Origin of the sequence: Rhizobium sp. TH135 (genome assembly GCF_002855515.1) — a bacterium.
GTDB lineage: Bacteria > Pseudomonadota > Alphaproteobacteria > Rhizobiales > Rhizobiaceae > Allorhizobium.
In genome coordinates, this window is record NZ_PKRP01000001.1 from 787692 (window position 1) to 903034 (window position 115343).

109 protein-coding genes (2 of these 109 cut by a window edge) are annotated in these 115343 nt (G+C 62.0%); 67 read left to right on the plus strand and 42 right to left on the minus strand.

Going from position 1 to position 115343, the window contains the following annotated elements; translation table 11 throughout:
- A protein-coding gene (locus C0V73_RS03770; protein WP_102018623.1) for a RidA family protein crosses the window boundary here: on the minus strand, positions 1–196 show its 5' portion. It extends 191 nt beyond the left edge of the window; 196 of the gene's 387 nt are visible here — the first part of the coding sequence; the start codon lies at positions 194–196; the stop codon falls past the left edge of the window.
- 112 nt (positions 197–308) lie between these two features.
- On the opposite strand from C0V73_RS03770, the gene C0V73_RS03775 reads away from it, so the two are divergent.
- From C0V73_RS03775 to C0V73_RS03790, 4 genes are read left to right on the plus strand one after another with little or no spacing between them, the layout of a single operon-like run.
- Positions 309–800 (plus strand): hypothetical protein, encoded by a 492-nt coding sequence (locus C0V73_RS03775; RefSeq protein WP_102018624.1) that lies wholly within the window; start codon positions 309–311, stop codon positions 798–800.
- Positions 801–837: 37 nt separating this feature from the next.
- On the plus strand, positions 838–2319 hold the full coding sequence (locus tag C0V73_RS03780) for a M81 family metallopeptidase (RefSeq protein ID WP_102018625.1): 1482 nt from the start codon (positions 838–840) through the stop codon (positions 2317–2319).
- The gene (locus C0V73_RS03785) at positions 2316–3407 is read left to right on the plus strand and encodes a D-TA family PLP-dependent enzyme (protein ID WP_102018626.1); all 1092 of its coding nucleotides are present in this window, start codon (positions 2316–2318) and stop codon (positions 3405–3407) included. Before C0V73_RS03780 ends, C0V73_RS03785 begins: the two co-directional genes overlap by 4 nt.
- 52 nt (positions 3408–3459) lie before the next feature.
- Positions 3460–3894 carry a GFA family protein gene (locus C0V73_RS03790; protein ID WP_102018627.1) on the plus strand — a complete coding sequence of 145 codons (435 nt, stop codon included), beginning with the start codon at positions 3460–3462 and terminating at the stop codon, positions 3892–3894.
- Between the two features lie 86 nt (positions 3895–3980).
- Here C0V73_RS03790 and ugpC read toward each other — a convergent pair whose 3' ends face one another.
- The 5 genes from ugpC to C0V73_RS03815 form a co-directional block, all read right to left on the minus strand.
- Entirely contained in the window at positions 3981–5111 is a 1131-nt protein-coding gene (gene ugpC / locus C0V73_RS03795; RefSeq protein ID WP_102018628.1) for a sn-glycerol-3-phosphate ABC transporter ATP-binding protein UgpC, read from the minus strand.
- A 100-nt stretch (positions 5112–5211) separates the two neighbouring features.
- Positions 5212–6432, minus strand: coding sequence for an ABC transporter substrate-binding protein (locus C0V73_RS03800; protein ID WP_102018629.1), 1221 nt, complete (start codon positions 6430–6432; stop codon positions 5212–5214).
- A 64-nt stretch (positions 6433–6496) separates the two neighbouring features.
- Complete coding sequence (locus C0V73_RS03805; RefSeq protein ID WP_102018630.1) at positions 6497–7357, minus strand: carbohydrate ABC transporter permease; 861 nt, start codon at positions 7355–7357, stop codon at positions 6497–6499.
- Positions 7354–8238 carry a sugar ABC transporter permease gene (locus C0V73_RS03810; protein ID WP_102018631.1) on the minus strand — a complete coding sequence of 295 codons (885 nt, stop codon included), beginning with the start codon at positions 8236–8238 and terminating at the stop codon, positions 7354–7356. Before C0V73_RS03810 ends, C0V73_RS03805 begins: the two co-directional genes overlap by 4 nt.
- A 12-nt stretch (positions 8239–8250) precedes the next feature.
- On the minus strand, positions 8251–9435 hold the full coding sequence (locus C0V73_RS03815; RefSeq protein ID WP_102018632.1) for a Gfo/Idh/MocA family oxidoreductase: 1185 nt from the start codon (positions 9433–9435) through the stop codon (positions 8251–8253).
- 483 nt (positions 9436–9918) lie between these two features.
- On the opposite strand from C0V73_RS03815, the gene C0V73_RS03820 reads away from it, so the two are divergent.
- From C0V73_RS03820 to C0V73_RS03840, 5 genes are read left to right on the plus strand one after another with little or no spacing between them, the layout of a single operon-like run.
- Positions 9919–10686, plus strand: coding sequence for a GntR family transcriptional regulator (locus C0V73_RS03820; protein ID WP_102018633.1), 768 nt, complete (start codon positions 9919–9921; stop codon positions 10684–10686).
- Between the two features lie 11 nt (positions 10687–10697).
- Positions 10698–11720: an SIS domain-containing protein gene (locus C0V73_RS03825; RefSeq protein WP_102018634.1), complete on the plus strand. Its 1023-nt coding sequence runs from the start codon at positions 10698–10700 to the stop codon at positions 11718–11720.
- Positions 11717–12901: an N-acetylglucosamine-6-phosphate deacetylase gene (gene nagA, locus C0V73_RS03830; protein ID WP_102018635.1), complete on the plus strand. Its 1185-nt coding sequence runs from the start codon at positions 11717–11719 to the stop codon at positions 12899–12901. The genes C0V73_RS03825 and nagA overlap by 4 nt, the downstream gene beginning before the upstream one ends.
- Entirely contained in the window at positions 12898–13830 is a 933-nt protein-coding gene (locus C0V73_RS03835) for an ROK family protein (RefSeq protein WP_102018636.1), read from the plus strand. The genes nagA and C0V73_RS03835 overlap by 4 nt, the downstream gene beginning before the upstream one ends.
- Position 13831: 1 nt before the next feature.
- A complete protein-coding gene (locus C0V73_RS03840; protein ID WP_102018637.1) occupies positions 13832–14332 on the plus strand; it encodes a GNAT family N-acetyltransferase in 501 nt (166 codons plus the stop codon).
- Positions 14333–14338: 6 nt separating this feature from the next.
- On the opposite strand, the gene C0V73_RS03845 is transcribed toward C0V73_RS03840, so the two are convergent.
- The 6 genes from C0V73_RS03845 to C0V73_RS03870 all read right to left on the minus strand — a co-directional run bounded on the left by C0V73_RS03845 (position 14339) and on the right by C0V73_RS03870 (position 20296).
- Complete coding sequence (locus tag C0V73_RS03845) at positions 14339–15184, minus strand: GNAT family N-acetyltransferase (protein WP_348627164.1); 846 nt, start codon at positions 15182–15184, stop codon at positions 14339–14341.
- Positions 15185–15186: 2 nt separating this feature from the next.
- Entirely contained in the window at positions 15187–15930 is a 744-nt protein-coding gene (locus tag C0V73_RS03850) for an aspartate/glutamate racemase family protein (RefSeq protein WP_102018639.1), read from the minus strand.
- Positions 15931–15934: 4 nt separating this feature from the next.
- A complete protein-coding gene (locus tag C0V73_RS03855; RefSeq protein WP_102018640.1) occupies positions 15935–16753 on the minus strand; it encodes an ABC transporter permease in 819 nt (272 codons plus the stop codon).
- 2 nt (positions 16754–16755) lie between these two features.
- Complete coding sequence (locus C0V73_RS03860; RefSeq protein WP_102018641.1) at positions 16756–17661, minus strand: ABC transporter permease; 906 nt, start codon at positions 17659–17661, stop codon at positions 16756–16758.
- A 224-nt stretch (positions 17662–17885) separates the two neighbouring features.
- Complete coding sequence (locus C0V73_RS03865) at positions 17886–19175, minus strand: PotD/PotF family extracellular solute-binding protein (RefSeq protein WP_102018642.1); 1290 nt, start codon at positions 19173–19175, stop codon at positions 17886–17888.
- A 32-nt stretch (positions 19176–19207) separates the two neighbouring features.
- The gene (locus C0V73_RS03870) at positions 19208–20296 is read right to left on the minus strand and encodes an ABC transporter ATP-binding protein (protein WP_102018643.1); all 1089 of its coding nucleotides are present in this window, start codon (positions 20294–20296) and stop codon (positions 19208–19210) included.
- A 260-nt stretch (positions 20297–20556) separates the two neighbouring features.
- Here C0V73_RS03870 and C0V73_RS03875 point away from each other — a divergent pair, with 260 nt between their 5' ends.
- Positions 20557–21270: a GntR family transcriptional regulator gene (locus tag C0V73_RS03875; RefSeq protein WP_102018644.1), complete on the plus strand. Its 714-nt coding sequence runs from the start codon at positions 20557–20559 to the stop codon at positions 21268–21270.
- 28 nt (positions 21271–21298) lie between these two features.
- Here the strand turns inward: C0V73_RS03875 and C0V73_RS03880 are convergent, their stop codons facing one another.
- From C0V73_RS03880 to ytfQ, 5 genes are all read right to left on the minus strand, one after another.
- A complete protein-coding gene (locus C0V73_RS03880; RefSeq protein ID WP_102018645.1) occupies positions 21299–22036 on the minus strand; it encodes a FadR/GntR family transcriptional regulator in 738 nt (245 codons plus the stop codon).
- The gene (gene yjfF / locus C0V73_RS03885; RefSeq protein ID WP_102018646.1) at positions 22033–23013 is read right to left on the minus strand and encodes a galactofuranose ABC transporter, permease protein YjfF; all 981 of its coding nucleotides are present in this window, start codon (positions 23011–23013) and stop codon (positions 22033–22035) included. The genes C0V73_RS03880 and yjfF overlap by 4 nt, the downstream gene beginning before the upstream one ends.
- A complete protein-coding gene (locus tag C0V73_RS03890; protein WP_102018647.1) occupies positions 23010–24053 on the minus strand; it encodes an ABC transporter permease in 1044 nt (347 codons plus the stop codon). The genes yjfF and C0V73_RS03890 overlap by 4 nt, the downstream gene beginning before the upstream one ends.
- Positions 24050–25573, minus strand: a complete 1524-nt coding sequence (locus C0V73_RS03895; RefSeq protein ID WP_102018648.1) for a sugar ABC transporter ATP-binding protein — start codon at positions 25571–25573, stop codon at positions 24050–24052. Before C0V73_RS03895 ends, C0V73_RS03890 begins: the two co-directional genes overlap by 4 nt.
- Positions 25574–25677: 104 nt before the next feature.
- Positions 25678–26640: a galactofuranose ABC transporter, galactofuranose-binding protein YtfQ gene (ytfQ, locus tag C0V73_RS03900; protein ID WP_102018649.1), complete on the minus strand. Its 963-nt coding sequence runs from the start codon at positions 26638–26640 to the stop codon at positions 25678–25680.
- A gap of 362 nt (positions 26641–27002) precedes the next feature.
- Between ytfQ and C0V73_RS03905 the strand changes: the two genes are divergently transcribed.
- The 14 genes from C0V73_RS03905 (at position 27003) to C0V73_RS03970 (ending at position 45418) form a co-directional block, all read left to right on the plus strand.
- A complete protein-coding gene (locus tag C0V73_RS03905) occupies positions 27003–27728 on the plus strand; it encodes a ParA family protein (protein ID WP_102018933.1) in 726 nt (241 codons plus the stop codon).
- 640 nt (positions 27729–28368) lie between these two features.
- Positions 28369–29013 (plus strand): response regulator transcription factor, encoded by a 645-nt coding sequence (locus tag C0V73_RS03910; protein ID WP_102018650.1) that lies wholly within the window; start codon positions 28369–28371, stop codon positions 29011–29013.
- A gap of 241 nt (positions 29014–29254) precedes the next feature.
- Positions 29255–30574 (plus strand): nucleotide sugar dehydrogenase, encoded by a 1320-nt coding sequence (locus C0V73_RS03915; RefSeq protein ID WP_102018651.1) that lies wholly within the window; start codon positions 29255–29257, stop codon positions 30572–30574.
- An 11-nt stretch (positions 30575–30585) separates the two neighbouring features.
- On the plus strand, positions 30586–32061 hold the full coding sequence (locus C0V73_RS03920) for a glycosyltransferase (RefSeq protein WP_102018652.1): 1476 nt from the start codon (positions 30586–30588) through the stop codon (positions 32059–32061).
- A 19-nt stretch (positions 32062–32080) separates the two neighbouring features.
- Positions 32081–33202, plus strand: a complete 1122-nt coding sequence (locus tag C0V73_RS03925; protein ID WP_102018653.1) for an HlyD family efflux transporter periplasmic adaptor subunit — start codon at positions 32081–32083, stop codon at positions 33200–33202.
- Positions 33203–33255: 53 nt separating this feature from the next.
- On the plus strand, positions 33256–34668 hold the full coding sequence (locus C0V73_RS03930; RefSeq protein ID WP_102018654.1) for a sugar phosphate nucleotidyltransferase: 1413 nt from the start codon (positions 33256–33258) through the stop codon (positions 34666–34668).
- A gap of 9 nt (positions 34669–34677) precedes the next feature.
- Positions 34678–36186, plus strand: coding sequence for a right-handed parallel beta-helix repeat-containing protein (locus tag C0V73_RS03935; RefSeq protein WP_102018934.1), 1509 nt, complete (start codon positions 34678–34680; stop codon positions 36184–36186).
- A gap of 2 nt (positions 36187–36188) precedes the next feature.
- Positions 36189–37637 (plus strand): MBOAT family protein, encoded by a 1449-nt coding sequence (locus tag C0V73_RS03940; protein ID WP_102018655.1) that lies wholly within the window; start codon positions 36189–36191, stop codon positions 37635–37637.
- Between the two features lie 13 nt (positions 37638–37650).
- Complete coding sequence (locus C0V73_RS03945; protein ID WP_102018656.1) at positions 37651–38778, plus strand: alginate O-acetyltransferase; 1128 nt, start codon at positions 37651–37653, stop codon at positions 38776–38778.
- Positions 38771–39553 (plus strand): hypothetical protein, encoded by a 783-nt coding sequence (locus C0V73_RS03950; protein WP_102018657.1) that lies wholly within the window; start codon positions 38771–38773, stop codon positions 39551–39553. Before C0V73_RS03945 ends, C0V73_RS03950 begins: the two co-directional genes overlap by 8 nt.
- Complete coding sequence (locus C0V73_RS03955; RefSeq protein WP_102018658.1) at positions 39550–40920, plus strand: alginate biosynthesis protein; 1371 nt, start codon at positions 39550–39552, stop codon at positions 40918–40920. Before C0V73_RS03950 ends, C0V73_RS03955 begins: the two co-directional genes overlap by 4 nt.
- Positions 40917–41552, plus strand: a complete 636-nt coding sequence (locus C0V73_RS03960) for an alginate O-acetyltransferase AlgF (protein WP_102018659.1) — start codon at positions 40917–40919, stop codon at positions 41550–41552. The genes C0V73_RS03955 and C0V73_RS03960 overlap by 4 nt, the downstream gene beginning before the upstream one ends.
- A 26-nt stretch (positions 41553–41578) precedes the next feature.
- Positions 41579–44326, plus strand: coding sequence for a tetratricopeptide repeat protein (locus C0V73_RS03965; RefSeq protein ID WP_245407860.1), 2748 nt, complete (start codon positions 41579–41581; stop codon positions 44324–44326).
- Positions 44327–44329: 3 nt separating this feature from the next.
- A complete protein-coding gene (locus C0V73_RS03970; protein WP_102018660.1) occupies positions 44330–45418 on the plus strand; it encodes an alginate lyase family protein in 1089 nt (362 codons plus the stop codon).
- A 6-nt stretch (positions 45419–45424) separates the two neighbouring features.
- Here C0V73_RS03970 and C0V73_RS03975 read toward each other — a convergent pair whose 3' ends face one another.
- The 4 genes from C0V73_RS03975 to C0V73_RS03990 all read right to left on the minus strand — a co-directional run bounded on the left by C0V73_RS03975 (position 45425) and on the right by C0V73_RS03990 (position 47871).
- Positions 45425–45649: a hypothetical protein gene (locus C0V73_RS03975; RefSeq protein WP_102018661.1), complete on the minus strand. Its 225-nt coding sequence runs from the start codon at positions 45647–45649 to the stop codon at positions 45425–45427.
- A gap of 222 nt (positions 45650–45871) precedes the next feature.
- Positions 45872–46342 (minus strand): chemotaxis protein CheW, encoded by a 471-nt coding sequence (locus C0V73_RS03980; RefSeq protein WP_102018662.1) that lies wholly within the window; start codon positions 46340–46342, stop codon positions 45872–45874.
- A gap of 179 nt (positions 46343–46521) precedes the next feature.
- Positions 46522–47412 carry a MarR family transcriptional regulator gene (locus C0V73_RS03985; protein WP_102018663.1) on the minus strand — a complete coding sequence of 297 codons (891 nt, stop codon included), beginning with the start codon at positions 47410–47412 and terminating at the stop codon, positions 46522–46524.
- A gap of 123 nt (positions 47413–47535) precedes the next feature.
- Positions 47536–47871, minus strand: a complete 336-nt coding sequence (locus tag C0V73_RS03990) for a TIGR01244 family sulfur transferase (RefSeq protein WP_172449997.1) — start codon at positions 47869–47871, stop codon at positions 47536–47538.
- 128 nt (positions 47872–47999) lie between these two features.
- On the opposite strand from C0V73_RS03990, the gene C0V73_RS03995 reads away from it, so the two are divergent.
- The 10 genes from C0V73_RS03995 (at position 48000) to C0V73_RS23025 (ending at position 59646) form a co-directional block, all read left to right on the plus strand.
- Positions 48000–48317, plus strand: coding sequence for a metalloregulator ArsR/SmtB family transcription factor (locus C0V73_RS03995; RefSeq protein ID WP_102018665.1), 318 nt, complete (start codon positions 48000–48002; stop codon positions 48315–48317).
- Positions 48318–48419: 102 nt separating this feature from the next.
- Complete coding sequence (locus tag C0V73_RS04000; protein ID WP_102018666.1) at positions 48420–48620, plus strand: DUF2892 domain-containing protein; 201 nt, start codon at positions 48420–48422, stop codon at positions 48618–48620.
- 10 nt (positions 48621–48630) lie between these two features.
- Positions 48631–49608 carry an efflux RND transporter periplasmic adaptor subunit gene (locus C0V73_RS04005; RefSeq protein ID WP_102018667.1) on the plus strand — a complete coding sequence of 326 codons (978 nt, stop codon included), beginning with the start codon at positions 48631–48633 and terminating at the stop codon, positions 49606–49608.
- 53 nt (positions 49609–49661) lie between these two features.
- Positions 49662–52850, plus strand: a complete 3189-nt coding sequence (locus tag C0V73_RS04010; protein ID WP_102018668.1) for an efflux RND transporter permease subunit — start codon at positions 49662–49664, stop codon at positions 52848–52850.
- Positions 52851–52990: 140 nt separating this feature from the next.
- Positions 52991–54028: a magnesium chelatase ATPase subunit I gene (bchI, locus tag C0V73_RS04015; RefSeq protein WP_102018669.1), complete on the plus strand. Its 1038-nt coding sequence runs from the start codon at positions 52991–52993 to the stop codon at positions 54026–54028.
- A complete protein-coding gene (locus tag C0V73_RS04020; protein WP_172449999.1) occupies positions 54021–55853 on the plus strand; it encodes a VWA domain-containing protein in 1833 nt (610 codons plus the stop codon). The genes bchI and C0V73_RS04020 overlap by 8 nt, the downstream gene beginning before the upstream one ends.
- On the plus strand, positions 55850–56758 hold the full coding sequence (bchO, locus tag C0V73_RS04025) for an alpha/beta fold hydrolase BchO (RefSeq protein ID WP_102018671.1): 909 nt from the start codon (positions 55850–55852) through the stop codon (positions 56756–56758). Before C0V73_RS04020 ends, bchO begins: the two co-directional genes overlap by 4 nt.
- Positions 56755–58326 carry a phytoene desaturase gene (locus C0V73_RS04030; protein ID WP_102018672.1) on the plus strand — a complete coding sequence of 524 codons (1572 nt, stop codon included), beginning with the start codon at positions 56755–56757 and terminating at the stop codon, positions 58324–58326. The genes bchO and C0V73_RS04030 overlap by 4 nt, the downstream gene beginning before the upstream one ends.
- Positions 58323–59489, plus strand: a complete 1167-nt coding sequence (locus C0V73_RS04035) for a phytoene/squalene synthase family protein (protein ID WP_102018673.1) — start codon at positions 58323–58325, stop codon at positions 59487–59489. Before C0V73_RS04030 ends, C0V73_RS04035 begins: the two co-directional genes overlap by 4 nt.
- On the plus strand, positions 59482–59646 hold the full coding sequence (locus C0V73_RS23025) for a hypothetical protein (protein ID WP_172450001.1): 165 nt from the start codon (positions 59482–59484) through the stop codon (positions 59644–59646). Before C0V73_RS04035 ends, C0V73_RS23025 begins: the two co-directional genes overlap by 8 nt.
- Here C0V73_RS23025 and C0V73_RS04040 read toward each other — a convergent pair.
- Together C0V73_RS04040 and crtD are read right to left on the minus strand one after the other, a co-directional pair.
- A complete protein-coding gene (locus C0V73_RS04040; RefSeq protein ID WP_245407861.1) occupies positions 59643–60422 on the minus strand; it encodes a carotenoid 1,2-hydratase in 780 nt (259 codons plus the stop codon). The genes C0V73_RS23025 and C0V73_RS04040 overlap by 4 nt on opposite strands.
- Positions 60423–60490: 68 nt before the next feature.
- Positions 60491–62068 (minus strand): 1-hydroxycarotenoid 3,4-desaturase CrtD, encoded by a 1578-nt coding sequence (gene crtD / locus C0V73_RS04045; protein ID WP_172450003.1) that lies wholly within the window; start codon positions 62066–62068, stop codon positions 60491–60493.
- Positions 62069–62182: 114 nt separating this feature from the next.
- Between crtD and C0V73_RS04050 the strand changes: the two genes are divergently transcribed.
- The 12 genes from C0V73_RS04050 (at position 62183) to pufC (ending at position 73289) form a co-directional block, all read left to right on the plus strand.
- Complete coding sequence (locus C0V73_RS04050; protein ID WP_102018675.1) at positions 62183–63049, plus strand: polyprenyl synthetase family protein; 867 nt, start codon at positions 62183–62185, stop codon at positions 63047–63049.
- A gap of 28 nt (positions 63050–63077) precedes the next feature.
- A complete protein-coding gene (locus C0V73_RS04055; RefSeq protein WP_245407862.1) occupies positions 63078–64250 on the plus strand; it encodes an acetylserotonin O-methyltransferase in 1173 nt (390 codons plus the stop codon).
- A 113-nt stretch (positions 64251–64363) separates the two neighbouring features.
- A complete protein-coding gene (gene bchC / locus C0V73_RS04060; RefSeq protein WP_102018677.1) occupies positions 64364–65302 on the plus strand; it encodes a chlorophyll synthesis pathway protein BchC in 939 nt (312 codons plus the stop codon).
- The gene (locus C0V73_RS04065; protein ID WP_102018678.1) at positions 65299–66306 is read left to right on the plus strand and encodes a chlorophyllide a reductase iron protein subunit X; all 1008 of its coding nucleotides are present in this window, start codon (positions 65299–65301) and stop codon (positions 66304–66306) included. Before bchC ends, C0V73_RS04065 begins: the two co-directional genes overlap by 4 nt.
- Positions 66307–66408: 102 nt before the next feature.
- The gene (gene bchY / locus C0V73_RS04070; protein WP_245407883.1) at positions 66409–67905 is read left to right on the plus strand and encodes a chlorophyllide a reductase subunit Y; all 1497 of its coding nucleotides are present in this window, start codon (positions 66409–66411) and stop codon (positions 67903–67905) included.
- Complete coding sequence (gene bchZ / locus C0V73_RS04075; RefSeq protein ID WP_102018680.1) at positions 67899–69350, plus strand: chlorophyllide a reductase subunit Z; 1452 nt, start codon at positions 67899–67901, stop codon at positions 69348–69350. Before bchY ends, bchZ begins: the two co-directional genes overlap by 7 nt.
- A 44-nt stretch (positions 69351–69394) precedes the next feature.
- Positions 69395–69628 carry a hypothetical protein gene (locus tag C0V73_RS04080; protein ID WP_102018681.1) on the plus strand — a complete coding sequence of 78 codons (234 nt, stop codon included), beginning with the start codon at positions 69395–69397 and terminating at the stop codon, positions 69626–69628.
- Positions 69629–69743: 115 nt separating this feature from the next.
- Positions 69744–69965, plus strand: a complete 222-nt coding sequence (gene pufB / locus C0V73_RS04085; RefSeq protein WP_006724822.1) for a light-harvesting antenna LH1, beta subunit — start codon at positions 69744–69746, stop codon at positions 69963–69965.
- Between the two features lie 12 nt (positions 69966–69977).
- Entirely contained in the window at positions 69978–70175 is a 198-nt protein-coding gene (gene pufA, locus C0V73_RS04090) for a light-harvesting antenna LH1, alpha subunit (RefSeq protein ID WP_102018682.1), read from the plus strand.
- A 99-nt stretch (positions 70176–70274) separates the two neighbouring features.
- On the plus strand, positions 70275–71120 hold the full coding sequence (gene pufL, locus C0V73_RS04095) for a photosynthetic reaction center subunit L (RefSeq protein ID WP_102018683.1): 846 nt from the start codon (positions 70275–70277) through the stop codon (positions 71118–71120).
- Positions 71121–71133: 13 nt separating this feature from the next.
- A complete protein-coding gene (gene pufM / locus C0V73_RS04100) occupies positions 71134–72102 on the plus strand; it encodes a photosynthetic reaction center subunit M (RefSeq protein ID WP_102018684.1) in 969 nt (322 codons plus the stop codon).
- Between the two features lie 11 nt (positions 72103–72113).
- Positions 72114–73289 carry a photosynthetic reaction center cytochrome PufC gene (gene pufC, locus C0V73_RS04105; protein ID WP_102018685.1) on the plus strand — a complete coding sequence of 392 codons (1176 nt, stop codon included), beginning with the start codon at positions 72114–72116 and terminating at the stop codon, positions 73287–73289.
- Positions 73290–73465: 176 nt separating this feature from the next.
- Here the strand turns inward: pufC and idi are convergent, their stop codons facing one another.
- Genes idi through bchF form a run of 15 tightly spaced genes read right to left on the minus strand, consistent with a single transcriptional unit; the run spans position 73466 to position 89805 of the window.
- Positions 73466–73999 (minus strand): isopentenyl-diphosphate delta-isomerase, encoded by a 534-nt coding sequence (gene idi, locus C0V73_RS04110; RefSeq protein ID WP_102018686.1) that lies wholly within the window; start codon positions 73997–73999, stop codon positions 73466–73468.
- A gap of 52 nt (positions 74000–74051) precedes the next feature.
- Positions 74052–75269, minus strand: coding sequence for a 5-aminolevulinate synthase (gene hemA, locus C0V73_RS04115; RefSeq protein WP_102018687.1), 1218 nt, complete (start codon positions 75267–75269; stop codon positions 74052–74054).
- Entirely contained in the window at positions 75269–76168 is a 900-nt protein-coding gene (gene puhE, locus C0V73_RS04120; protein ID WP_102018688.1) for a putative photosynthetic complex assembly protein PuhE, read from the minus strand. The genes hemA and puhE overlap by 1 nt, the downstream gene beginning before the upstream one ends.
- A gap of 10 nt (positions 76169–76178) precedes the next feature.
- The gene (gene acsF / locus C0V73_RS04125) at positions 76179–77228 is read right to left on the minus strand and encodes a magnesium-protoporphyrin IX monomethyl ester (oxidative) cyclase (RefSeq protein ID WP_102018937.1); all 1050 of its coding nucleotides are present in this window, start codon (positions 77226–77228) and stop codon (positions 76179–76181) included.
- Positions 77229–77284: 56 nt separating this feature from the next.
- The gene (locus C0V73_RS04130) at positions 77285–77590 is read right to left on the minus strand and encodes a hypothetical protein (protein ID WP_102018689.1); all 306 of its coding nucleotides are present in this window, start codon (positions 77588–77590) and stop codon (positions 77285–77287) included.
- Positions 77587–78081, minus strand: a complete 495-nt coding sequence (gene puhC / locus C0V73_RS04135; protein ID WP_102018690.1) for a photosynthetic complex assembly protein PuhC — start codon at positions 78079–78081, stop codon at positions 77587–77589. The genes C0V73_RS04130 and puhC overlap by 4 nt, the downstream gene beginning before the upstream one ends.
- Before the next feature lie 9 nt (positions 78082–78090).
- A complete protein-coding gene (gene puhB / locus C0V73_RS04140; protein ID WP_102018691.1) occupies positions 78091–78765 on the minus strand; it encodes a photosynthetic complex putative assembly protein PuhB in 675 nt (224 codons plus the stop codon).
- On the minus strand, positions 78762–79541 hold the full coding sequence (gene puhA / locus C0V73_RS04145) for a photosynthetic reaction center subunit H (RefSeq protein ID WP_102018692.1): 780 nt from the start codon (positions 79539–79541) through the stop codon (positions 78762–78764). The genes puhB and puhA overlap by 4 nt, the downstream gene beginning before the upstream one ends.
- Positions 79542–79577: 36 nt before the next feature.
- A complete protein-coding gene (locus C0V73_RS04150) occupies positions 79578–81017 on the minus strand; it encodes a BCD family MFS transporter (RefSeq protein ID WP_102018693.1) in 1440 nt (479 codons plus the stop codon).
- Complete coding sequence (bchM, locus tag C0V73_RS04155) at positions 81014–81730, minus strand: magnesium protoporphyrin IX methyltransferase (protein WP_102018694.1); 717 nt, start codon at positions 81728–81730, stop codon at positions 81014–81016. Before bchM ends, C0V73_RS04150 begins: the two co-directional genes overlap by 4 nt.
- A gap of 7 nt (positions 81731–81737) precedes the next feature.
- Complete coding sequence (gene bchL, locus C0V73_RS04160; RefSeq protein ID WP_054147805.1) at positions 81738–82667, minus strand: ferredoxin:protochlorophyllide reductase (ATP-dependent) iron-sulfur ATP-binding protein; 930 nt, start codon at positions 82665–82667, stop codon at positions 81738–81740.
- Positions 82664–86437 (minus strand): magnesium chelatase subunit H, encoded by a 3774-nt coding sequence (locus tag C0V73_RS04165; protein WP_102018695.1) that lies wholly within the window; start codon positions 86435–86437, stop codon positions 82664–82666. Before C0V73_RS04165 ends, bchL begins: the two co-directional genes overlap by 4 nt.
- Positions 86409–87965 carry a ferredoxin:protochlorophyllide reductase (ATP-dependent) subunit B gene (gene bchB / locus C0V73_RS04170; protein WP_102018696.1) on the minus strand — a complete coding sequence of 519 codons (1557 nt, stop codon included), beginning with the start codon at positions 87963–87965 and terminating at the stop codon, positions 86409–86411. The genes C0V73_RS04165 and bchB overlap by 29 nt, the downstream gene beginning before the upstream one ends.
- Positions 87962–89263 carry a ferredoxin:protochlorophyllide reductase (ATP-dependent) subunit N gene (locus tag C0V73_RS04175; RefSeq protein ID WP_102018697.1) on the minus strand — a complete coding sequence of 434 codons (1302 nt, stop codon included), beginning with the start codon at positions 89261–89263 and terminating at the stop codon, positions 87962–87964. Before C0V73_RS04175 ends, bchB begins: the two co-directional genes overlap by 4 nt.
- The gene (gene bchF, locus C0V73_RS04180) at positions 89260–89805 is read right to left on the minus strand and encodes a 2-vinyl bacteriochlorophyllide hydratase (protein ID WP_102018698.1); all 546 of its coding nucleotides are present in this window, start codon (positions 89803–89805) and stop codon (positions 89260–89262) included. The genes C0V73_RS04175 and bchF overlap by 4 nt, the downstream gene beginning before the upstream one ends.
- A 377-nt stretch (positions 89806–90182) precedes the next feature.
- Between bchF and C0V73_RS04185 the strand changes: the two genes are divergently transcribed.
- Genes C0V73_RS04185 through C0V73_RS04210 form a run of 6 tightly spaced genes read left to right on the plus strand, consistent with a single transcriptional unit; the run spans position 90183 to position 96277 of the window.
- Positions 90183–90965 carry a cobalamin-binding protein gene (locus tag C0V73_RS04185; RefSeq protein ID WP_102018699.1) on the plus strand — a complete coding sequence of 261 codons (783 nt, stop codon included), beginning with the start codon at positions 90183–90185 and terminating at the stop codon, positions 90963–90965.
- Positions 90962–92413: a transcriptional regulator PpsR gene (ppsR, locus tag C0V73_RS04190; protein WP_102018700.1), complete on the plus strand. Its 1452-nt coding sequence runs from the start codon at positions 90962–90964 to the stop codon at positions 92411–92413. The genes C0V73_RS04185 and ppsR overlap by 4 nt, the downstream gene beginning before the upstream one ends.
- Positions 92414–92473: 60 nt before the next feature.
- Positions 92474–93397, plus strand: coding sequence for a chlorophyll synthase ChlG (chlG, locus tag C0V73_RS04195; protein ID WP_102018701.1), 924 nt, complete (start codon positions 92474–92476; stop codon positions 93395–93397).
- Between the two features lie 12 nt (positions 93398–93409).
- Positions 93410–94774, plus strand: coding sequence for a BCD family MFS transporter (locus C0V73_RS04200; RefSeq protein ID WP_102018702.1), 1365 nt, complete (start codon positions 93410–93412; stop codon positions 94772–94774).
- Between the two features lie 34 nt (positions 94775–94808).
- A complete protein-coding gene (locus C0V73_RS04205) occupies positions 94809–96008 on the plus strand; it encodes a geranylgeranyl diphosphate reductase (RefSeq protein ID WP_102018703.1) in 1200 nt (399 codons plus the stop codon).
- Positions 96005–96277 (plus strand): hypothetical protein, encoded by a 273-nt coding sequence (locus tag C0V73_RS04210; RefSeq protein ID WP_102018704.1) that lies wholly within the window; start codon positions 96005–96007, stop codon positions 96275–96277. Before C0V73_RS04205 ends, C0V73_RS04210 begins: the two co-directional genes overlap by 4 nt.
- Here C0V73_RS04210 and C0V73_RS04215 read toward each other — a convergent pair.
- On the minus strand, positions 96261–96707 hold the full coding sequence (locus C0V73_RS04215) for a TspO/MBR family protein (protein WP_102018705.1): 447 nt from the start codon (positions 96705–96707) through the stop codon (positions 96261–96263). The two genes, C0V73_RS04210 and C0V73_RS04215, sit on opposite strands and share 17 nt — an antisense overlap.
- Positions 96708–96876: 169 nt before the next feature.
- Between C0V73_RS04215 and C0V73_RS04220 the strand changes: the two genes are divergently transcribed.
- The 3 genes from C0V73_RS04220 to C0V73_RS04230 all read left to right on the plus strand — a co-directional run bounded on the left by C0V73_RS04220 (position 96877) and on the right by C0V73_RS04230 (position 100403).
- Positions 96877–97266: a cytochrome c family protein gene (locus C0V73_RS04220; RefSeq protein WP_102018706.1), complete on the plus strand. Its 390-nt coding sequence runs from the start codon at positions 96877–96879 to the stop codon at positions 97264–97266.
- A 203-nt stretch (positions 97267–97469) separates the two neighbouring features.
- Positions 97470–99359, plus strand: coding sequence for a 1-deoxy-D-xylulose-5-phosphate synthase (locus C0V73_RS04225; RefSeq protein WP_102018707.1), 1890 nt, complete (start codon positions 97470–97472; stop codon positions 99357–99359).
- A gap of 303 nt (positions 99360–99662) precedes the next feature.
- Complete coding sequence (locus tag C0V73_RS04230) at positions 99663–100403, plus strand: cobalamin-dependent protein (RefSeq protein ID WP_245407863.1); 741 nt, start codon at positions 99663–99665, stop codon at positions 100401–100403.
- Positions 100404–100438: 35 nt separating this feature from the next.
- Here the strand turns inward: C0V73_RS04230 and treZ are convergent, their stop codons facing one another.
- The 3 genes from treZ to C0V73_RS04245 form a co-directional block, all read right to left on the minus strand.
- On the minus strand, positions 100439–102211 hold the full coding sequence (treZ, locus tag C0V73_RS04235; protein ID WP_102018709.1) for a malto-oligosyltrehalose trehalohydrolase: 1773 nt from the start codon (positions 102209–102211) through the stop codon (positions 100439–100441).
- Positions 102212–102312: 101 nt separating this feature from the next.
- Positions 102313–103428, minus strand: coding sequence for a Gfo/Idh/MocA family oxidoreductase (locus tag C0V73_RS04240; RefSeq protein ID WP_102018710.1), 1116 nt, complete (start codon positions 103426–103428; stop codon positions 102313–102315).
- A 37-nt stretch (positions 103429–103465) separates the two neighbouring features.
- Positions 103466–104215: a GntR family transcriptional regulator gene (locus C0V73_RS04245; protein ID WP_102018711.1), complete on the minus strand. Its 750-nt coding sequence runs from the start codon at positions 104213–104215 to the stop codon at positions 103466–103468.
- 63 nt (positions 104216–104278) lie between these two features.
- Here C0V73_RS04245 and C0V73_RS04250 point away from each other — a divergent pair, with 63 nt between their 5' ends.
- The 12 genes from C0V73_RS04250 to glnT form a co-directional block, all read left to right on the plus strand.
- Positions 104279–105436 (plus strand): LLM class flavin-dependent oxidoreductase, encoded by a 1158-nt coding sequence (locus C0V73_RS04250; protein WP_102018712.1) that lies wholly within the window; start codon positions 104279–104281, stop codon positions 105434–105436.
- On the plus strand, positions 105436–106329 hold the full coding sequence (locus C0V73_RS04255) for an aldo/keto reductase (RefSeq protein ID WP_102018713.1): 894 nt from the start codon (positions 105436–105438) through the stop codon (positions 106327–106329). Before C0V73_RS04250 ends, C0V73_RS04255 begins: the two co-directional genes overlap by 1 nt.
- A complete protein-coding gene (locus tag C0V73_RS04260) occupies positions 106329–106847 on the plus strand; it encodes a flavin reductase family protein (RefSeq protein WP_102018714.1) in 519 nt (172 codons plus the stop codon). The genes C0V73_RS04255 and C0V73_RS04260 overlap by 1 nt, the downstream gene beginning before the upstream one ends.
- A 193-nt stretch (positions 106848–107040) precedes the next feature.
- Positions 107041–107631, plus strand: coding sequence for a TRAP transporter small permease (locus tag C0V73_RS04265; RefSeq protein WP_102018715.1), 591 nt, complete (start codon positions 107041–107043; stop codon positions 107629–107631).
- Positions 107631–108920, plus strand: a complete 1290-nt coding sequence (locus C0V73_RS04270) for a TRAP transporter large permease (RefSeq protein ID WP_102018716.1) — start codon at positions 107631–107633, stop codon at positions 108918–108920. The genes C0V73_RS04265 and C0V73_RS04270 overlap by 1 nt, the downstream gene beginning before the upstream one ends.
- Positions 108921–108944: 24 nt before the next feature.
- Complete coding sequence (gene dctP, locus C0V73_RS04275; protein WP_102018717.1) at positions 108945–110000, plus strand: TRAP transporter substrate-binding protein DctP; 1056 nt, start codon at positions 108945–108947, stop codon at positions 109998–110000.
- Between the two features lie 95 nt (positions 110001–110095).
- Positions 110096–111142, plus strand: coding sequence for a putative sulfate exporter family transporter (locus C0V73_RS04280; RefSeq protein ID WP_102018718.1), 1047 nt, complete (start codon positions 110096–110098; stop codon positions 111140–111142).
- An 86-nt stretch (positions 111143–111228) separates the two neighbouring features.
- Positions 111229–111888, plus strand: coding sequence for an XRE family transcriptional regulator (locus C0V73_RS04285; RefSeq protein ID WP_102018719.1), 660 nt, complete (start codon positions 111229–111231; stop codon positions 111886–111888).
- A gap of 89 nt (positions 111889–111977) precedes the next feature.
- Complete coding sequence (locus tag C0V73_RS04290; RefSeq protein ID WP_102018720.1) at positions 111978–112883, plus strand: glutamine amidotransferase family protein; 906 nt, start codon at positions 111978–111980, stop codon at positions 112881–112883.
- A gap of 26 nt (positions 112884–112909) precedes the next feature.
- Positions 112910–113596 carry a GXGXG domain-containing protein gene (locus C0V73_RS04295; protein WP_102018721.1) on the plus strand — a complete coding sequence of 229 codons (687 nt, stop codon included), beginning with the start codon at positions 112910–112912 and terminating at the stop codon, positions 113594–113596.
- Between the two features lie 15 nt (positions 113597–113611).
- A complete protein-coding gene (locus tag C0V73_RS04300; RefSeq protein WP_102018722.1) occupies positions 113612–114940 on the plus strand; it encodes an FMN-binding glutamate synthase family protein in 1329 nt (442 codons plus the stop codon).
- Between the two features lie 88 nt (positions 114941–115028).
- Positions 115029–115343 carry the beginning of a type III glutamate--ammonia ligase gene (gene glnT, locus C0V73_RS04305; RefSeq protein ID WP_102018723.1) on the plus strand. The gene runs 993 nt beyond the window's last position, so 315 of the gene's 1308 nt are visible here — the first part of the coding sequence; its start codon is at positions 115029–115031; the stop codon falls past the right edge of the window.

A 115343-nucleotide genomic window follows, 5' to 3' on the forward strand; every position in this document is an offset into this window, starting at 1 on the left:
CCTCGTCCAGAATGGCGATGACATTGGCGATCGTCTTGTGGGTCTGCTCGATGATGCCACCCGGGATGATCTCCCCGTCTTCCATGGCTACCTGGCCGGAAACATAAAGCCAGCCATCGGCCTCGACAGCGCGGGCAAACGGCAGCCGCTGCCCACCCGCACCCGCCTTCTCGGCCCCGTAACGCTTGATCGTCATGGACACCCCTCATGCAAATTATTTTCTTCTATCGTTGACAAGCGACCACAAAAAACGGATTTTGACCAGACAAAATCGACATTCATGAAAAGAATTTAAAAGCGGGGGAGATATGCGCGACCCATTCCACAATCCGTTTCCGGCAACAGACGAAGCCCGCCATGCCATATGGGAGATGCTCGTCCCCCGCGATATCGATGCCTTCCTCGCCGCCGACTGGGGCATGGTCGCCCATGACTTCGTTGAGGACGGCTTCATCGGCATCAGTGGCAATCGCGAGGAGGATCCGGACAAGTGGACGCTGGCATTCCCCAATCTGCCCGCTTATCGCGACGAGTGGCTGACGCAGGCCAAGGACTTCGCCGCCCAGACCTATGGCGAGGATCCGCGTAGCGCAATCTTCACGACGACGACGTTGGAAGAGATCGAGATCTCAGGCGAGACGGCACTGGTGCGCAAGAAGTTCGACGGCGGCATCAAGAAGGTAGACGGCACATTCGACGTCATGCGCTGGCAGACGCTCTACTATTGCCGCCTGCATGAAGGCCGCTGGAAAATCTCCGGCTTTACCGGTTATCTGCCCAATCCGATGGGCAAGCGCTGAACCGCCCTCAAACCCTCAAGACCCCGGAGGTCAGCCTTTGCGCATCTTCACCGCCGCGCTTGCAACGGAAACGAACACCTTCTCCCCGATCTGCATCGACCGGCGCGCCTTCGAGGATTCGCTCTATGCACCTCCGGGACAACATCCCGCGACACCCACGCTCTGCACCGCGCCGATCACGGTTGGCCGCAAGGTCTGCGCTGACAAGGGCTGGACCCTGATCGAAGGCACAGCGACCTGGGCGGATCCTGCAGGTCTCGTCAACCGGCAGACATTCGAGAGCCTGCGCGACGAGATCCTCGGCCAGCTGCGCGGAGCCATGCCCGTCGATGCCGTGGTGCTCGGCCTGCATGGCGCCATGGTCGCAGACGGTTATCTCGACCCGGAAGGCGATCTCTTGACCCGCATACGCGAGATCATCGGCCCTGATATCCTTCTCTGCGCAGAGCTCGATCCGCATAGCCACCTGACGGCAAAGCGCGTGGCCGCCGCCGATTTCTTCGTCGTCTTCAAGGAGTTCCCGCACACCGATTTCGTCGACCGCGCCGAAGATCTCTGGCGGATCGCAGTCGACACGCTGGAAGGTCGGGTGAAGCCGGTCATGTCGGTTTTCGACTGCCGGATGATCGATATCTTCCCGACGTCGCGCGAGCCGATGCGCAGCTTTGTTGACAGACTTATGGCCATTGAAAAGGTCGATGTAGACGTTCTGTCACTCTCTGTTATCCACGGCTTCATGGCCGGTGACGTGCCTGAGATGGGCACCAAGACAATTGCTGTGACCAACGGCAATGCTGACAAGGGCGCAATGCTCGCCCGCGACCTCGGCCTTGAGCTGTTTGCCAAGCGCGGCACCTTCATGATGCCGCAGATTGATGAGAAGACCGCTCTCGACAAGGCTCTTGCCTATCCGGAAGGCCCCGTCGTCATTGCCGACATGTGGGACAATCCGGGTGGCGGCACGGCGGGTGACGCGACCGTGATCCTTGAGGAAATGCTGGCGCGAGGCGTGACGAATGCCGCTGTCGGCATGATCTGGGATCCGATTGCCGTGCAGATCTGCATGGCCGCCGGCGAAGGCGCTGAAATCCCGCTGCGTTTCGGCGCAAAATCGGCCCCCGGCACCGGCCACCCGGTCGACGCATTGGTGAAGGTGGTCAAGGTCGTGCCTTCTGCCGAAATGCGTTTCGGCGACAGCATCGCCCCCTTCGGCGATGCCGCCCATATCCGGCTTGAGGGTATCGACATCATCCTGAGCTCGGTCCGCGTCCAGAGCTACGATCCCTCGCTGTTCACCGCGCTCGGCATCGACCCGACGACGAAGCACCTGCTGGTCATCAAGTCGACCAACCACTTCTATGCCGCCTTCTCGCAGATCGCCTCGGAAATTCTCTACTGCGCCGCAGGTACACCCTATCCGAACGATCCGGCCAAAACAGCCTATCGGCATGTGCGCCGCGATATCTGGCCGATCATGGCCAATCCGCACGAGACGCCCGAAGGCAGCGAGGCCGCATGATGGAACTCCCCCGCCCCAAGCCCGGCCAGCCGATATCAGAACTCTCCACGCCGCTACCGCTGATCGACGAGCGGAAGCTTGCCACCAATATCGAGCGTGTGCAGGCCTACATGGACAGCCACGGCCTCGCCTTCCGTCCGCACATCAAGACCCACAAGATCCCGGCGATCGCAGCCGAACAGGTCAAGGCGGGCGCGAAGGGCATCAACTGCCAGAAAATCACCGAAGCCGAGATCTTCGCCGATGCCGGCTTCGAAGACCTGCTGATCACATTCAACATTCTGGGCAGCGAGAAACACAAGCGCCTCGTCGCCCTTAACGCCCGCATTTCCGGCCTGAAGGTCGTAGCGGACAGCGAAACCACCGTACGCGGACTTTCCTGCGCTTTCTCACAGACCCGCCCGCTGACCGTTCTCGTTGAATGCGACACCGGCGGCGGACGCTGTGGCGTCCAGAGCCCGGATGAGGCCGTAGCACTTGCCGAGACAATCGCTGCTGCCCCCGGCCTCACCTTCGGCGGCATCCTGACCTATCCCAAAGCAGACACAGAAGAGGCCGTCGAAGCATTCTTCGCTGCGACACTCGCCGGCCTCGCGGCCAGTGGCATTGCCTGCCCCATCGTCTCCAATGGCGGCACGCCCAGTCTCTTCTCGGCGCATAAGGTGACCTCGGCGACCGAGCACCGGGCCGGCACCTATGTCTATAACGATCGCGCGATGGCAAGATCTGGCCATTGCAGCCTCGACGACTGCGCCATGCACATCCTGGCGACCGTCGTCTCCCGTCCGATAGAGGATCGCGCCATCCTAGACGCCGGCTCCAAGGCGCTGACTTCGGACCTGCTCGGCTTCTCCGACTACGGCATGATCGTCGAGTATCCAGACGCGGTCATTACAGGTCTTTCCGAGGAGCACGGCACGGTCGACCTGTCGAAGGTTGAGGGCCGGCGACCGGAGATCGGCGAAAAGGTCAGGATCATCCCCAACCACACCTGCGTGGTCTCGAACCTCTTCGATATCATGACCTTCCACCGCGACGGCATCGTCACCCGTGTGGAAGAGGTCGCAGCCCGAGGGCTCGTCTGGTAACGGCTTGCACCTCGCTGTCCTGTACGCCTAGTTTGGCCCCAGGAGGACGATCATGGGCAGGAAGACCACAAACTCGGGAATAGGCCGGCTACGCGGCGGCTGCATGTGCGGCGCCGTTACCTACGAGGTTACGGATCGCTTCCTCTACGCGATCAACTGTCACTGCTCGAAATGCCGCCGCACCACGGGCGCGGCCTTCAAGCCCATCGCCGGCGTCACAACTGACGAATTCACGGTGACGGCAGGTGCGGACGCGATGTTCCGCCACGGAGACCCTGAAGGCATCCATGACATGCACTGCCGCACCTGCGGCTCCCTCGTCTACTCCTGGATCGCCGAGAATGTCAGTGTGAAAGTCCATGTGCCCATGGGCACCCTTATCGACCCGCCCTCGATGAAGCCCACCATGCACATCTTCGTCGGCTCAAAGGCGCCATGGTACGAGATCCTCGATGACCTGCCGCAGTTCGACGAATTTCCGGGCTGACCACAAGCCGCCCCTTCCCCTAAACGAAAAAAGGTCCGCCCGAAGGCGGACCAGGGGATTGGCCTTTGGCATGGCCGGGAGGAGCTTTATTCAGCCGCCGTGACGGAGGCGGGCAAGTCGAGCGTGCGCCAGTCGATGCGCCGTTCCAGCGCCTCGCCATTGGCGTCGAAGAGGTGGCAGTCTGCCGCCATGATGCCGGTGACCATCGGCTGCTCGACACGGATCGGCGCCGAACCGGGCAAGAGTGCACAATAGGGTTCGCCGTTCGGCAGTGCGGCATAGGCGATGGTGTTGATGCCGAGCCGCTCGATGACGCTGGGCGTCACCATGATGTTGATATCGCCTTCGCTGAGACGCGTGTGCTCAGGCCGGATACCGAGCGTCAGCGACTGACCGACGAGATCGGGACGCGCATCGACCGGGATCAGCGCCGTCTGGCCCTCATAGGAAATCGTCACGCCGATCGCATCGACGCCGACACAGGTGACCGGCACGAAGTTCATCTTCGGGTTGCCGATGAAGCCGGCCACGAAGGTGTTTTGCGGCTTGTGATAGAGCTCGAGCGGCGCACCCACCTGGGCGATATGGCCGGCATTCAACACGACGATCCGGTCGGCCATGGTCATGGCCTCGATCTGGTCATGGGTAACGTAGATCATCGTCGCTTCGAGGTCGCGATGCAGCTTTGTAAGCTCGATGCGCATGTCGGCGCGCAGGGCCGCGTCGAGGTTGGACAGCGGCTCGTCGAAGAGGAAGATCTTCGGTTCGCGCACGATCGCGCGGCCGATGGCAACACGCTGGCGCTGGCCGCCGGAAAGCTGGCCTGGGCGCTGCTGCAGGCGTTGATCGAGCTGCAGGATCTTGGCAACGCCTCCCACCTTCTCGCGGATCTGCTCTTCTGAGAGCTTCTCGACGCGCAGTGGGAAGGCAATGTTCTCGAAAACGGACATATGCGGATAAAGCGCGTAGGACTGGAAGACCATGGCGATGCCGCGTTCGACCGGCGGCTTGTCGTTGACCCGTTCGCCATCGATGACGATGTCACCGTCGGTCGTGTCATCGAGGCCTGCGATCATGCGCAACAGTGTGGACTTGCCGCAGCCCGAGGGTCCGACGAAAACGACGAACTCGCCGTCCTTCACCTCGAGATCGACACCCTTGATGACCTCGAAATGTCCGTACGACTTGCGCACCTTTTTCAGAAATAGCTGACCCACGACCCTCAGTCTCCATTGCCGGTCCTGTAGCGACCAGCCAAACCCGCTTGATGAATTCCACGGGCCGAAAACCGGCCCGTGGAGCCTCGGTTGCCCGAGATTACTTGTACTGCTCGAGTTCGCCGGCAGCCTTCTTCAGGGCATCGGCCGGCTCGGCCTTGCCGGTGACGACAGACTGGACCATCTCGATCATGACGTTCTGGAAGCCCTTGTAGTCGGTGAAGAGGGGCTCCGGACCACCATAGGCGATGCCGTCGATGAACGGCTTCCAGAAGGGCTCGTTGGCAACGAACTGGTCGACCACGGCGCCCGGACGAAGCGGGGTAAGGCCAGCGCCGCCCTGCAGTTCGTATTCGTGCTGGATGTCGGTCGAGGTGATGTACTTGGCGAATTCGGTCGCCTTTTCCTCAACGCCCGAGCCCTTGAAAATGGCAAGGCTGTCGGTGATCAGCAGCGTGCCTTCACCCTTGGCGGACGGACCGAGCGGCAGCGGAGCAACGCCCCAGTTGACCTTGGTGTCTTTCAGGCGATAGGCGGCGCCCGAACCGGCCTGGATCATGCCGACCTTGCCGTCGAGGAAGATGGCGCGGATTTCGTTCTGCTCGTAGGCGGTTGCACCTTCGACGGAGTAAGGCGTGATGTCCTTGTAGGCCTGGAGGGCGGCCAGAACTTCCGGGCTGTCGATGACAATGGCGTCGCCGTCGATTACCTTGCCGTTGTTGGTGTAAACCCAGTGCATGAACTGGTGCATGGTGTTGTCAAAGGTCTTGGCCGGCAGACCGTAACCGGCAGTGCCAGTCTTTTCCTTGATCTGCTTGGCGAATTCGATTTCTTCAGCCCAGGTCTTCGGCGGAGTTTCCGGGTCGAGGCCGGCGGCCTTGAACAGGTCCTTGTTCCAGTACAGCGCCTTGGTCGAGAAGGCGACCGGAACGCCCCACTGCGTGTCTTCGAAGGTCACGGTGTCGACGATGTTCGGGTAGTACGAGGCTTTCTCCTCATCCGTCATCGGAACCGGAACGATGAGTTCGTTCTGCGCAAATTCCTTCAGCGTACGCGAGCCGACATAGGCCATGGCAACGGGTGTGCCCGCAACGGCAAGCGTCGTTGCCTTGTCCTGGCACTGCTCCCAGCCGACGACTTCAGGCTTGACCTTCCAGCCGGCATTCTTGCCTTCCCATTCGGCGATGTACTTCTCGTGGATCGGGTCGATCTTGTCGCCGCAATAGATCCAGCTGATCTCCTGGTCGGCCGCTAGCGTGGTGAGCGCCGAGCTTGCGAGCAGGGCGAACGAGCCTGCGAGCATGGTCAGTTTTCTTGTCATCGGTAGTTCCCCTTTGTTGACAGATTGAAAGCGTCCGGTTGGCCCGAATTTTGATTGGCAGCCTTTATTTCACGGCACCAGCGGTCAGTCCGCTGACGAGGTAGCGCTGCAGGAAAAAGATCACGATCATGGCGGGTGCGATCCCGACGAAGCTCGCCGCCATCAGCTCGTTCCAGATGACCTCCTGGCGACCGAAATAGGCAAACAGCCCGATCGGAAGCGGCATGTATTCGGTCTTGGAATTGAAGGTGAGGGCAAAGATGAACTGCTGGGCATAGGCGCCAATGAAGGTGGTGATGGCGACGACAGCGATGCCAGGTGTGGCGAGCGGCAGGATGACCCGGCGGAAGGTGTAGAAATAGCCGGCGCCATCGACATAGGCTGCTTCTTCCAGCTCCCGTGGGATGCGCATCATGTAGGTGCGCAACAGCCAGATGGCCGACGGGATGAGAAAGGCGACACCCGGCACTATCATCGCAAAGTAGGTGTTCAGCACGCCCATCGACCGCATCAGCCGGAAGAGCGGGATGAGCAGCACGGCGCCCGAGAACATGTTGACCGCGAGGAAGGCTGCAAGCAGCTGGCCACGACCGCGGAACTCGAAGCGGGCAAAGGCGTAGGATGCCGGCACCACGAGCAGGAGCACGACCATGGTTGCGATCGTCGAGATGAAGAAGGAGTTGAAGATATAGCGCGCAAAGCCCGGCACGCTGTCCCACATGGTGATGTAAGCATCGAACGAACCGTTTTCCGGCCAGAAACGATAGGGCGAGGAAAACAGCTGGCTGAGCGGCTTGAGCGACACCAGGAAGCCTTCGACGAAGGGCGCGAGCACGAATGTCAGGAAGAGCGCGATACCCGCATAGATGCCGACCAATTCATACCAGCGATAGCGGTTGATCAGGGCTGTCTTGTCGTAGCTCATCGGGCATGCTCCTGCGAGAGACGGCTGGTCACGCGGAAATAGGCGACGCAGAAGATCGAGAGGAAGATGCAGATCAGGACTGCACGGGCGGCACCCTCCCCGTATTTCTTCGAGCCGATCGCGGTGTGATAGGTATCGATGATCATCGTGGTGGTCTCGCCGCTCGGCCCGCCGCGCGTCAGGATCCAGATGATGTCGAAGGAGTTGAAGGTCGCGATCAGGGACAGCATCGACATGGTGATCATGGCCGGCAGGATCAGCGGCAGGGTGATGCGGCGGAAGCGATAGAAGCGGCCTGCACCATCCGTCCATGCGGCCTCGTAGAGATCCTGGGGGATCGCCTGCATGGCAGCCAGCATGTAGAGCGTGACCATCGGCACACCGATCCACACATCGGTGAAGATCGTTGCCCAGAAGGCGGTCGAACCATAGGCCAGGAAGGCGACGGGTCCGTCGACCACGCCCATGCGCTGCAGCACGCCGGAAATCATCCCGAACTGGCCGTTATACATCCAGCCCCACATGAAAATGCCGATCGCCATGGGCACGATCCAGGGCGGCATGGTGAGCACCCGGAAAAGTGTGCGGCCAGGCACCGCCGTGTTCAGCATCGCGGCACCGAATGTGCCGATGATCATCTTGATCGACACCGAGAAGAAGGTCCAGATGAAGGTCCTGATGATGACGGTGGCGAAGGTATCGTTGAAGATCTTCTCGTAGTTCACCCAGCCCACCCAATTTGTCGTCTTCTTGAGCGACGCGTCGGTGAACGAGAGAATGAAGGTCTGCACCAGCGGATAGGCGACGATGACGGCGATATAGAGAAGGGCCGGCGCAATCAGCAGCCAGGCAAAGATGATAGCACTTCGGCGAGCTTGCATCCGACCGCTCCTTTACGCCGACCGAACACGGGCGGAAGCGTCCGACGTGCCGTGCAGGCAGCCATCGAACTTCTCCCAGACCGGCTTCAGATCGACGACCTTGCGGGCGAGCCGCGCTTCATCCATGGCAAGCGCCAGAATGCCGGCTTCGAGCGCATCGATGGCGGACACGGGCTGCTTGGCACCCGTCTGCACAAAGGCAATCACGTCTTCTGCCATCTGCTCGTCGGCACCGTAGTGCTGCGACAGAGAGGACGGGGCCTTGTATGTGTTTGCAATGACCTTCTCATTGGTGCGGGCGTCATGGACATCCATGAACCCGCGCACGAAGTCACCTTCCGCCATGCCCTTCGAGCCGATGACGCAGAAGCGACGGAACTCGTCAGGGACATTGAGATTGGTGTGGAAGGTCATCGACACACCGTTCTCGTATTCGACGATCGCGGTCTGGAAATCGATGATGTCGCCGTCGCTGTCGAACACCTTGTCGGAGCCCTGCCAGCCGCTCGGCTTGCGGTGATAGACGTTGAGGTCGTTGATACCTTCTGCCTCAGGCGCATTTTCCGGCACGAAGCTCTTGCGGCCGCCGAAGCTCGCGACGAAACGCGGACGGGCACCGACCACGCCGTTGTAAAGATCGAGGTCGTGACAGCACTTTTCCAGCATGAAGCCACCGGCATAACGGCCATAACGGCGCCAGTCGCGCATGAAGAAAGCGCCGTGATAGGGCTGAATATGCTCGGACGCCTCGATCGAGACGACATTGCCGAGACGCCCCTCTTCCTGCGCCTTGCGCAGATCGCGGTAGAGCGGGGAGTAACGCAGGACCAGACCGACCAGCAGACGATCGTGGCCATAGGTATTCAGCAGCGACGCGAGCGTATAGCTTTCCTCGATGCTGGTGACGATCGGCTTTTCGGTGAAGACAGTCAGGCCAGCCTCAAGGCCGAGCCGGATATGGTCGAGATGCAGGTGGTTCGGCGAACCGATCATCAGAAGATCGAAAGTCTCACCGGCGATCAGAGCTTCAGGCGTCTCGTAGACCTTGCCGGCAGAGATACCATGCTCATCGAGCGTTACCATCCCGGCTGGCGCCGGATCGACATAGCCGACGATCTCGAAGCTCGGATCAATCTCCTTGAACACCCGACCCAGATATCCAAGACGGAATCCGAGTCCGATAATCGCGACCTTCATGATGCATTCCCCTGCTTTCGTAATTATTTTTCGCAGACTGCGTCAATTTTCCAAGATCGTCAACACGGGAAGCGAAAATCCCACCGTTGATGAAAATGGTTTTCATAACTGCCTACGATATTGGATGAAGAGCCGAAATGCCGGGGCCTGCAGTCGCAACTCATCCCATCTCGGAAGAAGGCGCAGAGGCTTTGGATTGGGCTCCTCTCCAATCGTTAATTTAAGATACCAAAACTAGTCCAATCGTAAAGCGGGTTATGTCAAAATCAGCTTTAAAACATCCAAATTGCTGTTTTTCCGGCGAAATTTCTTCATATCAACATTCATGCGCACATCCTTTTCAAAACCATTTGCGAAATAGGTTTCTGGTTGGTATTGTTTTGAGAAAGACCACCGAGGGGATGGAAGCATGCAGACACCGAAGACGGAATGCGCAATTGCCCTCCGCTTGCGGTCTCTCCACCACTGGGGCAGAGGAACCGCATGAGCACGCCCCTTCCCCTGGAACAACTTCAGTCCGTCCGCGGCGGACCGCTTTACGTGAAGCTGCGAAAGATGATCGAAGACGCCGTCGCCTCGGGTCGCCTCAAGCACGGCGACGCCCTGCCGGCCGAGCGCGACATCGCAGAAGCGGCCGAGATCAGCCGCGTGACGGTCCGCAAGGCGATCGATGAACTGGTGGAGGAAGGCCTGCTTGTCCGCCGTCGTGGGTCCGGCACCTTTGTCGTGAAGCCCGTGCCGCGCATGCAACAGCCTCTGAGCCAGCTGACCTCCTTCACCGAGGACATGCGCCGGCGCGGCATGGTTGCCGGCTCTCGTTGGCTGGGACGCGGCCTGTTTTATCCGACGGCCGAAGAAACCATGATGCTCGGCCTCGTCAGCGGCGCACGTGTCGCCCGCATCGATCGTCTCAGAACCGCCAACGACATGCCGATCGCGCTGGAACGCACCAGCCTGCCGGACGACCTGCTGCCGGATCCGGACAGAATAGAGGACTCTCTCTACCTCTGCCTGCTGGACGCCGGCATCCGTCCTGTGCGGGCCAACCAGCGCATCTCGGCCGTTCTGCTGACGGATGAGGAAACCAAGCTGCTTGGCGTCCCGCCCGGCTCGGCAGCACTCTCGGTGCAGCGGATTGCCTATCTCGAAACCGGCCGCGTGATGGAAATGTCGCGCGCGCTTTATCGCAGCGACGCCTATGACCTGGTTGCCGAACTCGGCATCGGCTCGCCCATGAAGCCTCAAGACTGAAAGCGCGTACCATGATCACCAAGATGCGTGAGGAGATCGACGAGATCCCCGCAGCCGCTGCCCGATTGCTGGACAGCTCCAGGACCGTGATATCAGAGGCGGCGAACGCGCTGCGCGACAAGGACCCAGGCGTCGTGGTCACGATCGCCCGCGGCTCGTCCGATCACGCGGCTCACTTCCTGAAATATGCGATCGAGCTGCAGATGGGCCTACCGGTCGCCTCGCTCGGCCCCTCGCTCGCCTCGATCTACGAGACGCCGATGAAACTCGCCAAGGCCGCCGCCTTTGCCGTATCGCAGTCCGGGGCAAGCCCTGACATCGTCGCCATGGCGAGAGGTGCCCACGATGGTGGCGCGACCACGGTGAGCCTGGTGAACACCCTGCCTTCGCCACTCGCCGATGCCGCAACCTTCGCCATAGACATCAAGGCGGGTCCTGAAATCGCGGTCGCCGCCACCAAGTCCTTCGTCAATTCGATCGTAGGCGGCCTTGCTATCCTTGCAAGCTGGAGCAGAGACGAAGCGCTGACCCGCGCCGTCGATGCGCTGCCCGCGCACTTCGACAAGGCGCTCGCTCTCGACTGGAGCGCACTGCTCGAGCCGCTGAAATCGGCAGACTCCCTCTACATGCTCGGCCGCGGTCCGGCGCTCGCCATCGCAGCTGAAGCCGCACTCAAATGCAAGGAAACCTGCGAACTGCACGCCGAGGCCTATTCCTCCGCCGAAGTGCTGCACGGCCCGGTCTCGATCGTCGGCCGCGATTTCCCCGTCGTCGCCTTTGCGGCCCGCGACAAGGCCGAAGCCTCGATTGCCGGCACCGTCTCGAAGCTCGCCGCCAGCAATGCCACCTGCTTCATCACCTCGGATCAGGCGACGGCCGGCCACAAGCTGCCTTTCATCGCAACAGGACATCCGATCACGGATGCGCTGGCCCTCATCGTTCCCTATTATGGCTTTATCGAATCCCTCTCCCGTGCCCGCGGCTTCAATCCCGACAAGCCGGTCGCACTGAAGAAAGTTACCGAGACCCAATGAGCCAAGCCTTCGCCATCACAGCAAGCCGCATTTTCGATGGGCACACGTTCTACGAAGATGCAGCCCTCCTGGTCGACAACGGCCGGATAAAGGCTGTTCTCGCCAGAGCCGACTTGCCCGCGGGCATTGCCAAGCAGGATATGGGCGATGCGCTGATTGCCCCCGGCTTCATCGACCTGCAGGTGAATGGCGGCGGCGGCGTGCTGTTCAACAACGATCCGACGATTTCAGGGATCCGCACGATCTGCGACGCCCATGCCCGCTTTGGCACGACTGCTCTGATGGTCACTCTGATCACCGATGCCCCCGAACTGAAGAGAGAAGCTATCATCGCCGGCGAGGCCGCCGCCAAGGCAGGCGAGCCGGGCTATCTCGGCCTGCATCTCGAAGGTCCGCATCTCTCGATCGCCCGCAAGGGCACCCATGATCCAGCCCTGATCCGCCCGATGGCGCAAGCCGATCTCGACTATCTCGTCGAACAGGCATCGCGTTTCGGCATCCCGATGATCACGGTCGCGCCTGAAAGCGTCACACCGGATCAGGTCAAGCGCCTGGTCCAGGCCGGCTACCGCGTGAGCCTCGGCCACACCGATACGAGCTGCGCCAGCGTCGCGGCCTACGTAGAAGCAGGCGCCACACTCGTCACCCATCTCTTCAACGCCATGAGCCCGCTCGGCAATCGCGAACCGGGCCTCGTGGGCGCTGCCCTCACCTCGCCGATCCTCCATTGCGGACTGATCGCCGACGGCTTCCATGTCGATCCGGTCACCATGAAGATCGCGCTCGCCGCCAAGACCGGCCCCGCCCACATCTTTCTCGTGACCGATGCCATGTCGACCATCGGCTCTGATGAGACAAGCTTCGACCTGAACGGCCGGACCGTCTACCGCCGCGATGGCCGGTTGACACTCGCCGATGGAACGCTTGCCGGCGCCGACATCGACATGCTTTCCTGCGTTCGCTACGTGCACGAAAAGCTGGGACAGCCGCTGGAGGAAGCGCTGCGTATGGCATCGCTCTATCCCGCAGAGGCCATTGGTGCCAAGACCAAGGGAAGCTTGGCCGCAGGCCAGGATGCCGACTTCATTGTCCTGAGCCCTGATCTCACCATCCACTCGACCTGGATTTCAGGCGCCTGCGTCCATGGTACCGCCACGGCGCCGAGCAGGGCCTTCGCATGATCGTCTGCTTCGACATCGGCGGCACCGCCATCAAGGGTGCGCTCGCAACGAGCCCGGAAGACATCCGGCCCTTCCCGCGCCAACCGACCCCGATCCACGATTTCGACGCCTTCGTCGCCACACTCGCCTCCGTCATCGCGGAAGCCGAAGCCATCGCCGGTGAGCGCGCTGCCTGCATCGCGATCTCGATCGCCGGCGTCATCGATCCCGACACGGCGAACGCCGTTGTTGCCAACATTCCCTGCATCCACGGTCGACCGCTGCAGGCAGATCTCGAAGCTGCCCTCGGCCTGCCTGTCATAGTCGCCAATGATGCCGACTGTTTCGTGCTGGCCGAAGCCGGCATAGGTGCTGCCCGCGGGCACCGGGTCGTCTTCGGCGTCATCCTCGGCACCGGCGTTGGCGGCGGCCTCGTCATCGACGGCAAGCTGATCAACGAGAGCGGCTTTGCCGGCGAATGGGGCCATGGGCCGATCCAGCCAACGGAAGCCGGCAATCCGCCGGTGCACGTGCCACGCTTCCAATGCGGCTGCGGCCAAATCGGCTGCATCGACGCAATCTGCAGCGCGCGAGGCCTCGAAAAGCTGCATAAGCATATTCACGCTGAACAACTGACCAGCGAAGAAATCATCGCTGATTGGCAGAACGGTGATGCAAAGGCGGAACGCACCATCGATGTCTATGTCGACATCCTGACCGATGCGCTTTCGATGGTGGTCAACGTCACCGGCACCACAATATTGCCCGTCGGCGGCGGCCTTTCAAACGTGCCGGCGCTTCTCTCTCGGATCGACACGGCCCTGCGCGCCCGCATCCTGCGCAAGTTCAAGAACCCGATCGTTGTGCCCGCAGCCTGCGGCGTCGAGCCGGGCCTGATCGGAGCCGCGATCCTCGGCCTCGACTACGCTAGAGAGCATCAAGGAGGCTGAGATGGCAGCGGACATGCTGGTAAAGCTCTACGATCTGCAGCCAAATCCCGACCTTGATCGGCGCATGCAGGCCGAAGGCGTGACGATCCGGCGCGCGCTTGTTCCTGAGCTTTCGGGGATCTGCGCCTGGATCGAGCCCCGTTTCGGCGCTGGCTGGGCATCGGAGGCGACGGCGGCAATCATGCGCCAGCCCGTGACCTGCTGGATTGCCCATGAAGGCGAAACGCTGCTTGGTTTTGCCTGCCACGAAGCGACGATGAAGGGCTTTTTCGGCCCGACCGGCGTCGATGAAAGCGCCCGTGGCCGCGGCATCGGCCATGCGCTGCTGATCCGCACACTCCTCGACATGCGCGACCAAGGCTACGGCTATGCGATCATAGGCGGCGCCGGCCCCATGGGCTTTTATGAGAAAAGCGTCGGTGCCATCGCCATTCCGGGTTCCTCGCCCGGCATCCACAAGGGCATGCTGCCGCTTGCCGCCCCGTCAGGCATGGCAGACTGAGAGACCTCAGCCCAGCTCCAGTGTGGTGATCGCATAGACGCCTGTCTTCTGCATTTGAGGCGGTTCGCCTCGATACATGCGCGAGGTCTGGAACCCCCGTTTGAAGCCGAGACGGCCGAGCAGGTAGCGAAAGCCTTCCTGGTATTCCGGCACATCCAGATGCACTTCCTCGCCCTTGAGGTTTGCGAGACAGACCTTCAGCAGATCCTCGGCGGTCCGACCATCCATGGCAAACAGCGGCCCTATCTTGTAGCCACCAAGGCAAGGTCGCATCACAACATAGCCGGCCACGACACCCTGCCGACGGCAGAGGAAGGCACGACGCGGCGGCTTCAGCCATTCCGAGAGGAAGTCTTCTCTGGGCGCGGGAAAGAACGCCCGATCGAGCGAAAGGATCTCGGCGAGATCGCCCTCGGCGATCGCCTCACAGCAGGTGAAGCTCGCAGGCAGAGCCGGCATGCGCTCGATGCTCCAACGCACGGTGTCATAGGCGGGCGCGAACCCCATGCGGCCATAATTCGCCTGCTGCTCAACGACACCGTCGAGGCCGATGACACGATCCCTGAGATGCGCCATTCCGGCATCCCACACCTGCCGTCCGAGCCCTTGGCCCCGAAAGTCCGGATGGCAGATATAGAGCCCGATAAAGCCGAAGCCGTCCCCATATCGCACGGCCGAAATGCCGGCAGCCAGCCGCCCGTCGACGAAGCATCCCAGAAAGCCCTCGGGATCGGCGAAACGGAAGGCTGCTGCATCGCCATGCCCCGGGTTCCAGCCTTCAAGCGCCGCCCAGCCGATGAGGTCCTCGACCTCGCCAGCCGCCAGGACCCTGATCTCTAGATCCTCCGCCACGCTCACACGCCCATGGCAGCGGGAGAGAAACGGGCGAGGTCACCGTGATAGGTCTTGGAAACGGGTGTCGCATAGGCGCCGCGCTTGGCGGTCGACAGGCCCTGCGCAATCAGGCTCTCCGCCTGTTTCACGGCAGCAGCCACGCCGTCGATCACGGGTACGCCGAACTCCTGCCGGAGCGATGCCGTCAGATCCGCCATGCCGGCACAGCCGAGCACGATCGCTTCGGCCCTGTCGTCCTTGAGCGCTGCCGATATCTCGCTGCGCAGCCGGTCTCGGGCGTTGGAATTCGGATCCTCCAGCGACAGCACCGGCACATCCGCCGCCCGTACCTTGCAGCGGCTGCCCATGCCATAGCGATGCACGAGATGTTCGACCGGGAGCCGGGAGCGTTCCATGGTCGTCACGACCGAAAAGCGTTGGGCGATAAAGGATGTGGCCGAAAGCGCCGCCTCACAGATACCGATGACCGGGATGCCCGCCAGCGCGCGTGCAGCATCCAGCCCCGTATCGTCGAAACAGGCAATCACGATTGCATCTGCCCCTTCGCGTTCGGCCTTGGCGATTTCCATCAGCAGGCCGGGCACAGCGAAGACCTCGTCATAATAGCCCTCGATCGAGACCGGACCCATCGACGAGGTAATCGCCAGGATTTCGGTTCCGGTATGGGCCACCCGCCGCGCGGCGTCCGCAATGGTCGCGGTCATGCTAGCGGTGGTATTCGGATTGATGACGGCAATTTTCATACGATTATGCCCGCCCCCGACGGCGGTTCATGGCCATGATAATGCCAAGCGTTCCCGCAATCACCAGGAAGGAGAAGAGCGTCGTCACCGTGCCGAGCGCATAAAGCACCGGCGTGGTGACATTGGTCGTCATGCCGTAGATCTCGAGCGGCAGCGTGTTGTAGGTACCCGAGGTCATCAGCGTGCGCGCGAACTCGTCATAGGAGAGTGTGAAGCCGAAGAGCCCGACCCCGATCAAGGGCGGCGCGATCATCGGCAGCACCACATGCCGGAACGTCTGCCAGGAAGTGGCACCAAGGTCGCGCGCGGCTTCCTCATAGGCCGGCGAGAAACGATTGAAGATCGCAAACATGATCAGCACGCCGAAGGGAAGCGTCCAGGTCAGATGCGCGCCGAAGCCCGAGGAATACCAGGCCGGCTGCAGCCCGAGCTGGCTGAACAAGACGCCGATGCCGAGCGAAATGATGATCGAGGGCACAACGAGGCTTGCGACCGACAGGTAGAAGAGCGCCGTCGAGCCGACAAACTTGCGCCGGAAGGCGAGGCCCGCCAGCAGCGAAACGACCACTGTCACCACCATGACCATGAAGCCGAGCGCGAAGGAACGCCGGAACGAGCCGCCGAAATCGCCCACCGCCTGCTGTTCGAAGAGATTGCCGAACCAGTGCAGCGAGACGCCATTGAGCGGGAAGGTCAGACCACCGTTCGGCCCCTGGAAGGAGAGGATCAGGATCGCTGAGAGTGGGCCGTAAAGGAAGAGGACGAACAGGGCGAAGAAGGCGGCGAGAACGTAGAACTCGCGCGGGCGCTTGTCGGAATTCATCGTTAGAGCTCCTTCCGGATATCGACGACGCGCAGGATCGCGGCGACCATCAGGAGAACCAGCGCCAAGAGCACCACGGCATTGGCGGCAGCGGCCGGATATTGCAGCAACGACATCTGGTTCTTCATCATCAAAGCAACGGACGCGCTCTGCCCGCCGGACATGACCTGCACGGTGGAGAAATCGGCCATCACAAGCGTCACCACGAAGATCGTACCGATCGCCATGCCGGGTTTCGACAGGGGGATGATGACATTGGTCAGGATCTGCCAGCCGCTGGCACCGGCATCACGCGCCGCTTCGAGTAGCGAGCGGTCGATGCGCATCATCGTGTTGAAGATCGGGGTCACCATGAACAGCGTGTAGAGATGCACCATGGCGAGCACGACAGCGAAATCGGAGTAAAGCAGCCATTCGATCGGCTGCGGCACGATCCCGGCATTGACCAGCGCCGTGTTGATCAACCCGTTGCGGCCGAGCACCGGGATCCAGGAGATCATGCGGATGATGTTGGAGGTGAGAAACGGCACGGTGCAGACGAGGAAAAGGACACTCTGCATGGCGGAGGTGCGCACGTGGAAGGCCAGGAAATAGGCGACCCAGAAGCCGACAAAGAGGGTAATCGCCCAGACGATGAAGGCGAATTTCAACGTGTTGAAATAGATCTTCCAGGTAACCCAGGAGCCGAGCGTCTCGGTGTAGTTGAAGGTGACGAAGTCGGGATACATCTGGGCAAAGTCGTAGTCCCAGAACGAGACCGTCCCGATCATCAGGATCGGCAGCAGCAGGAAGCAGCCGAGAATGACCATGAGCGGCGTCGCCTGCAGATAGGAGACGAGCACAAGCGGCACACGGATGACGCGTTTCGGCTTCGGCTCGCCAACACCCAGAAATCGCACTTCCACCATGATGTTAGGTCTCCTGTCGCTTCGAAAAGAGCGGACCGGGAAGGTTGCCCCTCACCCGGCTGCCGCCACCTTCCCCCCGCAAGCGGGGAGAAGGCACCTGTGGCCCACCTCCCCGCTCAGGGGGAGGTCGCGGCGAAGCCGCGGGTGGGGGGTCATCCATTGCAGACTTTCACCCCACCCCGGAGCTTCGCACCGCCCCTCCCCCTCAAGGGGAGGGTAAGGCATCAAGCCGCGATGAACTCGTTCCAGCGGCGGACCATGTAGCGGTCTTCGTCCATGACGGAGTTCCAGCAGGCGACCTTGCCCATGCGTTCTTCGAAGGAGCCGCCGTCGCGAACCGCTCCGGCCTTTTCCATGACCGCACCTTCCGGAGACATGATGTCACCGGTCGCGGCCTTGCCTTCGATCCAGTAGCCCCACTCGTCGGCAGACATGAATTCCTTCGCGGTTTCCATGCAGGCGGAGTAGTAGCCCTGGCGGTTGAGATAGCCACCGACCCAGCCGGACGTGTACCAGTTGATGTATTCATAGGCCGCATCGAGCTGCGCGCCGGTGAGATGTGCGGCAAGTCCGAGACCGCCGCCCCACGAGCGATAACCTTCCTTGAGCGGCTGATACTTGCAGGCGATGCCCTTGGAGCGAACGGCGGCAACTGCCGGCGACCACATCGACTGGATGACGACTTCACCAGACGCCATCAGGTTGACGCTTTCGTCGAAGGACTTCCAGAAGGCGCGGAACTGGCCGTCCTGCTTGGCCTTGATCAGGAAGTCGATCGTCGTGTCGATCTCGGCCTTCGTCATGTTGCCCTTGTCGGCATATTTGATGATGCCCATGGCTTCGCAGATCATCGCGGCATCCATGATGCCGATCGATGGGATATTGAGGATCGAGGTCTTGCCCTTGAAAGCCGGGTCCATGATGTCGGCCCAGGAGGAGATCTCACGACCGACGAGATCCGGACGGATGCCGAGCGTGTCGGCATTGTAGATCGTCGGCATCATCGTGAAGAGTTCGGTCTCGCCCGATGCAAAGGTCTTCGCATCCTTGCTCTCGACATAGCCGACAGTGTGCGGCGCAGTGCCTTGTGCGATCACGCTGTCGGGCAGCAGCTTGCCGGTTTTGAACAGCGGCACGACCTTGTCGTAGAACTTGAGCTTCGAGGTTTCCATCGGCTGGATGACGCCGGTCGGATAGACCTTCTTCAGGATCCAGTATTCGATGTCGGCGATATCGTAGGACATCGGCTGGGTGACGGCGCGCTGGGCTGCGGCGTCAGAATCGGTTGCCGTCATCTCGAGCGTGATGCCGAGGTCGGCTTTGCACTTCTCGGCGATGGCATTGATGTTCGACACGCCGGTGCCGAACTGGCGCAGCGTGATCGGGTTCTGCGCCCAGATCGTCGGGAAGCCGGTGATCGCGCCCGAACCGGCGGCGAGGCCGGCAGCGGCCGATGCGGTCTTCAGGAATGTGCGGCGGGATACGCCCTTCTTTGTCTTGCTGCTGTCTGACATTGCGCTGTTCTCCTGGTTTTATTGGTTTGGCTTCACTTCACGATGCGTCCGAGGACGATCGAATCCGGCTGATCCCATGACAGGGTGACGCCTTCCCCGACGCGAACCGGGGAGGCAAAGAAGGCCGCGTCCGAAAGAACGGCGGTGAATTCATCGGTAAAGGCGGTGGTGACGGTCAGCTTCACCTTGGCGCCGAGATATTCGACATTCGAGACGATACCGTCGAAGCCGAGACCATCGGCCGGCATTGCGCCAATGCGCACATGGTCCGTGCGGATGGCGATATCGGCCGTTTCATCCTCGACAGGTGCCGTACCGAGCGCGAAGAAGCGGCCGCCACCGACAACCTCGATGAACAAGCCCTCAGCCGTGCGCTCGACGATGCGCCCGGAGAGCACATTGTGATCCCCCATGAAGCGGGCAACGAAGGCTGTCGCCGGCCGCTCGAAGACAGCCCGCGGCGTCGCCGCTTGCTCGATGCGCCCCTCATTCATGACGACGATGAGATCGGCAAGCGCCATCGCCTCTTCCTGGCTGTGGGTCACATGCACGAAGGTAATGCCGAGCGAGGTCTGCAGCTTCTTCAGCTCGGCGCGCATGCGGATCTTGAGAAACGGGTCGAGCGCCGAAAGGGGCTCGTCGAGCAACAGGGCCTCGGGCTTGGTGATCAGCGCCCGCGCCAGCGCCACGCGCTGCTGCTGTCCGCCGGACAATTGAGCCGGACGACGACTGGCGTAAGGCTCGAGCTGCATGAGCTTGAGCATCTCCATGGCCTGTCCGCGACGGGTCTCCTTGTCGACACCCTTCATCTTCAAACTGAAGGCAACATTGTCGACAAGATCGAGATGCGGGAAGAGCGCATAGGACTGGAACATCATGGCCGTACCCCGCTGCGCAGGCGGCAGCGTGGTGACATTGGTATTGCCGAACACGACGTCGCCGGAGGAGACACTTTCATGCCCGGCGACCATTCTGAGCGTCGATGTCTTGCCGCAACCGGACGGTCCGAGCAGGCAGCAATAGGTACCGGCCGGGATCTTCAGGCTGATGGCATGAACCGCAGTCGACGTCCCGTAGGTCTTGGTAACGGCGGCAAGTTCGATGTCGGCGGCTTTCGTCATGGCGGCTCCTTGGTGTCGCTCAAGACGATGCATAAGCCGTGCCAGTTTGCGGCCATCTCGCTAAGTGCTTGATTCCCATGGGACGCATTGCTGCGCCGCAAAAGGATTGAGCACATGGAGAGACTGCATGCACAGCAATTAATCGATTGTCGTCATTGGATAGATCAGATTGTATGCAATCTAGATGGCATTTGGTTCTCTCACGATCTTCCCCAATGGCTCATGGCGAGTTACAACACAGACGAACACCGGATGGACTGATGAACGCCAAGAGCTCGCTCCGCAGGCAACTCGACCCCAACCTTGAAGATCGCGCCCGCGCGATCCGCGATGCCTTGCGCGATGCGATCGTCGACCGCCGGCTTGCCCCCGGCACCAAGCTCTCCGAAGCCGAAGTCGGCACCCTCTTCGATGTGAGCCGCACGGTCGTACGGGACTCCCTGCAGATGCTCGCTTTCGAGGGGCTGGTGAAGACGGAGCGCAATCGCGGAGCCTTCGTCTCTAATCCGAGCACGGAGGAGGCACGCCAGGTCTTCTCATCGCGCCGCCTGATTGAGGCCGGCATCATTGCTGCCGCGGCCGAGCGCATCACGCCATCCGATATCGCCGCCCTCCGCGAACACCTGAAGGAAGAGGCGCGGTACCGCAACGAACGCGGTGCGAACGCAAGACGCGCCGAGATCAAGGCGTCGGGCGATTTCCATCTGATGCTGGCCAAGGTGGCCGGCAACCAGGTGCTGGAAAAATTCATGGACGAGCTCGTCGCCCGCTCGTCCCTCGTGATCGCACTTTATGGTCGGACCGGGATTTCCAGTTGCGGGCATGACGAGCACGACGAAATTCTGAATGCGCTGGAAAAGGGCGATGTCAAAAAGGCGACCCATCTGATGCTGCATCACATCGATCACATCGAGGCGGATCTCGATCTGTCGGTCGCGGAAGCCCGGACCCTGAAGGACGCCCTAGCGCTCTAAGCCCCGTCGCCGGAAGGCTGAGCCGCCATTACCGCACGGCAGCCGCGATCACCCTGTCCTGCTCGATCGTATCCAGCATAGCCTGGCGAGCCCCCGCCTCGTCGCCATATTCGATGCGGTTGACCAGCAACTTGTGGCTCTCGAGGATTTTGTCGAGCACACAGGGATCGCGTTCATCGATCTGGGTCTTGTAGGCAAAGGCATGCGCCAGTTCGATCAGCCCGTAGAGGGCGCGCACGAACGGATTGTGCGCGGCGTCTGCGATGATGCGATGCAGTTCGAAATCGGCAAGCGCGAAGTTCTGCAGCGAACCGAGCGAGGTCTCCATCTGGTGGATCCAGTAGAGCATCAGGCGGATCTGGTCAGCGGTACGGCGCCGCGCAACCTCGGCCGCCGCCTGCGGCTCCAGCGAACGGCGCACCTCATGCAGCCCGGACAGAAACTCTGCATCAACAGGGGCTTCCAGGTGCCAGGCGAGCACCTGCGGATCATAAAGGCTCCAGCGGCTTTTCTTGGCGACCTTGGTGCCGACCTTTGGCCGAGCCTCGAGCAAGCCTTTCGCTTCCAGCGTCTTCAAGGCCTCGCGCAACACTGTGCGTGACACCTCAAACTCTTCCATCAGTTCCGCGTCGTTCGGCAGCGTGGTGCCAATCGCATAGCGGCCGGAGATGACCCCGGCCCCGATCTCGTTGATCACATGCGAATGGTAGTTACGTGCCGTCGACCGCCCGGACAGGGAGCGAAGAAGGCTCCCCGGCTCACTCATGCAGGGGCCTTCTTCAGGCGCGTACGCCCGGTCTGCGCGGTAAACACCAGCTTCTGAAGCAAGATGAACATGAACAGCAGGAACCCGATGGCGATTTTAGTCCACCAGCTGGAGAGCGTCCCATCGAAGACGATGTAAGTCTGGACAAGGCCCTGCAGCATGACCCCGATCAGGGTTCCGAAGATGAAACCGTAACCGCCTGTCAACAGCGTTCCGCCTATCACCACGGCTGCAATCGAGTCAAGTTCGATGCCAACCGCCGCCAGCGGGTAGCCGGCCGAGGTGTAGAGCGAATAGACGATGCCGGCGAGCCCGCCGAGGAAAGACGAGAGCGCATAGATGCCGATCGTCACCCGGCCTGTCGGAACGCCCATCAGCGAGGCGGATGTGGCATTGCCGCCGATTGCATAGACATAGGAACCGAAGCGCGTCTTGTGGGCGATGAAGCCGCACACCAGGAAGGTTGCAAGCATCAGGAGGCCAATGGCGCTCAGACGCCCGCCACCCGGAAGCCGGTAATAAAGGCTCGAGATCGTCCGGTAGAACTCGTGGTCGATCGGAATGGAATCCTGGCTCAGCACAGAGGCAAAACCGCGCGCCAGGAACATGCCGGCCAGCGTCACGATGAACGGCGGAACCTGCAGGAAATGGATCACGGCCCCCATAGACGCACCGAAGGTGGCGGCAAGCGCCAGCACGATTGCAAACACCGCCAGCGGATGGATACCGACCCAGGAAATGAGGATGGCCGTGATGACGCCGGTCAGGCCGATCACCGCGCCGACCGAGAGATCGATGCCACCGGAAATGATCACGAACGTCGCGCCGACGGCAGCAATGCCGAGGAAGGCGTTGTCGGTCAGGAAGTTTCCGAAGACGCGCGTCGACCACATGCCCGGATACTGGGAGATGCAGATGGCATAGGCGATCACGAAGATGAGGGTGGTCGCGGCGAGAGGGCGATAACGCGGATTCATCGTGCCTGTCCCGAAGTTTGGGTCTTGGTCTGGGGCGGGGTCGTGGCGGGTGCCTGGCGCGGGCCGAACTTGCGGCCGAGCACCTGGGCGATCCGGGCCGATTGCAGCACCAGGATGATGATGATCATGCCCGCCTTGACGATCAGGTTGAATTCCGGCGGGAAGCCCGAGACTAGCACGCCCGTATTCATGGCCTGAATGATGATGGCGCCAAGCACCGACATCGGGATCGAGAAGCGTCCGCCGAGCAGCGAGGTGCCACCGATGACGACCGCGAGGATCGCGTCGAGCTCAAGCCAGAGACCGGCATTGTTGGCGTCCGCTCCGCGGATATCGGCGGCGGCAATGATACCGGCGGTCGCGGCGCAGAAGCCACCGAAGGCATAGATGCACAAAATCACGAGCTTGCTGCGCAGACCGGTGTAGTTGGCGGCCGAAAGGTTGATGCCGATCGCCTCGATGAACAACCCGATCGCCGTGCGGCGCATGAAGAGATGCGCCGTGATCATCAGCACGATCGCGATCACAGCCGGCATGGGCAGGCCGAACAGATTGCCCGTGCCGACGAAGATGAGCGCGGGATCGGAGAAGGTCACGATCGACCCCTCGGTGATCAACTGCGCCACCCCTCGCCCTGCAACCATCAGCACCAGCGTCGCAACGAAGGGCTGAATGCCGAGATACGCGACCAGAATGCCGTTCCACAGACCACAGAGGATGCCGATGGCCAAGGCTGCGACCAGCGTCACGATCAGGGGCTGACCGGCAACCGCACAGGTCGCGGCAACCGCTCCAGCGACTGCCATCACGGCACCGACGGAGAGATCAACGCCCTTGGTCGCGATAATCGCCGTCATGCCAATTGCGAGGATAGCGACCGGCGCACCGCGATTGATGACGTCGATCAGGCTGCCGAACAGTCGACCATCCTGCCAGGTGATGTTGAAGAAGCCGGGAAAGACCAGCCAGTTGAAGAACAGCACGCCGGCAAGTGCCAGCAGCTGCGGGGAAATGATGCGGAACATGGAAAGCCTTTTCATGCCTCGACCTCCGCCGGCTGGGCGGCAATGGTCTGGACGATGAAGCCGGGGGTGATGTCGGCGCCATGCAACTCGGCGACCATCTTGCGATCGCGCATGACGACGACACGCGAGGAATAGCTGACGATTTCGTCGAGTTCGGACGAGATGACGACGAGTGCCAGCCCATCTTCACGCAACCGGCTGATCATGCGCACGATTTCGGCGTGGGCGCCGACATCGATGCCGCGCGTCGGCTCGTCGAGGATGAGGAAACGCGGATCGGTGGCGAGCCAGCGGGCAAGGATTACCTTCTGCTGGTTGCCGCCGGAAAGCAGCTTGACGGGAAGCTCGGCAGAAGCCGTGCGGATGTCGAGCGCCTCGATGAAATTGCCGGCGATCTCGAGCTGTTCGTCGCGGTTCAAGGCCTTGAACCAGCCGAGCCGTGCCTGCATGGCAATCACGATATTTTCGCGCACGGAGAGGTCGCCGAAAATGCCGTCGATCTTGCGGTCTTCCGGGCAGAAGCCGAAGCCGAGTTCGACCGCTTCACGCGGATTGCGAACCTGCCGGCTGGAACCATCGATCTTGATCGAGCCGCTATCGGCCTGGTCGATGCCGAACATCAGCCGCGCCATCTCGGTACGCCCGGAGCCAAGCAGGCCCGCAACACCGACGACTTCGCCGCGATGGATCTTGAGATCGAAGGGCTGCACGCTGTTTGAAAGCCCGAAACCTTCAAACTCCATCAGCGTCTCGCCGACTTCGCCCTCTTCGCCGAGAACATCGGGATGATGGAAGGCGAGATCCTTGCCGAGCATCATCCGCACCAGACTGGTGCGGTCGAGCGAGGCAATCGCCTGAGTGCCGACAAGGCGTCCGTTGCGCAGGACCGTGACGCGGTCCGACAGTTCGAAGACCTGATCGAGGAAGTGGGTAATGAAAACGATCGCGAGACCCCGGTCGCGCAACTGGCGAACGATGCCGAAGAGTTTCTCGACTTCGGAACGGTCAAGGCTGGCGGTCGGCTCGTCGAGGATCAGCACCTTGCCGGACAGTTCCACCGCCCGCGCGATCGCAATGATCTGCTGCACGGCGACGGAGAAAGTCGAAAGCTCCGCCTTGACGTCGATGTCGAGACCGTAGGTATTGAGAATTTCGCGGGATTCGCGCTCCATCCGACGCTTGTCGACCAGACCGAAGCGGTTGGCAGGCTGCCTGCCAATGAAGAGATTGTCGATCACGGTCATGTTCGGCAGGAGATTGACCTCCTGATAGACCGTGCCGATGCCGAGCGTCTGGGCCTGCTGCGGCGTGGTGAAATTCACGACCTCGCCGTCAAGGGTGATCGTTCCGCCGTCCGGAATATAGGCGCCCGTCAGGATCTTGATCAGCGTGGATTTGCCGGCACCGTTTTCGCCGAGAAGTGCATGCACTTCGCCCCGATGAAACGCGATATCGACGCCGTCGAGCGCCGTGTGATTACCGAATGTCTTGGTGATGCCCGCCGCCGCAAGCACGATCGATGGATGCTCGGTCATTGCCTCTTCCCCCTCTCCCATGAAGCTATCCCCGATTAAAGCCGGGAGAAAGCGACAGAGACCCCGCCACCAGGGTAGGGCGGGGTCCTGCCGGGAGGGTTACCTTAGTAACCGAGGCCCTTGCGGTTGTCATACTCGCCCTGCGGGTTGTCCGCAGGCGTGTAGAGCTTGGATTCCGTGATGATGAACTTCTCCGGCTGCTTGCCGTCCTTCAGGAATGCGTCGAGCGCATCGAAGGCCGGACCTGCCATGTTCGGGGTCAGTTCCACGGTCGCATTGGCTTCGCCGGCAACCATGGCGGCGAAGATATCCGGAACAGCGTCGATCGAGACGACGAGAATGTCGGTACCCGGCTTCAGGCCGGCATCCTTGATCGCCTGGATGGCGCCGACAGCCATGTCGTCATTGTGGGCGTACATCGCGCAGATGTCCTTACCGCCATTTTCAGCCTTCAAGAAGCCTTCCATGACTTCCTTGCCCTTTGCGCGGGTGAAGTCACCGGTCTGGCTGCGGGCAATGGTGATGTTCGCCTTGCCGGCAATGGCTTCTTCGAAGCCCTTCTTGCGGTTGATCGCAGGCGTCGAACCGACGGTGCCCTGCAGCTCAACGACCTTGCACGGCTTGTCGCCGACAGTGGTGGCCAGCCATTCGCCGGCAACGCGGCCTTCCTTCACCTGGTCGGAAGCGACCGAGGTCAGGTAGAGATCCTGCGGAGCGTCAACGCCGCGGTCGAGCAGGATGACCGGAATTTCGGCTTCCTTGGCTTCCGTCAGAACGTCTTCCCAGCCGGTTGCGACGACGGGAGCAACGAGAATGGCGTCAACGCCCTGGGCGATGAAGCCGCGGATGGCCTTGATCTGGTTTTCCTGCTTCTGCTGTGCGTCGGCGAACTTCAGTTCGATGCCGCGCTTTTCAGCTTCCAGCTTGGTGACGGATGTTTCAGCTGCACGCCAGCCGGATTCGGAACCGATCTGCGAGAAGCCGACGGTCAGGTCTGCAGCGAGAGCCGAAGAGCAGCCGAGTGCGATCACGCTTGCGCTGAGCGCAAGCTTGCGAAGAAATGTCATGATGTCCTCCCTTGAAAAGACACCGCCTCCACGGTGTCTGTCATTATGCATAGGCAAAGCGACACAACCTGTAAAGACCAAAAGTACTATTATATGTTGTGCACTGCAGCATAAGTATTTTCTATTTTTCGCCTCACCTTCCCAATGTCCGGGCGAGGCAAAGGTTAACATGGAAAGCTAGCACCCGCCGAGTATAGAATCCGCATCAATGGCAAAACGCCTGAAAACCGGGGCGAACGGCGCAGCCTCCCTAAATCTCGTAATTTTCTGTTAACCAGTTTTCTTTATATTTCCAGATGCACGATGTCCTGTGCCTCCGCATGAGCGATTCCGGCTCCCGCTTCACGAAACAGGAATACCCGATGGCAGTGATCACCTTTGCGAATACAAAGGGTGGCGCAGGCAAGACAACTGCGGCCCTCCTCCTGACCACCGAACTTCTCCATCGCAATTACCGCGTCTGCGTGATCGACGCCGACCCCCAGCGCTGGTTCTCCAAGTGGTACGAAGGTGCAGCATTGATGCCGAGGCTGTCGGTCGAGACCTATGTCTCCGCCCCGACGATCCAGAAGATCGTGCATGAGCGGCGCAGCCAGTGGGATTTTGTCATTGTCGATCTTCCGGGGATCCAGTCCCCGCTTCTCGCATCCGCAGTCGGACTGTCGGATCATGTCCTCGTGCCCATCCAGGGCTCAAGCATGGACGCCCAGGGTGGCGCGCAGGTTCTGGACCTTCTGCGTTATCTCGACCGCAAGGCCGGAATCCGCATCCCCCACTCCGTCGTCCTCTCCCGCGTCAACCCGGCGATCACCACCCGCTCGATGCAGGCGGTGAAGCGACTGTTGTCCGAGCAGCAGATCAATGTAATGGAAACGCCGATCGCGGAACGCGCTGCATTTCGCGAGATGTTCGACATGCATCGCCCGCTTCGCAAACTCGACGGCGCTCTGTCCACGGGCGGAGAGAAGGCGGTCATGAATGCGCAAGCCTTTGCCGACGAAGTTCTGAGGCTGACCAGCACCAGCGCCACTCAACCACCGGCTTATGGCACACAACGAGACTTCCAGGCTCTGGAAACTGCGGCCTAAGCCACCAGAGAACACAACCATTAGAAGCAATCCACCGCTCGGGGGGCCGACTGTAGAGACGCAGTCTGGCCCCTTCGCCGTTTATCCTTTTGCGACAATCATGTCGCTGCTGCATTTTCGCCTGATAGCTTCTTTAGCCTCCGCCAAATCACGATTCCGTCAGGTATCGTGACGGGGACGACAGAGAGTAGCATTGCGGGGATGACGATAGATCGCAGGTGAGCGCCCTGCGCCGCCACAATCCTGCCTGATTTGGCGAGGGTCGCGGCTCATCCCACAACGAAATTCTCATCCGTCATTCCTTATAAAGCGGCTATCGAAAGGATCCTTGGTGACCCAAAAACTGACAGTTTTTCGCATCGCAAAATTGCAACGGTACCAATCGCAACCATCGGATTCCCACCAGTAAATTGGCTTATAACACTGTTACAAAACGATAATTTTTCCGGAAAGTGATGCACGCCTCTAAACCTTGATTTTGCAGGCCAACAATTTGTCTAGAATTTTCGCGGCACTGCAACATCTTGACACCTTGCCCGTTCTCCCGGACCATTCCGGTGCTGGCTCGGTGAATGAAACTTATTCAACCGGTTGTGACCGGAGAGGAGTTTTGTGGCGTTGTCGAAAGATTGGAGCTGCAATGGATTACACTAGCAAGATCAGGGTGCTTGTTCTCGACGATAATCCCGTCTTGGTGGACGGGCTGAACTTCCTGATCAACTCAACCCGTCAACTGCATGCGATCATCCTGGCGCAACGCGATCAGGAGTTGTGCGAAGCAGTGAAGCGGCTTGAGCCAGACGTGATCGTGGCAGATCCGAACTTTCTGGATCGGACGCTTGCGGAATGCGGGCTGCAGCTACAGGACCTGCGCGCCGGAGCAAAACTGATTGCCTATTGCGATGCGCGGGAAACCCTGTCGGGCGAGACTTACATCAATCGCGGCTATAGCGGCGTGGTGACGAAGACGGTGGCAAGCCCGCGCCTTTTGCGCGCCATCAAGAGCGTTCATGCCGGCGACGTCGTCATCGATGAGACGGTGCTCGCCCTGTCCGATCGCTCACTGCAATCCTGCGAGCTGGACCGGCAAAAACTGTCGACAAAGGAGGAATTTGTCCTTCGTCACGTCGCTCTCGGAAAGGCGATGAAGGAAATCGCCGCCGACATACAGCTCAGCGCAAAGACAGTCGAGACATACAAGTATAGAGCAATTAAAAAGCTCGACTTGAGAACACGCTCAGATATAGTCAACTACGCAATAAGCGTTGGCTGGCTGCAGCACTAGATATAATACAATATAACTTCCGAAGGCCGCATCCTATGGATTGCGGCTTTTTTCGCGCGCATCCGAAATTTATGAACATATTCATAAATAAACTTGTCATTGGTCAGGATTTTCCTGACAAGTATCGTATTTTCCTGACTTTGATCGTCAGGGCAATGCTGCCAATCCTACAGCCGAGATTAACAGATGTTAACGAACGGCTGGCCCCAAGCGGGTCGCGCCGCCAGGTAGAGGGCAGCAAATGGCTAGGATCAGCGTATTTGGGATTGGTTATGTCGGCGTAGTCGCTGCGGCATGCCTCGCAAAGGACGGACACGAAGTGGTGGCCGTCGACATCGACCCCGCCAAGGTCGACACGATCAACAGAGGCAAGACACCCATCGTTGAGAAAGGCCTTGAGCCGCTGATCGAGATGACGGTGGCCAATGGCAGCCTGCGGGCGACGCTTGATATCGATGAGGCGATTGCCGCAACCGACCTATCCTTCGTCTGCGTCGGCACGCCGAGCGCACCGGATGGCTCCGTTGGCCTCACCTATGTGGTGAAGGCCTGCGAGGCGATCGCCGAAGCGATTGCCCGCAAGAAGGCCTTCCACTCCGTCGTCGTCCGCTCGACCATCGTGCCGGGCACCATGGACAAGGTCTGCATTCCGGCACTAGAAGCCGCCTCCGGCCTGATCGCCGGCCAGGACTTCGGCGTCGGCTACTATCCCGAATTCCTGCGCGAAAGCACGGCAATCGAGGACTATTACGATCCGGGTCTCATCGTCTTCGGCGCGATCGATGAAACCACCGACAAGATCCTGCACGAAATCAACGCCGGACTGCCTTGCGTCTGCCATTCCGTACCGCTCGCGACCGCCGAAATGATCAAGTACACCAGCAACTCCTGGCGTGCCGTCAAGGTCACCTTCGCCAACGAGATCGGCAACATCGCCAAGGCCTGCGGCGTCGACGGCCAGCAGGTGATGAAGATCCTGTGCTCGGATCTCAAGGTCAACATCTCGCCCTACTTTATGCGTCCCGGCTTTGCCTTCGGCGGCTCCTGCCTGCCCAAGGATGTGCGCGCACTTCGCCATCTCGCGAAGGAAGCCCACGTCCAGAGCGCCCTGCTCGATGCGGTTCTCGAAGCCAATGAAGCCCAGATCGACCGCGCCGAAACCATGGTCTCCCAGATGGGTGGCCAGACCATCGGCATGGTCGGCATCAGCTTCAAGACCGGCACCGACGACCTGCGCGAAAGCCCGCTCGCAAGCCTTGCCTCGCGCCTGATCGCCAAGGGTTACGACCTGAAGATCTACGACCCCTTCGTTCAGCAGGCCTATGCGGAGGGCATGAGCGGTGCCGGTCGCGGCAATGACACCGCTATCGATCTGAAGAACCGGCTTGTCGGCGAACTCGACGATCTGATCGACACCTCGGATGTCATCCTGGTCGGCAACCACTATGCCGAAGCCATGCCGGTTCTCGATCAGTCGAGCGACAAGATCCCGATGGTCGATCTTCTGCGCATCCGGCCGGACATCCGCTCGTCCGGCACCTACCAGGGCATTTGCTGGTAAGGAGCGGAAAGATGCTGGCCCACGTCATCTACATCCTTTCCATGACGATCCTGGCGCTCAGCGTGCCACACCCGACCGTCTCGGCGGTCTCCGGCACTCTGATCACTGTCGGTCTGATTGGCGCCTGGCGTTATGCCTGGGCCGGGATCAACCTGGCGCGGGCCGCCTATTTCCTCAACTTCGCCTATCCTTGGCGGCGCCGTCAGGCCGCCGAGGCCTATACAGCCCGGGGCCTGAAGGATCACGCCTATTTCCTGGTCACCACCTACAAGATCGCCCCGGAGATCTCGACCCGCGTCTATCGCTCGATCTTCGAGGCCGCCTTCCGGGCGGCCGGTGGCGCCACCATTGTCGCCTCCATCGTCGACGAGGCCGATGCGCGCCTCATCCGTCGGGTCATGGCATCGGTTGCCCTCAACCATCCGGGCCGCGAAGCGACTGTCGGCCTGAAGATCGACAAGATCGAGGGCACCGGCAAGCGTGACGCGCTCGCCACCTCGCTGCGCTCGATCGCCAGACTCAATCCCGGCCGCAACGATATCGTCATCTTCGTCGATGGTGACAGCTGCGTGCCCCATGATGTCGTCGACCGCAGCATCCCCTTCTTCACCGATCCGACCATCGGCGCGGTGACGACGGACGAACTGAGCGACACCCAAGGTGGCCGTCTGTTTCGCGACTGGTTTGACCTCCGCTTCTCGCAGCGCCACGTCATGATGTCGTCGATGTCGCTGGGCGGACGCGTGCTGACTTTGACCGGGCGCATGTCGATCTTCCGGGCAAGCCTCGCAACCGATCCCGGCTTCGTCGATCTCGTCCGTAACGACTTCATCGACCACTGGCGCCTCGGCCGCGTCCACTTCCTGACCGGCGACGACAAGTCCACCTGGTACTGGCTGCTGCAGCGTGGCTACAAGATGCTCTACCTGCCGGATCTCTGCACGCTGTCGATCGAAACCCAGCCCAAGGACGGCTTCTTCGAATCCGCGACCACGCTGATGACCCGCTGGTTCGGCAACATGCTGCGCACCAATGCACGGGCACTGGCGCTCCCCGCCTCCCGCATCGGCTACTTCACCTGGTGGTCGATCCTCGATCAGGCGCTGTCGATCTGGACGACTTTGGCCGGCCCAGCGAGCATCCTCCTGGCTGCCTTCTTTGTCAGCCCCTGGATCCTGCCGATCTACGTCGCCTGGGTCATGTTCACCCGCTACCTCTTCTGCACGGTCATCATGACCTTCAGGGGCCAGAGCTTCCCGATCACCTATCCCTTCCTCCTGTATTTCAGCCAGGTCGGCGGCGCGGTCGTCAAAAGCTTCATTCTCTTCCGCCTCGACCGCCAGAGATGGACCCGCCAGTCGGGCTCCGGATCGGCCCGGGCGATCCCGCTCGGCCAGCGCTGGCGGGCCATGAGCTCCACCTACATGCACTGCCTCGCGCTTGGATGGCTCATCCTCGGCGTGGCCTATGTCGGCAACATTATCTAACTCCCGAAGGACCGTAACCATGGATATCGAAACGAAGGCCGCACGCGACACCGCTTCCCAAGGCTACACCGGACAGGCCGAAAGCTTCCCGATGCTGCTCGACACGGGCACGGAGCATCCGAAGACCAATATCCCCTTCATCGCCGTCATCGACGGCCGCCAGTTCAGTGGCCGCAGCCTGTCCCTGGTCTCGGCCTCCGTATCGGGCCTTGCCGGCCCCGAACTCGAAGCCAAGGAGCGCATCGCCGTCCTGCGTTTCGATTTCGACGGCTACACGATTTCGCTGCAGGTCAATGTTCGCATCAGCCGGACCCATGCCGAGACCGGTGAAGTGCGGCTCGACTTCCTCGAACCGACGGGCGAGCACCTGCCGACGCTGCGCTATCTTCTCAACAGCTACATCGCCGGTGACATCACCTCAGTCGACGGCATCATCAGCCTGCGGGAACGCGCAGCCGTCTCGGGCGGCAAGAAGCCCGGAACCCAGGCGGGTATCGGCAACATGGTCGGTCGCAGCCTGAAGACCGCCGCAACCGTGGCCGCCAGCCTCGCCCTTGCCGGGATCGCTGCCAATCTCGTCTATGAACGCGTCTTCTCGAAAGAGGTGAAGCAGCTCGCCGTGCTCTCCGCCGGCGGCCAACCGCTGCGGGCCATCGCCAGCGGCCAGATCTCCTACCTCGATCTCGGCGCCACCCGCGGCGAGGTTCTCTACACCCTGCAATCCGTGTCCGGCACCACGCTCAGCGTCAACATGCCCTGCGACTGCCGGATCCTTCCGACCCGCGCCGGCGAAGGCTCGACCGTGATGGCCGGCGATCCGATCGTCGAAGTTGTCGACGAGACCGCGACCCCGGTCGTTCAGGCCGTCGTCTCTGCCGAACAGGCCAAGCAGCTCGTCTCCGGCGATATCGCCGAACTCCGCTTCTCCGACGGCAAGGTCGTCTTCGGCAGCCTGTCGCGTGATGCGGAAGCACTGACGGCGATCGGCAACGAGGGAGAGATGCGCGCCCTGATTGAGCCGACCACCGAACTCGAGAGTGAGGCGACCGGCTCCCCCGTCTCCGTCCGCATCATCAGCCAACGCATCTTCGCCCTGCGCCAGAAGCTTGGCGAGTGGTTCAGGGAGGGCGCCGCAACCTGAAGTCCAGGCAGTTTATCCCGCGTAATCACTCCAACGGATTCACAGGAGCAGCCATGCAAGACGTCCACCCCCTCATCCTCTGCGGAGGCATCGGCACTCGGCTTTGGCCACTGTCGCGCACGGAACACCCCAAGCAGTTCCAGCGCATCGACGGAAGCTCGGAGACCACATTCTTCCACGCCACCGTGGAGCGCCATCGCGCTCCGGGCTTCGCCGATCCGATCGTCGCCGTCAGCAGCGCCCACGTCGCAACCGTTCTGCATCAACTGAGCGACATCAAGTGCCCGGCGCGGGTTCTGGCAGAACCGATCTCCAGAAACACCGGCCCAGCCGTGCTCGCCGCTGCGCTGACGCTGGCGAAGACCGATCCGGCCTCGCTCATCTGCGTCATCCCCTCCGACCATGTCGTGAAGGGCGATCTTCCCGCCAATGTGCTGGCTGCCCGCAAGGCGGCTGAACAGGGCCACATCGTTCTCTTCGGCGTTCCGCCGGAATATCCCGAGACCGGTTATGGCTATATTGTCGACGGTGGCGCGCTCGATGGCCTGACCTGCGCTCGCAAGGTCTCGAGCTTCATTGAAAAGCCGCCCGTCGAAGTGGCAACGGCCCTTATCGAGGCCGGTGGCGCGTACTGGGCATCCGGCCTTAGCCTCTTCCGCGCCGATGTCCTGATCGCGGAATTTAAGCGCCTCGACCCGAAGACCTTCGACGCGGTCACCAAGGCCCTCGATCACGGTTTCGAAACCGAGCACGCCTTCTACCTGAATGCCGAGGCCCTGCAGCCGGCGGCCAATCTGCCGACGGAATCCATCGTCTTCGAACACTCGCCACGTACGGTCATTGCCCCCCTCCTCGTCGCATGGAGCGATGTCGGCGCGTGGAATGCCCTGCACCACATCGCCGAGAAGGACGAGGACGGCAACGTCCTGAGCGGCGACGTCATCAGCATCGACACCCGCAACTCCTATGTCCGCGCCTCCGGCAAACTGATCGCCGTCGTCGGCATGGATGACGTGGTCGTCGTCGACACGGACGATGCGCTGCTGATCACGACTCGCGACCAGGCCCAGCAGGTCAAGCAGATCGTCAAGAAGCTGGAGAGCATCAAGCGCCGCGAACTTGCCCAGCACATGCGCAACCAGATGGCCTGGGGCGAGGTGCGCCGCGTCCAGAGCGGTCCGGGTTACGAACTGCGGATGATGACGCTCCGGCCCGGCACCATGCTGCCGATTGCCGAGGACACGGCGTCCCATCGAATGGTGACGGTGACCTCCGGGGCCGGCCTCCTGAAAACCGGAGCCGTCACCCGGCCGCTTCGGATCGGTGACAATTTCGAGGTCCCGGCGGGCGAAACGGCAGCCATCTATTGCGGTCCCGAAAACGAGATGCAACTGGTCGAGGTCGTCTGCGAAGTCGTCATCGAGAAAGCCGATGCCATCGCCACCCTGCAACTCGTGCACAGCTGAGGAATGGTGATGCGCAAGGGCCTCCCCCTCCTTCTGGCACTCCTTCTCGCGTCGACAGCTCCCGGCCTTCGTGCCGAGAGCCTAGACCGGGCGGAACTGGCCAGGTTGACCCGGACCGTGGCCGAGATCGGAACGCGGCTCGAAGCTGTCGATACCCGCAAGGATGATGCCCGCGCACTCCTGACCGGTCGCCTGGCGATGATCGACAGGACCGAGGCCGCCCCGCGCCCTGCCCTCGACCGTCTGACGACTGTCGGCAAACTCCAGACTGTGCCGATCGATTTCATGCTGGCCCAGCTGCGCCTGCAGACCGCGCGGCAGTTCGATGCGGAGATCGAGAAAGCGCTCGTCAACCGCGCAGCCCCAGCCCTCTTCGTCCGCGGCGGTTCCATGACGCTCGATCAGGTCGCAGCCGAGGCGGACAAGCTCTATCCCGGCGCTTTGGAGCGGAGGGGCAAGACCATCCTCTCCCGCTGGCCGATCGTCATCTGGTCGGACTCGGCACTCGTCATCGAGCCTGGGCAATCGCTTGAACTCTCGACAATCGATGGCGCCTTCCTGCTCAATTCCGGTCTGCTCACTGTGGATCAGGGCGAACTGAAAGCCTCCGAGGGTGAGAACCCCGGACTGAAGGGCTTTCGGCCCTTTGTCGCAACGGCAATGACCGGCGCATTCCAGGCGACGGGCGCGCGCTTTAGCCGTCTCGGCTATGCTGATGCCGGCTCGACCAGTGGGCTTTCGATCCTCGGGGCGGCGCTGTTCCCCTCCAAAATCGGCTCGCATATCGTCGACAGCAGCTTCGACAACGTCTCCGGCGTCAATCTGGAAAACATCCATCGTGTGACTGTCGCCGGCAACCGCTTCTCGGGTGGCACGGGCCCGGCGGTCGCCATCAAGGGCGTCACCGGCGCCGATATCAGCGACAACGTCATCACGGGCACGACCGAAACCCAGGCGATCGATATCCAGAACACGAGTTCGTCCATCCGGGTCGCCGGCAATATCCTGCTCGGCAACCGCGGCAGCGGCATCTTCATTGCCAACGACGCCCGCGATGTGACGGTCACGGGCAATCTGATGTCCGGCAACGGCCGCGGCGGAGTCTCCGTCGTGCGTAGCAGCTGCGTGGCGATTTCGGAGAACCTCGTGCTGTCCAACAGCCAGGTCGGGATCAAGCTGCGCACGAGCAACGGGCTCTTCCTCTCGCACAATGATCTCATCGCAAATGCCGGTGCAGGCATCTCGATCATCGACCAGGAGGCGGAGGCCCACGTCACCATCGACGGCAATGCTTTCTCGGCCAACAAGTCCGGGATCCATGGCGGAGCGGCGAGCGAAGTGTCGCTTCTCGCCAACGACTTTGCCGGCCAGTCGCCGATCCTACTCGACGGCGAATTCGCCCCTTACGTGCCGCAGTTGCTGCAGACCTCCGCCTCGCAGGGAGCATCGGCGGCTGCACTCACCATTCACGCCAACACGTCGTCTGCCGCTCCGGTGGACTGCAAGACCGGGAGCTGACCATGGTCTTTTCGTCAGAGACTTTCCTGTTTCTCTTCCTGCCCCTTTTCCTGGTCGCCTACTACCTGACGCCAGACCGGCTGAAGTCGTGGACCATCCTGATCGGCTCTTACATCTTCTATTGCTGGTGGCGGCCGGACTTCCTTATTCTGTTCGTCGGAGTGACCGCCTGGGCCTATGGCTGCGGCCTGCTCATCGAGCGGTGGGAAGGACAGGCTCGCGCCAAGATCCCGCTCGTACTCGGCGTCGTCGGCTGCCTGTCCGTGCTCGGCGTGTTCAAGTATCTGAACTTCTTCATCGACAGCTTTGCGGCTTTGCTCGGCACGACACCCGATGAGCTGGGCGTACACTGGCGCCTGATCCTGCCGATCGGCATCTCCTTCTACGTCTTCCAGGCCGTCGGTTATGTCATCGACGTCTACCGCAAGGATACGCCTGCCACCCGCAACTTCGTCGACTTCGCCGCCTTCATCGCGCTTTTCCCGCAGCTGATCGCCGGCCCTATCCTGCGCTTCAAGGATCTGGCCGACCAGTTCCATGAGCGCACCCACAGCCTCGCACTGTTTTCGACCGGGCTCGGCATCTTCACGATCGGCCTTGCGAAGAAAGTGCTGCTGGCGGACTCGATCGCCCCGGTCGCGGATGCCGCCTTCGCATCAGGCAACATCACCTTCGTCGAAGGCTGGCTCGGCGCCGCCGCATACACCCTGCAGCTCTATTTCGACTTCTCCGGCTATTCCGACATGGCCATCGGGCTTGGCCTGATGATGGGCTTCAAGTTCATCCGCAACTTCGACACGCCCTATGTCAGCGCCTCGATCACCGAATTCTGGCAGCGTTGGCACATCAGCCTGTCGACCTGGCTGCGCGACTATCTCTACATCCCGCTCGGCGGCAACCGCAAAGGCCCGCTGCGCACCTATCTCAACCTCTTCCTGGTCATGCTGCTCGGCGGCCTCTGGCACGGTGCCGCCTGGACCTTCGTCCTCTGGGGCGCGTGGCACGGGGCTTGGTTGGCGGTCGAGCGCTACACGGGTTATGCCCGCGCCGGTCTCAGCAAGGCAGTCACGGTTCCCGCAACGCTGCTGCTCGTCGTCATCGGCTGGGTCATGTTCCGCGCCACGAGCGTTGGTGAAGCCTTCTCGGTCTATGCCGGCATGCTTGGCCTGAACGGCATGGCGCCGAGCCTGGAATTCCTGGCAAGCGTCAACCAGGAGCACCTCGTCTTCATCCTGCTCGCCATCGTCGCTGTTGTCCTCGAGCCGCGCTTCAAACACATGACCGATCCGGATCGTGTGCCGCTCGCCGGCGCACCGCGGGTGGCGCCAGACGGCACGCTCATCGCGTCACCGTCGATCGCTTACCCGCTCGCCATGACAGCCCTGCTCGCCGTGACGATTGCCCGGCTCGCCGAGCAGTCCGCCTCACCCTTCCTCTACTTCCAGTTCTGACAGGAGCAATCCCATGCCCAGTCTGCGCCAGTACACATCCCTGCTGCTGTTACCGACCACCTTCTTCGGTTATGCGCTTTATGCGAATTCTGCCCTGCTGATGAATGCGGCCTCCCCTGAAGCGCAAGCCTCCGAGGCGAAGGATCTGTCGCTCTCCTATGTCATCGATGGGGAAGCAACCCGCGACCTCGACACGCTCTACAAGAACGAGCTTCCGCACCGCGCCGCATCCGTCGGCCTCTTTGGAAACGCCCGCTATGCGCTCCTCGGCGCTGGCCGAAAGGGTGTGATCGTCGGTGAAGATGGTTGGTTCTTCTCGGCTGAAGAGTTCAAAAACGTCTCGAGGGCGGATATCGATGCCGCCGTCGATCGGATTGCCGACGTCCAGCGTGATCTCGACGCCCGGGGCATAAGGCTGGTGCTGGCTCCGCTTCCGGCAAAGTCGGACATCTATTCGGAAGAGGTCCCCTCACTAGTTCGCGGCCCTGCCATGGCCGAAACCTACAACGCCTTCGCCGCAGCTCTGAAGGACAAAGGCATCGTCACGGCGGATACGCGTCAGGCACTCCTTGCCGCGAAGCCCTTCGGCGAAGTCTTCCTCAAGTCCGACACACACTGGTCTCCATCAGGGGCAAAGGCGACGGCGGAAGCCGTCCAGACCAGTCTCCAGGTGGCCGGCATCGCGCTGCCGTCCGAGAGCGTGACAGCACAATGGCAGACGCCGGTTTCACTCTGGGGGGACCTGACCAAGTTTGTCACCTCCCCCGATTATGCCCCAACCGTCGGACTGACACAGGAAAGCGTGCCGATCTATCGCACGACCGTAAACGCCGCCGCTGAAGGCGCCGATATCTTCGGCGACGATACGGCAGTCCCGGTCATGCTGGTGGGCACCAGCTACAGCGCCAACGAGAACTGGTCCTTCGCCGACTTCCTGCGCCAGTCGCTCCGAGCCGATGTCGTGAACGTGGCGAAAGAGGGCCTCGGGCCGGGCGTACCGATGATGGACCTGCTCGCAGGCGTCGCCCTCGACGAGACCACGCCAACCGTCGTCGTCTGGGAATTCCCCATCCGCTATCTCGGCACCAAGACGCTGTGGCAGCGCGACGGTGATGCCAAGGCAGGAGGCGGCAATGTCTGATCGCCTCGTCCGCCTGTGCTGCGCCACCATGCTGACATTGCCGCTGCTGGGCCTCACACCCGCTCATGCGGCGGTGAAGCCCTTCTTTCCGCGCAATCCGCCGGAAACCGTCGAGCCGGCCAAACCGGCAAAGCGTAAGACCATGGGACCCGCTTCGCATCTGCCGATCGCTTTGCAGGAAGCGCGCAAGCGCCTGCTCGCCGGCAAGCGCGTCTCCTATGGCGAGCTTCAGGCGCTCGCCGATGCCAAGGACGGGATCGGCGCCTTCAAGCTTGCCGAGCGCATTCAGAAACAGGGTGATCCGAAGCTCGCGACCGATGCACTCCACTATTTCGCGATCGCTGCCTATGAGGACCGCGGCTACGCCGTCGGCCGCATGATGGAGATCCTCGGCAATGACAGCCTTGAGCTCTCGCCATCGCATCTGAAGAGCGCCGAAGCGGCCCTCCGGCTGCAGGCCCGCAAGGGGAACGACAAAGCGGTCGAGGGTCTGATCCGGCTCTACAGCGAGGGCCGGCGCTTCGGTGACAAGCGGGACGAGCTGGAAGCCCTGCTCGCCTCCGGTATCGGCAAGAAGAACGGCGACACAGCCTTCAAGCTCGCCGTGCTTCTGCTGTCCGATCAAGACCGCACGCCCGAGCAGACTGAACAGGCAACCCGGTTCCTCGCCATCGCCGAGGAGAGCGGCAGCATCGGCATGAAGGCAGCCGCGACCAATATCCTGGCGCAGCTCCAGACCAAGTCCAGTGAAACAACCGCGGAGGTTCAGCAATGACCCGAGTTCGCCATACACGCATTCTCGCCGGCACGGCACTTGCCGCCATTCTGATGGCGGCCGGCAACCAGGCCCGGGCCGAAACCGCAGGCGGCGAGGCGCCCTCCTCCTATGGCTGCAGCAGCCTCGAGGAGATCGCCGAACTGCAGATGATCGAAGGCAAGGACGGAATGTTCTTCCGTATCCTCGCCGACCTTCGTCTGCAGCATGCATTCACGGACCAGACCGTCGACCATCTGGCGACCATGGCCAAGGCGCTAGAGAAGAACGGTACGACGCTGATCTACGTGCCGCTTCCCACCAAGTCGCAAGTTCTGCCGGAACTCGTGCCTGCCCGCGCCTCGCTCTACGGCTTCGATGCCGGCATCGCGACCGAGATTTACGACGATGTGGTCCGCCGCCTCAACCAGAGGGGCGTGACAGCCGTCGATATCGCGACGCCGATGCGCGAAAACAATCGCAACTCCTTCGGCGAACACTCCTTTTTCCAGGCCGACTTCCACTGGACGGCGCACGGTGCGGACGTTGCCGCAAAAGCAATCGCCGACCGCGTGAAGACGCTACCCGCTTACCAGGATGTCGAACCCGTCCGCTTCGACATGAAGGAAGTCCCGCCGCCGCAGGAATTCTCCAGCATGCGCGAGCTTCTGCAGAAGCACTGCGTCAACCATGTCCCGAAGGTCACCGCCCACACCTATGAGGCAGTGCGCAGCGAAGACGAGACAGCCGAGTCCGGATCCATGGACATTTTCGGCAGCGGAGACCAGGCGACGATCGCCCTCATCGGAACCAGTTACTCCGACAAGCCGATCAGCAATTTCGCCGGCTATATCGAGCATTGGACAGGCGTGCCCCTCGACAACTACTCGATCTCCGGCGGCAACCAGTTCGGCTCGATCCTCTCCTACATCACGTCGCGCGAATTCCAGGAGCAACGCCCGCGCTTCCTGATCTGGGAAAACCCGATCTACAACAATCTCGGTCAATACGGAGACGCCCCCTGGGCCGAGATCGTGGCGGCATCGCTTGGCGAATGCAGCCCGGCTATGGCTGCGACCGCGAGCGGCGAAAATGCGGTTGAAGCCGATCTCTCGACGATCAAGCTCACCCGCGATGATGTCATCCTCGCCGACATCGGCAGCGACACCAGCCGCAAGGCCATCTTCACCCTGACGGGCGCCGACGGAACCGTTCGCACCCGCTCCATCGAGCGCGGCGACCGCCTGCGCTCGACCGGCCGCTACTTCTTCTCGCTCGGCGGCTTCCCCGATGGCTCGATCGATAAGGTGGCCGTCAGCTTTGACGCGCCTGTCGACGACACCACCACCCTTTCCATCTGCAAATCCAAAACTGGAGAACAGTCATGATGACCATCAACCCGATCCGTATCGCCACCATCTCGCTTGCGGCTGCTCTTGCCCTGTCTACAAATGTCCGGGCCGATGACGGTGGCCTCTATGAAAAGCCACTGGATCCGAACTCGGCCTTTGTCCGCGTCATCGCTCCGGGGGCGACCAGCGCCTCCGTTCAGAACAGTGCCTTCAACAAGCTGAACGACGGCGTCTCGCCTTACGTGGCGGTAGCACCGGGTGACATTCCGGTCTCCTCCTCGTTGGGTCAGAGCAGCGTCAAGGCAAGCGCCGGCAAGTTCTACTCGGTGGTCGTCACCAAGGACGGTGCAACGACGGTCGAAGACGACATGACCAAGAACCCGTCCAAGGCGACGCTGTCGCTCTACAATCTGACCGGAAAGGCCGCGATCGACCTCTTCGTGCCGCAGGCTGGCGCAGAAGCCGTCTCGGACGTCGACAGCGGCGGCTCCAAGTCGGTCGCGCTGCGGGCGCCGCTCGCCGTCGATCTCGTCGTCCGCGAAGGCGACAAGGATCTCGCCAAGCTCGACAAGGTCGAATTCAAGCGCCTTGCCGGTGTGACCATCGTGGTGACCGGAGAAGGCGACCAGGTCGACGCCGTCGCCGTTCCCAGCACCATTGCCCGCTAAATCACAGAGAGTTCCGGAGGTTTATCATGACGATTGCAAGAATGGCGAAGTCGCTGCTGATGGCAGGCGTGATGACGATGGCCGCCGGAACACCCGGGCGAACAGCCGCGATAGACGTCCGGTTCGCGCCACCGGACGTCGAACTGCCGAAGACGGCAGTCTGCACCCCGCGGGTCCGCGACGAGGACATGATCGCCGAATGGACCGCGTGGAATAAAAAGGCCCTGCCCAAGCGTGCAACATTTGCCATCACCCGTGACATGAACCGCATGCGGGATCTCGATGCCCGTCGCTTCGAGCCGATCATCACCCGCATCCAGGAACTGATGCCGACGGTGAAGAAGGGCTACGACCAGACGGATGCCCTGTTCGACACGGTCAAGTTGATGCTGGCCAAGGGCGAGGCGGATAAGGTTCGCGCGGACGGCCTTGTTCAGAAACTGCTCGACATCGGCGGACATCCTGCAGGCTCGCTGAACACGCTCGCCGACTACCTGATCGCCGGTGAAGGCATCGACCAGGACAGAGAGGCGGGCCTGAAGCTCAAGGTCCAGGCTGCCTATGGCGGCAATGCCGATGCCATTCTCGATCTCGCGCGGCTTACCGAAGACGGCGAGAGTGTCGACGGTTGGGCAATCGAACCGGAGCTTGCGGTCAACATGGCCTTCGGCTCCCTGGTCGGCGTGCTCGACGAAGGCATCTGCGACCGCATCAGCCGTGTCGCGCGCGAATATGATGATGGCGAAGTCGTCGTGAAGGATCCGGATCTGAGCCAGGCCTGGTACCGCTTTGCCGCCGATCTGGGCGACACGGCTGCCGCCTGGGAAGTCGCCGAGCTCAATCTGCTCAGTGAAAAAGTGGTCAAGGACAACGATGTCCTCCTGAAATACCTGAAGAAGGCCGCCGACGGCGGCAACATGGCCGCCATCCTCGAAATGGGACGTCTCTATGCCGAAGGTGCGCTGGTGCCGCAGGACAAGGAAAAGGCCTTTGCCTACTTCAAGCAGGCAGAAGCAGCGGGCAACCAGGCGGGCGTTATCAAGCAGGCGCAGCTCCTTGAGCAAACCAAGGACACATCGCCGGCCGATGCGGCAGCCTATGAAGACCTGCTTCGCCGCCTGATCGCCCGCAACGATCCGCCGCCATGGGCACTCACCCGTCTCGCCCGCGTCATCCAGGCCCGCGACGGTCTCTGGAAATCAGCGGCCGAAGTGAAACCGCTGCTCGAAGAAGCCGTGCGACGTGGCGATATCGAGGGCGGTATCGATCTCGCCGAACTCCTGATGCGCGAAGACCTCTCGCCCAAGACCATCGCCCGCTCCACCGACCTTCTCTCGGGCGCCATCCACATCAACGGCGAGATCAACGCGATCGCCAAGCTCCAGCGCGTCTACCTCTGCGTCGATCCCACGGGACCTGACCTTTCAGCGGCAGACTACTGGTCGAACGTCGAAGCCGGCGCCGGCAACAAGACACTCGATCTCGCGCCCGAACAGATCGACCAATTGCCCGCGCTTAAGGATCCGATGGTGATCGCCGCGATCCAGACCCAGGCACTCTATGGTCGCGCCAGCGCACTGGCGCTGTATCAGCGCTATCTGAAGGGCGCAGGCTATTCCGACCAGGTTCTGCGCTTCTGGGCCGAGCGTGCCGAAATTCGGCGCGGCGCGACGGTTGAAGCCGCTCTGCTGGAGTTCAAGCAGAACCTCGAAAAGGGTCGCATCAACGACGCCAAGCGCAGCATCCAGATGACCGGCGAAGGTATGACTGTCGATGCCGGCCTGAGCTTTGCCCGCTTCCTCGTCAACAACTACGCGACTGATCCGGAGAGCGTGGCACTGGCCAAGGAAATCCTGCACCCGCTCGCCGCAAGTGGCGCCGGGCGCGCGGTGCGCCTCCTCCAGGAGCTCGAAGGCCCGGACATGGATCCCTTGTCCTCGCCCCTCATTCGTTTCGGCGAGGTGATGCGCGATCGCGGCGACATGTCGGCCCAATTGCTGTTGGCCGAAAACGCAGCCTCCGAGGAAGACAAGCTTCGCCTCTACCATCAGGCCATCAGCACCCAGCGTTGCGACTACGATGACACAATGGCGCTTGCGGAATTCGCCATCAGACATCAGCGGGAGGATGCCAAGCGCTGGCTGTCGATCGCCGAGCACATTGCCGGCGATGATGCCTGGAGGAAGGTGAAGATCGCCGATGTCTACATGGCCTTCAATCGCTCGGACATGCAGCAGCGCGCGCTCGGGCTTTATCAGGAGGCGCGGCTCGGCGGCGAACCTGCCGCTTACTATCGCCTCGTCAAGCACTACGCCAACGATGCCGGCGAGAGCTACGATCCGAAGCAGGCGAGCGACATCTTCGTCGATCTCGTTGAGAGCTCCGATCTGCAGTCTGTGCCTGAAAAACTCCTCATGCTGGCCAACATGAAGCCGGAAATCCGGCGTCAGGTGTCACAGCGCGTCGATGTGCGCGGCCTTTACCAGAAGTCCGCGGAGGCCGGGCAGCCCGTCGCCATGCGGGAAGTGGCCAAGCTGATGCGCGACGACGCCAAGGACAGCAAATCGATCCTCGCCTCCTTCACCTGGCTGAAGAAGGCGGCGGAAGCCGGCGACGGCGAGGCCATGTTCCTCCTGTCGCAATCCTACGCCTACGGACTGGGCACCCGCCCGGCACTCGACGCCGCACAAACCTGGATGGTGAAAGCCGCAGAAGCCGGATACCCAGAAGCCGCCCAGGTCCTGAAGCTCAACAACGCAGGAACGGAGGGCTAATCAATGGCCGATCTCAAAAGATGGACACTGAACCGCCACATCGCAGTCTCGCTGCTCGCCATAACCGCAGCCACGGCGATGATACCGAAAGCAGAAGCAGCCGAGGAGACCTGCTTCAAGACACCGACACCGGTGATGAGCCTGGGCTTCGGCAGCCGCTATGAAGCCGCATCGAAGACGAGGTCCGACATTGACGAGGATTCGGACGCCGCCGTCACCAAGGCATTGAAGCCTATCGACCAGTTTATCCAGAACCTCGCCAAGGTCGTGTCGAAGGCGGAAACCGAAAAGGACGTCGCGACCCGCAGGCAGTATCAGCGCTGCGTGGTGGATTCCATCTATGCCTGGGCGAAGGCCGACGCGCTCAACGACATGCGCACCTTCAATGCCAAACTCTCGATCCCGGCCCGCATCGGCGGGCTCGCCATCCTCTTCGCCGAAAGCCGCGACCAGGTGCCCGGTCTGCACGACCGGGAACGCATCGTCGAGAAATGGCTGCAAAAGCGTGGCCAGGAGATCGTCTACTTCTTCGAAAACGAGGCCACCAAGGGAGCAGCCCGCAACAACCTGCGCGCCTGGGCGAGCCTGGCCGTGGGCGAGGTGGGCGTGCTCAATCGCGATCGCGGCATGATCGAATGGGCGATCCTCAGCAACAACACGATGATCGTCAACGCGTCACCTGATGGCAGCCTGCCGCTTGAGATGAACCGTCAGCGCTATGCTCTGCATTATCAGCTGCATGCCATGGCGCCGCTGGTCACGTCGGTCGCGCGGATCTGCGATGCCGGTTACGGAAAGGGCGGCGCAGACTTGGGGAAGCTCCAGACCATGGCCCGGTTCTCGGTGGCAGCCGTGAAAGATCCGAAGATTGTCCAGAAGATCAACGGCAAGAGCCAGACCGTGAAGCCAGGCCTGAAGAACAACCTATCGGCCATAGCCTGGCTTGAGCCCTATGTGGCCTTGAGCAACGATCTTGAGATGAAGGCGGAATTCGAAGCGCTGCGTCCGATGTCGAACACCAAGCTTGGCGGCAATCTGACCAAGCTCTATGACGGCCGAAGGGTCAGCTGCACGATTTCGGCACAGAACTGATACGTCTCAGTCGGACGATAGACGGATGCGATGAGGGATCAGGGGCTGCTCGACGCGGGCAGTGCCTGCCCGGCTGTCATCCGGACAGCGGTCGATGTTCCAATCCTGGACTTCGAGCTGGACTAGCGACTTCACGGCATCTAGCGACAACTCGCGCCCATGGGTGCCAGCAAGCGCGTCGCTGAGACGGCCCAGCAGGTCTTCGGTCAGGTTGTTCGGGGACTGCGTCACCTCGGTGCTCCTCTGACGACATCCTGCTACAAAGATGGGAACTGGGGAAGTCGTTCGCCACTCAAGCTGGGCTCAAACACTTAAAAAAGTCGCAATTCTCCGTGAGCTCGCCCCGGTGGCACAACTCTTTCGCGAGCCATGGCAAACAAAGTGTGACGATATCAGGATCGCAGAATGATGGGGCAGAGAGGCTGAGCCACCCTGCCCGACCGACATTCTTGATCAGGCCGCCATGCCCCATGCGGACGGATCGTCCTCGCCGAACATGCGCTCGAGGCTGAGGAAGCAGATCATGCTCTTGTCATGCGCGATGATGCCGTCGGAGAAGGCGGCACTCGGGCCGGTCGCGGCCGGAAGCGGCTGCAGCGTGCTGCCAGCGACGGTCAGGATATCCGAAACACCATCGACGAGAAGGCCAACCGTCATGCCGTTGACTTCGGTAACGACCACGGCGCTGCGTTCTGTCGCCTGTGCGGCCGGCATGCCGAGCTTGACGGCGAGATCGACGATCGGAATGACCGTGCCGCGCAGGTTCATCACGCCGAGGACTTCGTAGGGCGAATGCGGAATCGGCGTCACAGGGGCCCAACCACGGATTTCGCGGATGGATGTTGTCTTCACACAGAATTCCTGATGATGAAGCCGAAAGGCGATGATTTCGAGGGCATCAGCGGCATTCGACGTCGTATTCATCTGCAATTCCTCCTGCTGCAAGCCCGTGCCTGCTGGCACTTTGTCACGATGTTGATCGACCGGGCATCCCGGCGCGCAGAAACTGATTCTGCAATCTGTGAGCAATTTAGACCACCAGTAATTAAAGAATATCTAAATCAGAGCGGAGAATGCGCTGCTCCCTGTCGAGGCGTCCACAGTCAGGCAGCCAGCGTTCGGAAATGGGCCATCTGGCCAGCAGTCCACCAACGAAACTCGGTCAGCAACCGGTCATCCACATCGCCGATCTTTCCGCCGTGCAGCGTCAGCAGGCCGCGTTTCGTAGCAAGAGCAAGAACATTGCCCACGTGTTGGCGTGAGACCTGAAACCGCTGCGAAAGTGCATCATAGGTGAGAGCGAGATCCCACGCCTCCCCAGCCTGCCGGGCCAGGTGAGCGCCCATGACCGCGCACAGCATCAGGTAGCCGCTGTCGCGGCCGGTGAATTCGACGACCGTCTCGAATGGTGCAAACAGCACATCCTTCGACTGGAAAGCCTCTGTCGATCTGGCGATCAGCCTGGAAAGACGAGCCGTGTCGGCACTCAAGGCCTCGAACAGCGTGTGATGCTCCAGCATGGCCTGCGACGCGAGAAAGGCGAGAGGCGAGCGGGCAATTTCAAGCACGAGTGACGGGGTGGGCACCAGTCGGATTTCGCGCCTGTCCCGAGCATTCTGATGGGCGACGACATACCCTCCGGCCCTCAATCCCGCGATGAGGTCGCTGACCTGACGAGAGCTGCCGGGAACCATTGTCTGCAACAAAGTCATGGTCGGCGCGGGACCGGTGCCATCTTCAAAACGCGCAGCAAGCCCGATCAGCATGTAGCAGGTGATGTAGCGCATCTTCTGGGCGAAGATCTTGTTGGAAGGCCATCGGAAAGCGCTCGGCTCGACCATTCTTCGGCAATAGGCGAGCATAGCCCCGTCAAAGGCCGGATTGGCGAGCAGGGCGCTCGCCATCAGCCAGACGGGTTCCCCGATGTGCTGCTCGATGCCGGGATGAACGGTCGGCAGCCGATCCCGGTCAAGGTCGCCACGCAGTTGATCCATGAGCACACTCCAAACGAGAGATGCCCATTCAAGGCCATTTCACCAGTCGCGTCGATTGGCAAATCTTGTAGTCGTCTCTAATGGAGGAGCGCCTGATCCTGGCGGGAGCCAGACACGGCAACCTCAGGGAGCGCGCTTCGCCATGTCATAGACGGCGGCGCAGCGCTGGCCAGATGCGCAGTAGGCGAGAATGGGGCCGGTCTGTTTTCCGAGAATGCTCTTGAGCTTTTCCGCCTGATCTAGTGGCATGGAGCCTGGGACGACCGGCAGATAATGCGCCTCCAGTCCGGCTTCCTGCGCAGCATGGGCCACCTCGTCAAACGACGGCTGCCGGAAACCTTCGTTGTCAGGTCGCATGCAGATGACGGTCTTGAAGCCCAGGCCCGCGATCTCATTCAGCTGCGATGGACTGATCTGCCCGGTCACATGAAAACTCGGATCGATACTGCGGATGCTCATTGACGGCTCCTTTGCCGGCTGAATGCCCATGACGGCGAGACTTTAGAGATAGTGTTTTTTATATATTTGTAGAGCCAGCTCTTGAGTCAACCCTTGCCAACCTTCTTTTCTAAGATATATTCGTATCTATGAAGATTGATCCTGAGCAGATGAAAGCTGGCGCTGACATGGCCAGCGAACTCCTGAAGTCGCTATCCAACCGATATCGACTGCTGATCCTGTGCCGGCTTGCCGATGGCGAGCATTCGGTCGGTCAACTGGCCGAATTTCTGGGCATTCGCGACAGCACCGTCTCCCAGCATCTGGCGCTTCTGAGGCGCGAAAAGATCATCGCCGGTCGGCGGGACGGACAGACGATCTGGTACCGGATCGAGAGCGAACCGGCACGCGCCGTGATCGGCACTCTCTACAATAGTTTCTGCAAAACGGACGATTGCGCCGTCTGAAGGCATTGGCCTTGGCGTAAACAACCACACCGACTGCAACTTGACATCCGTTCACCCAATATATACGTACTGTCGTAGATATGTATCTTAAGGGAGAAAATTATGTCGATTGAACGCGCCGTTCTGGCCTTTGCCGGCATCATGGTTCTGGGTTCTCTGCTGCTGACCCACTTTGTTCATCCAGGCTTCGTCTGGTTCACCGCTTTCATCGGCGTGAACATGCTACAGTCCGCCTTCACCGGCTTTTGTCCGGCCGCCATGATTTTCCGCAAGCTGGGCCTTCGCCCCGGCACCGCATTCTAAGGATCCGATCATGCAAAATACCGCCTTCATCGCTCTCTTCGCCGCCGTGACGGCAGCAGGACTGACAGCCGCGCAAGCGGCGGATCTCAAGCTTGAGACCGTGAGCATACCTGAGATGAAGGCGGTCTATGGCCAGATCCAGCCGCGCAACAGCGTCCTTGCGCGCGCAAGGCTTGGCGGCACGGTCGTGAAGCTGAATGTCACCGAAGGCGACCTCGTCAAGGCCGGCGACGTGATCGCCGATATCAAGGACGACAAGATCGACTTCCAGATCAAGGCGGTCGACGCGCAGCTTCAGGGTCTGAACGCATCGATGAACGATGCACAGGTCGAACTCGACCGTGCGGACAGACTGGTCCGCAGCGGTGCCACCAGCACTCAGCGCCTCGACCAGTTGAGAACCCAGCTCGACGTCATCACCAATCAGGTCCGCCAGGCCGAAGCCCAGCGCTCCCTGCTCGTGCAGCAGACCTCGGAAGGAGCGGTTCTCGCCCCCTCCGATGGCCGCGTCATCTCGGTTCCGGTGACCAGCGACGCTGTCGTGATGGCCGGCGAGACCGTCGCCACCATCGCCGGTGGCGGCTTCTTCCTCCGGCTCGCGATCCCGGAACGCCATGCCCACGAACTATCCCAGGGCGCGCCGATCCGCATCGAGGCCGGCGGCGAAACACTCGAAGGCGAACTCGTGAAAATCTATCCGCAGATCGAAGGTGGCCGCGTCACCGCCGATGTCGAGGTCGAGGGTCTCGATACCGATTTCGTTGCAGCCCGCGTTCCGGTCGAACTGCCGGTCGGCGAGCGCCAGGCGCTGCTGGTGCCGACCGCGAGCCTCACCAACCGCGCAGGGATCGACTTCGTTGCAGTCCGTGAAGGCGAAACCATCGTGGAACGCGCCGTGGTCGCCGGTGAGACCATCGCCTTCGAGGGCGCCCCAAAAACCGAGATCCTGACCGGCCTTTCCGCCGGTGATGTCGTGGTGACGAAATGACAAACCCCAATCACAACACCCCGGGGGCTGGCGAGCCCGACGACGATACCCCGATGAAAAATCTGGGCATTGCCGGCAATCTGACACGCGCCTTCATCAAGTCGCCGCTCACACCGCTCTTCCTGATCGCCGCTTTCGCCTTCGGCCTCGTGGCGCTACTCACCCTGCCCCGCGAGGAAGAACCACAGATCTCCGTGCCCATGGTCGACATCATCGTCCAGGCACCCGGCCTGCGCGCTGATGATGCCCAGAAGCTGATCTCCGAGCCGCTGGAAACCATCGTCAAGAGCATCAACGGCGTCGAGCATATCTATTCCCAGTCCATGGACAACATGGTCATGGTGACCGCTCGCTTCCTGGTCGGCACGTCATCGGACACCGCCGTACTGCGCGTTCATGAAAAGGTCCGCGCCAATATCGACCGCATTCCGGTCGGCATCGCCGAACCCAAGGTCGTCGGTCGTGGCATCGATGACGTCGCGATCGTCACCCTCACCTTCTCCCCGACGAAGGATGCCAGCGGCCATATCGGTCCCAACGACCTGACCCGGATCGTGCGTGAGGTTCGCAACGAGGTCGCCAAGGTCGAGGATGTCGGCCTGACCTATGTTGTTGGCGAGACCAATGAGATCATCCGCATATCGCCACAGCCCGAAAAGCTGGCGCTCTATGGCATCACCCTTCAACAGCTCGCCGGAAAGGTCGGCGGCGCCAATACCGCCATGCCCGCCTCGCAGGTCCGTGAGAGCAGCCGCCAGATTGACGTGATCGCCGGCGAGACCCTGTCCACACCGGCCGAGATCGGCAACCTGCTGCTGACCGCCCGCGATGGTCGCCCGGTCTATGTCCGCGATGTCGCCACGATCGACTTTGCCACCGACACCAGCGAAGCCCTGGTTTCAACCCTGCGCAAGGACGGGGAGACTGTCGAGCGCGTGCCATCGGTGACGCTGGCCATCGCCAAGCGCGCCGGATCCAATGCCGTGGTGGTTGCCGAGACCATCCTTGCGCGGGTCGAAGCCCTGGAAGGCAAGCTGATCCCCGAAGACATCCATGTCCAGGTGACCCGCAACTACGGGGAAACCGCGGACGAAAAGGCGAACGAACTACTCTACCACCTCGCCCTCGCGACCGTGTCGATCATCGCGCTCGTCTGGTTGGCCATCGGTCGCCGCGAAGCCCTGGTCGTTGCGATCGTCATACCCGTGACGATCCTGCTCACCCTGTTTGCCTCGTGGCTGATGGGCTACACGCTGAACCGCGTCTCGCTCTTTGCCCTCATCTTCTCGATCGGCATTCTCGTCGATGACGCGATCGTCGTCATCGAGAACATTGCCCGCCACTGGGGCATGGGCGACAAGCGCTCGCGCCGCCGCAGCGCCATCGAGGCCGTTGCCGAAGTCGGCAATCCGACCATCGTCGCGACCCTGACCGTCGTCGCCGCCCTCCTGCCGATGCTCTTCGTCTCCGGCATGATGGGCCCCTATATGAGCCCGATCCCGGCCAATGCCTCGGCCGCGATGATCTTCTCCTTTTTCGTCGCGGTCATGGTTACCCCCTGGCTCATGTTGAAGGTCGCGGGCAATGCGCCCGTCCACGCCCATGAGGATCACGAGACGGGTGGCAAACTCGGACGGCTCTATGCCGCGACCGCCCGCCTCATCCTGGCCACCAAGACCCGCAGCTGGATCTTCCTGGCTCTGGTCGGGTTGCTGACGCTCGGTTCGCTCAGCCTGTTCTACACCAAGCATGTCACGGTGAAGCTCCTGCCCTTCGACAACAAGTCGGAACTGCAGGTGACGATAGACCTGCCGGAAGGCTCGTCCGTCGAGGCGACCGATGCCATTGCCCAGGCCGTCGGCCGCACAGTCCTCGGCATGCCGGAGGTGGTCTCCGTGCAGACCCATGCTGGCACGGCCGCCCCCTTCAACTTTAACGGCCTCGTGCGGCACGCCTATATGCGCGCAGCCTCCTATCAGGGAGACGTCGCGATCAACCTGACGCCGAAGTCGGAACGCGACCGCTCGAGCCACGCTATCGCCTTGGACATCCGCCAGAAGATTGCAGCGATCCCGACGCCCGAAGGCACAAGCCTCAAGGTCGTCGAACCTCCACCGGGCCCGCCGGTCATGGCGACCCTGCTCGCGGAAATCTATGGCCCGACGCCGGAAATCCGCCGCGCTGTGGCAGCCAAGGTCGAGGCAGCCTTCCGCTCGGTGCCCTTCATCGTCGATGTCGACAATTCCTATGGTGTTGAAGCTCCGCGCAAGCGGCTGGTGATCTCCACCGACGACGCGGAATTCTACCGGGTCGAGGAAGGGGATGTCTTCGACACGATCGCGATCCTGTCGAATGGCAAAACCATCGGCTACTCGCATCGCGGTGATGGCCGCCCGCCGATCCCGATCCGCCTGGAGCGGGCAAAGGGTGACAAGGTCATCGACGAGCGCTTCCTCTCGACCCCGATGCCAGCCAATGTCTTACCCGGCGACAAGGGCGTGGTCGAACTCGGCGATGTCGTGCGGGTCATCGACGAAAAGACGACACTCCCCATCTTCCGCCACAACGGCATCAATGCCGAATTGGTAACCGCCGAACTGGCTGGCGATTTCGAGGCCCCCCTCTACGGCATGCTCGCCGTGCAGGAAGCGATCGATGCGCAGGACTGGTCGGGCCTTCCCAAGCCGGTGATCTCCCTCAACGGCCAGCCGACCAACGAGGACGAGGCAACGCTTCTCTGGGATGGCGAATGGGAAGTGACCTGGGTGACCTTCCGCGACATGGGCGCCGCCTTCATGATCGCGCTGCTGGGCATCTACATCCTCGTGGTCGCTCAGTTCGGGTCGTTCAAGGTGCCGCTGGTGATCCTCACACCCGTGCCGCTGACCTTCATCGGCATCCTCGGAGGTCACTGGCTCTTCGGCGCGCCCTTCTCGGCCACCTCGATGATCGGCTTCATTGCGCTTGCCGGCATCATCGTCCGCAATTCGATCCTGCTGGTGGATTTCATCCGCCATGCCGATCACACCGGCAAGACGCTGACGGACGTGCTGATCGAGGCAGGCTCGATCCGCTTCAAGCCGATCCTGCTGACGGCGCTCGCCGCTATCATCGGTGCCGCAGTCATCCTGACAGACCCCATCTTCCAGGGCCTGGCGATCTCGCTACTCTTCGGCCTGATCTCCTCGACGCTGCTGACGGTGCTAGTCATTCCGGCGATCTACCGGGTGCTGCGGACCTGAAAGCAGAACAGGATCGGAAACGCATGGCCGCGCCCGCAAGCGCGGCCATTTGCGTTGGGGCACAAGATTCTCGACAAACCCTCTTCAAAGAGACATCAAAAAGTGTAAACTAAATTTTACACTTGAACTGAGGCAGACCTATGGCCCAACCCTTCCCATTCGCTGCCATCGTGGCACAGGAGGACATGAAGAAGGCTCTCCTGATGGCAGCGGTCGAACCTCTGTTGGGCGGGGTCCTCATTTTCGGCGATCGCGGCACGGGAAAATCGACAGCGGTCCGGGCCCTGACCGAACTGCTACCGCCCATCGAAACGCGCACCGGCTGCCGCTACAACTGCCTGCCCGCCGAACCCCAATCCGCCTGCACCGTCTGCAATCCGGCATCAGGTTTGAAAGCCCCGCCGATCGTCAAACATCGGGCACCGATGATCGACCTGCCACTCGGCGCGACAGAAGACCGTGTCTGCGGCTCGCTCGACATCGAAAAGGCACTCGTGGCAGGCGAAAAGCACTTCGAGCCAGGCCTGCTCGCCGCCGCCAACAGGGGTTTCCTCTACATTGACGAGATCAACCTGCTGGAGGATCATCTTGTTGACCTCCTGCTCGATGCAGCTGCCTCCGGTGTCAATGTCGTTGAACGTGAGGGCCTGAGCATCCGCCATGCCGCACGCTTCGTCCTCGTCGGCAGCGGCAATCCGGAAGAAGGCGATCTTAGACCGCAATTGCTCGATCGCTTCGGTCTGTCAGTCGATGTCCGCACCATCGATGACCTTGACCAACGCATTGAAGTCATCCGCCGCCGCGACGCCTATGAGACAGACCCAGCGGCCTTTGTCAGGCTCTGGGCCAAGCGCGACGCCACGATCGGCCGCCGCGTCGTTGCAGCCCGCAAGATCATTCGCCAGATCGAGATCCCCGATCATGTGGTCATGCGCATGTCGCAGCTCTGTCTGAGGCTCGGGATCGATGGCATGCGAGGCGAGCTGACGCTGATGCGGGCAAGCCGCGCGGCAGCCGCCCTTGCAGGCCGCAAGCTCGTGACCTGGGACGATGTCGCGGAAATTGCGCCGATGGTGCTCTGCCATCGCCTGCGCCGCGACCCGCTCGACGACGCCGGGTCCAGCCCAAGGGTGGAACGCGCGCTCGCAACCATCACCGACAACAACGCCCATGGCTGAACTCGGCCCCCACGAAGCCTTCGAACAGGCACTCGACATCAGAGGTTCGGAGCTTTGGGCCGACGCCCTTCTGACAATCGAGCTGCTCTGTATCGGCCGGTCCGGCATCGGAGGTCTTTGGCTAAAGGGACGTGCAGGCGGCGTGCGTGACCTGTTCCTCGAAAGACTGCAACAGCAGCTGGGCAGCGGGCCGTCCTGGACACGACTGCCGCCGGGAACCTCGATCGCCAACCTGATTGGCGGTGTCGATCTCGCAGCAACCGCAAAACTGGGACATCTGGTGCGCCAGCCTGGCCTTCTGGCGCGAGCCGAAGGCGGCGTTCTCCTGATCCCCATGGCCGAGCGCCTGGATCCCGCGATAGCAGCGCTGGTCGCCCGAGGCATGGACGAACCCGCGGCATCCGGCCATCTGGTGATTGCGCTGGACGAATCCCTTGATGACGAGGCGCCCTTGTCCGGCCTCATCGGCGACCGCCTCGCCCTTCGCGTCGATCTCGATGGCATCGGTTGGCACCACGTAGAAAGCAATCTGCCAGAAGGCGCAGCCCTGCCCCAACCGCGTGGGGCCTGGCGCAACGTCACGATCGACGACCGATTGCTGAAGGGGCTTGCTGCCCTCTCCTTGAGCACAGGCCACCGCTCGCCGCGGATCCTCGGCCACCTTGTGCGCACCGCCCGGCTGCTTGCCTGCCGTGATGATCGGGCAGCAGTCGCGGAAAGCGATGTGCTGACAGCCCTTCGCCTCTGCCTCGGCATACGTCTTTCTCCGGTGAGCGAACAGCCACCGGAAGAAGCAGAAGCTTCGCCGCCCGAGCAGTGCGACCAAGCACCCGCAGAAACTACGCCCACGACAGACGCGGTGGAGTCGCAGCCGGAAGCCGATACCACTACACCGTCGCATCTGGACGACCTGACCGAAATGCTGGCAGCAGTTCAGGCCGGCACGCTTTCGGCCGACCCTTGGCTATCGATCTGCCTGCGTCCGACGCGCAGTTCTGGTCTTGCAGGCAAATCCGGTGGTGTTCGCAAGAATGCAAGGCGCGGGCGGCCCTTCGGCATCGGCCTTGCTCCACCCCATGCGGAGGCCCGGCCGGACATTGTCGCAACCCTGCGCGCGGCAGCGCCTTTCCAGAAGATCAGGGCTGCACAACGCCGCGCCCTCAGCGTGCCTGGCACGACGCCATCAGGGCAAACGACGACCCCACGCGCCTTCGTCACACGCGACGATTTCCGCTATGTGCGTCTGCGCCACGCGGCACCATCGACGGCGATCTTTGTCGTCGATGCCTCCGGCTCGACCGCGCTCGAACGTCTCGGAGAAACCAAGGGCGCCATCGAACAATTGCTAGCCCGCTGCTACGTCCGCCGCGACGAAGTCGCCCTGATTGCGTTCAGGGGCACCGGTGCGGACCTGCTTCTCCCCCCGACACGCTCCTTGACCGCCGCCAAGCGCAAGCTCGCCGGGCTTCCCGGCGGCGGCCCGACACCACTGGCAGCCGGCCTTAAGGCAGGACTGGAACTGGCCCTTTTGGTCGAGCGCCGAGGTGGTAGTCCAGTCTTGGTCCTCTTGACGGACGGCAGCGGCAACATCGCACTCGATGGCACAGCGGACCGCACGCTTGCCGCAGAAGAACTCACGCGCCTTGCCGCGACATGCAAGAGCCGGCAGACGCGCACCATCTGCATCGACATCGCACGGCGACCCCGCGAAAGCGTAACGAACCTCGCCCGGATGCTGGGCGCCGACCTGCATGTACTGCGGCAGGCCGATGCCGGCCGCGTGTCGCACCTGGTCGATCTTTCCATGCGGGAGGGTCGCACATGATGAGCGGGCGCGAGCGGTTGGACTGGCAAACGGATGGTCGCAACTGGCCCCATCGCAGCGCGAGCCGCTTCGTGCAGACGGCATCCTTCGACTGGCACGTGCAGATCGCCGGACCTGATAACGCACCCATCATCCTGCTTCTGCATGGGACGGGCGCCGCCTCGCATTCCTGGCGCAACATCATCCCCCTTCTCTCGAGCCGCTTTCGAATTGTTGCCCCAGACCTGCCTGGCCATGGCTTTACCCGGCCTCGCGGATCCGCCGACCTTTCGCTCCCGGGCATGGTCAGGGCGCTCAGCGAACTCCTCGGAACGTTCGAACGATGCCCGGCCGTCATTCTCGGACACTCCGCAGGCGCTGCGATCGCGGTCACACTGGCAGCCGATCAGGCCTCGGCCGTCCCGCGCCACGTCATTGGCATCAACGGCGCCTTCCTGCCGATCCGCGGAAACGCCTTGTTTTCACCGCTCGCCAAGGCGCTTTTTGCCAATCCCTTTTCAGCATCGATGTTTTCGATGCTGGCGCGCGCAACCCCTCTCGGCGGCAATCTGCTGACGGCGACAGGCTCAGCGATCGACGAAGAGGGCAAGGCGATCTATCGCATGCTGCTCGCCTCGCCCGCCCATGTGCGGGGCGCACTCGGCATGATGGCCGCCTGGGACCTGACCCGGTTCGACGCAACGTTGCGCCGCCTTGCCTTCCCCATGACGCTGATCGCCGCCCGCGATGACCCGATGGTGCCGATCGCCAATTCCAGCCATGCAGCGCGACAAGCCTCGGGCAGTCGGCTGATCCTCACCGAGCGGGGCGGCCACCTCTTGCACGAATGCCGTGCAGCAGAGGTCGCCAAGTGGCTCGACGAGGTGATGAGCGAACAGAAATCCAACGGAGCGGATGCAGCATGAACATCGCAGGCCGCTTTCCCAAACCGAAAACCCCACCCGCCGACAACAGGCCGCACGCCGTCATCATCGGCGCCGGCGTCGGCGGGCTCACCACAGGCGCACTGCTGGGTGCCAGGGGCTATCGCGTCACGATCCTCGATCCGCTCGATGAGCCCGGCGGACGCGCCTATGCGCATCGGCAGGACGGCTTCACCTTCGACGCCGGCCCCACAATCATCACGGCTCCCTGGCTCTTCGAAAACCTCTGGCGCGACTGCGGCGGCAGGCTGAGCGACGATGTGGACCTCCACCCCAACACGCCCTTTTATCGCGTGCGTTACGATGACGGCACAGTCTTCGACTATTCCGGCGACCGCGAGGCGATGGAAGCCCAGATCGCAAAAATCGAGCCAAAGGATGTCGCCGGCTACCGCAGCTTCCTTGACGAGAGCCGCCGCATTTACGAGGTCGCCTTTGAGCAGCTCGCGCACAAGCCCTTCCACAGCCTGCTCTTCACCGCAAAGACGCTGGCCCGCCTCGTCCGCTTGGGCGGCTATCGCTCGGTCTATTCGGTGGTCTCAAAACACTTTCGCAGCGACAAGCTGCGCACGCTCTTTTCGTTTCATCCGCTGCTGATCGGCGGCAACCCGTTTTCCGCCACCTCCTTTTATTGCCTGATTGCCCATCTCGAGGGGAAATACGGCGTGCATTACGCGCTCGGGGGCACCAATGCCCTCGTGCGCGGCATCGCATCGCTGGTGACCCGCAATGGCGGCCGCATCCGGCTCCAGGAGACAGTCGTCGAGATTGAAACCGAAGGCAGCCGGGCAACCGGCGTCAGATTGGCGTCCGGCGAGCGGATCGCCGCAGACATCGTGGTGTCCAATGCCGATCCTGCCACCACCTACGGGGAATTGTTGAAGGCCCACCCCCGCCGCCGCTGGACCGACGCAAAGCTCGCCCGCGGCGACTATTCGATGAGCCTCTTCGTCTGGTATTTCGGCACCAGCCGCCGGTATGACGATGTCTTGCATCACACCATGCTTTTCGGCCCCCGTTACAAGGGGCTGCTCGACGACATCTTCAGGAAGCACCGCCTCGCCGAAGACTTCAGTCTCTACCTGCATCGCCCGACAGCGAGCGACCCATCGCTGGCACCGGCGGGCTGTGATGCCTTCTACGTCTTGAGCCCGGTCCCGAACCTCGCAAGTGGGACAGACTGGACAGAGACGGCCGAACATTACCGGCGCAAGATCGAAAAGCGGCTGGAAGAGACGGTTCTGCCCGATCTGTCGCGCCACATCGTCACCTCCCGCATCGCAACGCCGCTGGATTTCCGGGATCGTCTCCTGTCCTGGCAGGGGGCCGCGTTTGCGCTTGAGCCGAAGCTCTTCCAGAGCGCCTGGTTCCGTCCGCACAACAGGAGCGAAGAACTCGACAACCTCTTCCTCTGCGGCGCGGGCACCCATCCGGGAGCAGGCCTGCCAGGCGTCGTCTCCTCGGCACGCATCGTCGCCGATCTCGTGCCCGACCCGGCCACCATCATGGCCGAAACCTGGGAAGCCCAGGCAAGGAGGAAAAGCCCATGATCGCGTCCGACACCGCCCAGGAGCCGATGCTCGCCCGTCCCCTCGCCCGCCGCCCGATATCGCTCAACTACGGCTTTTCCGGCGACTACGAGGATGAAAAGGCGTGTTCCGCCGCGATCCGGCGCGGCTCGAAATCCTTTCATCTGGCGTCCCTGCTGCTGCCCGCCTCCACCCGTCAGGCGGCACGCGCACTCTATGCGTTCTGCCGCCATTCCGACGATCTGATCGATGACCCCAAAAGCGGCATGCCGGCCCTTCTCCGGCTGCGACAGCGCCTCGACCTGATCTATGCCGGCGAGCCCGCCCCCTTTGCCTGCGATCGGGCCTTTGCCCGTGTGGTTCACGAACACGCGATCCCCAAGCCGGTGGTCGAGGCCCTGCTCGATGGCTTCGCCATGGATCTCGAAGGCCACCGCCACGAAACCATCGAGGACGTGAAGGCCTACGCAACCTGCGTCGCCTCGAGCGTCGGGTTGATGATGGCCTGCGTGATGGGCGTGCGCGACAGGGCTGCTCTTGCCCGCGCCGCAGACCTAGGAATCGCCATGCAGCTGACCAATATTGCTCGTGACGTGGGCGAAGATGCGAGAAACGGCAGGCTCTATCTGCCGCTCGAATGGCTCGACGAACACGGGATCGATGGAGCAGCCTTTTTGCGCAACCCGCAACACAGCGAAGCATTGGGAGTGGTAGTTCAGCGTCTGCTCGACGAGGCAGCCCGCCACTATCGGCTCGGCCATGCCGGCATTCGCTGCCTGCCGAAGCCCTGCCGACACGCGATCCGCACGGCTGCCCTCGTCTACGAGGCAATCGGCGAGGATATCGCAGCCAACGACTACGACAGCGTCTCGAGGCGCGCGACCACTGGCCTTGGCAAGAAGATCGGCCTCATGATCAAAGCAAGAGGCGAGGACAGCAGATGGACGGCAACGGCGGTGCGCGATCTGCATGCCTCGACAGAAATCGTCGCACGGGATCTGGTCACCTTGAGCGGGGCCACGCGGGAAGCAGAGCCCGAGCAGCCAGCAGCCGCCCTGCAAGCACCGAAGGACAATACGATCGGGCGGGTGACCGACATACTTCTGCGTCTTCACGCGGATGCCCGGGCAGAAGCCCGCGAACGCCGGCGCGCCGCGCGGGAAAAGGTGGCGACCCTTGCTTGAAAACTATTTCGGAATCATCGAAGCGATCTTTGTCTTCAGCCTGGCGATTGCCTTCTACGTCTGGCAGATGCGCGACCTGAAGAAGGAAAAGCTGAAGGCCGAGGCCCGCGCCCGTGAGGCCGAGCGAGAGGTCCATGGAGAAGCCGCAAAGGACTAACCCCGACGCGGCATGCGGAACGGCAACATCAACTTGACCAGGGGCATGGCAAGCCGCCGACAGTCCAGCGTCTCATGCATCATCCCGACCCGGTCGCCAGCGATGATCGTCTCCACAAGCGAGCGCCGGTAAAAAGGCGTGTCCTCATAGGCGCCGAGCAATTCAGGCGTCCTACCCTCGTCGCAGGCCACACCCCCACCGACACCCCAGAAGCCACGCTTCAACAGCCGCCGCGCCGGTGGTTCGAAGTGGCTTACAGCGCCACTGTCGGTGTAGACGAGGCCAGACCGTCTATTATCCCCGCTCGCCAGCACTGAATCGTAGAGCAGCACCGTCCGACCGTCGGCCGTTGTCCCGCGTGCCCAGTCCCACCCCTGGAAATCCTCCTCCAGGGGACGGTTGCCATGGTTCATGTCGTGATAGCCGTCCCCAGACCAGCCGCCATCCTTCATGGCGTCGCAGGCGACGGTGACACGGCCGCATGGCGCAACAGGCTTCCAGGCATGCCGGCCGGCGGCATCGAGCAGATATGTCTGATCCGCCAGGAATGCTGGCGCAAGCCGGATTTCGCCGCGCATGCGTTTCGGCAACCACCGTTGCCCCGGCCAGGGCAGGAAGACCTCATCGAAGGCGATGACGAAATCAGATCCTTCGAAACGCAGGGAACTCCCGCCGATCTGCAGGAAGGATCTGCCGCGATGAAGGTGACGCTGAGCGCGCTCCGTCATCGCCCATGCATGCCCGTCCGGCCCATAGAGCGCGACATTGAAGGCCACATGGTTCTCCGGAGTTTTCCGACCGGCCCAGTAATAGTAGGGCGAAAAAACCGAGCCAATGAAGGCGATTACCGTGAAGGCGAAGCGCCCGCATTCACTCGTTCCGTCGACATACCACCAGTGATAGCCGCCGGCAGGGACCGCCTGGTCAAAGGCCGGTCCGCCATCAACCGTTCGGCCGCGAGTTTCCCCGACAGGGCCGCCATCGGCAGGCCCGGCCCCGGATGGACGCTGCCCCCTGCCAGATAGAGACCCGGCACAGGCCCCTCCGAGCCCGGTCGCGCGAAGGACGCCATCCAGCCGTGAGAGGCCATCCCGTAAAGCGCCCCGCCCGTTCCCGGATAGAGGGTCGCGAAGCGGTCCGGCGTCGTGATGTCCGCCGCCGTCGGGTTCATGGAGAGCGTCAGCCCGTTCAGCTCCAGACGGTGTTCCATGGTCTTCAGACATGTGCTGACCTCGCTTTCATGGAAACGACGGCGATCGCCGTCCGCCGGCAGGTTCATCAGGGCGTAGATACGTTCAGTACCCGCATGCCCCGCTGAGAGCCGACCTGCGGCATCGCGATCCTGGGCACACAGATAGACAGTCGGATCGGACGGGGCTTCGCGACGTTTGAAGATCGCCTCGAATTCGCGCTCGTAATCATCGGAAAAGAAGACCGTATGATGCGCGATCGGCACGCCGGAAGGTTCTGCGAGACTGCAAGACACGAGGGCGGACAACGACCGCTGCGCCTGAGCGCGGACTGGATCGGGAGGCGGGACACCGATCAATCTGGGAAGCGCTGCAACATCGCCATTGTAGATGATCTGCCGCGCATCGAGCTTGCGCCCCGTCCGGGTCACGACGCCTGATACCGCACGTCTGGATGGATCGATGACGATCTCGCTGACGGCATCGCCATATCGGAACTCCACGCCAAGCTCGACGGCCAGAGCTGCGAGCCGTTGCGCGAGTGCCCGGATACCACCCTGCACCGTCCAGACACCCTCCTGCTCGACATGCGCAACCAGCATCAGCGTGGCCGGAGAAAGATAGGGCGACGAGCCGCAATAGGTTGCGTACCGCCCGAAAAGCTGGCGAAGCCGGGCATCGGCAAAATAGCCTCCCAGGGCAGACCAGAGTGTCGCGAAGGGCTTGATCGCAAGGAGCGCACCAGGACGGGCAAGACCAATGCGGCGCGAGAGCGAGACGGGGTTGGGTCTCGACGCATCAATGAAGCTATCTTTCAACACCTCGAAAGTCCGGCGGCTGTCCGCCGCGAACCGCCGATAGCCTTCGGCCTCCCGCCGACCGGCAAAGTCGGCAATGGCGCGAATGGTTTCCTGCTGATCGGCATGGAGATCAAGCGCTGCCCCGCCCCGCCAATAGTGCCTGGCAATCACCGTGGACGGAACGAGCGAGAGCTCCTGGTCGATCGAGCGACCGGCGGCAGCGAACAGTGCGTCGAACACCCATTTCATGGTCAGCACCGTCGGCCCCGCATCGAAACCATGTCCAGCAACCTCGACGCGGCGCATCTTGCCGCCCGGTTCAGCTTGAGCCTCAAGGACAACAACACGATATCCGGCAGCCGCCAGCCGCACGGCGGCAGCAAGGCCGGCCATGCCCGCCCCGATTACCGCAACGGTATCATCGGTTGCCATGGACAAGTTCCTCCCTTTGCCCGGTTGACATACAGTCCACATGTGTCAATCTTGATTTACACATTATTCAGTTGTTCAAAATTTACAACTGCGCATTCCCTGGAGGTGAGCCTGATGGATTTTCCCGAGCGCATCGAAGCCGGCATGCAGCGCAGCCTGCGCTACGCGACCGCCAACGGATGTCCGCCGATCCTGGCGAAAGCCCTGAAACATGCGGTATTTCCCGGAGGCGCACGCATCCGGCCCCGGCTCTGCCTTGCAGTCGCGGCCGCCTGCGGTGACCGCGAGCCGAATGCCGCCGACAGTGCTGCCGTGGCCATTGAGCTGCTGCATTGCGCGTCACTGGTGCATGACGACATGCCATGCTTCGACAACGCGATGACAAGGCGTGGCTCGCCCAGCGTGCATGCCCAGTTTGGCGAGGAAATCGCTCTGCTCGTCGGGGATGGCCTGATCATCGCCGCCTTCGAGACGGTGGCACGGGAGACGCAGCAGTCCCCACTTCTGACCGCGCCCTTGATCGCAACCATCGCCAATGCGGTGGGCAGCCCTTATGGCCTCGTCGCCGGTCAGGCCTGGGAGAGCGAACCGGAAATCAACATCACCGCCTATCACCGTGCCAAGACGGCATCGCTCTTCAGCGGCGCCGTATCGACCGGCGCGATCGCCTCGGGCGGCAATCCACGCGAATGGCTGGTGCTGGCAGATGCACTCGGCGCCGCCTATCAGGTGGCAGACGACCTCTATGATGCCGTCGGACAATCGGAGGCCGGCAAGCCAGCGGGTCAGGACAGCCGTAACGGCAAGCCCAATATCGTCGCCAGCATAGGCCTGGAGGCAGCACTCGCCCGCCTGAAGCGTCTGGTGGCAGAGGCGGTCGACAGCGTGCCGGACTGCCCGGGTGCCGATGCGTTCCGCTCGATGATCCGCAACGAAGCGACCCGGCTGATGCCGAAGACGCTCGCAACCAGCGCTGCGTGACGCCATGGACACCGGCGGCGGAAGAGGCTTGAAGGCCAGCCCGCCGATCGGCAACGCCGTGGATAGCCCACGCCAGATGCCAGGTATTCTCCGGTCGCTATCGATCAGGATGCGGCTATGGCGAAACAGTCAGATCGGCTCACCCCGATTTCGTGCACTGGTCTCCCGACTGCCTCTTCTGCGGATGGTCGCGAACGCGAAGGCGAACCAGCTTTTCCGGCTGACAAGCGGTTTTGTACACACACAAATCCTGTCCGCCTGCGTGCAGCTCGGCCTCTTCGAGGCTCTCGACGGCAAGGCTCTTACCACCGTTCAGATGGCGACACGCTGCAACATGGCGCCAGATGCCATGCGGCGCTTGCTCGACCAGGCAAAACGGCTCGATCTTGTGATCAGCGCCGGGCCCGATCTGTGGATGCTCTCCGACGCCGGCACCGTCCTTGCCACCGATCGTGGGCTGCGCGAGATGATCAAGCACCACAATATGCTGTATCGGGATCTCACCGATGCCGCCGCCTTCTGGCGCGGCGATCTGCGCGACACCGAACTCCGCCGCTACTGGGCTTATGTCCGGGGGAGCAATCCCGCAGAGATCGACAACGAACTCGTCGCACCCTACTCGGCGCTGATGCGCGAAAGCCAGGCCATGCTGGCAGACTGCATCCTGGCGGCGCACGACTTCGGCCAATACCGATCGGTGCTCGACGTCGGTGGCGGTGAAGGGGCCTTTCTCGGCGCGCTCGGCGAACGTCATCCGCAGCTGAGGCTGGCGCTCTTCGATTTGCCCGCAGTCACCGACCTCGCCCTGCGTCATCTGCGCGAACGCGGCATACTTGAGCGCTGCACGCTGTCTCCCGGCGATTTCACTTCGGATCCGCTACCTGGCGACCATGATTGCGTGACGCTGGTCCGCATTCTCTGCGACCACGACGATGATCGGGTCATCAAGATCCTGACCAATCTCCACCGGCACCTTTCGCCTGGAACGCGCCTGGTCGTGGCGGAAGCTATGGCGGGAGACAGCGAAGGCGCGAATCTCGCGGCCATCTATTTCGGGACCTACTTCGCCGCCATGGGCTCCGGACGCTGCCGGTCGTCCGTGGAAATCAGCGCGCTCCTGGCCCGCTGCGGGTTCCGGAACGCCAAGGCGGTCACGACCGGAAATCCCCTGCTGGCAACGATTGTCATTGCACAACGGTGAATGATCGGTGATCTCACTATCGCTTTGTGTAAATTTAGATTGACACTCAGAAGCGTAATCTTAATATGACATTTGGGAGCAGAAGGCATCCCGTGTCCGGGGAGGGCGCGACAATGCACAGCGCAGCCATCGTCTTCGAAAAACCAGGAACGCTCGCCGTCAGGCGATTGGCGCTGAATGCGCCCGAAGCGTTGGACGTGGTTGTGGAGTCCCGGTTCAGCGGCGTCTCCAGCGGGACTGAGAAGATGCTGTACGAAGGCACGATGCCCGCATTCCCCGGCATGCGTTATCCGCTGGTCCCAGGCTATGAAACTGTCGGCACCATCATCGAAGCCGGTGAAACATCGGGGCGCGCTGTCGGCGACCAGGTCTTCGTACCGGGCGCAAATTGCTATGCGGATGCCGCAGGACTTTTTGGCGCCAGCGCCGCACGGCTCGTCGTGCCGGGTGCCCGTACGGTCCGGACGAATTTTGAACAGGCTGAAGAAGCGGCACTTCTGGCACTCGCTGCAACGGCGCACCATGCCGTCTGTCGCTCGACACGCCCCGCATCACTCGTCATCGGCCACGGCGTCCTAGGACGTCTGATCGCCCGCATCATTGTCGCCACCGGACAGCCCGCACCGATCGTCTGGGAAACACGGGCAGCCCGCCGCACCGGTGCTAACGGCTACGTTGTTGCCGCGCCTGGGAGCGACAGCGATCAGCGCCACGACGTGATCATCGATGCAAGCGGCGACGCTGCAGTGATCGACAAGGCTATCGCGAAACTCAATCGCCGCGGCGAACTTGTCCTGGCAGGCTTTTACGGGAGCCGCATCGACTTTGCCTTCCCGGCCGCCTTCATGAAGGAAGCCTCGATCGCCATCGCCGCCGAATTCAACTCGACCGACGTCGAGGCGGTTCTCGCTCTGGTCGATGCTGGCAGCCTCTCGCTGGGCGGTCTCATCACCCATCATTCTGCCCCGTCCGATGCGGCTTCGGCCTACCGGACTGCATTCAACGACCCCGACTGCCTGAAAATGATTATCGACTGGAGGAAAGCCGCATGAGCCTCGACCTCGCACAGGACGGACTGGAGCGCCTGCAGGAAAACCTCCGCGAAGAAGCCGCCATCGAACCCGATGCCCCGGCCACCGGCAAAGTCACCAAGGACACGCAGATCATCGCGATCTACGGCAAGGGCGGCATCGGCAAGAGCTTCACGCTCGCCAATCTCTCCTACATGCTGGCCCAGCTCGGCAAGAAAGTCCTGCTGATCGGCTGCGACCCCAAGAGCGACACCACCTCGCTGCTCTTCGGCGGCCGCGCCTGCCCGACCATCATCCAGACGGCCTCACGCCGCAAGGAAGCCGGCCAGGAAGTCTCGATCTCCGACGTCTGCTTCAAGCGTGACGGCGTCTTCGCCATGGAACTCGGCGGACCGGAAGTTGGTCGCGGCTGCGGTGGTCGCGGCATCATCCACGGCTTCGAGACACTGGAAAAGCTCGGCTTCCATGAATGGGACTTCGACTTCATCCTGCTCGACTTCCTCGGCGACGTGGTCTGCGGCGGCTTCGGCCTGCCCATAGCCCGTGACATGTGCCAGAAGGTCGTCGTCGTCGGCTCGAACGATTTGCAATCGCTCTATGTCGCCAACAATGTCTGTTCGGCCGTGAAATACTTCCGCAATCTCGGCGGCAATGTCGGCGTGGCCGGCCTCGTCATCAACAAGGACGATGGCACGGGTGAAGCCCAGGCCTTTGCGGACGCAGTTGGCATCCCGGTGCTCGCCTCGATCCCGCAGGACGACGACATCCGCCGCAAGAGCGCCAACTACCAGATCATCGGCACGCATGAGAGCCATTGGGGACCGCTTTTCGAAGCGCTGTCCATCAACCTGGCCGAAGCGCCGCCGATCCTCCCCAAACCGCTCGATCAGGATGGCCTGCTCGGTCTCTTCGACGCCAGCGAAACGGGCGCCGATTACAAGCTCCAACCAGCCCTGCCGGAAGACATGTGCGCCACAGGCGCGCTGAAACGGCCGTCGCTGGAAGTCGTCTACGACAACGTGTGAGATCAGGTGACCATTATGGATGACCTTCGCAAGGAAATCGAGCCGGACGACGCCAACGGGATCTCTCCCGTCGGCAACGATGCCGCCGTCCTTGCAGACGGCATGACGGGTGAGCCATCCGGCATCGGCTGCCATGGCGGCGTGGAACTTTCCAAAGCGGCTGCCCGTGCGGCCGGTCAGGGCGAGTTGGTGGATCGCTTCGAAGCCGACTACCCGAAGGGTCCACACGATCAGCCGCAATCCATGTGCCCGGCCTTCGGCTCTCTGCGCGTCGGCCTTCGCATGCGCCGCGTCGGCACGATCCTCTCGGGTTCTGCCTGCTGCGTCTACGGCCTGACCTTTACCTCGCATTTCTACGGCGCCAAGCGCTCCGTCGGCTATGTGCCTTTCAGCTCGGAGACCCTGGTCACCGGCAAGCTCTATGAGGACATCGTCGAGGCCGTGCACCAAATGGCGGATCCGGCCAAGTTCGATGCCGTCGTCGTCACCAATCTCTGCGTCCCCTCGGCCTCTGGCGTCCCGCTCCGCATGCTGCCGCGCGAAATCGATGGTGTGCGCATCGTCGGCATCGACGTCCCCGGCTTCGGCGTTCCGACCCATGCGGAAGCGAAAGACGTTCTTTCAGGCGCGATGCTCGCCTATGCCCGCCAGGAAATCGGCGAAGGCCCGGTCCAGCGCCCGCGCGGCGGGCTGAAAGACAGACCCACCGTCACCCTGCTCGGCGAAATGTTCCCGGTCGATCCCGTCGTCATCGGCGGCATGCTGGAGCCGATGGGCCTGGCCGCTGGCCCGACCGTTCCCATCCGCGAATGGCGCGAGCTCTATTCCGCTCTCGACTGCGCCGCTGTGGCCGCAATCCATCCCTTCTACACGGCGAGCATCCGCGAATTCCAGGCGGCCGGCCGCCCGATCGTCGGCTCGGCACCTGTCGGCGTCGACGGCACCGATGCCTGGCTGAAGGCGATAGGCGACAGCTGCAACGTTCCAGAGGCGAAGACCAATATCAGCCGCAACGCGATGCGCGGCGCGATCAAGGCGGCCCTTGCCGAACACAGGATCAACGGTCGCATCACGCTCTCCGGCTATGAAGGCTCCGAACTCTTGGTTGCCCGACTGCTCGTGGAACTTGGCGCCGACCTCCGCTATGTCGGGACAGCCTGTCCGAAGACCCCCTACAACAGCGAGGATGCCGAGTGGCTTTCCGCGCATGGTGTGGAGCTGCGCTTCCGCGCCTCGCTGGAGCAGGACCTCGCCGCCTTCCATGAATTCAAGCCGGACCTCGCCATCGGCACGACCCCCGTCGTGCAGAAGGCGAAGGAGGCAGCGACCCCTGCCCTCTACTTCACCAACCTGATTTCCGCCCGCCCGCTCATGGGTCCGGCCGGCGTTGCCTCGCTGCCAGCGGTCATCAATGCCGCCATCGGCAACAAGGACCGCTTCCTCGCCATGAACGCCTTCTTCGAGGGCGTCGGCAAAGGTGAGGGTGCCGGCATCTGGGAAAACGTGCCCGAAGACCGCAGCGCCTATCGCAAAAAGTTCGCCGCCAAGGTCAAGCAGTCCCGCAACGCCGTCGACAATGGGGAGAGCGTCGGATGTTGATCCTCGACCACGACAGAGCTGGCGGTTACTGGGGCAGCGTCTATGCCTTCACCGCGATCAAGGGCCTGCAGGTGATTATCGACGGCCCTGTTGGCTGCGAGAACCTGCCCGTCACCTCCGTCCTTCACTATACGGACGCCCTGCCACCGCATGAGCTGCCGATCGTCGTATCCGGCCTGTCGGAAGACGAGCTTGGTCAGCACGGCACTGAAGGGGCCATGAAGCGGGCGCGTCTCGCGCTCGACCCCGACCTGCCAGCTGTCGTCGTTACCGGCTCGATCGCCGAAATGATCGGTGGCGGCGTGACCCCTGAAGGCTCCAACATCGTCCGCTTCCTGCCGCGCACCATCGACGAAGACCAGTGGCAGAGCGCCGACCGCGCGCTGAAATGGCTCTGGACCGAATTCGGCCCGAAGGGTGGCAAGGTGCCGGCTCCGCGCCGGCGCCCGGACGGCGCCAAGCCCCGCGTCAACATCATCGGCCCAATCTACGGCACCTACAACATGCCATCGGATCTCGCCGAGATCCGCCGCCTCGTCGAGGGGATGGGTGCAGAGATCAACATGGTCTTCCCGCTGGGCAGCCACCTCGAAGACGTGCGCAAGCTTGCCGATGCCGATGCCAATATCTGCCTCTACCGCGAGTTCGGCCGTCTGCTCTGCGAGACGCTCGACCGCCCTTATCTGCAGGCCCCGATCGGCATTCATTCGACGACGGCCTTCTTGCGCGAACTCGGCGACATGCTCGGGCTCGACCCCGAACCCTTCATTCTGAAGGAAAAGCACACGACGTTGAAGCCGCTCTGGGATCTCTGGCGCTCCGTCACCCAGGACTTTTTCGCCACCGCAAGCTTCGCGATCGTCGCAAACGAGACCTATGTGCGCGGCATCCGGAATTTCCTCGAGGAGGAAATGGGCCTGCCCTGCAACTTCGCGATCCCCCGCAAGGCCGGATCGAAGACCGACAACATCGAGGTCGCGGAGCTGACAGCCAAGAAGCCGCCGATGATCATGTTCGGCTCGTTCAACGAGCGCATGTACATGGCCGAGCGCGGTGCCCGCGGCAAGTTCGTGCAGCTCTCCTATCCCGGCGCCATCGTTCGTCGCCATCCCGGTACGCCTGTCATGGGCTATTCGGGCGCGGCCTGGCTGATCCAGGAAGTCTGCAACGCGCTCTTCGACATGCTGTTCGACATCCTGCCGCGCGCCGGAGAACTCGACGCGATCGAAGCGACAACAGCCCGTCCGCGCAGCGAGATGGCCTGGCAGTCCGATGCCCAGGCATCGCTCGAAACATTCATCGGCAACGAGCCTGTGCTCGTGCGCATCTCGGCCGCCAAGCGGCTGAGGGAAGCGGCGGAGCGTGAGGCGCGCCGGGCCGAAGACCACGAAGTGACCCGCCATCATGTCGAGACGGCCGCCCGCCTTGAGGGAGCCTATGCATGAGCGAGGGAACGACACCCATCAACGGGACAACTGGAGGTGAAGCCATGATCACTGCAACCCGATCCGATCAGGACCTGCGTCGACATCGCGACCGCCAGTCCGAGCGCCAGAACATGCGGCGTCTCTACCTGCTCCTTTATCCGCTGTGCCTGTGCGCCGCCTTGACGTCGAGGCTTGCCGGGCATGCCGAGGACGCGGCCGAGCGCCCCGACCAATCGATTTTCGCCGAGGCTCGCTCCTCGGCCTACGCAGCTGCCGGTTACGCCTTCCACGCGTGACCCGATCCGTTTGCCGGTGTTCTCGACACTGGCAGAAACCCGGCAGGTTCATTGAGACCCTGCCGAAACCCCGCCGCGGGGGCGCCGCGGTGTTCGAGACTAGGAGGTGAATTTGATGGCTGAAACATCAAATGTTTCGCTTTCGGGTCTGACCGAAAGCGAAGCGCGCGAGGTCCATGGATTCTTCATCCAAGGCTTCATGATATTCACGGCGATTGCCATCGTCGCGCATATCTTGGTCTGGATGTGGCGTCCCTGGATCCCGGGTCCGGAAGGTTACAGCTCTCTCGAGGGCATTAACCAGACGGCTCTCACGCTTCTGCCGATGTTGACCTGAGGAGGACGCGATATGTGGAGAGTCTGGCTTATGTTCGACCCGCGCAAAGCGCTGGTTGCACTGTCTGTATTCCTGTTCACGCTTGCGATCCTGATCCACTTCATCCTGCTGAGCACGGAACGCTTCAACTGGCTGGAGGGCAAGCCCCTCACGACCAGTTCCCTGGAGCATTCCCTCTCTGAAGGCGTGGATCTCCGGCTCATTGGCTGAAGAACCAAGACGGCAGCGGGCGGCACCTCGGTCTCGCCCGCCGCCAAACGGCATGACCCGACAACGCCGCCTGGCTGATCACCTCTGGAGGAAACGAACATGGCGCTGCTGAGTTTTGAACGCAAATATCGCGTACGAGGCGGGACGCTGCTCGGAGGCGATCTCTTCGATTTCTGGGTAGGCCCGTTTTATGTGGGCTTCTTCGGCGTCACGACGGCCTTCTTTGCCACACTCGGGACGGCACTCTTGATCTATGGCGCGGCCCTTGGCCCGACATGGAACATCTGGCAAATCTCGATTGCACCACCGGACCTGTCCTACGGCCTGGCACTTGCGCCGCTGAAGGAAGGCGGCCTCTGGCAGATCGTCACCGTCTGCGCGCTCGGTGCCTTCATATCCTGGGCACTGCGCGAAGTGGAAATCTGCCGCAAGCTCGGCATGGGTTACCACGTACCCTTCGCATTCTCTTTCGCGATCTTCGCCTACGCGACGCTCGTCGTCTTCCGTCCGCTGCTGCTCGGCGCCTGGGGTCATGGCTTTCCCTACGGCATCTTCAGCCATCTGGATTGGGTGTCGAACGTCGGCTACCAGTACCTGCATTTCCACTATAATCCGGCGCATATGATCGCGGTGACCTTCTTCTTCACCACGACGCTAGCGCTCTCCCTGCATGGCGGCCTTATCCTGTCGGCTGCCAATCCAGGTGCATCGATCACCGAAGCCGGCAAGCAGGCCGAGGTGAAGACGCCGGAATACGAAGACACATTCTTCCGCGACATCATTGGCTACTCGATCGGAACGCTGGGCATCCACCGCCTCGGCCTGATCCTGGCGCTCAACGCGGGCTTCTGGAGCGCCGTCTGCATCGTCATCAGCGGACCGTTCTGGAACCAAGGCTGGCCGCAATGGTGGAACTGGTGGCTGACGCTGCCGATCTGGAACTGAGGGGGACCGGACCATGTTCTTATTAGCGCAGTATCAAAACATCATTACGCCGATCCAGGTCAGCGGTCCGCTGGAAGAGGGCATGCCCCTTCCCGCCGGCGACAGCCCGCGCGCAGGCAAGCCAATGCTGGTGCAGCTGTTCGGCATGATCGGCAACGCCCAGATCGGACCGATCTATCTCGGCTATCTCGGCACGCTCTCGCTGGTCTTCGGCTTCATCGCCTTCGAGATCATCGGCCTCAACATGCTGGCCTCGGTCGGCTGGGACCCCATCCAGTTCGTTCGCCAGCTCTTCTGGCTGGGGCTTGAACCACCACCGGCAAAGTATGGCCTCAAGGTCCTGCCGCCACTGGCGGAAGGTGGCTGGTGGCTGATTGCCGGCTTCTTCCTGACGACATCGATCCTTCTGTGGTGGGTGCGCGTTTATCGCCGGGCACGCCAGCTGGAAATGGGCACGCATGTCGCCTGGGCTTTCGCCGCCGCGATCTGGCTCTTCCTCGTGCTCGGCTTCATCCGTCCGCTCCTGATGGGCAATTTCTCGGAAGCCGTGCCCTTCGGCATCTTCCCGCATCTCGACTGGACGGCCGCTTTCTCGATCCGTTACGGCAATCTCTACTACAATCCGTTCCACTGCCTCTCGATCGTCTTCCTCTATGGCTCGGTCCTGCTGTTCGCCATGCATGGCGCAACGATCCTCGCCGTCGGCAAATACGGCGGTGAACGCGAGCTCGAGCAGATCACCGATCGCGGCACGGCCTCCGAACGCGCAGCCCTCTTCTGGAGATGGACCATGGGCTTCAACGCCACCATGGAATCCGTCCACCGCTGGGCCTGGTGGTTTGCCATTCTGACCCCGATTACCGGCGGCATCGGCATCCTGCTGACAGGCACGGTTGTCGACAACTGGTACCTCTGGGGCATCAACCACGGGATCGTGTCCCCGCTGCCGGGCTATCCCGGCGTCGTTGACCCGGCGCTTTGAGGAGAACGACGATGAAACTCTGGATCCCCTTCGCCGTCTCCGCCGGTTCACTGCTGACGATCGCAAGCTTCGTCGGCGCCGGCTGGGACGCACCGCCTGTCGAAAGCGAACAGATCGGTTTTCGCGGCACCGGCATGTATGTCCACCGCGATGTCGAGAAGCAGGAAGCGCTGAAGCTCGCAAACGTCGTGCCTCCCGCGCCCTGGGAAGCAGATCCCGCAGGCGACAAGGCACGCGATCTCTATGAAAACGTGCAGATCCTCGGCGATCTCTCCGACGACCAGTTCAACCAGTTCATGGCCTCGATCACGGAATGGATCGCGCCGGAAGCCGGCTGTAACTACTGCCACAACCCGGAAAACCTCGCTTCCGACGAAGTCTATCAGAAGGTCGTTGCGCGCCGGATGATCCAGATGACGCAGGCCATCAATGTCGACTGGCAGAGCCATGTCGGCCAGGTCGGCGCCACCTGCTACACCTGTCACCGCGGCCAGGCGATCCCGGTCAACTATTGGTACGAGGATCTGGAACCCAAGCCGGCCGGCGGCATGACCCAGAACCGCGCGGGCCAGAACGTCGTCGCCAAGTTCGGCGGCAACTCGTCGCTGCCGCAGAATGTTCTGAAAGACTATCTGCTGGATGCCAAGCCGATCCGGGTGCACTCCAACACCGCCCTGCCGACCGGCACCAATCCGGCTGGCACCAAGGAGACGGAGGCCACCTGGTCGCTGATGATGCACATGTCCGAGTCTCTCGGCGTGAACTGCACGACCTGCCACAACTCTCGTGCCTTCAACGCCTGGGACGAAAGCCCTCCGCAGCGTGTGACCGCCTGGCACGGGATCCGCATGGTGCGCGACGTCAATGCCAACTACATGGTCGGCCTGACGCCCGTCTTCCCGGACACCCGCAAGGGCCCCGAGGGTGATGTCTTCAAGGTCGGCTGCGGCACCTGCCATGCCGGCGTGCAGAAGCCGCTCTATGGAACCTCGATGCTGCAGGACTATGTCGACTCCCTCGCCAAGAAGGGCCCGATCACGGTGCCGGACTTCACCACCTATCAGCCGGGCGTGACGCAACGGATGGCACCGGCTGAACAGAGCAGCACTCTGCCGCTCGCAGCACCAAAGTCCGAGACAGCGGCCGTCCTGCTGCCGCCATCGTCCCCGCCGACTGCCAGCGATTGACGGCCTCCCAAGGCGGGCCGCAAGAGGAAGGGGAGCTCTCGGGCTCCCTTTCTTTTTGCGCTTCTTTTATTGTTGCAGGTGCTTCTACCCACAGCAAACGCAATCCGCATCGGTAACCTCCAGGCTACCGATGCGGACTTGTTTCATATGCGGAGAATGAGGGGGATAGGTCTCTATCAGGCCGCTTCGGCGAAGCTGAGCCCGGGAAAGCGTTGCAGATAGATGCGGAACCAGGGCGTGAAATCCTGAGGACGCTCACGCACCTCCCGAAGCAACTCGCCAGGAGTGATCCAGCGCACTTCATCCACCTCGTCGGCGACGGGCTCGACCTGCAGCGTCTGGCTGTCGACTTGTGCGCTGAACAGGGTGACCCGTTCGTGCTCCTTCAAACCCTCGCCCACATCAGCCGCATATTCGACGGTCTGATGCCGGGTCAGCGGCAGGGTAAAGCCGAGCTCCTCGGTGAGGCGACGCTCGGCGCAGTGCTCGACGGTCTCGTCCCAATGGGGATGTGTACAGCACGTGTTGGCCCAGAGACCGGCGCAGTGATACTTGCTTGCGGCCCGCTTCTGGATCAGCAGCAGATCGCCGTCGAAGACGAAAACTGAGACGGCAAGATGCAACTGCCCATCGAGATGGGCCTGCATCTTCTCGATCGGAAAAAGCGATCCGTCACCGGCAATCGCCGGGATGTAAATGCTTTCGGTCATCCTGTCCGGTTCCACAGAGATCCTGAGCCTGCCGATACGGGTTTTACCCCGTTTAGGCAACCGCCCGCGCCAGCGCGCATTTCGACCATAGCGAACAGAGCGCCTCGGCCAGATGGTCGATGTCGGCATCGCTGTGCAGCGGGGTTGGCGTGATCCTCAGCCGCTCCTTGCCGACAGCGACCGTCGGATAGTTGATCGGCTGCACGTAGATGCCGAAATCGTCGAGCAATACGTCCGAGATCCATTTGCACTTCGCCGCATTGCCGACCATGACCGGCACGATGTGGCTCGGATTGGGCATATGCGGAATTCCACGGACGTCGAGCGCCCGCCGCACCTTGGCAACGGTCGCCTGATGCATGTGGCGCTCGAAGCTGCTTTCCTTCAGATGACGGATCGACGCAGTGGCACCTGCAGCAAGCGCTGGCGGGATCGCGGTCGTGAAGATGAAGCCAGAGGCAAACGAGCGCACGAAGTCCACGAGCACGGCCGGACCGGTGATGTAACCGCCCATGACACCGAAAGCCTTGCCGAGTGTGCCCTCGATGACCGTCAGACGGTCCATCAGGCCTTCGCGCTCGGCGACACCGCCACCGCGCGGGCCGTACATGCCGACCGCATGCACTTCGTCGAGATAGGTGATCGCGCCGAACTGGTCGGCGACATCGCAGATCTCCTTGATCGGCGAGATGTCGCCATCCATCGAATAAACGCTCTCGAACGCGACCAGCTTCGGCGCTGCCGGATCGTCGGCCGCCATCAGCTCACGCAGATGCTTGTAGTCATTGTGGCGGAACTGTCGCTTGATGCAGCGGGAATGACGAATGCCTTCGATCATCGAAGCGTGATTGAGCGAGTCCGAATAGCAGATGATGCCGGGGATCTTCGAGAGAAGCGTTCCGAGCGCTGCCCAGTTGGACACGTAACCCGATGTGAAGATCAGCGCGCCTTCCTTGCCATGCAGGTCCGCAAGCTCGTGCTCGAGCAGGACGTGATAGTGGTTGGTACCGGAGATGTTACGCGTGCCGCCGGCACCGGCGCCGCACTTGCGCACAACCTCGATCATTCTTTCAGTCACGAGCGGGTTCTGGCCCATGCCGAGATAATCGTTCGAGCACCAGACGGTGACCTCGCGGGCCGTTCCGTCACCATTGTGAAACGCGGCTTTCGGAAAGGCCGAGCACTGACGCTCCAGATCCGCGAATACGCGGTAGTTGCCGGCAGTGTGCAGGCCGGCGAGCGCCTCTTCCATGTGCTGGAAAACAGTCATCAGTCTTTCCTCTTCCCGATCGTGTCTTGTCCAATTGCTGTCCAGGAGGGGTGCGGCACAGACACAGGCCCAGCCTCCTTGAGTGCGGAAACGCCGTCCGCCGAAGGGCGAATGACGAGGTTTGCCCGTTCCTGCCTTGCCATCGCCCAGCGCCACAGCGCCGTGTCGGAAACGGGAAGCACGAGAACAAGGTGTTCGATGATGGCAAGTGCCATGAACGTCGCCAGCAGCGTGTGGCCGACGACGGAATGCGCCTGGGTCGCGCGGTTTGCCCCCACGACGAGGACGGCGAACAGGCCTGCAGCGATCGCCAGGAAGACGGGAAACAGAGGCGTCATCCGGTCTGTCTTGAAGTAGCTCTTCAGGTGCCGGATGCCTTTCGGCATCAACTCGCTGACGGCATGTGGCGCGCCTAGGAAAATGACGAGCTTGGCCGAGATCCGCATGCCCCAGAGCAGTCCGAAGGCGGCAAGCCCGAAGAGATTGACCGATCCTTGGAGCGACAGCCAAAGTGCGACTGCGGTGACGAGAATGGCGATCTCATGATCACTCACCGCCTCCCAGGCAGCCCGGAAACGGCGAAAGCCGGTGAGATCCGGAGGGCATTCACCCGTGCGCCGACCTGTCAGGATCCCTGTCAGGAAGGCAGCTTCGTGCCAGGCCCAGACGAGCAGTGCGCCAAAGAAACCGGCATAGGATCCAAGGACCGTCGGCTCGCGGGCGCCGTAGAGCATCAAGACAAAGCCGAATGCTCCGACGATGGTCATCAGGCCCATCAGAACAAGGCCCCTGCCCCGCGGGCCGTCCGAACGGTTGACCATGGCCAGCACCAGCCCGGTCGAAAGCCACCATACGGAGATGGCGACCAGAACGACAGCGAGCGGGTGCGTGAAGGTCATGGCAATCTCCTTACCAGACCGGCTGAAGGCGGGACGTGGCAGGGATGGCGTTCGACTTCGTCGGAATGACATACATCCTGATAAAATTGACCGCTGCCGCCGCCGACCAGAAGCCCTTGGCGATACGGCCGGAAATCCCGCCCTTGGCATCGGCAGCCATGACCCGGCGGTTGATCCGCTCCATCCGGCGGAAGCCTTCATGCAGGGCCGGATTGTCGAGATCGAGCACGAGTGGGAAGCACTGGCGCGAGATCTCGCTCGTCAGCCGGAAAACCTTCATGTCGTAATCGTCGATGTCGACGCCGAGACCCTTGTGGAAGGCCGGCCGCATGTGGTCGCGCACATACATGGTCGCAAAGACGGCGAGCAGGAAGAACTTGATCCAGTACTTGTTCATGCCCTCCATCAGCCGCTTGTCGGAGCGGATGATCAGCGAGAAGGCCTCACCATGGGAGAACTCGTCATTGCACCATTCGCGGAACCACTTGAAGATCGGGTGGAAGCGCTTGTCCGGATGCTTTTCGAGATGCCGGAAGATGGTGATGTAGCGGGCATAGCCGATCTTCTCGGACAGATAGGTCGCGTAGTAGATGAATTTCGGCTTGAAGAAGGTGTATTTCTTGGCCTTTGCCAGGAAGCCCATGTTCACGCCGATGCCGAATTCCTTCAGCGCATCATTGATGAAACCGGCATGGCGGGACTCGTCGCGGCTCATATAGCCGAAGAGTTCGCAGATCTCCTGGTTCTTGCCGCGCCGCTTCATCTCCTTGTAGAGCACGCAGCCAGAGAATTCGGAGGTGAGCGACGAGACGAGGAAGTCGATGAATTCCTCGCGCAGATCGTCCGGCAGGCCGTCGATGTCGATATCGTCCCACTGCTCGTTGCGCTTGAAGTGGCCACGGTTCGGATCGCTCTTCATCTGGGCGATCAACACGTCCCATTCGGCACGCACCGGCTCGACATTGATCTTGTCCATCTCTTCGAAATCGGTGGTGTAGAAGCGGGGAGTGAGCATCGTGGAGACGAGCGCGCTGCGGGTCGTGTCGCTGACCCCGGCCATGCGCTCCTCGACGGTCGGCTCGTGATCGGAAAGATCGCTTGGCGAAACATGGTTGTTCATGACAGTGCCCTCTCCGTGAAGCTGAATTCGCACAATTCCATCATATCCAGGTCGCCGGTGGCGCGGATCCAGGCCCGCTCCAGCGCGCCGGCCCGGGTGATTGTTGCCTTGCGGCGGAAATTCTGGCTGGAGCCATAGGGGATCTGGACCGGTGCGCCGTGCACGAGCACTTCATCACCCGGATGGACGACCACCCCGTTGTCGAACCTCAGATGCGCACCGAGCGCCTCGAAGGTGTTGTTGATTTCGACGGTACAATCGACCGTCTCCTTCCGTCGCATCAAGGCAAAGACCGGGTTCATTGGCTTTCTCCTCCCTGTGAGCCCAGAAGGGCTTCGAATGCGGCCACGTTGTCGCGGCCAAAGGCATCGAGATAAATCCGCTCGCCGGTGCCCGTGTCGGACAGGCTGACGGAACCGGCTTCCCACTTGATCAGCCGGTAAGGTGTGTCGAACGGCACCTTGGCCACCTGGCGCATGCGCTCGAACGCCCGGAGCGAGCCGCGAACGAAGCCGCCCGCCTGGGGGCCGTAGCTGGCAATCTCCTGGCCGGTCGCCGCGTCGGTGACGACGACGAAATCGGACGAACTGCGCGTGATCATGAGATCGCGAATGCCGACCGGCGCACCCTGCTGCTGCGTGACGAGGCCAAGCCCCGTCGTCTTGCCGAAGAGAATTGCGCCCGCTGTGAAGGCGAGAAGACCGACAAGACCGAAAAACAAGCCACGGGGCACGCGATTTGGCGTCTTGCCCTTGCGGTCTGCCCAGTAGCCGAGATGCGAAGCCGATCCCATGACGCGCTCCTATTCGGCGGCGACAACGGAAGGCGGCATGGCGCTTCCGGCTGTCTCTTGCACGATGATCCGCGGCTGCTCGGCCCGCGCACCGCGATACTGGCCGATCGCAACCGACAACACATTGGCCACCTTTGTCGCGTCGGGCAGGTAGATCAGGCTCGGCTCGGGCTTGGGGAAGCGGAAGCCGCGCACATGCGGCCACTGGATGAGCCAGGAAAGGCGCTGTTCAGGTACAAGCGCGATCGCGATCAAGCCGGCCTTCTCACCGATCCGGGCGAGCGACACGCTGTCGATCTGGCGGAAGGGGAGATTGAGGGTCATGGAGATCGCAACACCGAAGCGCATCACGATGCGCTCCGTGGTGATCGTGTAGAGGGTCGTCTTCTCCACCGCCCAGGAAAACAGCTCGATCATGCCGATCAGCAGACCGGCGAGTGCCGTCAGAACGGCGACCGAGAAGAGGATGCCGCCCGCCGGGTGGCCATCCGAAAAACCGGCCGCAATCGCCCAGCTGGCAAGGATCAGGAAATAGCCGACGATCCAGCGGACTTTCAGCAGATGGCGAGCGACCAGGGCAGATGATGGCCGCCCTTGCCACAGGATGACCTCGCCGACCGGAGGCATGCCGGGAAGACCCGGCAGCGGCTCGATTTCATGCTCACGGGTGACGAACTGTTTCACAGCAGTGGCTCCTGGCGAAAGCGATCCGCATAGAGGAGACCAGCGCCGAAATAGGCGGCGATCTTGTCTTCCTCGAGCAGGGTCACGAGTTCGGGGCGGGCGGTCGCGGGCACATCAGCGAACTGTGCTGCCATCACCGCATGCACATAGAGGTAGCGGACATTGCCGCGGCCCGTGCCGAAGACGACGAAGTTGTTGGGCAGAAGCACGGTACGCCCGCCTTCCCCGAGTTCGACTTCGTAGTAGCGGATAAGATGTTCGGCCCGGTCAACCCAGATGTCCTTGACGGTTCCGGCCACCTGACGGTCACAGCCGAGGACGGAAAGCCCGCGGGGGTCGGCGGCACCTTGTGCGAGACCGAAACCCTCAGCCACACGCATCGGCACGATACGGGCGTCGCCATGAGCCGTTACGTCAGGCTTGTCGGAACGTTCGGCCCAGGAGCCAGGACCGATGCCTGCGAGCAGCGGATTGCCGACTGGCTCGATCGGATAGCCCGGTGCCGGTGCAATGCGGCGGCTGGAGAACGTGCGCTCGTCGCGCTTGAAATCTGGAGCATGCCGGATGCCCTGGCCATGCGGCAGGAGGAAGGTCTTCTTCGGCGGCACGAAGAGCCAGGGGCTCTTGTTGTAGCGGCCCGTGACATCCTCTTCGAGCGGATAGCCCTCGCGACGGTCTTCCTGACGCAGATACCAGATCAGCCCCGCAAAGAAGAGCCAGAACGCATAAAGCACCACTTGTGCAACATCGATATTCCCAACCAACGACCCGGTCATATCAGACCCTCCCGTGTAAAGCGCATCCGCCGGCGGTCAGCCGGGCAGCTCCGCCAGTCCAAAACGCATGTCTTGCAGATAGTCCCTCTGATAGCGCCGGCCGGTGAGCGGACCCAGGACCGCCAGGCACAGGAAGAGGAGAATGATTTCAAAGGTGTAGACGACCAGATACCCAGCAGCCGGGGTCATCATGGCCTCGCCCAGCGAGCCGTTGAGCGCCAGCGCATTGATCGTGTTCTTGATCACGCCGCCGGCCAGCATGCTGGCGCCGATCGCGGTCGCCTGCACGGCACCCCAGGCGCCGACGACAAGGCCACTGTCCGAGCGCTCGGCAATGCCCATGGCAGCCAGCATCGTGCCGACGGCGAATAACCCGCCGCCCAGACCGATACCGAAGGCACCGAGATGGAAGAGCGCGTTGAAACCGAGCGGCGAGGCGAAGATGACAGCCAGGAAGGCGCCAAGACCGATGAGCAGGCCCCGCGCCGCAACCCGGTACATTTGCGCGCCATGCTGCAGGCTGTGGGCTGCCCAGGCAAAGCCGATCATGGTTCCGAAGGCCCAGAGACCCGTCAGGCGCGTTGTTTCGCCAACGGACAGGCCGAGGATTTCGCCACCATAGGGCTCGAGCAGGATGTCCTGCATCGAAAAGGCCGCTGATCCGATGGCGACCGCCAGCAGAAGCCGCATGACGCCGGGCGCGCTGCGATAGTCTTCAAGCGCGTCGAAGAAGCTCGACAGATCCCGGTCGACCGCCGTGCGGCGCACATCGCGCGCCTCCTGCTTCCAGATGGCGATGACATTGATGATGATGGTGAGCAGCGCCGTGCCCTGGATGACCTGAATCAGCACCTTCGGCGAGAAATCGACCAGGAACACGCTGTAGAAGCTGGAGGCCCCGATCATGCCGGCGAGCAGCATAAAATAGAGGAGCGCCACGACCCGCGGGCGCTTTTCCTCGGGCACAAGATCACTGGCAAGTGCGAGCCCTGCGGTCTGCGACATATGCATGCCGAAGCCGGTCAAGATGAAGGCAAGGCTTGCACCTGCGGCGCCAGCCCAATCGGGGCCAAGCGTCTGCGATTGAAGAAGAAGTAGGGCAAAGGGCATGATCGCCAGGCCGCCGAATTGCAGCAGGCTGCCGAGCCAGACATAGGGAACACGCCGCCAGCCAAGCACTGATTTATAGGTATCCGAGCGGAAGCCGAAGAGCAGCCGCAGCGGAGCAGCGAGAACCGGAATGGCGACGACCGCCGAGACGAGCGCAACGGAAACACCGAGCTCGACGATCAACACGCGGTTCAATGTCCCGGTCAGGAGAACGAGCACGCAACCGGCGGAAACCTGGAACAACGAAAGACGCAGCAGCCTCGACAGCGGCATCTCGGCCGACGCCGCATCCGCAAACGGCATGAAGCGCGTTCCGAGCTTCTGCCAGAACGAGATCATTTTGCGGTTGGCGGCAGCGATCGTCATGACCGGATCACCTCCATAGCTTGCGAGGTATAGAACCCGACGGCGACCTTGTGGCTGCGACCGGCCTGCCAGTCGGCAAAGTCAGGATGGTTGACCATTTGTCCGACAAGCCGCGCCGGATCGACCGGATAGATCGCGGGCGCCCGGTTGCCGCGCGGGAACACCTTGCCCGCAGCCAGCATGGCCCGCAGCAGGCGCGAGCCCGGAGCGAGCGTAAAGATCATCTGACGCGAGGTGCGTTCGGCCAGCGTGTGCAGCACACGAACGGCGTCGGCAGGGCGGTAGTGGATCAGTACATCCATTGCCACCACCGCATCGAAGCGACCGTGGCGCGGATCGAGCATGTCGCCGCTATGGAAGGTGACCGAGCCTTTGAAGCGGCCCTGCGATGCTTCGATGTCATGCGCCCGCTGGCGGGCATGGGCAATCATCTGCGCGGAGAGATCGATGCCAACGACTTCGGCACCACGTGCGATGAGCTCGAACGAAAGAACACCGGAACCGCAGCCTGCATCGAGGATGCGCCAGCCCGTCAGATCCGCCGGAAGCCAGGAAGCGAGCGTACCGCGCATCTCATCGCGACCTTTGCGTACGGTGGCGCGGATGCCGCTCACCGGCTGGTCGCCGGTCAGCCGCTTCCAGGCATCGAGCGCGGTGCGGTCGAAGTAGTGTTCGATCTCGCCGGTGCGTCTGATGTAATCGGCCTGGCTCATGACAACCTCACTCGAAACCGAGAAATTCGAAGATTTCCCGGTCCTTCATCGGTTCGGCCTCAAGTGCTGGCGTACCCGCCCAGAGGCGCTCGGCCAGTTGCATGTATTCCTTCTGGATGCCGAGGATCTCTGGGCTGTCGCCCATCTCGAACAGCGTGCTCTTCTTCAGCCGGCTGAGGCGCACATGGTCACTGTCCGGCACATGAGCGAGGCGGGTCAGCCCGATCGCCGCGTTGTAGCGGTCGATCTGGTCCGTCTCGCGTGACCGGTTGGCGATCACGCCGCCGAGGCGCACATCGTAGTTCTTCGACTTCGCCTTGATGGCAGCGACGATCCGGTTCATTGCGAAGATGGAATCGAAGTCGTTGGCAGCGACGATGACCGCGCGCTCGGCATGTTGGAGCGGCGAGGCAAAGCCGCCACAGACCACGTCGCCGAGAACGTCGAAGATCACGACATCGGTGTCGTCGAGCAGGTGGTGCTCCTTCAGGAGCTTGACCGTCTGGCCGACGACATAACCGCCGCAGCCGGTACCGGCCGGCGGGCCGCCCGCCTCGATGCACTGAACGCCATTATATCCTTCGACCATGTAGTCTTCCGGACGGAGTTCTTCCGAATGGAAATCGACCTTTTCGAGAACGTCGATGACAGTCGGGATCAGGCTCTTGGTCAGCGTGAAGGTGGAATCATGCTTCGGGTCACAGCCGATCTGCAGCACGCGCTTGCCGAGCATGGAGAAGGCGACCGAGAGGTTCGACGACGTCGTCGACTTGCCGATCCCGCCCTTGCCATAGACAGCAAAGACCTTGGCGCCGTCGATCTCCATCGTCGGGTCGAGATGCACCTGAACGCTGCCTTCGCCATCGGCACGCTCCCGGAGCTTCTCGGCGATGCGGGCCTCGCGTTCGGCGATCTTGCCATGGGTGTAGATGTTCATTGGGCAGCCTCCCTGACCAGCCCCTCGAGACGGTCTTCCAATTCTTCACCGGCCTGTTTCAGGGCGGCGAGCGTTTCTGCATCCGGCTGCCAATAGTTGCGCTCATGCGCCTCGATCAGCCGGTTGGCGACACGGGCGGCCGAGGCCGGATTGAGTGTGGCTAGTCGTTCGCGCATGGCAGCGTCGAGCACGAAGGTTTCGGTGATCTGCTGATAGACCCAGGGGTCCACATCGCCTGTCGTGGCTGACCACCCGAAGGTATTGGTGACCTGCGTCTCGATGTTGCGCACACCCTCGTAGCCATGCTTCAGCATGCCTTCGAACCACTTCGGGTTCAGCGTGCGTGTGCGTGTCTCTAGCGCCACCTGCTCACCGAGGGTACGAACACGTCCCTCTCCCTGCGTCTGGTCGGAGATGAAGACCGGCAGCGTCGCACCACCCTTGGCCCGCGTGACCGCCTTGGTCAGGCCGCCCAGCGTGTCGAAATAGTTCTCGATGGTGGTCACGCCGATCTCGACGGAATCGAGGTTTTGATAGGCCATGTCGACCTGACCGATCATCGCATCGAACACTTCGGCCTGGTGACTGGTCTTGCCGCGACGGTTGATCGCGAAGCTCTTGCGATTGCTGTAGGTCTGGGCGATCTCGTCATCGTCGCTCCAGGACGACGACGCGACCAGCATGTTGACGTTGGAGCCATAGGCACCATCGGCATTTGAAAAGACCCGGTAGGCCGCAGCCTCGATATCGCAGCCATGGCTTTCGCAATAGGCGAGCGCATGTTTGCGAATGAAGTTCATCTCGACCGGCTCGTCGGCCATAGCGGCGAGATAGCTGGCCTCGGCCAGCATGCTGGCCTGGATGGGCAGGAGATCCCGGAAGATGCCCGACAAGGTCATGACAGCATCGATGCGCGGGCGCTGCAGTTCCTCGAGCGGCACCAGAACAGCGCCGCAGACGCGATTGTAGGCGTCGAGTTTCGGGCGGGCGCCCATCAGCGCCATGGCCTGTGCCAGCGGCGCGCCACCGGTCTTCAGATTGTCGGTGCCCCAGAGAACCACAGCCACCGTTTCGGGCAGGCGCCCATCCGTGGCGAGGTAGCGTTCGAGGATCTTCGCCGCCTGGCGCTCGCCGTCCTGGACAGCGAAGGCGCTCGGGATGCCGAAGGGATCGAAACCATGGATGTTGCGACCGGTCGGCAGGAGTTCGGGCGTGCGCAGCAGGTCACCGGATGGCGAGGGAAGTACATAACGACCATCGAGAGCCCGGATCAGGCCGTCGATTTCGCCGTTGTCCGCAAGCTCACGGTTCATCGTGACCAGCTTGTCGACACTCTCTTTGAGCTCGGCATCCGCATCCTTCGTCATCCGCGCGACGGAGACGAGGTCGCTCTTCGCGATGGCACCCAGCAATTCAACCTGCCGCCCGTGACGGCTGATCGACGGCATGTTGGTCGCGACGTGCTCCAGCATTTCCAGCCGTTCGGCTTCGTCCATGCCGCGGCCGGCAATGTGCAGGCCGTGTGGGATCAGCGCATATTCAACCTCGGCCACCTCGGCGACCAGCTTCTGGATGACATCGGCCTCGGCGAGCCCCAGCGTGTCCTTGCCAAGTTCGAGCTGTCCGGCCTGAACCTGGATCAGCTGGAACAGCCGCTCACGCTCAACCAGAGCTTCGGGAGCCGCAGCACGGTGGCGATCAAGGCTGCCCTTAAGGTCGCTCAATCCCTTGTAAAGACCAGAATGGGTGATCGGTGGCGTCAGATAAGAAACGAGCGTGGCCGCAGACCGGCGCTTGGCGATCGTGCCTTCCGACGGATTGTTGGCCGCATAGAGATAGAAATTCGGCAAGGCGCCGAGCAAACGGTCCGGCCAGCAATCGCCTGCCAAACCAACCTGCTTGCCCGGCATGAATTCGAGCGCACCATGGGTGCCGAAATGCAGCACGGCATCGGCCTGGTAGGTCTCGCGCAGGTAGCGGTAGTAAGCGGCAAAGGCGTGGTTCGGCGCAAAACCGCCCTCGAACAGCAAGCGCATCGGGTCGCCTTCGTAGCCGAAGGGAGGCTGGATCCCGAGCAGCAGCTTGCCGAACTGACGGCCGAGCACGAAGAGGCCGCGACCATTGCTGAGCACACGTCCGGGTGCTGGGCCCCATTGCTTTTCGATGTCCGCCAGATGCACTTCGCCGCGTACATGCTGGTCGGCGGGAATGACCACATGGACATTCGCCTCTGTGCCGTAGAGTGGCGCATTGCCTTCGAGGATGGAGACCTTCAAGGCCTCGGCATCCGCTGGCAATTCGACGTCATAACCCTCCGCCTTCAGGCGGCGCATGGTTTCAAAGAGGCTTTCGAAAACCGAGAGATAGGCAGCCGTGCCGATGCTGCCGCTGTTCGGTGGGTAGTTGAACATGGTGATCGCAACGCGGCGCTCGAAGCGCGCCTTGCGACGCAGATCGACCATGGCGGTGAGCCGGTCGGCAAGGAGGGTTACCCGCTCGGAATCCGGCTGCATGCAGGAGCGACCCGACGGGCAGGCGCTCAGTTCGCGCGAGCAGATGCAGGGTTTCGGCTTGCCGCCACCATCGGACCGGCCACCGAAGACCATCGAGCCGATCGCACCATCCAGTTCGGGAATGGCGACCATCAGCGTGGTTTCGATCGGGGTCAGGCCCTGAGACGAAGACAGCCAAGCCTCTTTCGTCTGGAACTCGGTGACGAAGGCAGAGATATAGGGAACGTCGAGCGCTTCGAGCGTCTGGGCGGCAGCAGCCGCATCGCTATAGGCGGGGCCACCGACCAGGGAGAAGCCGGTGAGCGAGCAGAGCGCATCGATCGTTACGCCGCCATTGGCCGGCAGCATGTAGCGCTCGATGGCGCCGCGCATGTCGAGCCCGCTGCAAAAGACCGGCACAACATTATAGCCGCGGGTCTCCAGCTCGCGGATCACGCGGTCGTAGTGGCCGGTATCACCCGACAGGATATAGGTCCGCATCAGGAGCACGCCGATCGTGCCGCGACCACCCGAGACCGACGGCAGATCGGAAAGACGCGTCGTCACGCGCGGCTTGATCCGCGGATGATAAAGGCCGACCTCCGGATATTCGACCGGATCGCCGGCACTCAGCCGACCGGCAAGCGCCTTGCGCTCGCCCTTGGCATATTTGTTGACCAGGAGCCGCACCATATTGGCGATGTTCTCGTCCGAGGCGGCGATGCGATACTGCAGCGTGAGGAAATAGTTGCGCACGTCCTGGGCAGTGCCCGGGATGAAGCGCAGCAATTGCGGCAGGCGACGCAGCATGGCGAGCTGACGCTCGCCGGCGGTGCGACCGCTGTCCTTACCACCGCGCGAGCTTTTTCCCCGGAGCTTCTTCAACAAGGCCAAGGGACCCTTTTGCTCCTCGCTCATGCGGAAGCGGCCCATGGAGGTGTATTTCATGATCGTGCCAGCCGACATGCAGCAGACCATGGCATCGCATTCGCGGTGCCGCGCTTCGAGCACATCGGCAATTGCCCGCACATGCTCCTCGACGAAGATCATCGAGACGATGACGATGTCGCCGGCCAGGATTGCCGCGCGACAGTCCTCAAGGCTTGCCGGATCGTCGTTCCAGTCAGTCGCAGCATGCACTGAGAGGGACAGACCCGGCAGATCGACGGCAAGTTTGCGACGGGCGTCGTCGACGGCTGCCCCCATGTGATTGTCCAGCGTCACCAGCACAACCCTGACCGGGGTGCTGTCAGCGGGCGAAATGAGCTTTCGCGTCATACAGCGTCTCCACGGTAATGGGTTGAATGCCCTTGCCGGCGGCGAAGAGCTCTGTGTTGCGGCGTGCCTTGCCGCGCACGAAGAAGGGTATTTTCTTCAGTTCAGTCTCGGCTTCAGCCGTCCAGCCGACAGGTCCTTCAACAACGGCAGCAGCGGCAGGAGCCGCAACTTCAACCGGGGCGGCGGGCGCAGGAACCGCAGCATGAGTTTCATGCAGATGGGACGCGGTCGCCCCGTCGTTGAATTCGAAATCGTCGCGGAACATCTGCAACAGGTGCTCTTCGAGCCCCATCATCAGCGGATGAACCCAGCTGTCGAAGATCACGTTCGCGCCTTCGAAGCCCATCTGCGGCGAGTAGCGGGCCGGGAAATCCTGGACATGCACAGGGGACGAGATGACGGCACAGGGAACCCGAAGACGCTTGGCGATATGCCGTTCCATCTGTGTCCCGAGCACGAGTTCCGGGCGGGCGTCGATGATCGCCTGCTCGACATCGAGATGATCGTCGCTGATCAGCGCCTCGATGCCAAACTCTTCGGCTGCTTCCCGCACTTCGCGGGCAAATTCGCGCATATAGGTGCCAAGGCCGCAGACCTTGAAGCCGAGCTCGCGGCTGGCGATGCGGGCCGCGGCAATCGCATGGGTCGCGTCACCGAAAACGAAGACACGCTTGTTGGTGAGATAATTGCTGTCGACCGAGCGTGCATACCAGGTTGCCCGATCCTCGGCCTCGCCAACGAGTTCATCGTTCGGAAGCCCGGCCAATGCCCGCACTTCCGCGAGGAAGGCACGCGTGGCACCGACGCCGATCGGGATGGTCGAGACAATGGGCATCCCGAAGGTCTTCTTGAGATAACGCGCGGCGCTATCGCCGATCTCCGGATAAAGAACGATGTTGAAGGCAGCCTCCGGCAGGCGGGCGAGATCCTCAACCGTCGCCCCGAGCGGAGCCACGACCCGGACATCGATGCCGTTGGCTGCAAGCAGCCGCGAAATTTCCGTGACGTCGTCACGGTTGCGAAACCCGAGCGCCGATGGCCCGAGAATATTGCAACTGTTCGGCGCGATATCCGCCGGGCGCTCACGGCCACCGGTAAAGGTCCGCACCAGCCGATAGAAGGTCTCGGCAGCGCCCCAGTTCTCCTTCTTCTGATAGGAAGGAAGCTCCAGGGGTACGACCGGAATTGCCACGTCGAGCGTCTTGGCAAGACCTGCCGGATCGTCCTGCAGGAGCTCTGCGGTGCAGGAAGCACCGACCAGAAGCGCATCCGGCTGGAAGCGCTCGACGGCATCGCGGCAGGCGTTCTTGAACACATCGGCCGTCGAGCCGGCGAGATCACGCGCCTGAAATGTCGTGTAGGTAACGGGCGGCCTGGAAGGGCGCCGCTCGATCATGGTGAAAAGCAGGTCGGCATAGGTGTCGCCCTGCGGCGCGTGCAACACATAATGCACGCCCTTCATCGAGGCGGCGATCCGCATGGCACCAACATGCGGCGGTCCTTCATAGGTCCACATGGTGAGTTTCATGATGCGGCCCTCCGGTTGCCGGAGCGGTCGCCCGCGATCATGGCCTTGCGCGTCAGCGGACGAGCGAAGAGCTCGGCGAGATCACCGGCCTGCTCATAGCCCTGGATCGGGGTGAAGGCGAATTCGATCGACCACTTGGTCACAATCCCTTCGGCCTCGAAGGGATTGGCAAGCCCCATGCCGCAGACCACGAGGTCCGGCTTGGCGGCGCGGCAACGGTCGATCTGGATTTCGACGTCCTGGCCCTCGGAAATGGAGACACCCGGCGGCAGCATGGCAAGCTCGCCCGCCACATGTTCGCGGTGCAGATAGGGGCTGCCGACCTCGATGATCTCGGCGTCCAGCTCGCGGCTGAGATAGCGGGCGAGCGACGGTTCCATCTGGCTGTCGGGGAAGAGGAAAATTCGCTTGCCGGCAAGGGCACTGCGGTAATGCGCCGTGGCTTCGAGCGCGCGGCGGCGCGGTGCCTCCGTGATAGCCGCAAAGCGGGCAGGCGCGACACCGAACGTATCGGCAATCGCCTTCAGCCAGGCAGTGGTGCCTTCTTCGCCGAGCGGGAAAAGCGCGTTGATCCGGCGAGCACCGAGACTTTCAAGCGCTGCTGCCGTGGCACCGAGATAGGGTTGCGCCAGAATGAAGCGCGTCTCGGGACCGATCTTCGGCAGGCGCTCGCTGCTGCGGCCGGGCAGAAACACGACATCTTCGAGACCCATCTCATCGAGCAGCCGGGCAAACTGGTCCTCAACCACATCGGCGACGGAACCGGCCACCACGAGCTTGGCGACCTTTTCGCTTGCCCCATGGACGGCCTGATCGCGAACAAGAGCAGCGAGGAAATTGTCTTCGCCTTGGGTGAAGGTCGTCTCAATACCGCTGCCGGAATAGCAGAGCACGCGCGGCCTGGAGCCGAAGCGCTTGTCGAGACGTTCTGCAGCGCGATTGAGATCGAACTTGATCACCTCCGACGGACAGGAGCCGACCAACACCAGCATACGGATATCCGGGCGACGCTCGAGCAGCCGGGCCACTTCGCGGTCGAGTTCGTCATGCATGTCGACCATGCCGGCCAGATCGCGCTCTTCCATGATCGCTGTTGCAAAACGCGGCTCGGAAAAGATCATCACACCGGCAGCAGACTGGATCAGATGCGCGCAAGTCCGGGATCCGACCACGAGGAAGAAGGCATCCTGAACCTTGCGATGCAGCCAGATGATCGAGGTCAAGCCGCAGAAAACTTCATGCTGCCCGCGCTGGCGGATCGTGGCGGTCGGCGCGCAAGAAACGAGGGGCTGGTTCATGACGCGCTCCCCGACAGCGAAGAGCCATCTCCAAGCGCCCCGGCAGGACCGGCGCTGCCGGCCTGGTCGAGACGGGCCAGACGCAGCTTCCAGAGAAACTGTCCGGCATTGATGACGTAAGTGACATAGGCAGCGAGCGCGAGCGCCATCAACTGGTCGGCTGTCAGCGCACCGGTGAACAGCGCGACGAGATAAGCCGTGTGGAGCGCCAGAACCAGAATCGAGAAGACGTCTTCCCAGAAGAACGGACCGGCGAAGAGATAGCGGTCAAAGACCTTCTTCTCCCAGATCGAGCCGGTGATCATGATGGCGTAGAGGGTCAGCGTCTTCACGACGATGGAGATCTGCGCCGCAAAAAGCCCCTGGCCGGTGGCCAGAAAGCGCAGGATCAATCCAAGACTGACGAGAAAGACGAGAAATTGCACGGGAGCGAGAATGCCCTGCACCAGGGTCCACACACTTTCGTCGCGTCTGCGACGCTCATCCGGTGTGTAAAGCGCGCGGCTTGATGCCGATGGTTTGGATATGCGCATGGCAGTCATCCCTTCTCCCATCCCCTCCCAAAGGCGACCGGATTGCAAGAAGACTACCTCTCAGACAATCAAAGTGTCAACTTAGATTGACGTATATTTTGATTTACAGAAATGAAATCTCGGTCCATTCTACTCTTGCTCGTCCGACGGAACCTCGTACGTCTCCGCCCGACGCCGCACAGGGAGGTTTTCGCGGGCGGGGAGCACGGCGCGAGATGTTGGACGGTTCGCTTCACGGCGGGAATGACCCGCAAAATACCGGCAAACCTTCGGGATCCGAGGGTGTTAAGCCACTCAGGGGGCTTGTTGCGGGGAGCAAGAGCGCATACCTAACCCAGAGCGAAGGAGACAAACTCCGACGCCTGATTGAGGGAACGGTAGCTTCGATGACCGCCGAAAAGCTGTCAACGCGATACGACCGGGGTCTGGAGCACGATCGCCTTTATGATAGGGCGCTCGCAGAGTTTCGTTTTCTCATCGTCAATCCGCGCACGCGCGTGGCATCGCTCAAGGCCTTTCTCGAACATGAGTTACCGCCGGGCCGCCCCCATTATGTAAAGGTCCTCTTCCTCGAAACCGTGGCGCGCCTCCTGGGCAAGGACTGGGTTGCCGACGAATGTGATTTCATCGATGTCACGATCGCAACGGCACGCTTGCAGGAAATGGCCATCTCGCTTTCGGTGGAGCTTCGGGGAACCGTGCAAGGCGGGGATACACCGGGCGCCCTGGTTTTGACGCCTTTTGGCGAGCAGCACACGCTGATGCCGCATCTGATTGGCCTGCTTTTCGACAGCCTCGGCTGGACAAGCGAAGTACTGGAGCCTGCGGCAACAAGAACACGGGCCCTGGAACGGGCTGTCGAAGGGGCAGACGTCGCCTGCATCGGCTGGAGCAACGCGAGACTGGCGACAGAATTCAAGACACTCGTCCAGGACGTGCGGAAGCTTCGAAAAGGCCCCCGGCTGCCTCTCATCGTCGGCGGCGCAGCCGCACTGGATTCCATTGATTTTCTTGTCAGTTTGGGGATTGACTGCATCTGTGACAGCGTTTACTCCGCCGTCAGGATCTGCGACAATTATTACGAACTCGAGAGAATCAGCCAGCAGGCCCGCGCCGCAGGCCTAACGGCAGTGGTTTCACCAAGCGGAATTGATTGGCTCACTCCATGAAGCCACTGAACGGTCAAAGCGGTACGGATGGCTTCGCAGTTGCTGACAGCCTGCTGAAGACCCTCGACCTGAATTCAATCGGTTCGCTGGTAAGCCTCGGCGCCGACGTCGTGATCCTCGTCGACCGCAGCGATATAGTCTCCCAGATATTCCTCGCAGGCAAGGACCTTGCGGATTATGGGCTGTCGAAGACCGTTGGCAAGCGACTTCAGGACTGCGTGACCATCGAATCGGTGCCCAAGATTGTCTCCATGCTGTCGGCCGAGACCAGCCACCATCCGGTGCGGGGCTATCAGGTCAACCACAAATGCAGCGGCAAGCCGGATCTGCCGGTTGTCTATTCCGCTTACCGAGCCAAGGACTTCCCCTATACCATCGTCGTTGGCCGCGAAATGCGCCAGCAGATGCTCGACCAGCAGCGCCTGGTCCAGACGCAGATGGAGCTCGAGGCGGATTACCGCGAGCTGAAGGAAGCCGAAACCCGCTACCGCACTGCCTTCAAGGTCGCGACAGTCGCCTACGTGATGCTGGACGGTGAACGGCGAACGATTCTCGACGCCAATCCGGCCGCAAGCACCCTCATGTCCTCGACCGGGGCGCCGCTGTCCGGAAAATCCATTCGCGATCTTTTCGCGAAGGAGGATCGCGATCGGGTGGGTGACGCCATCAGCGAAGCGCGCCACAGCCCGGGCCCCGTCAACCTGGACGGCGTCACCATTGCAAAAGGCGAGCCGGTTTCGCTGACGATCCGGTCCTACCGGGAAAACGGCATCACCAATGTGCTGCTCGCGATCTGGCCCGCCGATCAGGATCATGAAACAAGCCGGCAGCGGACGGAGAAGCCTTCAGGCGGCACGGCGCTGGAGATTGCCGACCTTCCTGAAGCGGTCGTACAGACCGATGCAGAAGGCCTTGTCCTGGCCGCCAATACGCTCTTTCTAGACCTGATCCACGCCCCGTCGCTGACACAGGTTCTCGGCCGCAATATCGGCTCCTGGTTTACCACGGCGGCCATCGATATCCGGGTCCTCTACGCGCGCCTGCTGGACGAACCTTCGATCCGCGGCTTTACCTCGACGCTGACTGACAACCTTTCCGGCGAGAGTGCCGTCAGCATTTCTGCCCGCCTCAATGCGTCGAACAACACGATCCAGTTGATCGTCGTGCCGCAGCCCACGGGCAGCGATCGGCTGACCATCCCCTCGCCCGGCGTCCCCGAGCAGGCGGAAGGGTTCTCCGCCCTTGTCGGCAAGGTTCCGCTGAAGGATCTGATCCGCGAATCCCTCGACGTGATCGAAAAGATCTGCATCGAGGCAGCACTTGACCAGACCAACAACAATCGCGCTTACGCAGCCGAGATCCTCGGCCTGTCGCGCCAGAGCCTTTACATCAAGCTGCGCCGCCACGGACTGGAAGACTACCGTCCAGGCAGCGTTCGTCAAGGCTGATCGACGCCGAAACTGTCAATTTGAGTTGACACATTCATGGGTGCGGCTTAGCCTTCTCCCATGGCCCAGATCCCTTCACATGTTCCGGCAGCCCTTTACCCGACCGCCTCCGCGGTCGTGCAATTATTGAAGCCGATCACCTGGTTCCCGCCGATGTGGGCCTTCACCTGCGGTGCGATTGCCTCCGGCGCCGGCCTCACTGACCGATGGTTCCCGGTCGCACTCGGAGTGCTGCTGGCAGGACCACTTCTCTGCGGCACCAGCCAGGCGGTAAACGATTGGTTCGATCGGCATGTCGATGCCATCAACGAGCCCGACCGTGTCATCCCGTCCGGACGCATGCCGGGACGATGGGGACTGATGATCGCCATCGCCATGTCTGTGATATCGATGGCTGTAGCAGCCCTGCTCGGTCCGCTGGTCTTTGTCGCCGCCCTCGTCGGCCTGGCGCTCGCCTGGGGCTACAGCGCCCCGCCTTTCCGGTTCAAGCAGAATGGCTGGATCGGCAATGGGGTCGTCGGCCTGAGCTATGAGACTCTTCCCTGGATCACAGCCGCGACGGCCGCCCTCGGGGCTAGCCCTTCGAGGCTCACAATGCTGGTCGCCCTGCTCTATGGATTGGGCGCGCACGGCATCCTGACCCTCAACGACTTCAAGGCGATCAAGGGCGACCGCCAGATGGGCGTCAACACGCTGCCGGTGCTGCATGGAGCGGCCAATGCAGCCCGCATCGCCTGTCTGGTGATGGCCGCGTCCCAGGCCGGCGTGATCCTCCTGCTCGCGAACGCCGGTCTCTCGACGGGGGCGGCACTGGTCGCGACCGTGCTTGCCTTGCAGCTCATCTGCATGATCCGCTTCCTGCGCGATCCCGAAGGCAAGGCCGTGTGGTACTCGGCCGTGGGCGTCGGGCTTTATGTCAGCGGCATGATGGCGGCAGCGGTGGCCCTGGGTTCGCTGCCTCTAGCGGCAACATCTGCGGGATAGGAGGCGGCGATCATGAGCCAGGCATTCGGAAATCCCACAACGACCCTGCCCCTCGCCCCGGGACTGAGCTGGCTATCGATCGTCCGGCTCGGACTGGTCCAGGCAGCGCTCGGCGCCATTGTCGTGCTGACCACTTCCACGCTCAACCGTGTCATGATCGTCGAACTGGGCCTCGCCGCCGTCATTCCAGGCCTGCTCGTGGGACTGCATTACGGCGTGCAGATCACGCGACCGGTCTGGGGGCATAAATCAGACACCGGACGATCGCGCACACACTGGATCCTGGGCGGCCTCGCACTACTAGCAATCGCCGGAACCGGCGCTGCTGCCACGACACTTCTGTTCGAGCAATCCTTTCTCGCCGGCATCCTCGCAGCAATCCTCGCCTATCTCCTGATCGGCATTGGCATCGGAGCGTCCGGCACCTCCTTGCTCGCCTTGATCGCCATGAAGACCGCCGTCGAACGCCGTGCGGCCGCAGCCACGATCACCTGGATGCTGATGATATCCGGCATCATCGTCACCTCGATCGTCGTCGGCGCTCAGCTCGATCCCTATTCGCATGAACGACTGATCGCGGTCACGGCGGCAACGGGTGTGGTGGCTTTCGGGATCGGGCTTCTCGGCGTTGCCGGCATGGAGAAGAAGCCATCCGTCGACAGACAGGAAGAGCGCGCGGCCACGACAAGCTTTCGCGAAAGCCTGCAGGATGTCCTGGAGGATCGCGAAGCGCGGCTTTTCACCCTGTTCATCTTCCTGTCGATGCTCGCCTTTGCAACGCAGGACCTCATCCTTGAGCCCTATGCGGGCCTTCTTTTCGGCATGACACCGGGAGAAACGACAGGCCTTTCAGGGACCCAGCATGCCGGCGTTCTGCTCGGCATGATCCTTGTCGGCATATCGGGGGCCTTCTTCGGAAAGCGTTACCCCCATCTGCCGCGCCACTTCATCATGGGAGGCTGCTTTGGGTCTGCTGTGGCACTCGCGGCCCTTGCGCTTTCGACCCAGTCGGCGCCGCTCTGGCCTCTCGAAATCAACATCTTCCTGCTCGGCGCCACAAACGGCGCGTTTGCGGTCGCCGCCGTCGGCACGATGATGATCCTCGCCGGACAAGGCCGAAAATCCAACTACGGCATGCGCATGGGCGTCTGGGGCGCGGCACAGGCCATCGCCTTCGGGCTTGGCGGCGTGCTGGGAACCGTGGCGCTCGATCTGGGACGATGGCTGACAGCAAGCGATGCACTGGCCTTCGCGGCCGTCTTCACGATCGAAGCAAGCCTCTTTCTCGTGTCCACCATCGTGGCAACCCGCATCGGCCGACCAGCACTGACAAGCTCGAACACACTGCCTGACGCCGCCATCATGCCCGGAGAATGAACCCTCAGGCCGGACCACCGGCAGGGAGAAGAGCATGCCGAAGATCTATGATGTCGCCGTGATCGGCGGAGGCCCCTGCGGCGCGATGGCCGCCGAAGAACTGGCGCAGAAGGGCCACAGCGTTGTTCTGGTTGATCCCGACAACAAGATCAAACCCTGCGGCGGCGCCATTCCATCGAGGGCCCTTGCAGACTTCGCAATCCCGGAGACACAGCTTGTGGCGCGCGCCAATGCTGCACGCATCATCGCGCCCTCCGGCAGAACGGTCGACATGACGATTGGCGATATCGGCTATGTCGGCATGGTCGATCGCGCCCATTTCGACCCGTACCTCCGCCAACGTGCAGCCGATGCCGGCGCCGAGCGACTGACGGGAAAACTCGATGACATCCGGGAGGCCACCGATGGATTGCTCGATCTGACGATCGCGCGAACCACGGAGGATGCAGGCAACGTCCAGTTCAGAGCACGCCGGGTGATCGGGGCCGATGGCGCCAATTCTGCGGTCCGCCGGATGATGTTTCCCGCATCCAAGAAACCACCTTACGTTTTCGCCTATCATGAGATCGTCGAAAGTCCCGAAGGCGCCAACCCGGAAATCTTTCGGGCCGATCGCTGCGATGTCATCTACGACGGACGGATCTCACCCGATTTCTACGGCTGGGTCTTCCCCCATGGCGGCCAGACCAGCATCGGCACGGGCACGGCCGTCAAGGGCCACAACATCCGAGAGGCGACCACCGCACTGAAGCTGGCGGCAGGCCTCGGCGACTGTCGGGTCATCAGGCGCGAAGGCGCCCCCCTTCCCCTCAAACCCATGCGTCGCTGGGATAATGGTCGCAACATTCTGCTGGCTGGTGACGCCGCGGGAACGGTTGCCCCCTCATCCGGCGAGGGCATCTACTATGCGATGCTCTGTGGTCGCCTTTCGGCAGAAGCGGCACACCAGTCGCTGCTCGCAGGAAACGGACGAGCTTTGGCGGGGGCGCGGAAAACCTTCATGCGGGCCCATGGCCGTGTCTTCCTGATCCTCGGCATCATGCAGAAGATCTGGTATCGCAATGACAGGCTGCGCGAGAAATTCGTCGCGATGTGCGCCGATCCGGATGTCCAGCGCCTGACCTGGGAGTCCTATCTCAACAAGAAGCTCGTTCGCCGCGATCCGCTCGCGCATCTGCGCGTCTTTGCCAAGGATCTCGCCCAGCTCTTCGGCATGCCTGCGGGGCAGCGATGATCGCATGGGTGACGGAAATCTTCACCTCGGGCTGGATCAGCGTCGTGGCGATTGTGGTGCTCTGGGCCGTCACCCTGCTAGCAGCAGGGCGCACGCCAAGGCCCAAGTCCACTCTGGCAGGCCTAGTCCCCAACGCTGTCTCGGGAAGCTGCCTTCTTGCGGCCTTTGGCCTCGCGATGCGCCAGGGACCTGTCCCATGGCTCGCACTTCTGCTGACTGCTTCGCTCGTCGCCTTCCTGATCGATCTGCGGATCAGGCTTCGGGATTGAGACGCCGAACGGAATAGTTCAAGGCTGCGGCCGCCGAAACCCACACGAGATAGGGAACGAAAAGAAGCGATGCGAGCGGCGCCACGGGCCAGGCCGCGAGAATAAAAAATGCGACCGACAGCCAAAGGACCGCCACATCCACGAGCGCCAAGTCCATGCGCCGCATGCCGAAGAAGAAATACGACCAGAGCGCGTTGACGATTATCTGCAGTGTCCAGATGGCCATTGGCAGCGACCACCCGGCCGTCGTCCAGACGAGCCAGCCAGCGTAACCTATGAACAGATAGAGTATTGTCCAAACCACCGGAAAGGCCCATTTTGGCGGGGTCCAGCTTGGCTTGTCGAGTCGTTCGTACCATTCACCAGGTTTGAAAATCGCACCGCTCGAGGCCGCCGCGAAGACGATGACAATAAAGACGACTGCGGCCATGATCCGGCTCCGGGTTCGTTTGCGTAGTATGAAAAGCCTACAGCCTGCATCTCGGTTCCGATGATGGCACCACGAAGCGAGGCGAACCCGTCGGTAAATGGACCGGCTGGTCGAATTTCATGCCAGCATTACATCTTAATTTCATCCGCGATGCCATGGGAGGATACACATGTCGAGGATAATTGCAGCCGCATGCACAGCCGCAGCACTCTTGCTGTCTTCAAACGCCTTCGCCCAGGAAGGCGATGTTGCGGCCGGCGAGGCGGTGTTTAAGAAGTGCAGCGCCTGTCACAACGTCGACAGCGCCAAGCACAAGGTCGGCCCTTCTCTACAGGGCGTGATCGGTCGGCAGCCCGGCGTCGCCGAAGGCTTCAAGTATTCCAAGGCCATGGTCGACTTCGGCGCCGGCAAGGTCTGGGATGATGCACAGCTGACCGCTTACCTCGCCAATCCCCGTGGCGTGGTCAAGGGAACCCGAATGGCCTTTGCGGGCCTGAAGGAGCCGAAGGAAATCACCGATGTGATTGCCTACCTCAAAACCTTCACTCCGGCCCCGTAATCGGCGCTCGCATTTCCGCCGGAACAAGCGTTCCGGCGGAAAATTCGGCAAAAAGTGTAAAAAAAAGTTTACATATCGCTCGTCTTCTCCGACTATGCAGATGTTGCACCATTTTCAGGCATCCGTCGTTTATCGCGCCAGTCCGGCACCTTGAGCCTCGGCAGACCTCAGAGAAATGGGCTCGTGCGTGGGAGGAAAGCGCAGTGGGCTTGTCTAGTGCGAATAGCATCGCCACCCCTTTGCTCGACCAGGTGAGATCCCCGGACGACTTGAAGGAAATGGATCGCGACACACTCTGTCGCCTGGCACAGGAACTGCGTGCGGAAACCCTCCGGGTGGTATCCGAAACCGGCGGTCATCTGGGTTCGAGCCTGGGCGTGATCGAACTCACCGTTGCCATTCATGCAATCTTCGCAGCTCCCCGCGACACCATTATCTGGGACGTCAGCCACCAGTGTTATCCCCACAAGATCCTGACGGGACGGCGCGACCGCATGCGCAGCTTGCGCAAGAAAAACGGCCTATCCGGTTTCACCCGCCGCGGTGAAAGCGCCTTTGATCCGTTCGGCGCCGCCCATTCCTCAACCTCGATCTCTGCAGGCCTGGGTTTTGCGACCGCACGCGACCTGAAAGGTGACGACGGCCATGTGGTCTGCGTCATCGGAGACGGCGCTATGTCTGCGGGCATGGCCTTCGAGGCGATGAACAATGCCGGCAGCTCCGGCCGGCCCATGATCGTCATCCTGAACGACAACGATATGTCGATTTCAGAATCGACGGGCGCGCTGTCGCACCACCTTGCCGCTGTCCGAAAGGGCCCGGGTGAAAATACCGGCAATCTCTTCCAAAACTTCGGCTTCGACTATCGCGGCCCCGTGGACGGCCATGATCTGGACCTCTTGTTGCCGCTGCTTGCTGAACTGCGCGACAGTGAGCACGGGCCGATCCTTCTGCATGTCGTGACGCAAAAGGGTGCGGGCTACGCCCCGGCTGAACGGGCTGCCGACAAGTATCATGGCGTGAACCCCTTCGATGTCGAAACGGGCGTCCAGACCAAGGTCCAAGCCAAGGCGCCGAGCTATACCCGGGTCTTCGCCGACGCACTGATTGAAGAAGCACGACACGACGATCGCATCGTCGCGATCACCGCCGCCATGGCCGCCGGTACCGGCGTCGATCGTTTCCAAGCGGCATTTCCCGATCGCGGATTCGATGTCGGCATTGCCGAACAACACGCGGTCACGTTCGCAGCCGGCCTTGCCGCCAGCGGAATGAAGCCCTTCTGCGCCATCTACTCGACCTTCCTCCAACGTGCCTTCGACCAGATTGTCCACGACGTCGCGCTGCAGCAGCTGCCGGTGCGCTTCGCCATCGACCGAGCAGGCCTCGTCGGAGCAGATGGACCCACCCATGCCGGGTCTTTCGACATTCTTTATCTGGCCAACCTGCCGGGCTTCACCGTGATGGCTGCAAGCGACGAAGCGGAATTGGTGCATATGGTGGCGACTGCCGCAGCATACGACGACGGTCCGATCGCGTTTCGCTATCCGCGCGGCGAAGGCACAGGCGTCCCCTTGCCGACCCGCGGAGACCTATTGCCGATCGGGCGGGGTCGTATCGTCGAACACGGCAGTCAGGTGGCGCTTCTGTCCTTTGGAACAAGGCTGGCAGACTGTCTGAAGGCAAGGCGTCTCCTGGCGCTGGAAGGCATCTCAGTGACCGTGGCTGATGCACGTTTCGCCAAGCCGCTCGACACGGCGCTGCTGGCGGATCTCGTCGACAACCACGCCATGCTGATTACGGTCGAAGAGGGCGCGACCGGCGGCTTTGGCGCGCTGGTTCTCCACCACCTGGCCAATCATGGAATGCTCGATGGACATTGCGCGGTTCGAACGCTGACGTTGCCGGACACATTCATCGCTCAGGCGAGCCCCGATGACATGTACGAGGAGGCAAGACTGACGGCGCGACACATCGCCGCCACGGCGCGCAACGCACTGGGCGTGGCGCGACCACATGCCGATATTCGCCGCTCAACACGGGCCGGCCAACAAGAACTGCCGACGCGCCTGCACCGCGCGGAGGATCGCTAACTAAACCACAAGACGTTGAATCGCGTATTCGACCACAAGAGGTTTGGCGTTGGCCAAGGAATGCAGTAGCATCCGGTCGGGATGAGCGGATGAGCCCAGGCCGATGACCGGGAGGGTGATATGGCGGGTGATAAAAAGGGGGGACCGTCTGGGACGACGGGGGATCCTCCGTACGGTGGCGAAGCCAGATCTGGGCTTTCCAAAAGTGACACCAGGCTGACAAGCCTTGATCAGCGTATTCTCGAGAGCGCGATACGGGACTCTGTGCCGCGGATCGTCAGCGCGGGCCATAGCGAATTGTCGATGGATTCTCAGAACGGGGAAATGCCGTCGGACATCGATTTCCATCTCCATCCGGAACTAGATCCCAAGGCGCGCGAGCTGCCGGGGACCGAAAAGGCAATCAGCTATCGTGCGGCTCTGACCGAGGCCCTCATCAACGCAGATCCGCGCGGGCATCGAGAGATGATCGAGGAACTGCAGCGCAGCGACCTGCCGATGCACACGCTCGCTATCCAGCTCTTCTCGCCGGTGGCAGCCCAATTGGGCCGCTTGTGGTGCAACGACGAGACCGATTTTATCCAGGTGGCTGTCGCATCCACGCGTCTCGGCATGATCGTCAACCATCTGTCCCAGAACCGCAGTCAGGCGATCCGTGACCGCCAGAAGGTGCGCCGCGTGCTGCTGGCCCGGACGCAGGGCGCGCTCCACACAATCGGCGTATCGATCGTGGCTTCCTGTTTCCGCGACATGGGCTGGGATGTCGACGGCGGTGCCGATCTCGAACTTGACGACAGTCTTTACCTGCGCCTGTCAAACTCGTCTTACAGCCTTCTCGGCATATCCGTCGGGCGGGTCGACGAAGTGGATCAATGTGCGGCAGCTATTCGCCGCGTCCAGTCAAGCCGTAGCACAAGTACGATGAAGATCGCCGTGGGCGGACCGGCTGTCATGAAGAACCCACGCGCCTTTGGCAGCATCGGAGCAGACATGGTAGCGAGGTCTGCTCTCGAGGTCATGCATCTTGCGGACAGGATGGCCTGACTGCAGAGCCGATCCGGGAGGGGGCGCCACACCCGTCACTCCTTGACCCCGAAGACCAGGGACCAAGGTCCCAAACCATCTGGACGATGCTCGCCGAGAGCATAGATAACGTCGACAATATCACGCTCCATCTCGGTAGTGACGGCCAGCGCCGTTGGATTGGCCACGAGGACATACCGGCGCCCATCCGCAAGCGGCCATTCGACCCGGATCACCTTGCCGTCCAGTGCATGAGATCCGCCGCTCCGCATCTGTGACAAGAGCGGCACCACGCGTTCCCGACGCAATGCGATGAGCTGACGATAACGCTCGGTCCAGACAAGACCTCGCGCAGATTTCGCCGTCGCCCAATCGAGCTTCGCCGAATGGAACGTCGTTTCCGCTGTCGGATCAAGGACGTTATCTCCATCGAAGCCCGGCAGCTTGGAAAGCTCCGTTCGCCTTCCCTTACGCACCGCTTCGTTCAGCTCCTCGTCGAAATCGCAGAAATAGGGAAACGGACTGGCCGAGCACCATTCCTCTCCCATGAAGACCATGGGGACCTGCGGCGAGAGGAGCACCAGCGAGGCTGCGAAAGCGAGCGCCGGCTCCGGCAGCGAAGCCATGACCCGGTCGCCGTTTGCGCGGTTGCCGATCTGGTCGTGATTATGAAGAAAAGAGACGAATGCCGATGGCGGCAGATGGGCGCTCGGCTGGCCGCGTGTTTCGCCACGATAGGGCATGACCTCGCCTTGGTAGACGAACCCTTCCGCCATGGCCCTCGCTAGCGCCGAAATCGCGTCCTCGTAGTCGCCATAATAGCCAAACGTCTCGCCGGTGGTCGCCACATGCAAAGCATGATGCACATCATCATTCCATTGCGCTTCGAAGAGAGCCGGTCTTGCCCCCGTCTCGCGCTCGAGCAGCCCCGCATCATTCTCCTCGTTTTCCACGATCAGATGAACGTGACGATCAGGAAACTGCTCCCTGACGCGAGCGGCGAGATCTTCGACGAAATGCGGTTCGCTGTCATCGCGGATCGCGTGAACGGCATCCAACCTTAGTCCGTCGATGCGATATTCGCCGATCCAGTAGAGGGCGTTCTCGATCAGAAACTCCCGGACCATGAGGCTTTGTTCGGCATCGAAATTGATACCGTCACCCCATGGTGTCTGATGGCTGGACGTAAACAAGGGCGCATAGGCCGGCATGAAATTGCCTGACGGACCGAAGTGATTGTAGACGACATCGAGGAAGACCGAGATCCCCCGCCGATGTGCTTCATCCACAAGGAGCACCAGATCTTCGGGGCGCCCGTAGGAACTGTCGGGCGCGTAATGCATCACCCCGTCGTAACCCCAGTTCCACTTCCCCGGAAAGTCTGCGATCGGCATCAGCTGAATGGCTGTGATACCGAGGGTGGAAAGGTGATCGAGCCGCTCGATCACGGCGCGGAAAGTCCCATCCTCGGTAAAGGCACCGACATGCAACTCATAAAGGACCATGTCCTCCCATGGCCGTCCGCGCCACGGCAGATCCCGTGATCGGTGACGTGAGAGATCGGCGACTTCGCTCGGGCCGAAAACGTCCTCGGGTTGATGACGGCTTACCGGGTCCGGGACGACGAGACCATCAGGCAGGCGGAACCTATATCGCGCACCTGGAAAAGCCCCCGCGACCTTGAGGTGAAACCAACCTTCGTCCCGCTGCTCCATCGGCTGTGCAGGGTGCCCGTCGACTTCGAGTGTGACCGCTTCGCAATGCGGCGCCCAGAGCCGAAACAGCACCCCGTCATCCTCGATCACGGGGCCGAAAGTATATTCATTCACGCGGCTTCTCCTCGCACTCGCACAAGGAGAGCAAACGCAGCAACACGGGAAATGTTCGGCTTTGAGATGATGCTGCGGCGGGTTTGCAACCCGCCGTTCTCTCAGACGGCGTTCGGCGAAAATGCGAGGGGAAAAGTCACGACCTGGCCGGTCTGTGCCGATTGTTGCGCGGCAAGCCCCATGGCCACGGCCCACCAGCCATCCTCGATCGCAACCTCGACCGGACGTTCGCCCTTGGCAGCCTTCTGGAAGCGCTGATGCTGGTAGAAGGTCGAACCATTATGGTCACCGGCTTCCAGTAGTTGCGGGTCGACCGGGATCTCGACCACATGCGGCCCTTTCGGATCGCGTGGCGAGACGATCACCTGAGCGATCGGCGGCTCGCCGAGATGCTCCGGCCAGAAGCGACCTGGGCCGGGAACCAGGCACTCGATCTTGCCCTTCGGCCCAACCGCCGAGATCTCTTCCTGATAACGGGCCCCTTCGGCGAACATGCAGAGCTCCAGCATGGCCCTGGCGCCCGAGGCAAAGTCGACGATGACATAGGCATTGTCCCAGATGTCGGAAGGCTTGCCATCATAGACCTCGTCGAGATGGTTCACCGACTGCCCACCGGAAGCCATGACACGCACGGGATCGGATTTCAGGATATGCCGCATCAGGTCGAAGAAGTGGCAGCATTTCTCCACCAGCGTTCCGCCAGTATTGCGGTTGAAGCGGTTCCAGTCGCCGACCTTTTCCAGGAATGGGAAACGATGCTCGCGGATGGTCAGCATGCGGATGCCGCCGGTCGCCTCGTCTGCCTGCTCGATCATCCGGGCAACGGGCGGCATGTAGCGATATTCCATGGCGACCCAGATCGGCGCCGGATAGGCGGCTCGAAGCGCTGCAAGGCGCGGCGCATCGGCCGGATCGGTGAAGAGCGGCTTTTCGACCAGAACCGGCAGTGGGCGGATCGCGGCGATCTTTTCCAGCTGCTCCAGGTGCAGATAGTTGGGGCTGGCAATCAGCAGGCAGTTCACCGCCTCGACGCCGAGCAGTTCTTCGATCGACCCGACCATCTTCGCATTCGGGACCGCCTCAGCGGACAGCGCGCGCATGGCGGCATCCGGTTCGAAGATTGCCGCCACCGACGCATCCGGCAAAAGCGCGATATTGCGCAAATGCTCCTGCCCCATCATGCCGCAACCGATGATCCCGTATTGAAGTCCTGTCACTCTTTCCTCCTGGATTGGACCGCTCCCCGCGGCCCTGTCATTTCAGCCGCGCGACGTAGCGGGCGACGGTGTGATCGAGCCAGGTCCGCGAGACTTCCGCACGGACGCCCTCCTGGTCCTGGCTGATGCGTTGAATGTGTGTGACCGGCGCACCGAGCGCCTGCCCGAAGGTCGGGGGCGCCCAATCCGGCACGACGTCGAGGCCGATCTGGTCTTCCGCCCGGGCGATCCAGAGCGACAGCTTGGTGCGGTAGAAGAGATAAAGGGATTCCGACACCGCCTCGAGATCGATCCTCTCGACATAGGAGCCGTCGAGCCAGATCTCCTCAAGTGCGGCCGGTCTGCCGGAAAGACGGCGCAGACGCCGGATGCGATGCACCTCTGTGGAACTGCCGAAACTGGGCAGTTCAGACGGCTTCGGAAGGCGGTCGATCGAGAGGATCTCGGCCGTCGGCAAACCGCCCCCGCCGAGGAGTTCCAGGCGGAACATGGCGTAAACCGACTTCGGATCGGAGATCGCCCGCACGTAATTGCCGGAGCCCTGGATGCGCTCCAGAAGCCCGCGATTCTGTAGCTCTGCCAAAGCCTTGCGCAGCGTGCCGACGGCAATCCCGAGCTCTTCGGCCATATCCCGTTCCGGCGGCAGCTTTTCGCCGTCGATCAACCGCCCTGCCGCGATGTCACGCACCAGGAGTTCGGTGATCTGGACATAGATCGGAAGGCTGCCGGGCGGCTGCGTTGCGGGGTTCTGTGGCACTTCGGTATCGCCGAGAAAAAATTGATACACTATTGATCTACATCAAATCGGGTGTTAGGCAAGAGGAAAGTTGGAGCCTTGGAGGAGACCTCAATGACTGTCGTACCCGTCACATCGGCCGATCTCGATGGCGCAGAAGTGTCGTGGTTCGCCGCCCTCTGCTCTGACGATTATCAGCTTCTCGGCGTGCCGGATGGAGCCCTGCGCTCGAGCTGGGAGCATTGCTCCGACATCGTACAGAAGGCCGAGCAGCTGGGTTTTCGCAACATCCTCTGCCCGTCCTCCTATCAGGTCGGCCAGGACACGCTGAGCTTCGTGGCCGGCTGCGCACCGATCACCTCCAGGATCAACATGCTGGCCGCAATCCGCTGCGGCGAGATGCAGCCGATCATGCTGGCGCGTACGGTCGCGACCCTCGACCACATGCTGAAGGGTCGCCTGACACTCAACGTCATCAGCTCGGACTTCCCCGGCGAAGTCGCCGACAGCGCCTTCCGCTACAAGCGCAGCCATGAGGTGGTCGAGATCCTGCGCCAGGCCTGGACCCGCGACACGATCGACCACGAGGGCGAGGTCTACCAGTTCAAGGGCGTCTCGACCGAACCCGCCCGTCCCTACCAGCAGAACGGCGGCCCCCTGCTCTATTTCGGCGGTTACTCCCCCGATGCGCTTGAGCTCTGCGGCGCGCAATGCGACGTCTATCTGATGTGGCCGGAGAAGAAGGACCAGCTCGCCGAACGGATGAAGGCCGTGCATGCCCGCGCCGAAGCCCATGGTCGCACGCTGGATTACGGTCTGCGCGTCCACATGATCGTCCGCGACACCGAGAAGGAAGCCCGCGACTATGCCGAATATATCGTCTCCAAGCTCGATGACGAATACGGCAAGCTGATCCGCGACCGTGCGCATGACTCCATCTCGCTCGGCGTCGCGCATCAGGCCCGCGCCCGGGAACTCGCCGATCAGTTCGGCTATATCGAGCCGCACATGTGGACCGGTATCGGCCGAGCCCGCTCCGGCTGTGGTGCAGCCCTTGTCGGCTCCACGGACCAGATTCTCTCGGAACTCGAAGCCTACAGAAAAATGGGTATCCGCGCCTTCATCCTGTCAGGATATCCGCATATCGACGAGGCGGTTCACTTCGGCACCAAGGTGCTGCCGGAACTCAAGACCGTCTCGCTCCCTCACGCTTACGGCCGCGTCCCCTCGGAAACGCCGGCCACCCCTCTCGGAAATGGAGTTCGCCGCTGATGCAGCGCGTCAATCTCACCCCAGACCTCACCTTCAGCCGCCTCGTCTACGGCATGTGGCGCATCGGCGACGATGCCGACACCTCGCCCAAACACGTGCAGGCCAAGATCGAGGCCTGCCTCGCCCAGGGCATCACCACTATGGACCAGGCGGACATCTATGGCGGCTACACAGCCGAAGCCGTGCTCGGCAACGCGATCAAGGCCTCACCTGGCCTGCGCGATAAGCTCGAAATCGTCACCAAATGCGATATCGTCGCCCCTGTCGGCCGCCATGCGGCAGCCCGCGTCAAGTATTACGACACCTCGGCGGCTCACATCACGGCGTCGGTTGAAGCCTCGCTCACCGACATGGGCACCGATCATGTCGATCTGCTGCTGATCCACCGCCCCGATCCACTGATTGATCCTGACGAAACGGGCCCGGCTCTCGATGCGCTGGTCGCCTCAGGCAAGGTGCGTGCCGTCGGCGTTTCCAACTTCCGGCCTTGGGATTTCTCGCTTCTTCAGTCGTCGATGGAGAACAATCTCGTCACCAACCAGATCGAGATGAGCCTGCTTGCGACGGATACCTTCGTTAACGGCGATCTGGCCTATCTCCAGGAGCGCATGGTTCCGCCGATGGCCTGGTCCCCGCTCGGCGGTGGGCGCCTGATGGACGGATCGAAGCCTGAACTTCTCGCTGCCCTCAAGCGGATCGGCGCAGAACACGGCGTCGACGAAACGGCAGTCGCCGTTGCTTGGCTCCTGCGCCATCCGGCCGCCATCATGCCGGTCATGGGCACCAATTCGCTCGATCGCATTGCCAGGATTGCAGACGCGACCAAGCTTGAGATGGATCGCCAGACCTGGTTCGAGCTTTACACGCTTGCGATCGGACGGGAGGTGGCCTGATGATGGCAGCCAATGACATCCATGCGTTGGAGGCCGTCTTCGTTCCAGGCGCCGACAACCATCGTGCCTTTCGCAACGCGCTGGGCAGCTTCACCACGGGTGTGACCGTGGTGACCGCAATGACCTCAGACGGTCCGATCGGCATGACGGTGAACAGCTTTGCATCCGTGTCGCTCGATCCGCCTCTGGTGCTCTGGTCGCCGGCCAAGAGCTCGTCGCGATACGGCGCCTTTACGGGCGCCCGTCATTTCGCGATCCACGTGCTCGGCGCGGATCAGGACCACCTGAGCGCCGCCTTTACACGCGGCGGCAATGGCTTCGACGGGATCGAGGTCAGGTTCAACGACGAAGGCGTCCCGGTTCTGCCGGGCACCCTCGCGCGTTTCGAATGCGCCGAGCAGGCGCAGCATGACGCCGGGGATCATACGATCATCATCGGCAGGGTGTTAAGGGTCGCACATCGGCAGGGAGAACCGCTGTGCTTCTCGGGAGGACGGTTCGGACGCTTCGCGGTCTGAGCTGGGAGTTTGGGAGGAGGTCGTCGGTGCATGCATGGCATGCGCGGCGAGGTGATTGAGGACGATCCGGAACAAGTGCCGCAAGGAGGATTTTACTCCGCCGCGGCCTGAAACTGGAACAGCCGTGTTTGCGCGGCGAGGTATAGTCTTCGATAGTCTCGCAAATTGACCGATGATGAAAACGGGTGGAGACATGACAGCATTATCGAACCTGACCAACCTGCTCGGCCGGCTCAACGCCGCCGTGCTGATGGTCGGACTCTGGCTGGGCGCAGGCGCTCTCGGCATCATGCTGTTTTTCATGCTGATGCAGGTCTTCTTCCGCTACTTTCTCGGCAACGCACTGCCCTGGAGTGAGGAAGCGTCGCGCTTCCTGATGCTCTGGATGACGGGGCTACTTGTACCGACTGCCTTCCGCCAAGGCGGTTTCGTCGCCATTGGCCTTATCCTCGACAACCTACCGCGGCTTCTGTCCGCCTTGATCAGCTTGATGTTTCTCCTGCTGATCGGAACCGTGCTCTATTTCGGCATGCGCATCGGCTGGAGCGAAGTCACCGGTATCGGTGGCCGTTTCGCGATGGCGGCGATCGCCGTTCCCACATCATTCGACCTGTCCACCTGGATGAAGGTGCCACGCGGCTGGATGATGGCGTCGCTCGCGGTCGGCATCACCCTGATGTTTGTGGTCAACATAGAACTCGTTCTCAGAACACTCCTGAAGCTGACAGGCCATGACAGGGAGCTGGTGCCGATCCGCATCGCCGGACAGCTGGGAGCAGAATGATGCTGAGCCTTTTCCTTCCCCTTTTCATCGTCTTCCTGCTCTTCGGCCTGCCGATCGTTTTCGGCCTGATCGCAGCACCTGCTCTCATCCTCTGGTGGAACGGTCAGGAGCGCGACATCGTGCTTCTCTACCGCAACATCTATGCGGGCATGGACAGCTTCCCGCTGATGGCCATCCCCTTCTTCATGCTGACAGGGGAACTGATGAACCGGGCGGGTATAACCGTCCGCATCGTGCGCTTTGCCCAGTCCATGGTCGGCCACATGCGGGGCGGCCTCGCCCAGGTCAACGTGGTGGATTCCATGATGTTCGCCGGCATTTCCGGCTCGGCTGTCGCCGACGTTTCCGCCCTCGGCGCCATGCTGATCCCGGCCATGGAGAAGGAAGGCTATACCCGCCGTTTCGCGGCCGGCATCACGGCGGCATCTGCCATCATCGGCCCGATCATTCCGCCCTCCGGCATCATGATCATCTATGCCTATGTGATGGGTGAAAGCGTCGCGGCCCTCTTCCTCGCCGGCATCGTGCCCGGCATTCTGATCGGCGTCAGCCTGATGGTGATGATCCGGCTGCTGGCCAATCACTATGATCTGCCGGCCGCCACCAAGCGCGCCTCCTGGCGCGACCGTGGACGGGCGATGATCGGCGCGTTCTGGCCGCTATTGACTCCCGTCATCATCATGGGCGGCATCCTCGGCGGCGTCTTCACACCGACGGAAGCCGCAGCGATTGCCGCGGGCTACGCCTTCTTCCTCGGCCTGTTCGTCATCGGCACACTGAAGTTCAAGGATATCCCGGGCATCCTGATGCGCGCCGCGATGACGTCCGCCGTGGTGCTTCTGCTGATCGGGGCCGCGATGGCCTTCAAGACGGTGGCATCGCTTGCACACACGCCGGAACTGCTGGCCGATCTTTTCCTCAGCCTCAGCGACAACCCGCTCGTCCTGCTCTTCCTTGTCAACATTCTGTTGTTCGTGGTTGGCATGTTCCTGGACGCGGGTCCGGCAATCATCGTGCTGGGACCGATCCTCGGGCCGATCTTCACCTCGCTCGGCGTCGATCCGGTGCATTTCGCGATCATCATGGTCGTAAACCTGACCGTCGGCTTGTTGACCCCGCCGATGGGCCTTGTTCTCTTCGTCACGTCTTCCGTCTCCGGATTGAAGGTCGAGACAGTGGCAAAGGCCGTCATGCCATTTCTCTTGGCGGAAATCGTGGTGATTTTCCTCATCACCTATTTCCCCGCCTTGACACTAACGGTCCCGCGCCTTGCGGGCTTCGTCGACTAACTTGAGAAAACGGGAGGAACCAGAATGCTCAAGTCCATGTTCAAGACCCTGCTGCTCGCCAGCGCATTGACGATCACGGGAGTGGCGCAGGCAGCCGATATCACACTGCGCGCCACCGCCAATTCCAACGAAAACGACGAGGACTATGACGGCCTCGTCGTGTTTAAGAACTATATCGAGAACGCCTCGAACGGCACGATCGCCGTCGAGATCTTCATGGGCACGCAGCTCTGCGCCACGGGCGAAGAATGCCTCCAGGGCATCGCCGATGGTTCGCTCGACGTCTACATCTCGACCTCTGGCGGTGCTGCCGGCCTCTTCCCCTATATCCAGGTTCTCGACCTGCCCTACCTGATGAGCGACGACCGGATTGCCGAGGAAGTGCTGACCGGCGACTTCACCCGCAAGCTGCGTGAAAAGGCGCTCGCCGACAGCGACAACAAGATCCGCCTGATGACCATCGGCAACACCGGCGGCTGGCGCAACTACGCCAACACCAAGCAGCCTGTGAAGTCGCCCGAGGATCTGAAGGGCCTCAAGATGCGCACGGTGCCTGCAGACCTGCCGCAGCAGGTTGCGACCGCAGTGGGTGCAGCCCCGACCCCGATCCCGTGGCCGGAACTCTTCACCTCGCTGCAGACGGGCGTTGTCGAAGGCACGGCAAACGGCATCACCGACATCATGTCGATGAAGTTCCCGGATGCAGGCCTCAAGTATCTGACGCTCGACGGCCACAGCTACATGGGCGCCTTCTGGTGGATGTCGAACGACCGCTTCCAGGCTCTGACGCCAGAGCAGAAGCAGATCGTCGTCGATGGCTTTGCCGCCCTCCAGCAGGCGACCTTCGCCTCGCCGAAGCGCAAGGAAATCGCTGCCTATCAGGACTTCGCCAAGGCTGGTGGCGAGATCTACGTGCCGACGCCTGCCGAGAAGGAAGCCTTCAAGACTGCCGTCTCACCGGTCTTCGACTGGTTCAAGACGAACGTCACCGGTGGTGCCGAAGTGTTTGACCAGTTCACGGCAGCCGTTGCCGATGCCCAGAAGAAGGTTGACGCAGAACGCGCGGCCGACCTGAACTGATGAACGCGGGATGCGCGGCGAGACCGCGCATCCCATCCCAACCGCCCTGCGCATCGCGCGAGATAAAACCCAGGGCGAGCCACCAGAGGTGATCCATGCCAGAACCGTCGACCGCCTCGCCCGATCCGGAGCGAGAACGCCACTCTGCGACCTTGAGCGAGCGATGGCAGAAGCTTTTCCCCGGCCTGTCCGTGACCGTGTTGATCGCGCTGGCGTCAGCCTTCCTGTCGGAACACTACGGCGCACCCGCGATGCTGCTCGCGATCTTGATCGGACTTGCGCTGCACTTCCTGGCCGAAGACCCGAAGACCGCTGCAGGCCTCGACTTCGCCTCGCGCGCGGTTCTTCGCATCGGTATTGCCCTGCTTGGCCTGAGGGTCAGCGTCGCCATGTTCGCCGAACTGGGTGCTGCTGTGATCGCGATGATCGTCGGCGCGGTTTTGCTCACCATCGTCTTCGGCATCCTCGCCTCGCGCCTCTCTGGACAGGGCACGGCCTTCGGCGTCCTGACCGGTGGTGCTGTCGCGATCTGCGGGGCTTCGGCAGCCCTTGCGATTTCCGCGACACTTGGAAACCGCAGCAAGGAAGCCGACCAGCAGATGGTCTTCACCGTCATCGGTGTGACCATGCTGTCTACGCTTGCCATGATCTTCTACCCGATCCTCGCAAGTCTCGCAGGTTTGGACGACCACCAGACTGGCATCTTCCTCGGCGCGACAATCCATGATGTCGCCCAGGTCGCTGGCGCCGGGTTCTCGGTTTCCGTCCCTGCCGGCGAAACGGCCGTCTTCGTCAAGCTCATCCGGGTCACCATGCTGGCGCCGGTGGTCCTCGTGGCAGCTCTCGCCTTTCGAAGCACGATCTCCGGCGATGTGAAGCGCCCGCCGCTGCTGCCGGGCTTCGTGGTTGCCTTCCTGTTGCTGGCAGCCCTGAACTCGCTTATGACCATCCCCCCCATGGTGGCCGATTGGGCAGGCATCGTCTCGCGCTGGGCCCTCCTGGTCGCCATTGCCGCCGTCGGCGTAAAGACCTCGCTGCCGGAAGTCTTCAAGATCGGCGGACGCGCGATCGGCGTGCTGGTCGCCGATACCGTCTTCCTTGCACTGATCGTGCTGGCAGTCCTCGTTTTCGTTGGGCTTTAACGGAAACGACCGGGACCATTGGGCAGGCGCTGAAAATCCGCTAGAGGATCATGACCCGGCATGCCGGCGAAGCATGAGGAGGATCCATGGCAAAGACATCCAAGACAGCGAAAAGCGCCCAGAAGCCGGCGCTGACGCAGGATCCCCATGCCGTCCGCGAGCCCCGCGCCAACAATCTCGAAATGGCGATCGGACATGAAGTCCGGACCTATCGCAAGAAGCTCGGCATCACGGTCGCCGATCTCGCCGCAGCCACGGGCATGTCGGTCGGCATGCTATCGAAGATCGAAAACGGCAACATATCGCCCTCTCTGACAACGCTTCAGGCGCTGTCGCAGGCGCTGGGAATGCCGATCACTGCCTTTTTCAAGGGCTTCGAGGAGCCGAAGTCGGCAAGCTTTGTTAAGGCCGGCGAAGGCGTGAACCTGGAGCGCCGTGGAACCCGGGCCGGCCATCATTATAGTCTGCTCGGCCACATCGAAAACAACACCTCGGGCGTCGTCGTCGAACCCTATCTGATCACGCTGAACGCGGAATCAGACGTCTTTCCGACCTTCCAGCACGAGGGCATGGAGTTCCTCTACATGCTCGAAGGCGAAGTGGTCTATCGCCACGGGGATAGCCTCTACCGCATGCAGGCAGGCGACAGCCTATTCTTCGACGCCGATGCACCGCACGGCCCGGAAGAACTCGTAAGCCTGCCGGCACGCTACCTTTCGATCATCTCCTATCCGCAACGCCGGTAGTTGCCCACCAAGAAAACTTTATTCCTTTCGATTGATTTTCTCGGATGCCGCTGCTAGCCCTTTATCTAGAGACTTTGGAGGGCGTGGCCATGTGCGGCATTGTAGGTCTGTTTCTCAAGGACAAGGCGCTGGAGCCCCGGCTCGGCGATCTCCTCTCGGACATGCTGATCACCATGACCGACCGAGGACCGGACTCGGCCGGCATCGCCATCTATGGCGGCGTCGATGGCAAGACCGCCAAGGTCACCATCCAGTCTGCCGCCCCCGAAAGTGATTTTCCGTGCCTCGCCGAAGATCTGGCCAAGGCAGGCATCCCCGCGGAAATCGAATTGAAAAGTACCCATGCCGTCATCTCGATCGCCGCAAGCCAACTGACCGAAATCCGTTCTGCCCTGGCCGAAATCCGCCCCAATGTCCGCATCATGGGCTCCGGGGAAAGCGTCGAGATCTTCAAGGAAGTCGGCCTTCCCAAGGATGTCGTGCAGCGTTTCGGCGTCCGCGCCATGGGCGGCACCCACGGAATCGGCCATACCCGCATGGCGACCGAAAGTGCGGTCACGACGCTTGGCGCGCACCCATTTTCGACAGGTGCCGACCAGTGCCTCGTGCACAATGGCTCCCTGTCGAACCACAACAACCTGCGCCGCGAGCTGATCCGCGAAGGCATGTCCTTCGAGACCCAGAACGACTCGGAAGTGGCCGCCGCCTACCTCACGGCAGAAATGGCCAAGGGCAAGGATTTAGGGCAAGCACTCACCGGCGCGCTCGACGATCTCGATGGCTTCTTCACCTTCGTCGTCGGCACCAAGACTGGCTTCGGTGTGGTGCGCGACCCGATCGCTTGCAAGCCGGCCGTCATGGCCGAGACCGACCAGTATGTCGCCTTCGGCTCCGAATACCGCGCCCTGGTCAACCTGCCAGGCATCGAGACCGCCCGCGTCTGGGAGCCGGAGCCGGCAACCGTCTATTTCTGGGACCATGAAAAGGCCGCCTGATCCGCGATACCGAGAAAGCTTGCCCAATGCCAATCTTCGACCTATCCCATACCCCGCTTCGCGAGCTGAACAGCGCGCTCCACAATCTCGGCGAAGGCTCGAACGACACCCTTTTCGAAGTGGTAAACCCGCGTGGCCATCATGCTGTCGCCGTCGGCATCGATGCGCCTGTCACCGTCGAGGTGAAGGGATCGGTCGGCTATTACTGCGCAGGCATGAATGACGGCGGCACCGTTACCATCCATGGCTCTGCCGGTCCGGGCGTGGCTGAAAACATGATGTCCGGCACCGTGGTGATCGAGGGCGACGCCTCGCAATATGCCGGAGCCACCGGTCGCGGCGGCCTGCTCATCATCAAGGGCAATGCCGCCTCCCGCTGCGGCATTTCGATGAAGGGCATCGACATCGTCGTGCACGGCTCGATCGGCCACATGTCGGCCTTCATGGGCCAGTCGGGCCACCTCGTCGTCTGCGGCGACGCGGGCGAAGCTTTGGGCGACAGCATCTACGAAGCAAAGCTCTTCGTGCGCGGCTCGGTGAAGAGCCTTGGCGCCGACTGCATCGAAAAAGAAATGCGCCCGGAACACCTCGAAAAGCTCGCGGAGTTGTTGAGTAAGGCAGGGATTACTGACGCGAAGCCGGAAGAATTCAAGCGCTACGGTTCGGCTCGCAAGCTTTACAATTTCAACATCGACAATGCCGACGCGTATTGAGGCGAGGAAAAGCGCATGAGCTACCACAACCCCTTCACCCCGCCGCGTAAGTCCGCCACCTTCGATGACCACACACTCGCCGAAATTCGCCGCGCGGCCGCAACCGGCATTTATGACATCCGGGGTGGTGGCACGAAGCGCAAGGTGCCGCATTTCGACGACCTCCTCTTCCTCGGCGCCTCGATCTCCCGCTATCCACTCGAAGGCTATCGCGAGAAATGCGAGACCTCCGTCGTGCTCGGCACCCGCTTTGCCAAAAAGCCGATCGAGCTGAAGATCCCGATCACCATTGCCGGCATGTCGTTCGGCGCGCTTTCCGGCAACGCCAAGGAAGCGCTCGGGCGTGGCGCGACTCTCGCGGGCACCTCGACCACGACAGGCGACGGCGGCATGACCGACGAGGAGCGCGGCCATTCCGAAAAGCTGGTCTACCAGTATCTCCCCTCTCGTTACGGCATGAACCCGAGAGATCTTCGCCGCGCCGACGCGATCGAAGTGGTGGTCGGCCAAGGGGCGAAGCCCGGCGGCGGCGGCATGCTGCTTGGCCAGAAGATCTCCGACCGCGTCGCCCAGATGCGCAATCTGCCCATGGGCATCGACCAGCGCTCCGCCTGCCGCCACCCGGACTGGACAGGCCCCGATGATCTCGAAATCAAGATCCTTGAACTGCGCGAAATCACCGATTGGGAAAAGCCGATCTATGTGAAAGTCGGGGGCGCTCGCCCCTATTACGACACCGCTCTTGCCGTGAAGGCTGGCGCCGATGTCGTCGTGCTCGACGGCATGCAGGGCGGAACGGCCGCCACCCAGGACGTCTTTATCGAGAATGTCGGCATGCCCACCCTCGCCTGCATCCGCCCGGCCGTCCAGGCACTGCAGGACCTCGGCATGCATCGCAAAGTCCAACTGGTGATCTCCGGCGGCATCCGGTCGGGAGCCGATGTCGCCAAGGCCCTGGCGCTCGGTGCAGACGTCGTCTCAATCGGCACGGCAGCGCTCGTTGCAATCGGCGACAATGACCCGAAATGGGAAGAGGAGTACCAAAAACTTGGCACCACGGCCGGCGCTTATGACGACTGGCACGAAGGCAAGGACCCGGCCGGCATCACCACGCAGGATCCGGAACTCGCCGCCCGCCTCGATCCGGTCGCTGCCGGCCGCAGGCTTGCCAACTATCTGAAGGTCATGACGCTGGAGGCCCAGACCATTGCCCGCGCCTGCGGCAAAAACAAGCTGCACAACCTGGAGCCGGAGGACCTCTGCGCACTCACGATGGAGGCCGCCGCCATGGCCCAAGTGCCCCTTGCCGGCACCAGCTGGTATCCCGGAAAGGGAGGTTTCTAACCACCTGAATGGCCGCATCCGACTCCCACGGATGTGGCCATTCTTCTTTCAACCGATGTGTCTCAATCCATAAAAACAGGGGAACGACGTGACACAGGATCTGGCAGGCTTCGCCAAGGAGCGAGGCATCAAATACTTCATGATCAGCTACACCGACCTCTTTGGCGCCCAGCGCGCCAAGCTGGTCCCCGCTCAGGCCATCGCCGATATGCAGAAGGAAGGCGCAGGCTTTGCCGGCTTTGCCACCTGGCTCGATCTGACACCCGCCCATCCCGACCTTTTTGCCATCCCTGACGCCTCATCCGTCATCCAGCTGCCTTGGAAGCCTGAGGTCGCCTGGGTCGCTGCCGACTGCATGATGGACGACCAGCCCGTCGCTCAGGCGCCGCGCGTGGTATTGAAA

Bases quoted from the DNA above. Each gene is read 5' to 3' on its own strand.
- puhA (WP_102018692.1), bottom strand. From the start codon at position 79,541: ATGACCGGGTCGTTGGTTGGGAATATCGATGTTGCACAAGTGGTGCTT.
- C0V73_RS03840 (WP_102018637.1), top strand. From the start codon at position 13,832: ATGGCAGCGGACATGCTGGTAAAGCTCTACGATCTGCAGCCAAATCCC.
- C0V73_RS04020 (WP_172449999.1), top strand. From the start codon at position 54,021: ATGGCTGAACTCGGCCCCCACGAAGCCTTCGAACAGGCACTCGACATC.
- C0V73_RS03910 (WP_102018650.1), top strand. From the start codon at position 28,369: ATGGATTACACTAGCAAGATCAGGGTGCTTGTTCTCGACGATAATCCC.
- bchL (WP_054147805.1), bottom strand. From the start codon at position 82,667: ATGAACATCTACACCCATGGCAAGATCGCCGAACGCGAGGCCCGCATC.
- C0V73_RS03865 (WP_102018642.1), bottom strand. From the start codon at position 19,175: ATGTCAGACAGCAGCAAGACAAAGAAGGGCGTATCCCGCCGCACATTC.
- C0V73_RS04010 (WP_102018668.1), top strand. From the start codon at position 49,662: ATGAAAAATCTGGGCATTGCCGGCAATCTGACACGCGCCTTCATCAAG.
- yjfF (WP_102018646.1), bottom strand. From the start codon at position 23,013: ATGAATCCGCGTTATCGCCCTCTCGCCGCGACCACCCTCATCTTCGTG.
- C0V73_RS04165 (WP_102018695.1), bottom strand. From the start codon at position 86,437: ATGACGCGAAAGCTCATTTCGCCCGCTGACAGCACCCCGGTCAGGGTT.
- C0V73_RS03905 (WP_102018933.1), top strand. From the start codon at position 27,003: ATGGCAGTGATCACCTTTGCGAATACAAAGGGTGGCGCAGGCAAGACA.
- C0V73_RS03935 (WP_102018934.1), top strand. From the start codon at position 34,678: ATGCGCAAGGGCCTCCCCCTCCTTCTGGCACTCCTTCTCGCGTCGACA.
- C0V73_RS04210 (WP_102018704.1), top strand. From the start codon at position 96,005: ATGATCGCATGGGTGACGGAAATCTTCACCTCGGGCTGGATCAGCGTC.
- C0V73_RS04065 (WP_102018678.1), top strand. From the start codon at position 65,299: ATGAGCCTCGACCTCGCACAGGACGGACTGGAGCGCCTGCAGGAAAAC.
- C0V73_RS03940 (WP_102018655.1), top strand. From the start codon at position 36,189: ATGGTCTTTTCGTCAGAGACTTTCCTGTTTCTCTTCCTGCCCCTTTTC.
- C0V73_RS03835 (WP_102018636.1), top strand. From the start codon at position 12,898: ATGATCGTCTGCTTCGACATCGGCGGCACCGCCATCAAGGGTGCGCTC.
- C0V73_RS04250 (WP_102018712.1), top strand. From the start codon at position 104,279: ATGACTGTCGTACCCGTCACATCGGCCGATCTCGATGGCGCAGAAGTG.
- C0V73_RS03925 (WP_102018653.1), top strand. From the start codon at position 32,081: ATGGATATCGAAACGAAGGCCGCACGCGACACCGCTTCCCAAGGCTAC.
- chlG (WP_102018701.1), top strand. From the start codon at position 92,474: ATGGCCCAGATCCCTTCACATGTTCCGGCAGCCCTTTACCCGACCGCC.
- C0V73_RS03815 (WP_102018632.1), bottom strand. From the start codon at position 9,435: ATGAAGGTCGCGATTATCGGACTCGGATTCCGTCTTGGATATCTGGGT.
- C0V73_RS03855 (WP_102018640.1), bottom strand. From the start codon at position 16,753: ATGAATTCCGACAAGCGCCCGCGCGAGTTCTACGTTCTCGCCGCCTTC.
- C0V73_RS03965 (WP_245407860.1), top strand. From the start codon at position 41,579: ATGACGATTGCAAGAATGGCGAAGTCGCTGCTGATGGCAGGCGTGATG.
- pufB (WP_006724822.1), top strand. From the start codon at position 69,744: ATGGCTGAAACATCAAATGTTTCGCTTTCGGGTCTGACCGAAAGCGAA.
- C0V73_RS04215 (WP_102018705.1), bottom strand. From the start codon at position 96,707: ATGGCCGCAGTCGTCTTTATTGTCATCGTCTTCGCGGCGGCCTCGAGC.
- C0V73_RS04050 (WP_102018675.1), top strand. From the start codon at position 62,183: ATGGATTTTCCCGAGCGCATCGAAGCCGGCATGCAGCGCAGCCTGCGC.
- puhE (WP_102018688.1), bottom strand. From the start codon at position 76,168: ATGACCTTCACGCACCCGCTCGCTGTCGTTCTGGTCGCCATCTCCGTA.
- pufA (WP_102018682.1), top strand. From the start codon at position 69,978: ATGTGGAGAGTCTGGCTTATGTTCGACCCGCGCAAAGCGCTGGTTGCA.
- C0V73_RS04150 (WP_102018693.1), bottom strand. From the start codon at position 81,017: ATGACGATCGCTGCCGCCAACCGCAAAATGATCTCGTTCTGGCAGAAG.
- C0V73_RS04230 (WP_245407863.1), top strand. From the start codon at position 99,663: ATGGATTCTCAGAACGGGGAAATGCCGTCGGACATCGATTTCCATCTC.
- C0V73_RS03850 (WP_102018639.1), bottom strand. From the start codon at position 15,930: ATGAAAATTGCCGTCATCAATCCGAATACCACCGCTAGCATGACCGCG.
- C0V73_RS04080 (WP_102018681.1), top strand. From the start codon at position 69,395: ATGATCACTGCAACCCGATCCGATCAGGACCTGCGTCGACATCGCGAC.
- bchB (WP_102018696.1), bottom strand. From the start codon at position 87,965: ATGAAACTCACCATGTGGACCTATGAAGGACCGCCGCATGTTGGTGCC.
- C0V73_RS04005 (WP_102018667.1), top strand. From the start codon at position 48,631: ATGCAAAATACCGCCTTCATCGCTCTCTTCGCCGCCGTGACGGCAGCA.
- pufL (WP_102018683.1), top strand. From the start codon at position 70,275: ATGGCGCTGCTGAGTTTTGAACGCAAATATCGCGTACGAGGCGGGACG.
- C0V73_RS04265 (WP_102018715.1), top strand. From the start codon at position 107,041: ATGACAGCATTATCGAACCTGACCAACCTGCTCGGCCGGCTCAACGCC.
- C0V73_RS04295 (WP_102018721.1), top strand. From the start codon at position 112,910: ATGCCAATCTTCGACCTATCCCATACCCCGCTTCGCGAGCTGAACAGC.
- C0V73_RS03870 (WP_102018643.1), bottom strand. From the start codon at position 20,296: ATGACGAAAGCCGCCGACATCGAACTTGCCGCCGTTACCAAGACCTAC.
- C0V73_RS03930 (WP_102018654.1), top strand. From the start codon at position 33,256: ATGCAAGACGTCCACCCCCTCATCCTCTGCGGAGGCATCGGCACTCGG.
- C0V73_RS03820 (WP_102018633.1), top strand. From the start codon at position 9,919: ATGAGCACGCCCCTTCCCCTGGAACAACTTCAGTCCGTCCGCGGCGGA.
- C0V73_RS04280 (WP_102018718.1), top strand. From the start codon at position 110,096: ATGCCAGAACCGTCGACCGCCTCGCCCGATCCGGAGCGAGAACGCCAC.
- pufC (WP_102018685.1), top strand. From the start codon at position 72,114: ATGAAACTCTGGATCCCCTTCGCCGTCTCCGCCGGTTCACTGCTGACG.
- C0V73_RS03960 (WP_102018659.1), top strand. From the start codon at position 40,917: ATGATGACCATCAACCCGATCCGTATCGCCACCATCTCGCTTGCGGCT.
- C0V73_RS03995 (WP_102018665.1), top strand. From the start codon at position 48,000: ATGAAGATTGATCCTGAGCAGATGAAAGCTGGCGCTGACATGGCCAGC.
- C0V73_RS03880 (WP_102018645.1), bottom strand. From the start codon at position 22,036: ATGAGTGAGCCGGGGAGCCTTCTTCGCTCCCTGTCCGGGCGGTCGACG.
- C0V73_RS04255 (WP_102018713.1), top strand. From the start codon at position 105,436: ATGCAGCGCGTCAATCTCACCCCAGACCTCACCTTCAGCCGCCTCGTC.
- C0V73_RS03775 (WP_102018624.1), top strand. From the start codon at position 309: ATGCGCGACCCATTCCACAATCCGTTTCCGGCAACAGACGAAGCCCGC.
- C0V73_RS03875 (WP_102018644.1), top strand. From the start codon at position 20,557: ATGAACGCCAAGAGCTCGCTCCGCAGGCAACTCGACCCCAACCTTGAA.
- C0V73_RS03970 (WP_102018660.1), top strand. From the start codon at position 44,330: ATGGCCGATCTCAAAAGATGGACACTGAACCGCCACATCGCAGTCTCG.
- bchC (WP_102018677.1), top strand. From the start codon at position 64,364: ATGCACAGCGCAGCCATCGTCTTCGAAAAACCAGGAACGCTCGCCGTC.
- C0V73_RS03920 (WP_102018652.1), top strand. From the start codon at position 30,586: ATGCTGGCCCACGTCATCTACATCCTTTCCATGACGATCCTGGCGCTC.
- acsF (WP_102018937.1), bottom strand. From the start codon at position 77,228: ATGGCCGGGGTCAGCGACACGACCCGCAGCGCGCTCGTCTCCACGATG.
- C0V73_RS03950 (WP_102018657.1), top strand. From the start codon at position 38,771: ATGTCTGATCGCCTCGTCCGCCTGTGCTGCGCCACCATGCTGACATTG.
- crtD (WP_172450003.1), bottom strand. From the start codon at position 62,068: ATGGCAACCGATGATACCGTTGCGGTAATCGGGGCGGGCATGGCCGGC.
- C0V73_RS03860 (WP_102018641.1), bottom strand. From the start codon at position 17,661: ATGGTGGAAGTGCGATTTCTGGGTGTTGGCGAGCCGAAGCCGAAACGC.
- C0V73_RS03800 (WP_102018629.1), bottom strand. From the start codon at position 6,432: ATGACAAGAAAACTGACCATGCTCGCAGGCTCGTTCGCCCTGCTCGCA.
- bchM (WP_102018694.1), bottom strand. From the start codon at position 81,730: ATGAGCCAGGCCGATTACATCAGACGCACCGGCGAGATCGAACACTAC.
- C0V73_RS03945 (WP_102018656.1), top strand. From the start codon at position 37,651: ATGCCCAGTCTGCGCCAGTACACATCCCTGCTGCTGTTACCGACCACC.
- ppsR (WP_102018700.1), top strand. From the start codon at position 90,962: ATGAAGCCACTGAACGGTCAAAGCGGTACGGATGGCTTCGCAGTTGCT.
- bchO (WP_102018671.1), top strand. From the start codon at position 55,850: ATGATGAGCGGGCGCGAGCGGTTGGACTGGCAAACGGATGGTCGCAAC.
- bchF (WP_102018698.1), bottom strand. From the start codon at position 89,805: ATGACTGCCATGCGCATATCCAAACCATCGGCATCAAGCCGCGCGCTT.
- nagA (WP_102018635.1), top strand. From the start codon at position 11,717: ATGAGCCAAGCCTTCGCCATCACAGCAAGCCGCATTTTCGATGGGCAC.
- C0V73_RS03985 (WP_102018663.1), bottom strand. From the start codon at position 47,412: ATGGATCAACTGCGTGGCGACCTTGACCGGGATCGGCTGCCGACCGTT.
- pufM (WP_102018684.1), top strand. From the start codon at position 71,134: ATGTTCTTATTAGCGCAGTATCAAAACATCATTACGCCGATCCAGGTC.
- C0V73_RS04185 (WP_102018699.1), top strand. From the start codon at position 90,183: ATGACCGCCGAAAAGCTGTCAACGCGATACGACCGGGGTCTGGAGCAC.
- C0V73_RS04200 (WP_102018702.1), top strand. From the start codon at position 93,410: ATGAGCCAGGCATTCGGAAATCCCACAACGACCCTGCCCCTCGCCCCG.
- C0V73_RS04035 (WP_102018673.1), top strand. From the start codon at position 58,323: ATGATCGCGTCCGACACCGCCCAGGAGCCGATGCTCGCCCGTCCCCTC.
- C0V73_RS04260 (WP_102018714.1), top strand. From the start codon at position 106,329: ATGATGGCAGCCAATGACATCCATGCGTTGGAGGCCGTCTTCGTTCCA.
- dctP (WP_102018717.1), top strand. From the start codon at position 108,945: ATGCTCAAGTCCATGTTCAAGACCCTGCTGCTCGCCAGCGCATTGACG.
- C0V73_RS03805 (WP_102018630.1), bottom strand. From the start codon at position 7,357: ATGAGCTACGACAAGACAGCCCTGATCAACCGCTATCGCTGGTATGAA.
- C0V73_RS03980 (WP_102018662.1), bottom strand. From the start codon at position 46,342: ATGAATACGACGTCGAATGCCGCTGATGCCCTCGAAATCATCGCCTTT.
- C0V73_RS04300 (WP_102018722.1), top strand. From the start codon at position 113,612: ATGAGCTACCACAACCCCTTCACCCCGCCGCGTAAGTCCGCCACCTTC.
- C0V73_RS04270 (WP_102018716.1), top strand. From the start codon at position 107,631: ATGCTGAGCCTTTTCCTTCCCCTTTTCATCGTCTTCCTGCTCTTCGGC.
- bchI (WP_102018669.1), top strand. From the start codon at position 52,991: ATGGCCCAACCCTTCCCATTCGCTGCCATCGTGGCACAGGAGGACATG.
- C0V73_RS04175 (WP_102018697.1), bottom strand. From the start codon at position 89,263: ATGAACCAGCCCCTCGTTTCTTGCGCGCCGACCGCCACGATCCGCCAG.
- C0V73_RS03915 (WP_102018651.1), top strand. From the start codon at position 29,255: ATGGCTAGGATCAGCGTATTTGGGATTGGTTATGTCGGCGTAGTCGCT.
- hemA (WP_102018687.1), bottom strand. From the start codon at position 75,269: ATGACTGTTTTCCAGCACATGGAAGAGGCGCTCGCCGGCCTGCACACT.
- C0V73_RS04030 (WP_102018672.1), top strand. From the start codon at position 56,755: ATGAACATCGCAGGCCGCTTTCCCAAACCGAAAACCCCACCCGCCGAC.
- C0V73_RS03890 (WP_102018647.1), bottom strand. From the start codon at position 24,053: ATGAAAAGGCTTTCCATGTTCCGCATCATTTCCCCGCAGCTGCTGGCA.
- C0V73_RS03990 (WP_172449997.1), bottom strand. From the start codon at position 47,871: ATGAGCATCCGCAGTATCGATCCGAGTTTTCATGTGACCGGGCAGATC.
- C0V73_RS03785 (WP_102018626.1), top strand. From the start codon at position 2,316: ATGATGGAACTCCCCCGCCCCAAGCCCGGCCAGCCGATATCAGAACTC.
- C0V73_RS03790 (WP_102018627.1), top strand. From the start codon at position 3,460: ATGGGCAGGAAGACCACAAACTCGGGAATAGGCCGGCTACGCGGCGGC.
- C0V73_RS04285 (WP_102018719.1), top strand. From the start codon at position 111,229: ATGGCAAAGACATCCAAGACAGCGAAAAGCGCCCAGAAGCCGGCGCTG.
- C0V73_RS04205 (WP_102018703.1), top strand. From the start codon at position 94,809: ATGCCGAAGATCTATGATGTCGCCGTGATCGGCGGAGGCCCCTGCGGC.
- ytfQ (WP_102018649.1), bottom strand. From the start codon at position 26,640: ATGACATTTCTTCGCAAGCTTGCGCTCAGCGCAAGCGTGATCGCACTC.
- bchZ (WP_102018680.1), top strand. From the start codon at position 67,899: ATGTTGATCCTCGACCACGACAGAGCTGGCGGTTACTGGGGCAGCGTC.
- C0V73_RS03895 (WP_102018648.1), bottom strand. From the start codon at position 25,573: ATGACCGAGCATCCATCGATCGTGCTTGCGGCGGCGGGCATCACCAAG.
- idi (WP_102018686.1), bottom strand. From the start codon at position 73,999: ATGACCGAAAGCATTTACATCCCGGCGATTGCCGGTGACGGATCGCTT.
- C0V73_RS03825 (WP_102018634.1), top strand. From the start codon at position 10,698: ATGATCACCAAGATGCGTGAGGAGATCGACGAGATCCCCGCAGCCGCT.
- bchY (WP_245407883.1), top strand. From the start codon at position 66,409: ATGACGGGTGAGCCATCCGGCATCGGCTGCCATGGCGGCGTGGAACTT.
- C0V73_RS03955 (WP_102018658.1), top strand. From the start codon at position 39,550: ATGACCCGAGTTCGCCATACACGCATTCTCGCCGGCACGGCACTTGCC.
- C0V73_RS04290 (WP_102018720.1), top strand. From the start codon at position 111,978: ATGTGCGGCATTGTAGGTCTGTTTCTCAAGGACAAGGCGCTGGAGCCC.
- C0V73_RS04220 (WP_102018706.1), top strand. From the start codon at position 96,877: ATGTCGAGGATAATTGCAGCCGCATGCACAGCCGCAGCACTCTTGCTG.
- C0V73_RS03810 (WP_102018631.1), bottom strand. From the start codon at position 8,238: ATGCAAGCTCGCCGAAGTGCTATCATCTTTGCCTGGCTGCTGATTGCG.
- puhC (WP_102018690.1), bottom strand. From the start codon at position 78,081: ATGGGATCGGCTTCGCATCTCGGCTACTGGGCAGACCGCAAGGGCAAG.
- C0V73_RS04130 (WP_102018689.1), bottom strand. From the start codon at position 77,590: ATGAACCCGGTCTTTGCCTTGATGCGACGGAAGGAGACGGTCGATTGT.
- C0V73_RS04000 (WP_102018666.1), top strand. From the start codon at position 48,420: ATGTCGATTGAACGCGCCGTTCTGGCCTTTGCCGGCATCATGGTTCTG.